The organism is Paenibacillus sp. JT22N1, assembly GCF_059692155.1.
Map to the genome: position 1 here is coordinate 115,344 of NZ_JCAUAW010000003.1, position 115,343 is coordinate 230,686.

Genomic DNA, 115,343 nt, shown 5'->3' on the forward strand with positions numbered 1-115,343 from the left:
TATTTCCTTAGCACTTAACGACGATGCATGGCGATGCAATGCTCTTCCTGCAGCTAGTGCAAAGCTGCCACCAGAGCCAATAGCCAAAATACCGTCATCAGGCTCAATAACTTCACCATTTCCCGAGAGCAGCAGTAAACCAGTTGAATCCATAACGATCATCATTGCTTCAAGCCTCCGCAGAACACGATCCTGACGCCAGTCCTTCGTAAGTTCAACCGCAGCACGCTGTAAATTTCCGTGGTGTTCCTCCAGCTTGCCTTCGAATTTCTCAAAAAGTGTAATCGCATCGGCAACAGAACCAGCAAAACCAGCGATGACCTTCCCTCTATGTAAACGCCGAACTTTTTTGGCCGTGCTTTTCATAATCATGCTGTTGCCAAATGTCACTTGCCCATCTCCAGCAATAGCTCCCTTACCTTGATGACGAATGGCAAAGATTGTTGTCGCATGAAACGTAGCTTGATTAGGATCCATCTCTTCTCACCTCTCAAATGGAATCATACACCATGAAAGTTACTCTATACGTTGGTTTCGGTCTCATAAATGAGATAAACCTCTAGCGAGGTCAATTCGAGAAATGACCGCATCTAGAGGTAAATGTATGAGGAAACGAATGAAAAATGCTACAAAACATAATTATAGTAACATAGCAAAGAGTCCAATTACAACCTACTCTGCATATGTTTTCTTAAAATTCTGAATACTCTCCAAAGCTCGATTAGCCAGCTTCTCGTATTTCTCTTTTTTATTCCGAATTCGTTCGGGTAATTGTGGAAGCAAACCAAAATTAGCATTCATCGGCTGAAAATGTTTAAAGTCAGCTGTCGTGATGTAATGTGCCATGCTACCCAGAGTCGTTTCCTCCGGAACAACCAAACAAGGCTGCCCTTTAGCTAAACGCCCCGCATTCATTCCTGCGATCAAACCAGAAGCCGCAGATTCCACATATCCTTCAACACCCGTCATTTGACCTGCAAAAAACAGATTTTCACGACGTTTAAATTGATAAGTGGGTTCCAGAAGCTTCGGAGAGTTTATAAACGTGTTTCGATGCATAACACCGTAGCGTACGAACTCTGCTTGCTCTAACCCTGGAATCAAGGACAATACCCGTTTCTGCTCTCCCCATTTCAAATGGGTTTGGAAACCGACTAAGTTATATAAAGTTCCCGCTGCATTATCCTGACGGAGTTGAACGACTGCATGCGGCATCTTACCTGTATGCGGATTTATTAAACCGACTGGTTTCATTGGCCCGAACAGTACCGTTTGTCTACCGCGTTTCGCCATAACTTCTAAGGGCATACAACCTTCGAAATAAATTTCTTTCTCGAATTCCTTCAGCTCAGCAACCTCAGCAGTTATTAAAGCTTCATAGAAAACATTGAACTCTTCTTCTGTCATAGGACAGTTAAGGTAAGCAGCCTCTCCTTTGTCATAACGGGAAGCCAAGTACACCTTATTCATATCAATGGAGTCCTTCTCCACTATCGGAGCTGCTGCATCATAAAAGTACAAATATTCCTCACCCATTAGCTCTTTAAGGCCTGCAGAAAGATCAGGTGATGTTAATGGACCTGAGGCAACAACTGTTATGCCTTCAGGCAAGGTTTGAACTTCCTCATTGCGAACCTCTATGAGCGGATGGTTGCGGAGCGTCGATGTAACAGCTTGAGAGAACCCGTCACGGTCAACTGCTAATGCGCCTCCTGCCGGTACAGCATGCTCATCTGCACAAGATAGAATGAGCGAATCCATACGTCTCATTTCTTCCTTCAGCACTCCAACAGCGTTAGTAAGGCCATTCGAACGCAGTGAGTTACTACAGACTAGCTCAGCAAATTGATCAGTTATATGTGCTGGTGTTTTACGGACATTACGCATTTCGTATAAAGTAACAGGCACGCCCTGACGGGCAATTTGCCAGGCGGCTTCACTTCCAGCCAATCCTGCACCGATGACTGTTACTCTTGGATATTCTGGCAAAATGGGACACCTCTAATCTTTCATATCATCTGAATTATCGTCATTAACTTCTTCTTTATGATCACATTGCGTACATTGTATATTCACGCCATTCTTGCTTCTTTTCTCGATCATCATCGAGCTGCAAACAGGACATGGCTTGTTGACTGGTTTATCCCATGAGACAAAGTCACAGGTTGGATACTGATCGCAACCATAGAAAACTCGCCCCTTTTTGCTTCTGCGTTCGACAATTTTCCCAGTATGACAAGTTGGACATGTAACACCAATATCTTTAATAATTGGTTTCGTATTGCGGCAATCCGGGAATCCAGAACATGCTAGAAACTTACCGAAACGCCCCATTTTATAGACAAGATGTTTACCGCATTTCTCGCAAATCTCATCCGAAATTTCATCTTGGATTTCGATTTCCTTCATTTCCTCTTCAGCGAAAATAAGCCGCTTTTCAAAGGAGGTGTAGAATGTATCTAGAACTCGAACCCAGTCCTCTTTTCCCTCTTCGACAAAGTCTAGCTCTTCTTCCATATGAGCCGTGAACTCGATATCGAGAATTTCAGGAAAAAACTCCTGCATCAATTGAATAACTAATTCACCAAGCTCCGTAGGTACGAATTTCTTCTCTTCGATTGCAACATACCCACGCTTCTGAATCGTCTCCAGTGTCGGTGCATACGTACTCGGACGTCCAATGCCCATTTCCTCTAACGCCCTAACTAAACGAGCTTCAGTATACCTTGGAGGCGGTTGAGTAAAGTGCTGCTTCGGATCCACGCTTTGCTTCTGCAAGGAATCACCCTTAGTCAGCGGCGGCAGCAATTTGTCCTCTTCTGTCGTCCCGTCATCATTGCTCTCGACATAAACTTTCATAAATCCAGCAAATTTCATCTTGGAACCATTCGCTCTAAATACGGTTTCACCAGCTGTTAAATCAATGGTCATCGTATCCAAGACGGCTGAAGCCATTTGACTTGCTACGAAACGATCCCAGACTAGCTTGTACAGACGATATTGATCTTTACTGAGAAATGCCTTCATTTGATCAGGTTCTCGAAGAACAGATGTAGGTCGAATACCTTCATGCGCGTCCTGCGCGTTAGCATTTTTCTTTGTGTACTGACGTGGTGTCTCCGGGTAGAAGGCAGGGCCATATTTATTAAAGATAAAATCTTTGGCTTCTTCTTGGGCAACCGGCGATATACGGGTTGAATCAGTACGCATGTAGGTAATTAAACCAACCGTGCCTTCTTTTCCTAAATCTATTCCTTCATATAACTGCTGTGCCACAGACATGGTCTTTGAAGCACGGAAATTAAGTTTCCTCGCCGCTTCCTGCTGCATAGAACTTGTAATAAAAGGAGGAGAAGGATTACGTTGGCGTTCTTTCTCTTTCACTTCTTTCACTGTAAAAGCATCACTGCCCATCGCAGATAAAATCAGATCGACATCCTCTTGCGAATGCAGTTCCTTTTTCTCACCGTTAATGCTGTGATATTTTGCTTCGAACACGGTTTTACCCGCATCCAAAACAACGGTAATCGACCAATACTCTTCAGGTTCGAAGGCCTTGATCTCATTCTCTCTGTCATGTATCAATTTAACCGCAACCGACTGTACACGGCCTGCAGATAATCCTTTTTTTACTTTCTTCCAAAGTAAAGGACTGATTTTATAACCAACAAGTCGGTCCAATATGCGTCGAGCTTGCTGTGCGTTAACGAGATCTTGGTTAATTCGACGCGGAGTTTTGAAGGCATCCTTTACCGCATCCTTAGTTATTTCGTTAAATACAACACGGCAGAGTTCTTCGGGACCTACATCCAAATAATGAGCTAAGTGCCAGGCAATAGCTTCACCTTCGCGATCCGGATCCGCCGCCAGATATATTTTTTTCACTTTTTTACTCGCATCTTTTAATTCTTTAAGTATAGAACCTTTACCGCGGATTGTTATGTATTTAGGCTCAAAGTTACGATCCACTTCTACGCCAATTTGGCTTTTTGGAAGGTCGCGAATATGACCCATTGAAGCTTTTACAATAAATTTATTTCCCAAATATTTGCCGATGGTTTTGGCTTTTGCTGGTGACTCAACTATGACTAAAGAATCCGCCATGGATCGTCCTTCCTCCCCTCTTGGTTTCAAGGTAAAGTCTATTGGCGAGAAGAAAAGCTTCGTATTAGCCTATGCTAGTATGTAAGTAGAACCCGGAAGCTGTTTAATCGCCTTTTTCATTACCAAAGATAACAGAACTGCATGCAAATGTCCAAACGTAAATTGACCGTCCTCTAATAGAGCATCAATCGAGACCGGCTCATTCGACAACTTTCGAACGATTTCGCCTTCCTCATCCGTAAGCGAAAATGTCGGCAAAGGCTTCTTCATGGCACCCTGATCTTCCTCACTCAACATATGTTTATAATCTTCTACAATCTCTTCAACACGGGTAACCAATTTAGCGCCATCCTTTAGAAGCTTATGGACACCACTACTTTGGTTAGAATCAATAGGACCGGGAACGGCGAATACATCTCTTGATTCATCCACGGCAAACTCAACTGTAATCAATGATCCACTATCTTCTGCTGCTTCCACAACCGTAACCCCTAAAGACAATCCAGCTATGATTCGATTCCTTTGCGGAAACATTCCTGGCCTCATGCCCGTTCCTATAGGATATTCAGAAATGATGACACCCTCTTGTTCTATATTTCGATATAATAATGCATTCTCACGCGGATAAATTTGATTAATCGCACATCCTAGAACAGCTACCGTTTTGGATTTACCTTGCAACGCACCAATATGGGCCTTACTGTCAATTCCCCTTGCCAGTCCACTTACGATACTGAATCCCGCTCTAGAAAGGGCTGCTGCCCACTCCTCAGCAATCTTCTTTCCATAAAGCGTAGGGGTTCGTGTTCCTACCATACCGAGGAGACGCCCATTCAATAATGATACATTTCCTTTCACATATAACACCCAGGGAGGCTGCGCAATTTCTTTAAGAATCGAAGGGTAGTCTTCATCTAAAAGTGTAAGAATTTGAATGGATTGCTTCTTATATAACTGAAGCTTTTGCTCAATAAAAGACGATGTAAACCGCGTGGCGATTTGTTCAGCAATGGAAGCTCGGATACCTTTAGAGGCAATTGCTGCAGCCGAAAGCTCTAACAGCACGTGAGGATCTGGAAAGCGGGTCAGTAGCTGAAGAATCGTTTTCCAACCAACACCCTCGAGCTCGTGAAGACCAAACAAAATAAAACGATTATCCATAAGTATATACACTCCCTTCTAGAATAACAAATGGTTGCAAAGCCAAGAAAAAGAAAAAACCTCCCAAATCCCTTAATCAGGGAGATGGAAGGTTGCTTACCTTCGTTAGAAGAAAACTATTTTTTTGTAATAACTTTATCCAGCATGCCTTTTTCTTCAAGCACGCTAACAAGTGTGGAGCCCATCTCTGATGGTGTAGCCGCTACGCGGATACCACATCTTTCCATCGTTGCAACTTTCTCAGCAGCTGTACCTTTACCACCGGAAATAATAGCGCCAGCATGGCCCATACGTTTTCCTGGAGGAGCCGTTTTACCGCCGATAAACCCTACAACTGGCTTCGTCATGTTCGCAGCAACCCACTCAGCCGCTTCTTCTTCAGCTGTACCGCCGATTTCACCAATCATGATGACAGCATACGTATCTGGATCATCGTTAAAACGCTTAAGGATATCGATGAACTCGGAGCCTTTAACAGGGTCTCCACCGATACCTACAGCAGAGGATTGTCCAATGCCGCGAGTTGTCAATTGATGAACTGCTTCATAAGTTAGTGTCCCGGAACGGGAAACTACACCTACGTGACCTGGCGTATGAATGTAACCCGGCATAATACCGATTTTGCACTCGCCTGGCGTAATAACGCCTGGACAGTTAGGTCCGATTAGAACAGTTTTCTTTCCTTCCAGGTAACGTTTCACGTTAACCATGTCAAGAACAGGAATACCTTCTGTGATACAGATAACCAGATCAAGTTCAGCTTCGATAGCTTCAATGATTGACTCTGCAGCGAAAGCTGGTGGTACATAAATAACGGATGCCGTAGCACCAGTTGCATTTTTAGCTTCGATAACGGTGTTGAAAACTGGAAGCTGAACTAGCTCACCGTTTTCCAATGTGATATCTACTTTTGTTCCGCCTTTACCTGGGGTTACGCCACCAACCATTTGTGTGCCGTATTCTAGGCCGCCTTTGGTATGAAACAAACCCGTAGCGCCGGTAATCCCTTGAGTAATGACTTTTGTATGTTTATTAACCAAAATACTCATGATCTTTTGTTCACATCCCCTATATTATTTGAAACCGCTCGGGTTTTAATTTATTTAACTAATGCAACGATTTTTTGTGCGCCATCTGCCATGGAGTCAGCAGCAACAATGTTCAAGCCGGATTCATTAAGAATCTTTTTACCAAGTTCAACGTTTGTTCCTTCAAGGCGAACAACAAGCGGACGGGAAAGTCCAAGCTCTCTAGCAGCAGCTACAACACCATCAGCAATAACATCACAACGCATGATGCCACCGAAGATGTTAACGAAGATCCCTTTAACTTGCTCATCGGATAAGATGATTTTGAAAGCTTCTGTTACTTTCTCTTTCGTAGCACCGCCCCCTACGTCTAGGAAGTTAGCCGGGTCTCCGCCGTAGTGCTTGATAATGTCCATAGTGGCCATAGCAAGTCCTGCACCGTTAACCATACAACCGATGTTACCATCAAGAGCAATGTAGCTCAGGTCAAATTTAGAAGCTTGAATTTCTTTCGCATCTTCTTCTTCAAGGTCACGAAGTTCAACGATATCCTTGTGACGGAAAAGTGCGTTGGAATCAAAGTTCAATTTGGCATCAAGAGCCATAACGTCGCCAGAACCAGTAACAACTAGAGGATTGATTTCTGCAATGGAAGCGTCTTTCTCTACGAATGCTTTATATAGAGCTAACATGAATTTTACCGCTTTGTTTACAAGCTCATTAGGAATGTTGATGGAGTATGCAAGTCTGCGTGCTTGGAAAGCTTGAAGACCGATCGCAGGATCCACAACTTCTTTGAAGATTTTCTCAGGAGAATGCTCAGCAACCTCTTCAATCTCCGTACCGCCCTCTTCAGATGCCATCAAAACGACGCTACCTGTTGCACGGTCAACAACAACACCAACATAATATTCTTTCTTAATGTCACAGCCTTCTTCGATCAAGAGGCGTTTAACTTCTTTGCCTTCAGGACCAGTTTGGTGAGTGACAAGAACTTTACCCAGAATTTCGCTTGCATATGTACGAACTTCATCGAGGCTTTTGGCTACCTTAACGCCGCCTGCTTTCCCGCGACCTCCGGCATGAATTTGCGCCTTTACAACAACGACGGATGTTCCGAGTTCTTTCGCTGCTTCAACAGCTTCGTCAACGGTAAAAGCAACTTTTCCGTTAGGAACGTTGACTCCGTACTGTCTCAGGACTTCTTTGCCTTGATACTCATGGATATTCATTTCCTAAAATCCTCCTATCAGTATGGACTTTCTATACGTGCTATACAGGGAAAAAGTGTAATTTCCTATTTGTGTAGTGCACGAAATAAATCTTGCTGCCGGAATTAGTATCACACTTCTTCACAAGCCCTAACCATTGTATCACTAATTTTCGACAGTTTCCTTATTTTTTTCGTTAATGCGTTCAAATTTTCCTTTCAGGCTGAAAAACTTTAGCTATCACATTCAACATAAAAAAAGACGTATTTTCAATAGCTGAAAAATACGTCTAACTTCGACTTTATTAATAGAGCGGCGTTGTTGGTGTATTCATTCGCGGTTCACGCTCCGCTTGTTTAATGAAGCGAAGCTCATTACCCGTGAAACTGCACACCAAGCATTGAATCGTAGGTTCTGGCTCTGGAATTGCGTCAGGATCCTTGAATTCTGTTATATTTCCTGATAGAGCGTCCTTCAAAAACGACTGAGAATAGCTAGTAATTACACTGAACTTGATACGATTGGAACGACAATTGGGACAAAAATACGGTTTCTCCTGCATATCATCACCTCTAGTTCCAGTATGTGCAAGCCGTGCATTTTTAAAACGTACGCCGTGATCATTTCCGGATTGCGTAATTTTACCATTATCGTATACAATAAGGGCAAAGTATAAAACGGATCAATAAGGAAGCACCTTTTATCCCACTTTATGTCAGCTCGAAACAGCTGCGTAACTATGGAGAGGAAGGTGTTTTTTCATGTATGGCAAAGTCATGAGCGCTTGCTTGCAGGGAATAGAAGGACAAACGATCGAAGTAGAGGTCGATATTTCAAGTGGCTTACCCCAAATTAACTTGGTTGGTCTCCCCGACTCGGCCATTCGGGAATCTGTTGAAAGAGTGCGCTCCTCTATCAAAAATTGTGGGTACACATTCCCCATGGATCGGATTACTGTCAATCTCGCACCAGCAGATTTACGCAAAGAAGGCTCATCTTTTGATTTAGCCATTGCGGTAGGAATTCTAATTACAACCGGTCAGGTGCCAATGGACAGCTTTCTGCACACTTTATTTCTCGGTGAACTTGCATTGGATGGTTCCCTTCGCCCCATACCGGGCGTTCTTTCTATGGCGCACGCCGCGAAAAAGCTAGGGATAAAACGCGTCTGCCTCCCCCTCGCGAATGCTCCTGAAGCTGCTTTAATAGAAGGTATTGAGGTGTGCGCGATAACTAACCTTTCTGATTTTAAGTCCTGGAACAAGCAATCTCATCACGAATTTATATTTAATGGCGTTAATTATAAACATAGTGAACTTTCGACAATTTCTGCCGAAGAACACAACTTTGTCGAAGATTATGCCGATGTCAATGGACAGCATCAAGTGAAGCGTGCCATGATGATCGCTGCAGCCGGTATGCATAATATTTTATTAATCGGTCCTCCCGGAACCGGGAAAACGATGCTTGTGAAGCGCATGCCCTCGATTCTGCCACCTATGTCAGACAAAGAAGCATTAGAAGTCACGAAGATATACAGTGCCTCAGGAAAGCTTATTGATCGCTCATCACTCATGCGTACAAGATCCTTTAGAGCCCCGCATCACACGATTTCACCCGCCGGACTTGTCGGAGGCGGAACAATACCCAAACCTGGAGAAGTTAGCTTATCTCATCGAGGCATTCTTTTTCTTGATGAACTGCCGGAATTCACGAGAATTGCCCTCGAAGTACTTAGACAGCCGCTTGAGGATCGTCATGTTACAATTGCAAGAGCAAGAGCGGCTTACACATTTCCCTCTCACTTTATATTGGCTGCCGCCATGAATCCATGTCCTTGCGGGTATTATGGAGCCGAAACAGAAGCTAATTCTTGTATCTGTAGTCCTGCTAAAATTGTTCATTATCGTTCTAAGATATCAGGTCCCTTGCTTGATCGCATCGATCTTCATGTTGAAGTACCTAAACCAAGTTACACACAACTTAAGGAACGAACAAATCACTTGTCCTCAAAAGAAATGTTAATGCAAGTTATGCGCGCACATCAAAGACAACAACAACGGTATGCAGGATCTAGCATCCAATATAATAATGAATTAAGTGGTAAGCGGATGAGACAAATTTGTCACCTAACACCAGAAGGTGATCAACTGCTTAGTGCCTCTTTTGAAGCTTTGGGACTTAGTGCAAGAGCCCATGATCGCATTCTAAGGCTAGCCCTAACCATCGCTGATCTTGAGGAATGTGACAGTATCCAGCCGCAGCATCTAGCTGAAGCGATCCAATACCGTAATTTGGATAAAAAGCAGCGGATTGAAGAGATTGAAATCTAATGTTATAAACGATGATAGCATCTAAATATGTTTATACCTCAAAAAAAGAGCCATTTGACGCGTTGTCATTTCGACAGACGACTCTCAAAAGGCTCCTTGTATGTGTTCAATATGAGGTGCTGCTCCATCCACGGATAGTTCTACAGTGATCACATCAAATTGAATGGACTGCTCGTATTTTTGAAATCGATGCAAGTAAAATTGTGCTGTCTCTTTGACTTTCAACTGCTTGCGATAGTCGACGGATTCTTTGGCTGAGCCAAAACGACCTGAAGGGCGCCTTGTTCTGACCTCAACAAAAATTAACTTATTGGCTTTCTCTGCAATAATATCAAGCTCGCCAGTGCGACAGCGCCAATTACGTACCACAATTCGGTAATCACGCTCACTTAGAAATGCTTCAGCCAACTCTTCGCCAAGCTTCCCCAACTGCTTCCGGTCATCTTTACGAAATTCCGTCATTCATTATTCCTCGACGATCTCATCCGGTTATCTGAACGATAGATAAAACTTAATACCTCAGCGACCAATTGATACAGTTCCGGGGGGATTTCTTGATCCAAATCCAGCTTAGACAACACTTCAACCAAAGAGGAATCCTCTTGAATGGGGATCCCATTCTCCTTGGCTTTCTGAAGAATGGCTTCTGCTATGTGCCCTTTCCCTTTCGCAATGAGGGTTGGGGCTTTCTGCGCTTCAGGTGAGTAGCGAAGCGCTACAGCCTTCTTAAGGGGCGTCGGTTGCGACTCCTCAGATGCATTCCTTTGCTTAGTCATGCTCGGAAATCCACCCCTTTGTAGGCTTTTGGCTGGTAGAGCGCTCGAAGATCTACTCTACCATCAGATGCCCCTTGCTTGGAATCTACATTCTCCACAACAGGCGGCAGCGGATATGGCGAGCATTTTAATGAGATAAATTGATAACCTGCTTTATGCATGGCTGCTATTATTTCTTCTTTGGACTCCTCCATCAAGGGAGCTAACGAAGGATGATCATTATGGATGTTCAAAGATACGATTTTATTGACGACATGCACATCGAGCAAAGTATTGCCCATCACTTTCATTTGAAGGTCGAACAGTAAACGACAATTGCTCGCGTCTACTTCCCCGCGCTTTCCTTTGCGGGATTGGATGTGAATGGCGGCAGATTGCTGGCCAGTGCCATCCATGAAGGGGACAAACAATGTCATATGTGCAAACATAGAGCTCTTGTCACCAGTCAACATGAGCTGTTGCCCTGTAATCTGCCCAAGGGCTTGCTGCGCCGCCTCTTTGAGCGGCGCTGGCGTGTCATCAGAGGCTGTAAGCTGCAATAGCAGACTCTTCAGTGTGTCAGCAGCAGGCTTGACGGAGTCGTCCTGCTGGGATGCTGTGGCGATCAGATTAGGCAGCTGATCGTCAGTGTTGTTGCGCCCCCGTAGAATAGCGTCTGCGCGCTCATCTAGCTTCACTGCTAGATGAGACTCGTGCTCCACGCCTACGGCTTTGAGCATGCGGCTGATCCAGTTTGGCTCTGGATCAGCCTCGACCTCTTGAGGCGCACTATTATGCGCCTCCGGTGGAGCCGCCTTTTGCTTCGCAGGCGGCTCTGGTTGTACCTGCGAACCCGCCGCGGGCGGTTCGCCTTCACTTGCAGGCTCAGCGCTGCGCGCCTGAGCCTCAGTCGAGGCCGCCCCCGCTGCGCGGGCGGCATGAGGCCCCGCCGCCGGCTGCGCCGAGGCGGCGGTAGCGGTCTCCGCGCGTGGCGCAGCCGCCGCGGGAAGCTCCGCGCCCGCAGCTGCAGCTGCAGCGGGTGGAGCCGTAACGGCAGCGGCCGCAGGCGCGCTGCCGGAAACCACAGGCGGCGACCCTGCGGGAGCCGCCTTCGCACCACCGCCAGCCTGCGGAGCAGCTGGCGTAACGGCAACATCCGCGGCCGGCGCCTCCGGCGGCCGCGCAGAAGGCCAGGTAGCAGCGGCAGAAGCACGCAGCTCCTTGAGCAGCGATACCACCTGCTTCGTGGTATCAGCCGCCGGATGTGCCGGATCTTGCTCAAGCAGAACTGTCGCCTGCTGCTCTAGCTGCTCCAGCACCTTACCGACAGGCGGCCCCGTCGTAACCTGTCTCAAAGCCCCCACAGTCGCCTCTGTGAGCGGCAAACCCTTTTTATAGGCAAGTACAGCTGCCTGTGCCCATTCTTCCTTATTGACACCCTCAGGCATGTTGCGCATTACAGCCTCAAAAGCCTTCACATTCTCCTTTGACACCGGAACGCCTTCCTGCTGCATCTGCTGTACCATTTGACGATTTCCAGCCGTATCTTTTATCGTGAATGCCTTTAACAGCTCACTAAGCGAATCCTCCGTAATTTGTACATCTGAAGCCGTTAGTGGCTTGAGCAGTATCTGACCGCCACTGGATTCCGGTTGTACTTGCAGCATCGTAACATCCCCTTGCTTAAGGGGTGTTTCCAACTTGGCGCGCACCTGCACTCCGCCAATATTAATCAACGCTTCTTGGTCACTGAGCAACTGAAGCACAACACCTTTAACAATTTGTCCTACTTTTAATTCAAGCACCTTACTTTCAGATGCTGTTAAGTCACCCACTAAACTCCGAATTAAACCACTAATATTCATGGCGCTCACCTCAAATCTTCCTAAACACTTATGTATATTATCGGCGGCTTGTTGCCTTTTCGTTACAATAAGAAGTTAAATGAGATCCAATTCCAGTTGTTCAGACTCGAGCACAATCTCTTTCTCTTCCAATTGCGCGATCACTTTACGTATAAATAATTTCCGATGCAGCGGTGTAGGACCATACCGCAAGAGCATCTCTCTATGGTGCTTTGTTGCATATCCTTTATGTATAGCAAGTCCATATTCGGGAAACTGTTCATCCCAATCCACACACATACGATCTCGGGTAACCTTAGCAATAATCGATGCGGCTGCAATAGATTGACTTAGTGCATCTCCATGAATGATCGCAGATTGTTCTATGTCCACATCAATATTTTCCGCATCCACAAGAAGAAAATCAGGTGCTATGTTTAACTGCTCCACTGCCTGCTTCATAGCAAGCCTGGCCGCCTGTTTTATATTGATCGCTTCAATTCTATCCACATCCACAATGCCTACACCAACAGCTAAAGCCTCATTCATGATCTGATCATAAAAGATATCTCGCTTCTTTTCAGAAAGCTTCTTGGAGTCGTCCACACCCTCCAGCACATATCCCATCGGAAGTATAACCGCAGCCGCGACTACATCCCCAAATAAACAGCCTCTGCCTACCTCATCAATACCCGCTATTAGAGTAAAACCTTGCTCCCACAGTTGTTTTTCATGCTCTAACAATGGCTTTCGCCCCTTTCCATCTCCTCATTATAAAGGATTGGCGCTTGGACAAGCCACACCCATTTTTTTCAATGTTCTTATGTAAAAAAGAAAAAGCCACCCCCGAACCCGCTTGATCAGCTAAGTCCAAAAGTGACCGTTTCCTTCTTTAATTATTGACCTGACTACCTTTTCTCAAGGGGCCTCTCCAAAGAAATGCGCCCCATCTTGCCTGCTCTAAGCTCACGAATAATGATTAATGAGGCTTTGTCCAAATCTACTTTGCCCCCGCTCACAATCGCACCACGCTTACGGCCGATAGCTTCCATGACTTTAACCATTTCCTGGATGTCGTCCAAATCCTCTGGAAGGTCTTGAACCCCAAATCGTTCTTGAATACCGGCCCCATAATTCTGGACCATGTATTTAACGACAAAGAGTGCAATCTCATCTAAATGAAGCAGTTCTTCTTTAATGGCACCTGTTGCTGCCAATCTCATTCCAACCATTTGGTCTTCGAATTTGGGCCACAAGATACCTGGCGTATCGAGCAAGTCCATTTCGGTTCCAACTTTAATCCATTGCTGCCCCTTCGTAACACCAGGCTTATCTCCTGTTGCTGCAATTTTCTTACCTGCTAATTGGTTAATGAGCGTCGATTTCCCAACGTTCGGGATACCTACAATGAGCGCCCTTACGGCACGAGGATTAATCCCTTTGCTAAGCTGCCGTTCAATTTTATGTGCCCAAAGCTGCTTAACTCGCGGCAAAATTTCTTTGACGTGTGTTCCAGTTGCTGCATCAATCGGCAATGCTGGTAGGCCCTGATCAGCAAAATACTTAACCCAATCTGCCGTCACTTGCGGATCTGCCAAGTCATTCTTATTAAGCAGAACCAAACGCGGTTTACCTTTTAAAATTTCATCTACCATCGGGTTCCGACTGGAGAGCGGTATGCGGGCATCCAAGAGCTCGATCACAACATCAATCAGCTTAAGCTTTTCTTCAATCTGTCTTCGGGCCTTGGTCATGTGACCGGGAAACCATTGAATGGTCATTCTACTTCACCTCAAAAATGTATGAAACTAATTTTGCTCACTGGCCAAAAAATGACTTCGGCGCGACCTACGATTTTGTTGTAAGGTATGAAGCCAATCGCTCGGCTGTCTTTGGAGTTACCTCGGTTATCTCCCATTGCGAATATTTCACCTTCTGGCACTTTTTTCTCTTGAAAATCGGATAACGTATTATAGGCACGTCCTTCTTTATTCGCCTGCTCAATCGCTTCCTTGATGTAAGGCTGATCAATCTCTTGACCATTAATGAACACTTTGTCACCCGTAACCTTAACGGTCTCACCAGGAAGACCAATTATGCGTTTAATGTAATCCTTACCTTCCGGTGCATGGAAAACGATGACTTCTCCGCGTTTAGGTGAGCGAATATCATAAACAATTTTATTGACAATGAGTCGTTCACCTGTTGAAAAGTTCGGACGCATGGAATCTCCATCAACAATAAAAGGAGAGAACAGGAACCAACGAATGATAATCACGAGCACTCCCGCGATCACTAATGCTTTAATCCATTCCCATGTTTCACTTTTTGCTGTTTTAGCGGGAGTCGTTTCCGTTGTTGTAGCCGGCTCTATGTAAGGCTGTTCTTGATTTTTGTGTTCCATCACTGATTGCCTCTTTTCCAGTTTTGGTTTATATCTATTATGTACCATGAAAATGAAAAGGAGACTTGCCTGAACAAGCCCCCCGTTTTCTTATCGAATTTCTTTAATTCTTGCTGCTTTACCACGAAGACCACGCAGATAATAAAGTTTCGCACGACGAACTTTACCACGGCGAGCCACTTCAATCTTGTCAATCTTCGGAGAATGGAATGGGAAAGTTCTTTCCACACCCACACCGTAAGAAATTTTACGAACTGTAAACGTTTCGCTGATTCCACCGCCGTGGCGTTTAATAACAACACCTTCGAACAGCTGAATACGCTCACGTGTACCCTCGATAACTTTTACGTGTACTTTAAGTGTGTCTCCTGGACGGAAATTAGGAATATCCGTACGGAGTTGCTCTTTCGTAATCTCTTGAATAAGATTCATAGTTGACTCCCTCCTTCCACACAGGTGTTCATTCCGCTTATTGGCATAGTCGTTCTTAGTTGTTATGCGTAGAGGACCACCAGACTCGAACTGTTGAAAAATTCACAACAGAATATATACTATCATAGACAGGAAAGAAATTCAATAGAGAAGTTTTTGGGGGTTTACTCCTTCTGTTTCCGTCCGTTCCATTCAACCACCCAAGCTTTTTCCTCTTTGGATAGTTCTCTTCCTTCAAGCAAATCAGGACGACGTTCTAACGTTCGGAACAGAGACTCCTTGCGTCGCCAACGCTTCACATTCTCATGATGCCCTGATAACAGCATCTCAGGCACGTCCCAGTCCCTGAACTTCGCAGGCCTCGTGTAGTGAGGATACTCAAGCAAGCCTGTGGAAAACGAATCTGTCACCGCTGACATCTCATTGCCGAGCACACCAGGCAGCAGCCTCACTACGCTGTCTATAACGACCATAGCGGGTAACTCGCCGCCTGTTAATACATAATCACCGATGGACAGCTCATCCGTCACTAGATACTGCCTAATGCGCTCATCATAGCCTTCATAATGACCACATATGAACACGAGATGCTGTTCATTAGACAGTTCCTCCGCTTTCTTCTGTGTGAACGTCTCCCCTTGTGGGCACATGAGAATCACTCTTGGCTTCACCGGGTCTTGTCCATCTTCTTGATGTATGGGCAGATTCTCAACAGCTGCAAAGATCGGCTCTGGCTTTAAAACCATCCCTCCACCGCCGCCGTATGGATAATCATCTACTGTATTATGCTTATTATTGGAATAATCTCGAAAATTAACCGTGTTGAGAGCAACAATTCCCTTGTCACGTGCTTTCCCTAAAATGCTGGACGAAAACACACCCTCGAACATCTCCGGGAACAGGGTCAATACATCGATTCTCATTCCATTAATCCTTCCATCAGATGAATACGAATCGTTTTGTTGGCAATGTCCACATCGAGTATTACATCATCAATAACTGGGAGCAGCAACTGTTTGCCTTTCGGCAAAGAAACGACCCATACATCATTTGCCCCTGGTGTCAATACCTCAGAAACAAGCCCTAACTCCTGGCCTTCTTCCGTAACGACCTTACAACCAATGATCTCGTGATAATAGTATTCTCCTTCTTCAAGAGGCTGTTGCTCCTTAGCTTCAATCTTGAGAAGTGAGCCTTTGAATTTCTCAACATCATTGATGTTAGAGAATTGGTCAAACTGCAAGATAAACATATTTTTATGTAAGCGGGAGGTTTGCACCGTCACCGGCGTTTGCTTATTTTGAGAATCTACAATAATCAACGCGTTTCCTTTATCAAAACGCTCGGGAAAATCAGTTTCCGGAACCACTTTTAGCTCTCCACGAATACCATGGCTATTCACAATTCGACCAACTGTCACAAGTTTTTCGCTCATATGCGCTTGCCCAACCTCCACATTAATTTACCTTCAAAACCATACAAGAAAAAGGTTAGGAACTAAATCCTAACCTAATTTCTTATGAAACGATTTCAACGGCTACCCGTTTCGTCTCTTTCACTGCTGCCGACGTGACAACTGTGCGGAGCGACTTCGCAATCTTGCCTTGCTTGCCAATCACTTTACCGACATCGTCGGGGTGGACAGAAAGCCTGTACTCGATCTTGTCATCTTTCTCCACCACAGCGACACGTACTTCTTCCGGATGATCGACAAGAGCCTTAGCAATTACGGTGATAAGATCCTTCATGAACCCACCCTCCGAAAGATAACAGATTACTTCTGTAATTTCAGTTCGTGAAACTTAGTCATCAGACCTGCTTTTGAGAACAGGCTGCGAACTGTATCGGACGGTTGAGCGCCAGTTTGAAGCCATTTCAGCGCTTTCTCCTCATCAAGAGTTACAGCTGCTGGTTCAGCAATTGGGTTATAAGTACCGATTTCTTCGATAAAACGACCATCACGCGGGGAACGGGAATCCGAAACCACTACACGGTAAAAAGGAGCTTTATGAGCGCCTACACGTTTAAGACGAATACGTACTGCCATGAAAAATCACCTCCTACTTAGAATAAAATGCTTATTTAAAAGGGGAATTTAAATCCCTTGCCTAACTTCTTCATTCCTTTGGCACCTTTAGGTCCCATCATGCCGGAAAACTGCTTCATCATTTTGCGCATATCGTCAAACTGCTTGATGAAACGGTTGACCTCTTGCACCGAGTTGCCACTGCCTTGAGCAATCCGTTTGCGACGGTTCGCATTGAGAAGTTCTGGTTTGCGTTTCTCTTCGGTTGTCATCGATTTCACAATAGCTTCAACACGTGCCATTTGTTTGTCGTCAACCTTCATATCTTTCATGCCTTTGATCTTATTAGCACCTGGAAGCATCTCAAGAATTTGATCCAGAGGACCCATTTTCTTCACTTGCTCCATTTGATCAAGGAAATCCTCGAAGGTGAATTCGGCGTTGCGCATTTTGCGCTCCATCTCTTTCGCCTTGTCCATATCGATACCGGCTTGCGCCTTCTCAATCAAGGTAAGCATGTCGCCCATACCAAGAATTCTTGAGGCCATACGATCAGGGAAGAATGGTTCTAGTGCATCCATTTTCTCACCGCTAGCCACGAACTTAATTGGGCAACCTGTGACAGCTTTAACCGATAACGCCGCGCCGCCGCGGGTATCGCCATCCAGCTTGGTCAGTACAACACCTGTAAGTTCAAGCTGTTGATGAAAGCTTTCTGCAACATTGACTGCATCCTGCCCGGTCATCGCATCGACAACGAGCAATATTTCATCCGGTTCAACAGCAGTTCGAACATTTTTCAGCTCGTCCATCAGGTTTTCATCAATGTGCAGACGACCTGCAGTATCGATAATGACATAATCATTACCGTTATCTTTGGCATGCTGAAGTCCTGCTTTTGCAATATCGACAGGATTTACTTGATCCCCAAGTGAAAACACCGGAACATTGAGCTGTTCTCCAAGAACCTGCAGCTGTTTAATCGCAGCTGGACGATAAATGTCACAAGCTACAAGAAGCGGTCTATGGTTTTGTTTAACGAGCATCTTCGCTAGCTTACCAGAAGTTGTTGTCTTACCTGCCCCTTGCAAACCTGCCATCATGATGATTGTTGGCGGTCGATTCGAACGAGCTAACTTACTTTGTGTACCGCCCATAAGTGCGGTTAGCTCTTTGTTAACGATATCGATAACGACCATGCCTGGCGTGAAGGATTTCAATACTTCTTGTCCGATGGACTGTTCCTTCACCTTAGCAATAAAGTCTTTGACTACTTTAAAGTTAACGTCCGCTTCAAGCAGCGCCAATCGTACTTCGCGAAGCGCTTCGCCTACATCTTCTTCCGTCAGCTTACCTTTGCTTCTCAGCTTACCGAAAACGTTCTGCAACCGGTTTGCCAATCCTTCAAATGCCATGCGCTTCACCTCCTGCTTCTGGACTTTCTATGTTTTAATCGATCCCTACTATTGTATCAAAAAGTTCCGTTGTTTTCCTCTTTAGCTCCGGTTCGCAAACATCAAGCACCTGAACCAGTTCCGCACGCAGCTTCATGCGTTGTTCGTGCTTATGTACGAGATGCAATTTACTCTCATAATCCTGAAGAGTTGATTCTGCACGTTTAATATGTTCATAAACCGCCTGGCGGCTAATTTCAAAATTCTCAGCGATTTCTCCTAGCGAGTAATCATCATGAAAATACAGTTGGAGGAACGTTCTCTGTTTATCGGTCAACAGCGGTTCATAGAAATCAAAAAGCAAGTTAACGCGATTCGTTTTCTCAAGCATTTGATCGATAGACATGATCCACCTCCGTAAAGGTTGCACGCTTGACAGCAGCACAACAGAACCTATCATACTGAATTCCAAGATGAATGTCAAGCATTTGACCTTGTCAGTAATGAACAAAAAAATTCCCCTCTAACCAACAAACGGCTGAGGAGAATTCTTCAAGTATCAGAGAAGAAAAAGATTAAGCATTCTCTTCTTTATGCTCACCGATCCATTTGCCAAAGAGAGCGTGAACGAATTGCTCGGAATCAAAAGGTTGAAGATCATCCATTTTCTCACCGAGGCCAACGAATTTCACAGGAAGTGACAACTCTTGACGGATTGCTACAACAATTCCGCCTTTGGCCGTACCATCGAGCTTGGAAAGCACCAACCCCGTTAGACCTGTTTTGTCACCGAAAAGCTTTGCTTGGCTGAGTGCATTTTGTCCCGTAGTAGCATCTAAAACGAGAATGACCTCATGGGGAGCATCTGGTACTTCACGCTGGATAACGCGATAGATCTTATTCAGTTCCTCCATCAAATTCACTTTATTTTGCAAACGACCGGCTGTATCGCATAACAAGATGTCTACACCACGCGTTTTCGCTGCCTGCACCGCATCAAACATGACGGCTGCAGGGTCGGAGCCTGATTGCTGTTTAATCACATCAACACCAACACGCTCGCCCCAAGTTTCCAACTGCTCAATTGCACCGGCACGAAATGTATCGCCTGCAGCCATTAACACTTTTTTTCCTTGAGATTTAAACATGTGCGCCATTTTGCCGATTGTCGTTGTCTTCCCAACACCATTCACTCCAACAAACAAAATGACGGATAATCCATTTGGATTTAATTTCAGTCCTGCATCAGCGTCACCCTTTAATAGCTCAATCAACTTTTCGGAAAGGATTGGTTGCAGCTCCGCGGGATCTTCAATTTTGCGTTTCTTCACCTCAGCACGAAGCTGATCGATTAGCTTAAGCACTGTATTTACACCCACATCAGCGCCAATTAGAATTTCTTCAAGCTCTTCATAAAAGTCCTCATCTATCTTCTTGCGGCGGCTAAATAAATCATCCACACGATCGACGAAGGCGTCTCTTGTTTTCGTTAGTCCTTCTTTGAACTTATTCGTGACCACTTCGGCCTTACTGGAAATACTTTCCTTTAATCGTTTAAAAAAGCTCATGGTTCCTCCTAATAAAATAACATTCAACCTAATTATGATGCGGACATGGCGGCTTCTTCATCCTCTAAACGAACGGAAACGAGCTTGGAAACACCGCCCTCTTGCATCGTTACCCCATACAGCACATCCGCTTCCTCCATTGTCCCCTTACGGTGCGTAACTACGATAAATTGCGTCATTTCAGAGAACTCACGTAAGTATTCGGCAAAACGAGATACGTTCGCTTCATCCAAAGCAGCTTCTACCTCATCTAGTACGCAGAATGGAACCGGCTTTACGCGTATAATCGAGAAAAGCAGTGCAATCGCTGTGAGAGCCCGCTCTCCACCGGAAAGAAGCTGGAGATTTTGCAGCTTTTTACCAGGCGGCTGTGCAACAATCTCAATACCTGTATCCAGCATATTCTCTGGCTCAGATAGAATCAAATCCGCACGGCCACCGCCGAACAATTTAGCAAATACGACGCCAAAGTGCGAGCGGATCGCATCAAAGGTGGTCTTAAATCGTTTGGACATTTCTAGATCCATTTCACGGATGACCTGATAAAGCGTCGTTTTGGCTTCGATCAAATCATTTTTCTGGGAGTCTAAGAATTCATAGCGCTCAGAGACCCGCGCATACTCTTCAATAGCACCGAGGTTCACATCACCAAGCGAAGCGATTTCGCGTTTAAGTTCACGCACTCTGCCCTGCGTACCTTGGATATCCTCAGGAACTGGATAGCGCTCTTTTGCTAACTCATAGCTAAGCTCATATTCTTCCCCTAGCTTCTTCAGCAGGTTTTCTAGCTCAACATCCAATCGAGTCACACGAACTTCAGTTTGATGCAGATTCTCTTCAACCTGCTTCAGCTGAATACGTTGCGTCCGGGTCTCATTCTCTTCTTGCTCAAGCTTATGTAACCAATCCGTTCGCTCAGCACGTTTGAAATCAATGTTTTCTGAGCAGTGCTGCTTCTTGATTTTGAGATCATTAAGTAATTCAACTTGAAGTACAGTCTCTTGATCAAGTGCTGCCATATCTTGCACCAACTGCTCAAGCAGACCGCGGTTCATTTCCATTTCTCGCTCAGCTTCGCCTAGATCCTGCTGAAGTCGACGCTGTTGATCTTGGAGTGACTGTTTCTCTTGCGAAATGGAAGCCACCTTGACTTTCAAATCCGTCAACTGGCTTTGCAGTTCTTCCTTCTCCGACTCACTCGCTTTACGGGAGTGCTCGGCATCGCGAATCGCTTTCTGCAAAGAAGCTTCTTCTTCTTGCAGTTCAGCCAGCGCTGCTTCGGACTCGACTTTCTTACGTCCAAGATCGGCCTGCTCTTCAAGCAGTGAACCTCGATCTTGACTATCTAGCGTTAGCTGTTCTTCAACCGTGCGGCTCTCAGACTCAAGCGGATTCAATTCTGCCCTAATTTGCTGCTCGGTGATACGTTTTTGCTCACCCTGCTGACGGAGCTGTTCGATCGTCATCATATCATCCGTAATCTCGCGCTTAATCACGCTCGATTGACTGCGCAAACCACTGAGCTGCTGCTCAGAAGTTTTAATCTCCTGATCCAGCTCCTCAATTTGACGTTGACGTCCAAGTAGATTCGTTGATTTCTTCTGCAAGCTTCCGCCCGTCATCGAACCACCAGGATTCACGACGTCACCTTCCAGCGTCACAACCCGATAGCGATACTGTGCTTTAGCAGCAATATGATTCGCATCTTCTAGACTCTGCGCCACAACAACATTCCCAAGTAGGCTTGAGAAGATGTTCTGGTAAGTGGACTCAAATGAAACAAGATCAACAGCAAGGCCGACAAAACCTTTGGAAGATTTCAAAGAACTAAGCTCACTATCGGAAATCGAGCGTCCGCGAATAACATTCATAGGCAGGAACGTAGCGCGTCCCATTTGACGGCGCTTCAAGAAGGCAATGGCTTCACGCCCATCCGCTTCGGTCTCGACAACGATATTTTGCAAGGCTCCGCCGAGCGCCGTCTCAATCGCAATCTCAACGTCTGCCGGCACCTTAACTAGCTCGGCTACGGCCCCGCGAATACCACGCAAATCCTTACGACTCTTCGCTTTAAGAACTTCTTTAACACCTTGCATGAAGCCATCGTAATCGTTGGCCATCTCTTTCATAGTATCGCGGCGGGATGTCAAGGCATCCAGCTTCTGTTCCCATTTGCGGACCATTCCTTGTGCATCATCGAGCAACCCCTGCTTGCTTTTCAAGCTTTGGGTTAACTGCACATACCTTTGTCGTTCATTTTCAATTTCACTAACTGTTTGTTCTAATTTAGCCGTCAACTCTTGCTTACGGATCGAAATCTTCTCGCGCTGATCAGCCCATTTCTGACGTTCTTCATCAAGCCTTTCCAAACGACGACCAATACTTTCCGTTTGCTGCTCAGCGTAACGAATCTCGTTCCTTGCCTGAGCCATTCGATTCAGCGTTTCCAGCAATTCGCCCTTCAATTGATCTTCAGGCGAGGAACTAATACCGCCATTAACCCCAAGTAACCGCTGTTCTTCCGCTGTCAGCTTCGCTTGAAACTCAAATAGCTGGGCGCCAATTTGAATGATTTTCTCACGCTGCTGGCTGAGCTCTGCATCTTTATCTATTTTACGCTGCTCTTGCATAGCGATAGTAGTGCTTAGCTGCTGGTGATTAGCCACGTAATTCTTATTACGCTCTTTGAGTACTTCGCCATGCCCTTCGCACTTCTCGAAATCTTCGCTCAGTTGAAGTAAACTTTCTTGAAGCTTTTCCAGCTCCTCCTCTAACCTGCGAGTTTCCCATCGATGCTTCTCCAAGTGCGCATCATGCTGATTCACAATCGTCGAAAGCTCTGTTTGTTCCTTGACTAGCTTCTCTAGCAGCTGCTTCGCATCATTCCATGAAATGTAAATCTGATCAATCTGATGTACATACATAGCAATCTCACTGCTTTTGAGCGTCTCCCGAAGCTCTTTATAACGTATCGCCTTCTCAGACTGCTCGCGAAGCGGTTCGATTTGATCCTCAAGCTCAGAAACCAAGTCGTGAATCCGTAGCAGATTTTGCTCGGTGTCACTCAATTTCTTCTCAGCTTCACGTTTACGCGATTTATATTTAACAATCCCCGAAGCCTCTTCAAAGATTCCTCGACGATCTTCGGATTTCGTACTTAAAATTTCTTCAATACGGCCTTGTCCAATAATCGAATAAGCTTCTTTCCCTATCCCGGTATCCATGAACAATTCCGTTATATCTTTCAAGCGGCAGGGCTGCTTATTAATTAAATACTCACTTTCCCCACTGCGATGCACTCTGCGAGTAACCGTCACTTCATTGAAGTCTAGTGGAAGCGATTGCGACGTATTATCAAGCGTCAGCGAGACTTCCCCATAATTGACCGCTCGTCGCGCATCACTGCCTGCAAAAATAACATCTTCCATTTTACCGCCACGTAAGGACTTTGCACTTTGCTCACCTAATACCCAGCGGATACCGTCCGAAATATTACTTTTTCCACTGCCGTTAGGACCTACAACCGCGGTAATACCGCGTACAAATTCCAGTTCCGTACGGTCTGCGAAAGACTTAAACCCGGATAATTCAATCCGTTTCAAAAACATGGTCTCACCTCAAAAATTATTGTAACATATCCCTTATAAAAATAAGAGAAAAAAACAAAAAGGCGGCCGCAGCCGCCCCTTTAAGCCATATGCATTACCGCTGAACGGTCACATTCAATTTCGACAAGGCCCCAGCAGCAGCCTGCTGTTCCGCTTCTTTCTTGGAACGTCCTGCTCCGGTTCCCAGAAGGTCGGCATCCATGTGCACTTCAGCAACAAACTCACGTTCATGAGCAGGCCCTCGTTCATTCACAATGCGGTATTCCAATGAACCCATGTTGTGATGTTGGGTATGCTCCTGCAGTAGAGTCTTGTAATCAATAATTAGCAGTTTACCTTCGCTGGAGATTTTTGCGAAAACGTGCTTTTTGAGAAAACCTTTTACGATATCCAAGCCTTGATCAAGGTATAAAGCTCCAACAAAGGACTCGAAAACGTCGGCAAGGAGTGCCGGGCGCGAACGCCCTCCAGTTAACTCTTCCCCTTTACCGAGTAATACAAAAGCACCGAAATCCAAATCTTCAGCAAACGTAACGAGTGACGGCTCACAAACGATAGACGCCCTGAGCTTAGTCAATTCACCTTCTGAACGCCCTGGATAAGAATCATATAAAAATTCCGAAACCGTTAGTTCAAGGACAGCATCCCCTAGAAACTCCAGACGCTCGTTATCTTTATGCCCAGCAATACGGTGTTCATTGACATAAGAAGAATGGGTAAAAGCTTGCTGAAGCAGCTCTTTTTTCCGAAATGTAATCCCAATTCGCTGCTGCAGTTCTTTAATATCACGGTTCATCGCCTTTATTCACCACCCAGAGAGAATGATATTCCGTTATCTTTCTTCGTAGGAAGGCAAATTATGCTTCAAACCTTTTCAAGATAATCGTTGCATTATGTCCACCAAAACCAAACGAGTTCGACATCGCAATGTCTACCTTCGCTTCACGAGCTGTATTTGGCACATAATCCAAATCACACTCAGGGTCTTGGTTTACCAAATTGATTGTTGGTGCAATCAAGCTATTAGAAATGGTTAAGCCACAGATAACAGCTTCTACACCGCCTGCAGCGCCAAGTAAATGGCCCGTCATTGATTTCGTCGAGCTAACTGCTACTTTGTAGGCGTGTTCGCCTAAAGCTTTCTTAATAGCCGTAGTCTCCGATCTATCTCCTACTGACGTAGAAGTTCCATGAGCATTAATGTAAGAAATCGACTCTGGGCTAATGCCCGCGTCTTTAATCGCTTTGACCATACAACGCGCTGCCCCGTCCGGATCTGGATCTGTCATGTGATAAGCATCACCGCTCATCCCATAACCTATCACTTCCGCATAGATGCGTGCCCCACGCTTCTGCGCATGTTCAAGCGATTCCAAAATCATCACGCCTGCACCTTCGCCCATGACAAAACCATCGCGGTCTGTATCAAACGGGCGGCTAGCCAAGTGAGGCTCTTCATTACGAGTTGACATAGCACGCAATGCACAGAAACCAGCCACACCAATTGGTGTAATCGTTGCTTCAGCACCGCCGCAAATCATTACGTCAGCATCACCACGTTGAATCATTTTGAACGAATCACCGATGGAGTGAGTACCTGTCGCACAGGCAGTAACAGCCGTAGAGTTCGGTCCTTTTGCCCCTGTGATCATTGAAACTTGACCAGACGCCATATTCGCAATCATCATTGGAATAAAGAAGGGAGATACGCGTTTCGGACCCTTTTCCAATAGAATTCTATGCTGTTCTTCCCACGTGTTCAAACCGCCAATTCCTGATCCGACCGATACGCCCACGCGTTCAGGATCCGTATCTTCCTTCACATTCAAGCTCGCGTCTTTTAGAGCATTTATCGCACCAGCTACAGCGAATTGAACGAAACGGTCCATACGACGTGAATCCTTACGATCTACATAATTCTCAATATTAAAATCTTTAACCTCAGCAGCAATACGAGTCGGATACTCGCTTACATCAAAATTCTCGATCAAACTGATTCCAGATTTACCGGAAGTCAGATTGCCCCAAAATGTTTCTAAATCTTGACCAAGGGCAGTAACTACGCCCATACCTGTAATTACAACTCTGTTCATTTGTACCACCTTCTATGTAGTAAAGCATCATTTTTTATTGTTTGAAAATGGAGAGAAAGTCCCGTCTTGATTAGAAACGGGACTCGGTAGACTATTACGTATGAGATTTTATGTAATTCGTAACTTCTCCTACAGTCGTAATCTTCTCAGCATCTTCATCGGAAATTTCTAAATCGAACTCATCTTCTAATTCCATTACTAATTCAACTACATCGAGAGAATCAGCACCTAGATCTTCTTTGAAAGATGCTTCGAGGGTGACTTCAGCTTCATCAACCCCTAGACGATCGACAACAATTCGTTTAACACGATCCAATACGTCGGACATCCGGTTCACCTCCTCTTTGGTATTATACGAGAATCTCTGACAGATTGCCAGTAGTCAATTTTGAGATTCTCTTTCTGGTAAAACTTACATGTACATGCCGCCATCCACATGGAGTGTTTGGCCTGTCATGTAGGACGCATCGTCTGATGCTAGGAAGCGAACAACCTTTGCAATTTCCTCAGGTTGGCCAAGGCGTTCCAGTGGAATTTGCTTCAGCATTTGCTCTCGCATCTCGGATGACAACTTGTCCGTCATATCGGTTTCAATGAAACCTGGCGCTACAGCATTCACCGTAATGCCTCGAGAAGATAGTTCTCTCGCAGTCGCTTTAGTTAAGCCAATAACGCCTGCTTTTGCTGCTACATAGTTGGCTTGACCCGGGTTACCGAGCACACCCACTACAGAAGATATATTAATAATTCGACCGAAACGCTGTTTCATCATCGGGCGAGTAACGGCTTTTACACAGTTGAATACACCCTTGAGATTCGTAGCGATGACTTGATCGAACTCTTCTTCCTTCATCCGCATGATTAAATTGTCTCTTGTTATGCCAGCATTATTCACAAGAATATCAATTTTACCAAAACTTTCTAGCGTTTGCTTCACTAAATCATCAGCTTCTTGAAAACTGCTTACGTCAGCACGCAGCTTAATAGCTTTACGTCCCATCGCTTCAATCTGCGCAACAACTTCTCCAGCAGCGGCTTCACTTCCTGCATAGTTCACAACAACGTCAGCGCCATGTTCAGCCAAATGCAAAGCAATCGCTCGGCCAATACCTCGAGATGCCCCCGTTACCAGTGCCACCTTACCCGTTAACATGATTGTGTACCTCCTGCATGTACTTCTCCAAAGCTTCTAGACTACCGATCGACACGGTTTTCACCGTTTTGTCTACCTTTTTGATCAGACCTGCGAGAACCGTTCCCGAGCCAAGCTCAATAAACGTATCGACGCCTTGGCCGATCAGATAAACAATGGTGTCCTCCCACAATACAGGAGAGTACACTTGCTCTACGAGCAGCCCGCGAATATCGCCAGGCTGCGTGACAGGACGAGCCGTTACGTTGGCTACAACGGGCACGGCTGCATCACTCATCTCGATCGACGCAAGCACCTCTGCGAGGCGCTGCGAGGCTGGCTTCATGAGTGAAGAGTGAAAAGGCCCGCTCACCTCGAGCGGTATTGCACGCTTCGCTCCGGCTTCTTTGCAGCGTTCAACAACCGCTGCAACGCCCTCTTTACTGCCCGAGACGACGATCTGTCCCGGGCAGTTCACATTGGCGAGCTCCACGACGGAGTCGCCGCTTGAGATAGCCGCGCATAGCTCCGCAAGCGCTTCGCGCTCGGCTCCCAGCACGGCTGCCATAGCACCCAGGCCGCCAGGGACGGCCTGTTCCATGAACTCGCCGCGGGCCCGCACGGTGCGGACCGCGTCTTCGAACGCGAGCACGCCCGCTGCGACCAGCGCGCTGTATTCACCGAGACTATGTCCAGCGACATAGTCTGGCTTAATGCCAGCAGCCTTGAACGCTTCCAGACAAGCGATGCTTGTTGTCAGCAGCGCGGGCTGCGTGTGATACGTGATCTTCAATTGGTCCTCTGGACCTTGGAAGATCAGATCAGATAACGAAAAGCCTAGCGCTTCGTTAGCGCGCTCAAAATATGCTCTAGCAGCAGGATGATTCGTGTATAAATCATGCCCCATCCCCACAGACTGCGAGCCTTGACCAGGAAATACAAATGCTATTTTACCCATACGAGAAAAGGATCCCCTTCCGCGATAATTTTCAGTAATTAATTATATAATTTTACTTAAAATCCCATTTGTTTGTCGGGCGAGTATTTTACTACCACCCTTATTGACACTATCCCCTTGGCTCAGTTCTTCAGTTCTTTAGTTCTTCAGTTCTTCAGTTCTTCAGTTCTTTAGTTCTTCAGTTCTTCAATTCTTCAGTTCTTCAGTTCTTCAGTTCTTCAGTTCTTTAGTTCTTTACTTCAACAGCGCCCACTCAAATTGTTTACTGAGCCTTAGGGATAATGCCAAAAGCATCACTCTGAAAACTTTTATCAGCTGCAAGTTTTTCAATCGAAGGTGCATTGATCCAGCGTAACCCTCGGGTTCAGAAGAACAGAAGAAAGAATGGTCTTTTCCTAATCGACTGAGCCTTAGGGATAATAAAGATAGTAAAAGACTACCAAACCAAGGCAGCTGCGCCCCATGTTAGGCCGCCGCCGAAGCCGACTAGCACGAGACGGTCGCCTTCATTCAATCTGCCCTGCTCAACTGCTTCAGCGAGAGCTACCGGGATAGAGGCCGCGGACATGTTGCCGTACTTGTCTAGGTTGATCATGCATTTATCGTCAGTCAATTCTAGACGATTTAGAGAAGCTTGAATGATTCTCATATTCGCTTGGTGTGGTACGAGCAGATCGATGTCTGTTTTTTCCCAGCCTGCTTTGCGCAGCGCTTCATCAGCGGCATTGCCCATGATCCGGACGGCAAATTTGAAGACTTCAGCTCCGGCCATATAGATGTAGTGCAAACGTTGGTCAATGGAGGCTTGTGAGGAAGGATTGCGTGACCCGCCACCTTCAATTTTTAGGAGCGGACCTCCTGTGCCGTCAGCGCCCAACTCAAACGATTTGAAACCTCTATGTTCAGGCACTTCCCCAATAACAACGGCGCCAGCGCCATCGCCAAAAAGAATGCATGTGTTTCGGTCTGTATAGTCAGTAATTTTGGATAAACAATCAGCGCCAATGATAAGTGCATGTTTATATGTACCTGTGGCAATGAAGTTAGAGGCATTAGCTAGTCCATATACAAAGCCTGAACAAGCTGCCGACAAGTCAAAAGCTGCTGCTTTTTTGGCTCCCAGCTTCTCTTGGAGAATACATGCCGTGGAAGGGAATGCCATATCAGGTGTAATCGTTGCTACTATAATTAAATCGAGTTGGTCCGCCGTAATCCCTGCATTAGTTAGAGCAATCAGCGCAGCTTCATAACAAAGATCAGAAGTAGCTTGTCCTTCGGCAGCTATTCTTCTCTCACGTATACCCGTCCTGGTCACGATCCACTCATCATTCGTTTCGACCATGGTTTCCAATTCTTGATTTGTTAAAATTCGTTCTGGTACATATTTACCCGTTCCGAGTACCCCAACCGGTATTAAGTTCATGTTGTTATATCTCTCTTCCCGTGGCTAATTTCGGCAGATATCGTGCCAACCAAATCATTTTGTAAGGCAACTCTCGCTTGACGAACTGCATTCTTAATGGCATTTGCATCGGAGGAGCCATGGCTTTTTAAGACCAATCCATCGATACCCAAAAACGGGGCCGCCCCATGTTCGTTATAATCCAACTTTTTGCGGAATTGTGTAAGTCCTGGTTTCAAGACAGCCGCTGCAAGTTTAGTGAAAAAGGTTTTGGTGAACTCTTGTTTTATTGCTGAGAAAATGGTAGACGCAGCGCCTTCCAATGATTTCAGCATGATATTTCCCGCAAATCCATCGCATACGATGACATCGCATTTGGCACGAAGCACTTGTGAGGATTCGACATTCCCCACAAAATGAATAGGGGCTTGTTCCATTAAAGGATATGCCGCTTTCGTTAATTCATTCCCTTTGGTCGCTTCTGTACCCACATTCAGCAAGCCTACACGAGGCTTGGCGATGCCATGTACTTTGGAGCGGTAAATACTGCCCATAATGGCGTATTGGATCAGTTGCTCGGCCGTTGCATCCATATTAGCTCCAAGATCGAGCGCAAGAACACCGTTTCCATCCATAGTTGGAATCATAGGCGCCAGTGCAGGACGTTCAATCCCTGGAATTCTTCCTACGACTAGCAATCCTGTCGTCATCAAAGCACCTGTATTTCCTGCGGAAATCATGGCTTCCGCTTTCTTTTCACGTACCAGCCTTCCTGCTACCACCATAGAAGCGTCTTTTTTGCGTCGAACGGCCTTAACGGGCTCATCCTCTGCTTCAATGACTTCTTCTGTGTGATGGATAGTTAAGTTCGCTGGCCTTTCTGTGAGGTGCGCTTCAATCGCTGCGCTGTTGCCGACCAGAATGATATGAACATCCTTCCATTCTTTGGCCGCTGCGAGTGCACCTTCCACTACGATTTTAGGGGCATTGTCGCCACCCATTGCATCAATCGCGATTCGCATGCAGCTTGTCCTCCCTATCTAGATGTTGCTCTTTCTTCGAATGAAAGATCACAAAGTTGCCTCGAAAAACCGTTTCATCGCCAACATATGAAAACACCTCGACTCTTGCTTTCCCTTTGGAAACGGAACGCACATAGGCTTTGGCGATACATTTCTCTCCGAGCTTTACAGAACGAATAAAACGTATGTCTGCAGAAGCTGTTAAAGCTATGGGATCGTCGATGACGGCAACCGCCAGGGAGTTCGCTTGCGAGAAAATATGATGTCCTCTTGCAATTTTGGTTCTTGAGAAAACATGATCTTCTTTAATTTCAAAAATCGAGATACCGCTTTGATCCAGCTGTAAATCAATCACTTCTCCAATAATTTCATCAATTGGCAGTGAGCGCACATGATCGTACGTTTTGACCGCCATATGCTTCATTCGTTCCCGCAGCTCAGGAATGCCGAGTTCCAACCGATCCAAGCGGACGGTTTGGATACTGACCTGAAACGTTCGCATCAGTTCCTCGTCTGTCATAAAAGGATTAGCTTCAATGGCTTGAAGCAATTGCTGCTGCCTTTGTCGTTTAGGAAGGCGTTCGATGGCGAGCACCACCTTATCTCGTGAGATCTCATCTTATTACCAGATACTAAACTGTAGTATATTAAATTTATAGCCAAAAAGAAAGCAAAAAAAATAGCACCTCACACTAGGATGAAGTACTATGTCCAATCTTATGCTTTTACGATCTCTCTACCTTTGTAAGTTCCGCAAGACTTGCACACACGGTGTGCTAGCTTCAGCTCTCCACATTGTTCACATTTCACCATGCCTGGAACTTCCAATTTAAAGTGAGTACGGCGCTTGTCGCGACGAGTTTTGGACGTTCTTCTTTGAGGTACTGCCATATTCAAAACACCTCCTTATACGAATTTCAACGATGCCTTATTCTTTGTTAAAAAAGTCCGCGAGACCTGCAAGCCTAGGATCAATTTTCTCCTGCTTACAGCCGCAATCACGTTGATTGCGATTCTCTCCGCACACGGGACAGAGACCTTTGCACGCTTCGTCACAAAGTGGTATGTACGGTAAACCGACCACTACATTTTCTACAACGTAAGGCTCCAAATCGACTTTATCTCCAACCACTAAATGAATATCCTCGTCTAGATCTGGATCTTCTTCTTCTGGTTTTTGCATGAAGACTTCCTCAAAAGGAAGTTCGATTGTTTGGTTAGTGTGCGATAAGCATCGTGAACAAATTAACTCCAAGTCTAGCGTTAACGTTCCGTTAACTTTTGCTGCTCCATCTTCATACACGGCTTGAAGATCAACGTGTACGGGACCATGACCAAGGATATCTTGACGTCCTTCAAACGGATCGGTCAAGGCCAATTCTTCGGTCATATGAACCTGTCCTTTAAGAGATAGCTCTCTAAAACGAATTTGCATGTTTTTTTCACCCCAAACAAACAAAGATTATTATATCCAGTTTGTATGCCTTTTGTCAATTTAAATTATATTGTTTTCACTAGATCTAGCTTATTTCGGAGGCAATGCTGCTAGAAATTTGAGCGCATCTTCCATTGTGCCGATTTCGACAATTTTCATCTTAGTCTTAATTTGATTGGCTCTCTCGACGGCTGCTGTGTAATTCTCGATTTTGGTACCATCTTTATAAATCACATCTTTGGGTGCAAAGAAATAATCAGCCTTTTCCCGATCCGCGGCAATGATCTTATGCTGTATACCGCCAATTGGACCTACAGTGCCGTCGCTTTCAATTGTCCCTGTCCCGGCAATGCGATAACCCTTGGTGATATCATCCGCCACGAGTTGATTATAAATCTCTAAGGAGAACATTAATCCCGCTGAAGGACCGCCAATCTCTCCAGCTTTAATGGATACTTGTTGATCCTCTTGGTCTGCTTTTACAGCCTGCATATCCGCCGGTACAACACCGATGCCTGCCCGCGGCTCGCCCTGCTCCCCTTCTTGCTTAGGAAGCGCACCAAGCGTCAACGTAGCTTGCTGTTCGACTTTTTTCCTCGAATACGTAATAACAATTGTTTCTCCAGCTTTTTTACCTTTAAGTGAGTCCAGTAAATCTTGGGCGACCTTCACTTCTTTATCTCCAGCTTTTAAAAGCACATCTCCCGGTTTTAGAACCTTTTCTCCCGATAGGCCAGGCAGCGTCTGCAGTACCATAACCCCTTCATGATTGATATGAAAGGGAATTTTCGCATGCGTGTAAGCCGCTTGAATAGCACTCGCTTGGGATGTCAACATAACATACTCTTGGCGCTGTGAATACTCTTGTTCCGACTCACCTTTACGCAAAACACTCGTTTTGGGCTGAATTTCTTCATAAGGATTTACGAGACCGATTAAATAATTGACCATGTTAGCATCGGCAACTCGTACCGTGGTTAGCATCAGCGTCCCCTTTTCGACATCAGAGCCTCTGGGGATCGTCACCATAGGTTTAATTTCTTCCGCTGTCCCTGGCATAAATATAAAAAAAGGAAGTCTTACAAAAAATAATAAATAAACAATGACAACTCCGACAATCGCGGATATTAAATAGCGCCTAGTCGCCGATCTTTTCGGATGTCGATACGAATCATTCGACCATGTACGAATCGTACTCTCTTCTTCGTTCTCCATGCAGGTTCCCCTTCCTGATGCCTTATACAAATGGTGTCTCTTGCTTTACTTCCAAGCGAAAGCTTGGTCTAAACCCGCATGCTCTAGCGTACAATTGAAGCATGTTTAAAGGACGAGGTGATATTATGCAGCCTAAGAATGAAAGATCCAACTCCAAACTCACAACGCTGGTACTGGGGTCTTTGGCTGCCCTTGTAGTCGTTTCTATCATTTTATTCCCGGACAAGGCATTTCAGTCATCGCTCGAGGGTCTTACAATTTGGTGGAAACTTGTATTCCCAGCATTGATGCCTTTTCTCATTATGACCGAGCTGTTAATCGGTTTTGGTATTATTCAAGGGATAGGCATTCTTTTAGAGCCGCTGATGAGGATTGTATTCCGTCTTCCCGGTGTAAGTGGGTGGGCGCTAGCATCAGGTCTTATAGTAGGATTTCCTACTGGAGCCAAAATTACAGCTACCCTGAGGGAAAAAAACCTCATCTCCCAAACAGAAACAGAACGATTAACGGCACTGTCCCATTTGTGCAGCCCCTTATTCCTAATTATGGTCGTAGGCGTCGGCTTTCTGCACAGCGCTAAGCTGGGCTTCATACTTGCAGTAGTCCATTATGCCTCGGCTATTTCCACTGGATTTTTGATGCGAAATTCCAAAAAATCAAAGCAGCCTTTAGCTGACTCCCATGAACTCCAAATAGCCACTTTGCGGCCTACTAATCAAGCATCCGCTTCCGTTTGGAAACTCTCCTTATCAACGATGCGCCAAGCTTACCTACACGATGGACGCCCCTTCGGTAAGCTGCTCGGGGATGCGGTAACCACTTCTGTGCAAACCTTAATGCTAATTGGTGGTTATATGATGATATTTTCTGTACTAATTAATGTAGTTAACATAACTCATCTTACGGACGTATTTCGACCCATCACACACTATTTACTGAGTTTTATGAATGTCCACACCGATACCACACCTCAGTGGCTTAAGGGGATTCTGGAAATTCATCTGGGTGCCTATGCTTTTAGCCAAGCACAAGGCCTTTCCTTACTTCCGCAAATGGCGCTCCTAAGCGCTTTTCTTGGCTGGGGAGGCTTGTCTGCTCACGCGCAAGTAGCTGGCTTTCATCAAAAAACAGATGCTCGTTATCTATTCTTCTTCCAGGCCCGTGCTCTGCATGCTGTAATTGCTTTGGCATTAACCGTTCTGCTTTGGAAACCGCTTCAGCTGCTTTTGATGGATTCTGAGCCCAGTTTTCTTTGGTTAGACAAAGCCAAAAGCGAGTATCCTACGGCTGCCTTTCCACTGAACGGCGAATCGGCATGGGGCCTATGGGGACCTATGCTGACGCAGTTCCTTCTACTATTCACTTTGATGATAATTATTTCAACGGTCCTGAGAACTTTCAAAAAGAAAGCTATTGATTCGTAATTCCATTAGATTCGAGGGAATTTCTTTTTCAGTGCCTCTTCCACCTCAGCAGGAACTAGATCTTCCACTGGTCCGTGAAACTTAGCAATCTCTTTCACAATACTTGAGCTCAAGTACGAGAACTGAGGCTTCGAAGTCATAAAGAAAGTTTCTACATCTGGATTAAGCTTGTGATTCGTAGAAGCCATTTGCAATTCATACTCAAAATCAGAGACCGCCCGAAGCCCACGAACAATTAGACGTACATTGCGAGCTTTCATATAATTGACCATCAAATCTCTAAAACCATCTACCTCTACATTCGGCAGATCCTTGGTCACCTTCCTAATGAGCTCCATCCGTTCTTCCAATGTGAACAGTGGATTCTTGGAAGTGTTATTCAGTACAGCTACAATCAACTTATCAAACACCTTTGCCGCTCTATGTATAATGTCAAGATGGCCGTGTGTAACAGGATCAAAACTGCCTGGATAAACGGCAACTGTAATTCCGTGCTCTTGCCTCATCATGCTGTTCATCTCCTTAAAAAATGCTCATATTTATTCTGCTAATCTTTTGTAAATCGTGACAGCGGTATCTCCGTAATCGGATCTTCGCTGCTGCTTAAATCCTCCGATGGTATCTTCGAGGACATCCTTAGCATCGTGTTCCACAACGATCGTAGCATTCAACTGAACAATCGACTGCTCTTCCATCGTGCTTATCAACTCCGCGATAAATTTCATTTTGTACGGAGGATCGAGGAAAACGAGTTCAAATTGCTGCTCCCGCTTCGCTAATGCTTTTAACGCCCGAGTAGCATCCGTTCGGTAGATCTCAGCTTGGTCCTTGAGACCTGCGGTTACTAAATTATGCCCAATCGTGTCGATGCTTTTCTTCTCGATATCAATGAAGACAGCCTTATCCATCCCGCGGCTAAGCGCTTCAATCCCGAGTCCGCCTGTACCAGCGAATAGATCAAGTACTTGTCCTCCTTCAAAATAAGGACCAATCATACTGAAGATCGCTTCTTTCACTTTATCCGTTGTTGGCCGCGTGCTAGTACCGGGTACAGCTTTTAACGACCTGCCTTTGGCTGTGCCTGAAATCACTCTCATCTTACGTATTTCCCTTCTAGCTGGCTCATTCTTTTGCTATCGTACCACAAGCTCTAATCGGACACAAAAATTTTATCCTGTGATGTATAAATTTCCCGTAAAACGGTCATCCTTGAACTATCGACATCAGAGAATGTCGTAGACAACCGCGGAGAAGACTTACGTTTCCCCATAAGCTCTTCGTCCGGTTTCTCCTCTCCCATGAGGCGATCGCGCAAGCGGTCGCCGTTATTATTTTATATAACAGTTTTCTTAAACCCTTATAAAATAAGGGTATATTTGTGCATAACAGGATTGTTATTTCATGTAGTACAGTTTTGTATTTTTCTTGTTGGGGACGGTTTGGGGACGAAATTTTTTAATACATAATAGATTGCTTCTTTTTAAAACCAAAAAGACCGTATCAGGAAGAACGTTCAGCTTTACTAAAAAGATCCTGCATGTATAGCATAACGGTTCGATCTAACGCTGGACCATAACGTTAATTATGTTTTGAAAGTGGGGCTTTCCTAGGTCTTTTAGACCTTATGGGACAGCCCCCTTATTTGTTGCCAAAAAAAGGTGTGGGTACATAAAATTGAATACATTATACACTAAACGAACAATTTAGTTACTTTTTTTGTTTCTGATATGTTTGAAACATCGTCGATTCTCTAGTTTGGCGATCAAGCCTTTTCTAATGTGGTCAAGCGATTCCCTACGATTTCCAGTTCGAAAAATTTTCGGGTTTAACCAAGCTGTTTTTGATGTTAACCGTATAGTTCTGTCAATTACAAATATACTGCCGATCCCTAACCACTTAAAACCTACTGTACTACAAGTGGAGCATCCTGTGTCCCAGCACCAATCAAAACGATCATCAGGCACCTGGGTGATATCAGGACCTGACCACTTGTTTCCGAATTGGTCTTCGGCGTAGAAACGGAATTCTTTCGGCCCTGCATACCCGCTCCAAACCAGCCTCGTTTGCCCTGGAGCTACAATGTACCAGCCACGCTTTCTCCAGCCTTGTCCTTCGCAGTCGAAATCGTGAAATGCAATGGCAATGTACACTGTGTTTTGGGTACTGTTGCGGAAATATAATCCCATCGTTATCACTCTTTCTTACAATAATTAAATTACATATTAGGATATGAAATTTTAAAAGGAGTGAGATGGACAAATGCGGATACTTGGAAAGGTTTTGTAGCAGTTCCAATCAGAGCATGACTACATTGGGATGTATTCATAATATAGTTGTTTGATAGCAACATTTGGTTTTCGAGAACAAGCGTTTCTTGCCATTCAGAGAATTGAACTAAGTTGGCAATTAATAAAAGTAAAATCAATATCTGTCTTGAACTCTCATACAACACTTAGACTAATACAGTTTTAATTAATTGTGTTGGGGACGATGGGGACGGTTTGGGGACGAAAATTTTCAAAACCGAATTTACCATATCAAATTCATTCCAAACGCTTCTTATTAAATAAGGTTGTTTAACTGTACTAAAAAAGATCCTGATTTTAAACAGGACCTTAAATTATCAATTTGTATGTATTAAAAAGAGTTTTTTCTTAAACCCGCCACTATCCACAAATTTCTTTAAACGAATTTGTTCAAATTCCTCCAGTGAGACTCCCTTGTTTTCAACAATTGCATAAATAACTTCTACTATCTCAGCTATGCAAGGATCAGTCCGATATCGATTTCAGCGGTGTCGCGGGTGTCGGGCAGACTGTAAAATGAACGAATCCCCACTGGCCTACTCGACCGGTGGGGTATTTTTATGTCTTCGCATATACTCTTTCACGGCCTCTACCACAACATCAACCATCTTCTTATTCTGTTTCGCGGCGAATATCTTTAACTCAGTATGGAATTGATCATCGAAATCAAATGTTGCTTTTTTCTTATTTGCAGGTTTCTGTATACCTGTATTTACAGTTTCCTGTATACCTGTATTTACAGTTTCCTGTATACCTGTATTTACAGTTTCCTGTATTCCTTGACTCCGCCGTTTTCCTAATAACTGTTCAATCGCATCACGCTTGGACACGCTGCTCCAGCTCCTCGACAAAATTTCTATAATTGCTTAGTGCCGATGTATCCGTATTACTGTATTCCTGTATTCCTGTAATAGAAAACTCCTTGATTCTATTTCTTCGCTTTATTTCCGTTCGAAACACAACTCCCTCGTATTCTCTCCTTACCCTATCAATAATTGTTTTATCAATGATTGTTCTAGAATCGATCATTGTTGGCAATATGCCGCATAAAACAAGATCCAGCTTTTTAACCTCTTTGATGTGAATCATTGTTGCGATGTATCTGTCCAGCGCGTCATAACACATTGGTTCGGTTTGTAGCATAACGATTGCATAGTCCGAAGCCACTAAACCATTAATAGTGTGCTCTCCGAGATTTGGAGGTAAATCAATAAGTATGTAGTCGTATCTGGCCTTTACTTTATGTAGTGTATCTCTCAAAATGGTCGAACTCATTGAAGGATTTTGATGAATAAGCATGGGCAGAGTTGCAAGCATTTCATCAGCCGGAATGAAGTGAAGGTTGTAGGTTAACTTGCGGATGTAGGGGGTGGGATTCCTGTTTTTACATGCCTCAAAAATAGTCATTTTCGAGTAATCGTGTATATCTCGTTGAGTAAGAAACTGTGTCAAATTGCCTTGGCTATCGAAGTCCACACAGAGAACCTTGTACTTCTTAGAGAGAAGATACCCTGTGATGGCTGTGGTTGTCGTTTTGCCAACGCCGCCTTTTTGATTACCGATTGAAATAATGGCTCCCATAACCCATTCCTCCTTATTTCTGTAAACCTTTATTCCTGTATATAGTTCTACTATAGATCTATTTAAAAGGGGGTCATGCACGGTCAAGTCGTGAGTGAATTCCGCAACCATAGCGCCTTTTATGGTTGTTCTAATGTCCGATCATGTTAAAAGACAACCTCCAAAGCATCATCTTAATTTTTCCATCTTCTGCATTTACTAATATGTTCGCCGCCACATATAATATAGGAACAAATATTCGCATTGGTGGTGTGAACTCTGTACGGTCGAACTCAGATTGAAACAACGATATATGTCGCTCAATATATTAAAGTTCGATATGAAAAAGAAATGACTCCTGAAGAGCTATATCAAAAGTTCCCATATCATAAAATTGTTTGGCAGAAATTCATGGCGTACGCTTATTATAAAATTAAGGATCATTACGAAAGTTGGGATGACGTCCCCGAACCAGTTGAGGGTATGTGGGTAAATATCGTAAAAAAGGATGTTATGGAAAGGTACATGTATCGCGGCGGTGAGTGGCGAGATATGGGTCCGGATATGCCTTCGTGTTATAAATAAAAAAGCACTGACGGGTAAAAAATATTAAAATAAAGAAAAGCCCTCGATCCCGATTATGGGAACGAGGGCTTGATGTTTAAATTAGACCTTTGCGGTGGAACACTGTTAAACGGTCATGCTATTTCGCTTCTCTAATGCGTTAATTTTCAATATTATTTTATAAAGGTTTTTTTGTGTATAACAGGCATGATTCATCATAAAATACAGCTGTTCCAAAAAGATAAAACGATAGTTTATTCGTAATCCTTCGTATCGTTGGCGTCCTCCAGCAGCTGTTCTTGAGAAACTTTGGTTAATGAATCGATAACCGACTGGGGTTTTACCTCAGTTGGCTCAGGACGACTACGGTTATACAGCCGTACATAGATCTGCTCAATCTCCTCGCCGGTTAGATCGCCTTGCTTTAGCAGCTCTGATGCAATGGCGTGGACAAAGTCGACGTGTTCCCTTACTAAATTCTTAACTTGGAGCATCTGATCTTTCAGAAGCTCGTTAATCTTTGGCCGGAGTGCCTTGAGTGCATCGGCCCGAGAGCCCGTCGCAAGCCAACTGAACAGCTCATCGCCCATACCGACCATACCGAGGTAGGCGCCGGCCATCTCTGTAGCCTGCTGCAGGTCGGAGGTGACTCCGTTTAATTTCTTCCCTAAGTACAACTCTTCCACCGCCCGGGCTGCCAGACAGACTTGGATCTCCGCTAAAATCTCACTATCGCTTCGGTTATACCGTTCATGCGTCGGCTTGGTAGCAGCAAGACCGAGCGCGCCGCCTCGGCGGATGATCGTCACTTTCCAGACCCGGTCGTGGGGCTTCAGTAGGTACTGGGCCACCGCATGACCGGCCTCATGATAGGCGACATTTCGCTTCTCGTCGTCTCTCATGGAGCGGAGCGGCTGTTTGAGTCCCCACTCATAGGTCTCCATAGCAGCTCGGAAGTCCTCGTAACTGGCTTCCTGAGCTCCCCGTTGGTGAGCGATTACAAGCGATTCATTGACGATGTGTTTGATCTGCGCAGGGCTGTAGCCGACCGTATCGAGCGCTGCCGCTTCCGGAGTTAGCGTAGAGTCCCGTTTCACCTTCCGGAGATAGTATTGGAAGACGTCCACCCGACCATCATAGTCGGGGGTATCGACCCAGAGCTGCCTATCGAAGCGGCCGGGCCGGAGCAGTGCGGGGTCGAGTACATCGGGCAGGTTGGTCGCAGCGACCGTAAGCACTGCCGGCCGCTCTGCCTTCTTGCGTCGCAGCCCCAGCGAGCGAAGCATCTTGGAAATCTTGGAGTTGTCGATGTTCGGCGGGTCCATCTGCAAGAGCAGCTCGTTGAGCAGGCCAGAGCCGCCGCCCATGCCGAACATTCCTCCTCCTCCTGCTCCCGCCTGTCTACTCATCCCGATGGCGTCAATCTCGTCGATGAAGATGATGCAGGCGCCGTACACAGTCGCCAACTTCCGGGTCTTCTTGTAGAGGCGCATTACCTTCAGATTGCCGACGCCAAAGAACATGTTTTGAAAGCTGGGTGCCGAAGCATAAGCAAAAGGAACCTGTGCTTCGTTAGCGATCACCTGAGCCAGGTAGGACTTACCGGTGCCGGGAGGCCCGCAGAGTAGCAAGCCTCTGATCGCCTCACCACCCATTTCCTTGAACTCCTTTACGCCTTTGAGCAGAGTGACGATCCGTTTGGCATTCTCAACGATTTCGGGGTTACCCCGGTAGTCATCCCATGTAGCCCCGGTCTCGCCAGGCAGAATCCAGTACGTACGTCCCCGGGCCAGGAACCAGAAAAGGGCTACGAACTGGACGATCATGAACATGATGGCAAAGAGCAGCTGCATTACAATACCGATAATAGTCAATGCGATATTCCAAGATGTCGGCCCTCCTGCCCATATCAGCACGCCGGTTAAGACGAATGCTGTGAACCACAGGATGAACGTTCGCCATTTGATCCATTGATATCTCTTCATGGACTCACTTCCTTTAAGACGGTTTGTATTATTCTATGAAAACCATAGGCCTCCCATGAAGGAAGGCCACAGTCTTGTTATCGGAATTTTCTTTTAATGTCCAATAAATACTTGAGAATTACAGCGATACCTCCAACGAAATAAAAAATCACAAGAGTCCACCCCGTAGGATCAGTTGGAACCAAGGATAAAACAATCTCTAATGGCAAGACATAATATAGAACATCTTTCAAATAACCTAATACAAAAGTCGGATCAAAAGAGCCTTTCCAAAAGGATTGGAAAAAGGCGATTAGAAAATCAATGATCATTAATCCAAATATGGCCCACATGGTGTACATCATCCAGTCTGCAAGTGTAAATGTCATTTATCATCACCACCTTCCTACATACTATGCTAGGAATACTGACATGATACAGATTTTCATCAATCTGCCCATTCACTTTACGAGTCTGTTATAGTGACTTACTAGAAGTTTTGAATTAAGAAAAAATAAACGACACCACTAGGGTGTCGTTTATTTTAGTCCTTCATTTATTTACCTGATTTCACCAAATAATTTGAAGTCCAGCATATAATTCCTGATCTTCTTTTCCAGTCTCCATCCTATTCACATGCCACACCATCATTATCCCGGTCTAACTTACTGCTGTACCCAGGATCACCTCGATGAAGAGGAGCTTTGCCGGCTGCTTTAACAGCTGTACAGTTTGGATAGCTAACGTTACTATTTGTTGTAGTTGATTCAGGTACTTTTGAAGGCTGTGTTTCTTTCGCAGGTTCCTCTGCTTTCTTCATCACTTCTGGGTGATATCCATCATCTTTGGCGTAGTTCTCTATGCTCCAGATGCCAGTTCCCTCCTGCTGTGCTTTCTTTTGAATTTCTCTGAATTTATCTACATATTTCACATCGGGTTGGTAGATGGCTACTCGGGCTAATCCCTTTTCAAGAAGCAGCTCGTTCACCATTTTATCATCGAGCCAAACATACATAAGCAGCCGGCCGTATTTATCACGTTCTGAAACGTCTTTTTCAAGTTTTACTTCTTTACCTTCAAGCATATCGGTTGTAAATTTCGAAGCCTCCGGGCCGAAAGGTTCTACAGGCTTAGATGGATGCTTGGTTTCAGGTGTGTCAACCAGGACGAAACGAACCGTCTCCTTTTTGTCTCCAATCAACACATCAATTGTGTCTCCATCGACTACTTTGGTTACTCTTGCCGTTAAGTACTTGCTAGCTTCTGCTACTGGAGCAGCTGCCGGCTGTGCAGTTGCTATTGCTTGCGCCGCCGCTATACTCTCTTTACTCTTTTTTAGCTCTTCTATTTCTGCAGCTTGCTTGGCGATTAGCTCATCCTTTTTCTTTGAATCTGAGGAATCCTGCACGGTGCTGTTTGCAGTCAACGTCTTATTTTCTTTTTTATCAGAAAAAGCGCCTATTAAAATAATGAAGGCCCAAACGGCAACACCGCCAAGAATAAGTTTGTTTTTGGTTCTTTTCATTAGAAAAAAAATGCCGATGTATGGAGCTACTAAACAAAGAAGAACTAAAAACCAAGTTGTCTGATACCACTTTTGCCGAGACATGGATGCACACCTACCTATACTATTTTTAATTAGTTATTTATTCTATCACACTAAATTCGACCTGAAATTAAAACCTTGTATTCCCTCCTACATGCTTCATGTGATATGATAGAAACAAGAACATACATTCTCTTTATTTCGCATTCATCTTACAGTCAGAAAAGAAGGTATCCTAATGCAAGATCACACAATTTTTGAGCGTTTGCGTAACAAATATGCGGATGAAGACAGGGCCAAGCTGGTCATGTTGCAATTAAGAACGTTAATGCAGCAGAAGAAAAAGAAGAAATGGTATCAAAAATGGAAGACGCCGACAAAAACCCAGCCATCGAGTTGGAACGAATAACAGGCATGAATTTAATTTGCAGAAATCAGGAACATAAATAGAAGCTTTCCTTTCGTAGTAAAACTACGGAGGAGAGCTTCTTCGCCTTTAGTTACTTCTTTTTCGTGAATAATACAATACACCGAGATAATGCGCTCCTGTAAATAGGGTGAGAATTCCAAAGAACAACAGGAACCCTCCTTCACGATCACGGAAGAAAAATTGCAGTACGAAAAGCGCAAGGGATATTTCACTCCAGAGAAGCGTTCTTCTTTTGAGCTGGGTTAGATCCGCAGTAGATCTGCTTATTTTGCGAAGATTCATGAATGTAAGACCAGCGAGTACGATTATGCCAATGACGATCACGAGAATGTAACTTGAATTACCTGACATGTGACTCCCCCTATTTCCTATGGTTCAACTTTATCTTCTATTAATAGTAAGAACATTATATCTAAGATACATGGAATACGGCTAGATGTCTATTTCGAATTGTCCTTTTAAAAAAGGATTTCAGCTTCTTTCGTGGAACATATTTGAATGTGTTGTCTAAATCTAACAGCGAGGTGCTTACACCATGTCTATCCTATCTTTTAAAGAATTAGAAGAATCAGATATTCCCCTTTTAATGGATATTTACAATCATTTTGTCATGCATACGACCGTTTCTTTTCACACGGAGCCCGTAGAGATATCAGAATTTACTGAGAGTGTTAGGCATCCAAACCCGCGTTACCAAACTTATGTGATAACATTTGATGGGAGCCTTCAAGGATATGTACAAGTCATGCCGCACAAGAAAAAGCAAGCCTATGATACCACAGGGGAAGTGACAATCTATTTGCATCCGGAATGCGTGGGCAAAGGATTGGGCTCAGCAGCCATTCAGTACATTGAAACGGTCGCCAAAGAGCGCGGCTTCCACGCTCTGATCTCCACCATTTGCGCGGATAATAAACCTAGCATTCATATGTTTACGAAAAATGGCTATACACAGTGCGCACATTACCGTGAGGTTGGCTTTAAATGGGGCCAATTTCTCGATATCGTTACCTATCAGAAAATCATATAAGAGGTTTATGGCGCTAGTAAACTCCAGTTCAAACCCCCGTCGGTTGTCCTCCACAAATCCCTAGCATCCAAAAGCCAGCCACTTGTCGCTGTAGTAAAAATTAGGTGTGAACTCGCAGCTAGCGGCTGGAACGTGCTAGGAAATTCGTGTTGACTCCATGTTTCGCCTCCATTATCTGTCCGAAGGAATTGCCATGTTTTCGCACTACTTTGTGGAGTCGCATGCAAGAGAATGAACCCATTCTGTGAATCAGTAAAAGAAATGGCCTGTGGCGTAAGGAAACTCGGCAGCCTGCCTGTTTCTTGCCATGTCTCCCCGTCTGTCATGTGATACAGTATCGACACTTCTTTATCCTTCTTACTGGGTCCTATAAACCAACCCTCGATGGCTGAACGGAATGTAAACACGCCCTTCTCTTCTATTGGCATTGAGATGCGGCTTGATACTGACCAAGTCAAACCCCCATCTTGTGTGCGTAGGAGCATCATGTCCTTACCACTCTGGAACGCAATCAACCCTTGATGTCGGTCAAAAAAGCGAAAAAACGGCTCTTCTCCCCTAGTTTCTAATCCAGGTAAGTCCTGTGCGATTACCTCCCACGTTTGACCACCATCTAAGGTTAATCGAAGTTCTGATTTTTTATCAGAAGATTCACTGGTAAGCAGCCAACCCGTTTGAGGATCTATAAAAGAAATCGCGCTCGGCATGATTGTTTGAGGTAATCTACTCAGAGCCCGCCAGGTAACCCCACCGTCGCTGGACTTCAAGAATTGAAGATCACGGGCGCCCGAAGCGACTCCATAGCCATGAAGCTCATCCACGAATGAGATCGCTTTGGTTGGTGTTAAATGTATAGGTTGAATTTGATCTTGAATACCAATTTTTTCACCTGCTACGACCGAAAAACCATTGTCATTTTTTTGAGTTGGTGAAGTCATTTGATTGAGAGACGGAATTGAGGTTTCCTCATGAAAGCAACCTGCGCACAGCAAAAAAACCAGCAGTACAACTAATTTGTTGTTGCTTATCAAGGCTTTCATGAACTCATCCCTCTCCTTTCTGGCTGTTAATTCTGCTTGGGTATATGTAAAGACGGTCTATGATCCAAAATAGTTCATGTCCATTTGATGAAGCCACAGCGTAAGGATATTTCCTTGCATGATGTAGGGTATTTTAATTCCGTTATTTTCACTGGATAGGATGTCCCTTCTTGACAAAAGCTAGAGCATATTCATAATGCTCGGAGGGGATTGCCATGACCAAATGGCTTTGGTCCATCGCTATCGTAGGCTTGTTAGCGACAAGCTGCGGTGTGTCAAAAAACAAGCCTTATTACGATCAACGCTCTACACAAAATTCTCATGTAGAAGAACAAGATTTACCAACAGATTCTAGTGCCAGCAACAATGAAATTGATACAGAGCCTCTTGTGAGTCCGAGGAGCATGAATAGTCCACTCTCTGCTGGAACACCCACCACTTCAGCTCAACCTGAAGCAACGCCTGCTGCTTTAACACCCAAACCTTCGCCCAAATCTAGCCAAAAAAAAGCAGCAGTACATCCAGAATCTTCTAAGAAACCTTCCGTTCCTGTTCAAAAAAATCAAGGCCAAGCTAGAATATCTCAGAAAAAACTTACGCTCTCTCAACTGGTCGTGAAATATCCAGACACCTTCAAGGTACGCGGCTCTGCTCAGGAAAAGAAAGTAGCGCTAACCTTCGACGACGGGCCTGACACCCGATTTACGCCAAAAGTGCTTGATGCGCTTAAGGCTAGCCAAGTTAAAGCAACCTTTTTCGTACTTGGTTCTCAAGCTAACTCCCACCCTGATATGATTAGACGGATTGTCAAAGAAGGCCATGTCATTGGGAATCATTCCTATAGTCATGCGAACCTGCCGAAGTTGACGGTGGACAAATTCCAGAGTCAAATTATGAGCACGGAAAGCGTGCTGCAAGGCTTAATCGGCTACGCACCTAAGCTAATCCGCCCGCCGTACGGCGCGATAAATGAAGAGCAGGTCAGATGGATCGCTGACCACCATTATTTGATCGTGAATTGGAATGTCGATTCCCTCGACTGGAAATCGCTGAACTCCGATCAGGTGCTGAACAATATCATGCAGCAAACGAAGCCTGGTTCTATCATCCTTCAGCACTCCGGAGGTGCTGATAGCCAGGATTTGTCGGGGACGGTACAGGCCATTGGACCGCTAATTAGTAAGCTCAAAGCAGCTGGTTATACGTTTGTAACCGTACCTGAGCTGCTTCACGTCGCAAAAAGCAAATAAACCGGAAAGCGCATCCTGAGGGTGCGCACCCGGTTTATTCTTTTTGTTAGCTTATCCTTGCAGCTCCGAGAGCCTCGTCTTGATGTCTCGGATGATCTGAAGCTGCGCAGGGGCGTTCTCGGGGCTCCACGCCCCTTCGCTCATAAGCTGCGCCAGCGTTAACTCCAGCTGGCGTCTTTCGTTGGCTCGAGCCAGCTGCTCCGGCGAACTCTCACTCGCCAAACTCGCCTCCGCATACTCATCGTAAGTGCCTGAGAAAGCGATTGGGCTGCGCTCCGCGCTCAGCCACAATAGCTTTGTCGCCAGCTTACGAATGAAGAAGCGGTCATGCGAGACGATGACCATGGCGCCGGGATAGCGGAGCAGCGCCTGTTCAATCCTTTCCCGCGAATCAATATCCAAATAATTCGTCGGCTCATCCAGCACCAGCAAGTTCGCGCCGCTGAAGTAAAGCTTGAGGAAGGCGAGCCTGCAGCGCTCGCCCATGCTTAAATCACCGATGCGCTTGTGCACCTCTTCGCCTGAGAAGAGGAAGCAGCCCAGAATCGTACGGGCTTGGGTCTGCGTCATGGCAGGCAGCGCCAGCAGGCTGTCCAGCAGTGTCACACCGTCGTCGAGTGCCCTTAGCTCCTGCGAGAAGTAGCCGATCGACGTCTGCGGGTGCTGCCGCACCTTGCCGGCAGCGGGCTGCAGTTCACCGACAAGCAGCTTGAGCAGCGTCGTTTTGCCAGAGCCGTTGGGGCCGAGCACGGCCAAACGGTCGCCACGGTCTACGCTGAGGCTCAGCTCAGCGAACAACTCGCGTTCACCGTAGCGGAAAACAGCCCGCTCCAGGCGCACAAGCGAGCGTGAAGCGAAGTCGCTCGCGCTCAGTTTCACCTTCAGGTGCGCTGCTTCCCGCGGCTTCTCTACGCGGTCGCCCTCTAGGCGCTCCAGCTCCTTCATCTTCGCGTTCATCCGCGAGACATGCGCGCCGGCTCGCGCCTGAAAGTACCCTCGTTGTATCGGTACCTCAGCCATCCGGGCGTTTTTCTCGCCCTGATGGAACCACTGCCGATACGTGCGAATGCTCTCCTCCAGCTGCTCTCGTAGAAGCTGCTGTTTGCGATAAAGCTGCTCCTGCGTACGCAGCTCGAGCTCTTTTTGGCGTGTATACTCTGTATACCCGCCCCGGTATTTTCGACTGCCTGTCGGCGTCAGCTCGACTAGGCAAGTCGCCACACGATCCATGAAATGGCGATCGTGGGAGACGAACACGACGGTGCCCGGATAGGCTCGAAGCCACGCTTCTAGCCATTCGAGCGACGCCGCGTCGAGGTGGTTGGTGGGCTCGTCGAGCAGCAGCAGCTGCGGCTCGCGCACCATCAGACGCGCCAACTGGGCGCGCGTCTTCTGCCCGCCGCTCAGCTGGCCGAGCGGCTGATCCCACAGCTCGCGGCCGAGGCCGAGCTGCAGCAGCTTGCGCTCCACTTGGGTTTCCCAGTGATAGCCGTCCAGCCCCATGTATCGCTCTGCCGCCTCCTGATAGTCGGCGAGCAAACTCTCCATGCAAGGAGCAGCCGCATCCTGCATCTGCGCCTCCAGCTCCTTCAAGCGACGCTTCGCAGCGTAGTGCTCTGGGCAGCCTTCCTCAACATAGGCGTGTGTAAACACCGCCTCATCAGCCTCTGTCTGCTGCCCCATCCATCCCCACTGATCGAGCGGCAGCCTGCGTTCCACGCTGCCTTTATCCAGCTCCAGCGTGCCTGCCAACAAGCGAAGCAGCGTCGTCTTTCCTATGCCATTGCGGCCATAGATCGCGATCCGCTCACCTGTATTCACTTCCAATTCCACTTTTTCAAAAAGTGGTTTCCCCGCAAATTCCTTCATCACATTCATTGCTTTTATTAGTAAAGTCATAGACTCATTTCCTCCTTTAAATTCAAATACAAAAAACCGCAAGCAATCGCCTACGGTCAGGAAGAACAAGTCATGATTTTGGTATGCAAAGAACAGCAACCCCTGAAGGAGTCAGCCCCTTTAGACATACGTATCCCACTCGCTCTACCTGCACAATCGTAGAGTCTGCCTATCAACGAACAATTTCGTTTTAGCAGAAAAAGTTAGGCTACATACTTCATCGTCAAAGGGTACCTCCGAGTTCTTCAAGATGGCTTTATTGTAACATAGCTCCCTGAGCACTCAAGGGAGAAAATTATTATAACCATCTTGCAGCCTGCCCTTTTTTATACTACAATTCAATTCGTAATAATTACTTTTTAATCCCAAGACGAAGGAGTCCTTGTTTTGAGCAAAGTTCCCGTTATCGTACTGAGTGGATTTCTAGGCAGCGGCAAAACAACACTGCTCATCCGCATGCTTCAAGAAGCTGCCTCCTTTAACCTAAGCCCCGCTGTTCTTATGAATGAACTTGGGAAACAAGATGTAGACGGCCATCTCCTCCAAGAAGCCTCACCTGATGTTAACATGGCCAAACTGCTCGATGGCTGCATCTGCTGCAGTAAGAAAAGTGATATTAGTGATTCCATTAAACAACTGTTAACTCGCAAGCCTGACGTCATTCTCATTGAATTAACAGGTGTTGCCAACCCCGAGGAAATTGTCGATGCATTGACTGAGCCTTCACTACTTCCTCATGTGAAACTACATAAAGTCATTACCATACTTGATGCCGAAAACGTACTTGAATATAACAGTATTTTCGCCTCGGACCGAGAGCTTGTCCATACACTTCGCAGACAGATGGAAGTTGCGGATCTTCTTATTCTGAACAAAATCGACTTAATCTCTGATAAACAACAGAGGTCCATCGAAAAAACAATTCGCAAATTCAATGAACGTTCTTTCATACTGCCAACCGCACATAGTCAATTTGATTTAGAACTTATTTTCGGCACTCTCAGTCCACAAGGATCGCAATCTACCGTCTCGCCGAACTTCAATAAAAAGTTTCAATTTCAAGCTATTAAAACGGCACAGCCGCCAAGCGAGACACCTAAACATACCCCTTCTTTCTCACGTATTCAAACAATTACAATCCCCATGGATGATGACCTTGCCGTGTCACAACGTTTTGTGGAACGTTATTTAGCAAAATGGGGCGGAACACTGCTTCGCGCGAAAGGTTATTTGATTATTGGCGCTAAGCACGAATCCTTCGTTATGCAATTCGCAGGCAAACGCACCAACTGGCAGCAGACCACTTTCCAAGGAACGCCTTATCTCGTCCTCATCGGTATGGATCTGGATGCGAAAACTCTCGAAGATGACTGGCAAAAACGATTAGCAGAATCCCAACTATAATAGCAATGCAAACCAAAAAAGCAGTTCCGCTGAGTTCACCTCGAGCAGACTGCTTTTACTTTTCCACGATTTTTTAATTCAGCTCAGAAGATGGAGATACGCCCGACTTACAATCTGAGCAGTATCCAAATATCTCAAAACGATGGCTTTGGATTTCAAAACTCTCCGGCAAATCCTTCACCAGCTTCATCGGACAGAACTCGAAGGTGACCGTCTTTTCACAACTGATACAGATCATGTGGTGATGATGATGGGACAAACAACTCGCCTTGAATTTCAAGCCATCCGCCAAGTGAAACTGCTCCAGAACACCCATCTCACTCAACAATCGAAGATTACGGTAGACGGTGTCAAAACTCACACCAGGATATTTAACTTTCATGTATTCATAAACGTCTTTTGGCGACAAATAACTTCCGGATTCAGCGAATAACGTTGCTAAGCTCCTGCGCTGCTCAGTAATTCTCCATCCTTGCTGAGCCATAGCCCTTAGCATCTCGTCAATCGTATGCGTATGAGTGCCCACTTGCATTACCCCTCTGTCATAAATTGTTCTATTAACATAGTGCAGCAAATGGACCTCTTGCGTCAAGTAGATGAACATCTCGTCCTTAACAAAGTTGTCCTATTCCCCTTTCATTCATCATAGGTTACAATAGTAATAATTATGATTAAGGAGCCTTCATCAATGCCTACTACTGTGTTTCGAGCGAGCATGCATGTTATATTCGCCATCTGCTTCCTTTTAATTGTGCTTATCTTTCTAAACAACGACATGCCTACACTTTCTCTGCTAACGACCGAACGCATTCAAACTTTCAAAACCTTGTTCATCAGCATCCTATTAGAAGCTATTCCCTTTATTTTACTAGGTGTATTGCTTTCATCCTTGCTCCAAACGTTCGTATCCGAGCAAACCATACGCCGCTTCATTCCCAAGAACCCTATTCTTGGCATCCTGTTCGCCTGTGTTTTAGGCATCCTATTCCCAATGTGTGAATGCGGCATGATTCCTGTCGTTCGAAGACTAATACTCAAAGGAATGCCCGTCTATATCGCAGTCGTTTTCATTGTAACTGGACCCATCATTAACCCTATTGTATTCGCGGCTACATTTATGGCTTTCCGAAATCATCCCGCTATCGCCTATTCCCGCATGGGGCTGGCTTTTGCTGCTGCCATAATAATCGGACTCATCCTCTACCGTTTTATCAAAAGTAATCCGCTGCGTATAAGCCGCGCCAACTTTTCCAGTGAAGAAGCGTTGGAGGGTCATCAGCACCAGGGTGGCGGCATATCCAGTAAGTTAAATACATTTTTCGTTCATGCTTCTGATGAGTTTTTCGAAATGGGTAAATATCTCGTTTTTGGTTCCCTGCTTACCGCACTAATTCAAGTTTTTATGCAGCGCGAAAGCCTGCTTGCCATTGGTCAGGGCCCTATTAGTTCCCATTTATTTATGATGGGCTTCGCCTATATTCTTTCTCTATGTTCCACATCAGACGCTTTTGTCGCTTCCTCTTTTCAAACGTCATTTACGTCTGGTTCACTGCTTACTTTCTTGGTTCTCGGTCCTATGCTTGATTTCAAAAGCACGCTTATGATGCTTTCCGTTTTCAAATCCAAATTTGTACTCCTGCTTTCGGCATTAATTCTTATCACCGTGCTGGGTTGTTCACTGCTTTTGGAACGCTTTTCTAACTTTTAAAGTCATAAAATCTAGGAGGAATTGGCATGAGCGAAGTCCGATTAATAAGCTTTCATTATTTCTTTCGTACGTTAATTTTACTTGGTTTTTCCAGCTATATCGTGATCCTTACCAAAACAGATGCGCTTCAATACTACATAGCTCCGCGCATGATGATTTATGTCAAAATCGCTTCCATTATCCTTTACATCATAGCCTGCTTTCAAGGCTATATGGCATTGAGTGCTTACTGGGGCAAACCAGTTGCCTGCGAATGTGAACAACCGATTTCTCGCTCAGCCTTGCGCAATACAGTTGCATACGGACTGCTCATTCTGCCGTTGTTAATCGGCTTTCTGCTGCCTAATACAGCCTTAAGTAGTGCTATGGTAGCTGCCAAAGGGATGAATCTCTCTGCTGCGAAAGCTAGCATAGCCAAACAAAATACAGACCTGATCACCAATAATGGCGCCTCAACAGGAGTGAATGCGTCCAACCAGGGAACTGCGGCTGCACCAAGCCCCTCAACAGTTCCTCCTGTGAACAATAGATCAGCTAACAGCCCTGTTCCTGCTTCTAGTACCGAGACTCCAGCAATCGCTAAATCCGATGCCGAGCTCCAAAAGATGTTCCACGCTGATAACGAGTGGGATGAAGATTTTTCCAAAATCGGCATGATCCTTTATAAAAAAGACACCATCGTCGTAAAACCAGAAGTATACATGGAAATCCTTTCGTCCATTGACCTTTTCAAAAACAACTTCATAGGCAAAAAAATCGAACTCACCGGCTTCGTCTACCGCGAAGAAAACATGCCAAAAAGCCAATTCGTCGTCGGACGCTTTGCTGTAAGCTGCTGTTCCGCTGATGCTACCCCTTACGGAGTCATGATTGACTTCCCGACCGCTCAAAGCTACCCCAAGGACATGTGGGTCAAAGTCACAGGCACCATCCAAAACGGCAGCTACAACGGCAACGACATCTTCACCATCAAAGCAACCCAAATCGAAAAAACCGCAACTCCCGACTCACCGTATATATACCCAAACTTCGAACCGCTTAAAGAGCTTAACTAGTCCTAGTCAGCACAACTAACGACAACCAACTTCCAAAAAAAACCGTCAGGACCACTCTTCATGATCCATGACGGTTTTTCTTCTCCTCGCGGTTGTTCTATTAAGATTCAATGTTCCAGTTCCATTATGTTCTTAATTCTAATTGTTTTATTGTTCTTTACTTAACCAACATACATTCAGTCATACATCCAGCCATACCTCTTACTTCTTACTTCTTACTCCTTACCCCTTACTCCTTACTTCTTTACTTCTTACTTCTTACTTCTTACTTCTTTACTTCTTACTTCTTACCCCTTACTTCTCACTTCGTACTCCCCACCTCTCACTTCACTTCTTGCCTTTAAGTCTTACCTAATACCCCACTTCTCAAATTTCCATAAAAAGGAAATAACAGCAATTATACATCTACATCAAACTCATATATAGTCACTATCCCCATCACTCATTATGTTTATATATCCATCTCCGAATTCTTTGTCCTAAATCGCCGCTCAGATCCTACCGAATTTACGACTCTCATACCTTGAAATATTATTTAACCCCCACCACATCTTGTATCCTTTTAATACAAATCTTACCACGAACCATAATCCTCATATCGAACAAATACCACCGCACTTCAAATTTTCTTTATTTTGTCTCTTCTTTCTTGATCTTCTTCTTTAATTCTCTATTTATTTTCTTTATTTCTTAATTCTTACTTCTTTATTTCTTATTTCTTATTTCTTATTTCTTATAGTTTTTATTCTTTGTTATCGTTTTCCACATCTCTTTTCTTCTCATATTCCTCATAATCCCCTGCACTCGTTTTCCGTAGTTTTTGCCTAGTTCTATGTCTAATTGAAAAACTGTACTAATTTGCTATATCCTAACTACTGAGTTACTCTCTTACTTGCAAAATCAAAAGAAAAGTATGAATTAGAGTTGATATAAGAACAAATATTCGATATAATAAGAATGAGAACAAACGTTCCATGCCTAACCTGATTGAGGTGTCATAATGGAGACGAACTATCATTTACCAAGCACCCTGGAGCAGTTTCAGCAGCAATTCCCCACTGAAGAGACCTGTATAGATTACTTTTTTTGGACGAAATGGCCCTCTGGTTTTTCTTGTCCTCACTGTGGACATTCGCGTGCCTATATAACTAGTACACGCCGACTCCCTCTTTATGAATGTCTTCAATGCCATCACCAAACATCCCTTACAGCTGGAACTATAATGGCAGGCAGTCGCACGTCTTTACATAAATGGCTTACAGCTATTTTTCTGATATCCCGCACGGAACAGGGCACGAATGCTGTTGCACTCTCCAAGATTATTAGTGTCACCTACAAAACAGCCTGGCTCATCCTCCACAAAATTCGTCACGCCATAAGTACAGCCGACCAAGCCATACGACTCTCGGGTATCGTCCAAGTAAACTCAGCTGTCTATGGTAAGCCATATAATCCTTACTTCCGCAACCATCCACAGGAACACTATCTTCTAGCTGGCTCCTCCGTTAATATTCAGGGCGAACCTTTCTATATCAAACTCAAACTTGTCCCTAAAATACATATAAAGGAAAAGCTTTTTCAACGAGCCGCAACATTGGGTTTCACCCAACAACATATCGAATCACAAACAAGCAGCATCGAATTTATTACTGGACGCTTTAGTTCAAAGAAATTCCGCGCTCTCCTTGCATTCGCTGCACAGGCCGGTAAATCTATTAACAATACTTTCCATGGCATTGGCCAAAAGTATCTACAACATTACCTAGATGAGTTTTGCTATAAGGTAAATCTCACTTTACACGAAGCACCCATCTTTCAGCATTTGACACACTTATGTACAGCACCTCATGCCAAGTTAAACTTTTTCAATCCCCAAAACACGCGTATGTGTGCCTAATAGCAGGAGTATAACATGTAGCCTTAAGCATCCTATCTTGAAGGGGAATTATTTTTTTCAGTAACCCAAAAGCCGTTTGAAGTAATGTTCTCTAGGTTTTTTTGGGGGATTTACGAAAGCAGAATACAGATGGGAGTTTTTAATTATTACTACACCCCTGCTACTGCAACCTGAGTCAAAGGGATAGTGGCGATAGCGGGCATAAATAGTAGGTTATAGGTACTTAGATAGTACTCATAGTGTTTACTTAGACGATTAATGAAAAATTACTTAACTAACGGTTCTAATCACTCTCTTCTCTTTTTTCTTTTAACTTCTTTTATCTTCTCTCTTTTCTCTCTCTTTTCTCTTTTCTCTCTTTTCTCTCTTTTCTTTTATCTTCTTTTCTCTCTTTTCTCTCTTTTCTCTCTTTTCTTTTATCTTCTTTTCTTCTCTTCCATCTTTTCCTCTCACCCTCTTATTTACTCTTCATTTCTCTTCATTTCCCTTCATTTCTTTTCCACCCTCTCCTCTCAATCTCTAAGTTACTCTTATTTTCTCTTCCATCTTTTCCTCTCACTCTCTTATTTTATTTACTTTTATTTTACTCTCCTTCCTTTCCTTTCTCTTTCCTTTCTCTCTCCTTTCCTTAAACAACTGAGCCAAGGGGATAGTGATCATAGTCCCCCGTTAGAGGATAGGTACGACCCACGAACAAGTAATTCTAATCACTCCGCCCTCTAATCTGAGCCAAAGGGATGGTGACTACAGTGCCCCCTTAGGTCATATCCACCCCGCGTGTTACTAATACCATATAAAAAAAGAATCCTCAGCTTGGCCGCTGGGACTCTTTTGGCATTGAATTGCTTATTTGGCAGCTATTTCGGACAGGGATTCCAGTTTGAGCAATTCTGTTCGGACTGCGTCTTTGGAGAAGTTCTCCCCGATAAACACGGCAACGTCTGGCACATCTCCTTTGGGAGTGATTTTGACGAAATCCATCTCTCTGTAGGCGTACTGGAATAAGAACCGGCTTGAGGTATCGGAAAAACTGAGAATCCCTTTAGCACGGTAAACCTCTTGCGGTAGTTTACTAACAAATTCTTCGAATGCGTTGCTATCTACTGCCCGCTCAAAAAAGTGCGTATACGCCATCACATGATTGTGAGAGTGATGATGGTTGGCATCGTGCTGCACGTTATTATTATTGTCATTATGTTTTGCGTTAAGGTGCTGTTTCAGCCCTTGCTCTTCTTCTAGCTCTTCGATGAGTCTCATGTCGATTTGGCTAAACACGGTGTAGTGTACTGATGCATATGGATTCCATTCGCGTACAAGAGCATCTACTTCCTGTAGCGCCGCTTCCTGTAACAGGTCTGCCTTGTTCAGTAAAAGTAAGTTCGCACAACGGATTTGTTCCTGCATAAGCCGGTAGGTCTTGCCTCGACTTGTCCGACTTAGCTCTAGCAGTTGCGGTGCATCCACTACGGTGATGACGGCTTTGAGCTCCACCGGGAGTATAAGCGAAGCATCTGTTACTTCATCAATGATTTCCATTGGATTAGCGATACCTGTCGATTCTATGAAAATCAGGTCGGGCTGCTCCTCAGTTACAAGTTCTTTGAGCGCTGTCGCAAGATCACCTCGGCTCGAACAACAAATGCAGCCGCCCAGCAGCTCTGACATCGGTACTTCATTGGCAATTAACTGCCCATCCAGGTTAACTTCACCAATCTCGTTCATGATAACCGCGGGTTTACGCCCCGCTTCGGTAAAATGATCAATTGCCTTCGTTAATAAGGTGGTTTTGCCGCTTCCGAGGAACCCGGACAATACATACACGGTAACTCTTTTATGTGCTGCCATACTCATTTCTACCTCCGCCAAGCAGTATGATAGCAAAAGCTTCTAACCTGCTCATAATTGATTCCTCTTCTATTATTCGTAATTATTACCTTTAAGTCAAGAGGAGACCACATTTCCGTAGACTTGGGCATGTTGATTCCTTGATTATGTTTCTGTTATTTCTATCTCAGAGGACTTTTGCTTAACTTCGAATTTAGTAAAAAGGATCGGCCATTTCCCAACCAGCTGGACAAGAAAGGGAAATAACTTGACCCACAACAGGCTGTTTACCCGATCGGTTGGCTTGAGCGGAAGCTCTAATCGATTGTAGAGGATTGTAGCAGCTTCTTCGACAAGTGCTAGTGCCAGGTCCGTGGGAGCAGCTGCGTTGACTGCTTCCAAACGCGGAAGATAGTGCTGACTAATTGATTCCGATAAGTGATGCTCAGACAAGTTGTCTGAACCCATCACTTCCCCCATCCCTAAGCTGACGAGACGTGCAACGTCTGCATCGAAAGCATGAGGAATGCAGTAAATTTCCAACGCTAAAGCTGCTATGTATATCTCCCTTAATAACTCATCTTCTTTAGACTCGGATAATATGGGCTCTTTTAGGTAGGCCGCAACGACCGGTTTAATTGTATCCCAGCTATTTTCTATGCTTTTCATTGTAAACTGCATCATTGCTGCAGCTAGTTCTATGGGGGTAATTTGTTTTCTTTCTGCCTCTTGCATGCTGCTTAACCCTCTTCTCTCTTGTTACTTTTAAAATGAATGGTGAGTTCAATAATTTCTGAGCGGCTCCCTAAACGAATGGGCGGTCCCCACGTACCAAAACCTGAGGAAACGATAGCATGAAGGTTGCCTTTGCGCAAGTAGCCCCAATCAAGCTCAAAGAGCCTTCTTGTTATAAGGTGATTAGGCGCCATTTGGCCTCTATGCGTATGACCTGATAGCATCACATCTGCACCAGCATCGGCTGCTTTGTCTAGGTGGTAGGGTTGATGATCCATCACGATTATAGGCTGTCTGAGATCTGTGCCCTCCAGCAATGTAGCCAGCGCCTTACGTCCATCGGGCGTTCTCTCGGCCGCTTTGTCTTTTCTCCCAACGATGTACAGCCGTTCTTTGATATGAACGGTTTCGTCCACGAGCACACGAATGCCGATCTGCTTCATTTGTTCCACGAAGGCAGGAATATGTCCGCCAATGTATTCATGATTACCGAGCACAGCATAAACCCCTAGTGGAGCCTGCAGTTCTCGCATTGTTCTACCCATATTGTAGCGGATAAATGGCTTAATATCATCATCAATGACATCTCCCGGCAAAAGAATCAAGTCCGGTTTTAAGCCATTGACTTGCTCTACAAGCTTACGTAGATGGCGGTTCCCAACAATTGAGCCCAGATGGATGTCGGAGGCTACTGCGATGCGAAGCTGCTCCCAGTCTCCCGCTTTTTTGGGAACCGTAATGTCATATCTGCGTATAACAGGGCTCCGTGCATTATAAGAACCTCGAATCATAGCGATGAGTATAATCCCTACATTTATCCAACCGAGAATCGGAACGTATGTATTTGAAGGAACGGATGCAAGATGGAACACGCCTATCGCCAAATCTGTCAACGGCAGCAGCAGAATACCAAATTGCATGATGGCAAACCAGTAGGAGCCGATAATTTTCAATAATCGGGACACGCCGGCAGGCAGCACCCGCGAGCTTACCCATGCTAATAAATATGATAAGGCGACAATCCAGAAGACAATCCAATATAGCCCAGAATGAAACCAAGAACCTAGTTGGTCCGATAAAAAGACTCTGCCGTGCCAACCAATGTAGCCATTCACGCCAAACACAATAACGAATATGAGCGTGATGCTTATTGCCATGCGTGTTTTCATGTCGTTAACTCTCCCATTCTGCTCTTACAATTTCTCCTTCTAAAGGAGGAGGCTTAACGGCTCTATACACATCTCATCGTCGTTACGTACATTGCCCACTCGGCTCGATACGGGGTAAGCAAACATTTGATCCGCCGGATACGGTTGCAATAATGGTCGCAGTGCGTCTGTGTTTGTGATGCTGCGATCCAACCAAACCGCCTCCATCTCCCTCGGCAAAATGACCGGCATACGCTCATGAATATCCGCCATCAGTTCGTTCGCTTCCGTTGTAACGACGGTGCAGGTAGAAATGCGCGTGCCATCCGCAGATGTCCACGTGTCGTACAGCCCTGCCATACTAAAGATGCCTTTGCTGCGCAGCATAATACGCATCGGCTGCTTATGCTTACCCGTCCCTTTCCAGTCGTAGAAGGAATCTGCCGGAATCAGGCAGCGCTTACGCTCAAATGGCTTGCGGAAGGCAGGCTTGTCCGCGAGCGTCTCAGCTCGTGCATTGAGCATCTGGTAGCCTAGCTTCTCGTCCTTCGCCCACTCTGGAACGAGCCCCCAGCGCAGCTCGCCAAGCTTATTCTTCTCCCCGTCATGGACGATAGCCATGACTTGCTGTCCCGGTGCTACATTATATTTGGGGCTGTATCTCCCAGGATATTTATAATAAATATCATAATGAAGCATAAGCTCCTCTAACGTCACGGTGATCGTATAGCGTCCGCACATCTGTGCCCATCTTCTCCTTCGCATGGTTCTCCCACATGAGAACTAACTCTATTAGTTGCTGAAACACTCTTCCTCCATTATGAGAAAAAGAATTACTCACGTCAATTCGTGTAAGCCCGAGGAAGATTTCTCCATCGGGCTTCTGTCTTCGTCTTGCTATTGTCTCGAGCTTCTCTCGTTCTACGCTTTCTGTTCATCAACTTTCGGAGCGTTATACACACTTGCTACCAGATGATCAATGTAGCGTGCTGTTCGCACGCTAATTTCAGCACGCATGTAATCTTTAGCTATGATAAGCGCATCTTCATGCCCACGACATACATAGCGGTAGTGAATGGCGCGGTCATTCTTTTCCTCTTCAAATAATTGAATGCTTCGCTGCATCATCTTGGTTTTAATTTCGCTTAAGTCGGCTTGTATATGCGCAGCAAGCGCATGAGCGACTCGGGCATAAAGCATTCGGAGCGTTTCGGAGGATCTCTCGATCTCACCGGCTTTTTTCTTGATCATCCCGTGCATGAGCGGCAGCAAGACATAATCTCGCATAACCCCAATGTCTTCCGCTGTGGGACGATTGGCCGGAGCAGGTCTATCACTGCGTTGGTTCTGAAAAGCCTCTCGATGCTGAGGCAGCATCATCCTGCTGGATTCCCATAGGCCGTTTTTTTCCAATTTTTTGCTCATTTATAATGCCCTCCGATTTTGAGCGCTCTGTTCTGCGCTTGACCGGCTGTTGTGAGCGAGGAAGCACGAACAATCGCCGCGTTGCCGAATCGTTCCTTGATGCTGTCCGTCACTTTTTCAAGCGCTCGCGCCTTGATCTGATCCTCGAAGAGGGTAAGCTGGTAGGTATCATCATCCACTAACTGGCTCAGCATGACACCAGCGCGACGCACCGGCATGGTGTCCCAGAACTTGTAGAAAAGCTTTTTCACAGCTTGAAACACCGTACTTGTATGATTCGTAGGATCAGGCATCTTCATTTGACGCGAAAAGCCTGTCGGGGCGTCGAAAGGACTGCACATACAGCTTACGGTAACAATTGAAGCCATATAGCCTTTGCGCCTACAGTCGCGGCACACCTCTTCCGTAAGCTCGAGCAGGATGGTATCTACTTCAGAGGAGTCCGCGTAGTCCCTCGGCAAAGTCATCATATGGCCTACGGACTTCGGAGGCGTATCAAACGTACCCGGCGTGACCGGACTATCATCCAGTCCGTTCGCTGTTCGCCACATGACTTCGGCGTGAATGTCCGACTGCTTGCCGAAGCGTGCGCGGAATTTATTCTTGAGCTGCGGTAGCGGCGTTCTCGCCACATCGCCAATCAAATACATACCTAGCTTGGCAAAATGTGCGGTCATCCGCGAACCGACACCAAACATTTTACTTACAGGCTGCTCCCACAAGTATTTCTCCACGTCTGATGGGTGCAGCGTGAAGATGCCACTTTCATTCTTTTTAGCCCAAATATCGGTCGCGATCTTCGCAAGTATTTTATTAGAACTAATCCCTATACGAACCTTTACCCCCGTTTGACTGAACACCTTTAGCTGAATGGTTTTCGCAATCGTGTTCGGATCTCCGAACATAGATAAACTGGCCGTAACATCAAGAAACTGCTCATCAATACTGAAAATTTCAACAAGATCGGTAAACTCTTCGTAAATCTTGGTAATCTGCAGCGAAACATCAATGTAATGCTGCATGTGCGGACGCATCACGATCAGTTCAGGACACTTCTTAAGCGCTTCGCCCAACCGTTCAGCTGTGGATACCCCGTATTTCTTGGCAACGGGGCAGGCGGCTAGAATGATACCCGATCTTAGAGCAGGATCTCCTGCAACAGCAACCGGTTTATCCTCCAAGCCCGGATGACCCGCTTTCTCCACACTGGCATAAAAGCTCTGACAATCTGCTAGGAAGATCGTTCGTTCCCTGCCGTGGCGATCTTTGATCACCGCAATCCCCCCCGCATATTCATGAGCGTGGTCATAAGCTCAGCCTTGACCAAGCTGCGAAGCATCGTGAAATGATGAATGTAACCTCGGACTTTGTACTCTACGTTAATGCCTAAGGCATTCATTTCGGTATGGATAACTTTAATATCTCTTTTCTTCATCTGGCTCTTAATACTTTGTAATTCCGGATAAATAGCCATTTCAACCTCTCTGAGATAAAAAAGAATATGATTGTACACGATTTTATCCTTATAAACCTTGAGCTCCTCCATGTCCCTTGCAAGCATATCGAGCAAAATGGGCAGCAGCGTGTATTCCTTAACAATTTGAACATCCTCTTCTGTCTCAATTCTTGAACTTGAACTAACTTTCATATTCCCACCACCATATGCGAACATATATTCGTGTTACTTATTATATACCGAACACGTATTCGTTATGCAAGTGAATTTTTCTGGAAGCAAAAAAAGCCACCTAACAGGGCATCTTTAACCCTGCAAGTGGCGCATTTTGTTTAGTCTATCGAAACATGGACCAGAGTTTGATCAAATGAAAGGCGTTAGATGGATCAATCTTTTGTGCAATTACAAACTCCAAAATTTGGGTCGTTTGGCTTCCGCTTAGCTTCTCACCGAGAATGCCGGCGGCAAGTCCTATTAAGCGCGTAACCTTGGTATGATTTTGTAAATCAGCCTTCGTAACACCCTGCAGCAGCATTTTAATGCGTTCCTTGATCTCTGGATTTTTCATCTTGAACTTTACGCGCTCTACGAGCGCAGGATCGATGCCATAATGGTGATAGCTCATGTTCGCACCTCCGATAACCTGTCATGCTCCTATCTTATGTGAACCTCATTTTAATCATTCTAATATTTACTTGTAGTACAGTTTTCATAATCCTATATTCTATAAGGCTTTTGTATGTATAACAGATTAATTCAAAGTGACTAGTACAGGCTTTAAAATGTATGCATGGGTACCGTTAGGATACCAAATGAAAACTAATCCATTTAAATATATGAAAAATAACACAAAATAAGCCCATGGGAATTTAACCCTTAAGTCGGGAGCAATGGGGCTGCCTGTGTTCGAGGAATATTGTATAGGTGCACCCTTTAAATGCACACAATATTAGTGCTTCAAAATGACTTTAAGGGTGGGGGGAATATCATGTCAACACATGACCAACAACAAGAAAATCACGCTAAAGACCAAAAAGATAACAAACCAAATCATGGTAGCAGAAAAAAGAAGAAGCGGAAATAATGGCATGATGTAAACATAATTCAGGTGGTTAACAAAAAAGCACGAAAAAAAGCCCGGGGATGCTTTCCCTCGGGCTTTTGCTTTGTCCGGTGCTTCCGGTACAAGAGTAGTATTACCATCCTTTTCCAGATTGTCTATTGTTTTTTATTTAAAATAATATCAGTTGAGGTAGGAGGTTCATAAAAAGAAAATCCATACATATTGGAGGTGTTGCCTTTACCACCATCCAACGATCCATTTGTTTTTATTTTGACGCTATAATCTCCATTATAAATCAATCCACTTACAACTCCTGCTAAACAAAGAAACATGACTGCTAAAGCAATACTATCATTTTTCAATGTCATTACCCCTGTACCATTCTACATCGGCTGCAGTATTTGCTTTTAATGAAGTGTTATGGATAGTTAGTTGTACCCATTATTATGCATTATAATTTATATAAAAAATGTAGAAATGTGACGTGAATAATATATAAATTTTTCTTTATACGCTGCAAGGTGAGGTATCGGGATTGGTATAAGTCAGGTCATAACCTTACCATCCCGACAGAGATTTTTGACTTGCCCCTGTTTAATCCCCCAAAGCTCTGCAGCTTCTTCGGTGCCCATGATATGTTCGAGAGGATTCATAGTCTACTTCCCTTTTGCTTAGTAAATAGAGGGTGTACGCACATATCTTATGAGTAAACGCATGTAAACTTGACTAGGACTCCTGTTTTAAAAAAGAAAACAGCTGCCGCTGCCGGCAACTGTCTCCTATCTTTTGCTATTGCTACATATAAATCGCGACCATGATGACACATAGGCTATTTAGCGCAACAAGCAGCGGCATGCCAATGACGAATGAGGTATGTTTCGTCTTATGGCGCCAAACCCGCATACCGAGCCAGCCGCCAATCCCGCCACCAAGAGCAGCCAGTATAAAAAGACGTTTTTCAGGCACTCTACGCCCGCCTTTTTTGGCTTGTCCCTTGTCATGTCCCATTTCTATGAACGTAATGATATTCATCAGCAGTAAATAACAGAGGAAATAAGTCAAAGTTCCATACACCTTCGTTTCCAAAAAAATAGTAAGCCTCTACTATCATCTTAAAAGCGAATGCGGGCACGGTCAAATGTTAATTTATTTCCTTCTTTAAAGTAACTCCAACTCCACAACGGTAGCTCTTTGATCCGGCAGCGGATAGCTGGAATGCTCAGGTCTAGCGAAACTAATGAACGCATCGTCCGGATACTGGGCGGCATTCCAAGGACGGCTTAGGAAGAGCTCGGAACCGTCAGATAGCAGCCTTGCTTTCTTCACCTTACCAGCCAACCCGTTCAAGTTAATAGGGCCTACGCTTTCCTCAAACAAGTGGGCATACAGCAGATTGCCCTTTTGCGTATACCTGCCCCACTCCGGTTTCGGTAAGTCGGCTTGCCCGCAGCCGTAAATGCTATCCCCATTTTTCTGAACCCAATTGCCGATCTCTGCCAAAATGTCCAGCGACTCCTTCGGAATCTCTCCGAGTGCATTCGGACCCACATTCAAGAGTAGATTCCCATTTTTGCTGACGCACTCTATCAGCTTCCGGATAAGGGTAGTTGAGGATTTATATTGGAAATCTTGGGCTGCGTATCCCCAGTTATTATTCAGCGTGATACAAGCTTCCCATGGAAGCGAATTGCCCTCGTCATCCGTCACGCCTTGCGGCGGAATGATTTGTTCCGGTGAAGCAAAGTCACCCGAATAGCTGAGCGGATTTTTAGTGAAAATAGTTCCGCCTTCTTCACCGCTTGCATCCAATCGGTTGTCTACGATGATATGTGGTTGCAGAGATCGAATCATCGCCATCAGCTCGGTTGCTTTCCATGTCTCACCCTTCATGCGATCATAAGAGAAGTCGAACCACATAACATCCAACTTACCATAGTTCGTCAGCAGCTCTCTTACTTGCCCATGCATGTACTGAAGGTACCGATCGAACGTCTCTGGATTTCTTGTGTAATTCTCATTATCTCGCATCGGATGAATGCGATCCCCATAAGCCGGATAATCCTCATGATGCCAATCGATTAACGAATAATAGAGCCCCACCTTTAAGCCTTCCGCCCGAAACGCTTCAATAAATTCGCGAACCAAATCTCGCCCGGCCCGTGTATTCGTTGACTTATACTCAGTGAGAGCGCTATCAAATAAACAAAAACCGTCATGATGCTTGGCCGTCAATACCGCATATTTCATACCCGCTTGCTTCGCCGCACGCGCCCACGCCTTAGGATCATAACGGATAGGATCGAATTCATCATAATACGTTTGGTAGTCCTCTACCGAAATACGCTCGACGCTGCGCACCCATTCTCCTCTAGCTGGAATGGCATACAGTCCCCAATGAATAAACATACCGAATCGATCCTGCAGAAACCACTGCGTACGCTCTGTTCGTTCTTGAATAATCGGATGATTGCTTGTCATCAGCTACACACCTTTCGAAATTATATGCGTGTTTAAAACTTCACAGCTTTAGTCTACCAAGCCTGTGCTATAATAGACAGGTACGAAACTAACCTCAATCAGGATATAATTAACATTCTTAGGTGAACATGATGATGAATACGCAGCAAATTACATTCCTATCAGACCTTCTGCAGAACCTACAGATCCACATTTTAGAAGCGCATCTTACTCAGTGCCCTGCATCGTGGAAGGAGCTTAATTTTACACCAGAGCATAATAAGCTGTATTGGATTCTGGAAGGCGAAGGCTGGGTTAAGGTTGACCATCAAGAGCTTAATCCTATGCCCGGTCAGCTATGTCTGCTTCCTGCCCACGCGCTCCATTCTTACTCCACGATCAGCGATCGTCCTTATTTAAAATATTGGTGCCACTTCACGGCACATATCGGTTCTTTTGATCTATTTCAATGGCTGGATATTCCTTTGTTTATCCAAATTCGCAACGTCGAGCAGATGACGGCATGGTTTCAGGAGCTTGCCACCTTGCATCATGAACCGTCACTAACTTCTCGTTTACGGGAAAAAGCGATCCTGCTGCAAATCATATCCAGCTACTTGGAAGCGGTTCCTGTACAGGTACTGCAGAAGCGTACCGATGAAATGGACCGACTCGGCCAATTACGGCAGTTCATTGAGCAGAATCTTCATAAGAGCATCACTGTGGAACAAATGGCCAAGTCCGTTCACCTGCACCCCAATTACTTGATCAAATATTTTAAAAAGCACTTTGGCATGCCCCCGGCCAAGTACATGCAGCGCAAACGCATCGACAAGGCCAAATTTCTGCTGACGACCACGTCGCTCAGTATGAAAGAAATTGCCGAGCAGACCGGTTATGAGGATACGAACCATTTCGCGAAAAGCTTCCGCAAAGATACAGGCTTTCCACCTACGGAATATCGGATGAATGTGCGGGAAAAAGGATAAAATAGTAAAAAACGCTAGGATCAGCGACTGAAGTTGTCATCAGTCCATCCTAGCGTTTTGTTTTGTTTTGTTTTGTATAGTTATAAGGCTGATTAGTCCAACACTTCGCTGTCAAAAATCTGCGCTCGCTGCAAGTAGGCTCTAAGCGGTATGAACGAAGCTCCCGTCCAGAAGGACGAGTCACCGACAAGCTCAGCCGCATCATCGCGTGCCTGCTCCATGACTTCAAAGTCCGCCATCATGTCGGCGATCCGGAACTCCGGCAGCCCGCTCTGCTTCGTGCCGAAGAAGTCCCCCGGCCCGCGCAGCTCTAGATCACGCCGGGCAATCTCGAAGCCGTCGGTTGTTTCGGTCATCGCCTTCATGCGCTCCTTGCCGACCTCGGTCTTCGGGTCGGCGATGAGCACACAGAAGGACTGGTGCTCGCCGCGGCCCACCCGCCCGCGCAGCTGATGCAGCTGCGACAGGCCGAAGCGGTCGGCGTCGTAGATCACCATCAGCGTGGCGTTCGGCACGTCCACGCCGACCTCGATCACCGTGGTCGACACGAGCGCCTCCACGGTGCCTTCCTTGAATGCGCGCATGATCGCTTCCTTCTCCTGCGCACTCATTCGCCCGTGCAGCAGGCCGATTCGCATGTGCGGAAAATGCTGCTGCAGCTGAATGTGGACGTCGATGGCATTCTGCACGTCCAGCTTGTCCGACTCTTCGATGAGCGGACAAATGATATAGGCCTGCCGCCCTGCGGCGACCTCGCGTTGAATGAAGCCGAGCACACGCTCCAGCATCGCGTGCTGAACCGCGTACGTCTTGATCGGCTTGCGCCCCTTCGGCAGCTCACGCAGCGTCGAAACGTCCATATCGCCGAAAGCCGTAATCGCCAGCGTGCGCGGAATCGGTGTCGCCGTCATCGTCAGCACGTCGGGGTTCATACCCTTTCGCCGCAGGATGCTGCGCTGGTTCACCCCGAAGCGGTGTTGCTCGTCCGTCACGACAAGCCCCAGCTGGCGGAAGTAGACGTCCTCCTGGATGAGGGCATGCGTGCCGACCAGCACATCAATCATGCCCATCTGCAAGGAGGCCAGCAGATCCCGCCGCTGCCGATCGGTTGAGCTGCCTGTCAGCAGCGCAACCTGCAGCCCGTAGGGCACGAACAAGCTGTCCAGCGAGCGCTTGTGCTGCTCAGCCAGAATCTCCGTCGGCACCATCAGTGCGCCTTGGTAGCCGGCCTTCACCGTCGCGTAGAGGCCTATGGCCGCGACGATCGTCTTCCCCGCACCGACATCGCCTTGCAGCAGTCGGTTCATGGCGTACGGCTCCTGCATATCATGCAGGAGCTCGCCTACGACCTTCTTCTGCGACTCCGTCAGCTGGAAGGGGAGCGCGCGCACGAAGGCGCGGACAGCAGGCAAGTCCACCTGCTGCTTCAACCCGTCCGCGCGGCTGCGCGTCACGGCGCGGTAAGCCTGAAGCTTGAGCTGGAATAGGAACAGCTCCTCATACACCATGCGCCTACGCGCCTGCTTGCCCTCCTCCACACCGCTCGGCGTGTGGATGACAGCTAGCGCCTTGCTGCGCGGCATAAACCCATACCTGCCGGTAATACCAGCCGGCAGCACTTCACTGATCATGGCGCTGTACTGCGTCAGCGCCTGCTGAATGACCTTACGCATCCACTTCTGCGTAACAGTGCCTACAACCGAATACACCGGCTGTATGGTGCCGGTATTGGAATCGCCTTGTCCGGGAAATTCCGAATCGGACACGCTCATTTGCCTGCGCTTGCCGTCCCATTTGCCGGTGAGTACAATCTCCTGCTGCGGCCGCAAACGGTCCTTCAAAAAGTGGCGGTTAAACCACACCGCCGTCAGCAGAAACTCATCGACCATCACCTTGCAGGATAGTCGGGATTTGCCGCTGTAGCGCTGCAGCACCGGCTCTCCGATGATATAACCCTTCACAGTGACGCGGTCGCCGTCCTTCACACTAGCTAAATCACGTACCGTGTAATCCTCATACCGGAATGGCACATATTCCAGCAAATCCATAACCGTAAAAATGCCCATGGAGTTGAGCTCAAGTGCCTTCTGAGCGCCCACTCCATGGACTTCGCGTACTTCAAATTGATTCAAATCCATATCTTACACCGTACTTACGAACGCTGCGATGGTGCCTGGTCCAGCGTGTGCGCCAATAACAGGCCCCAGTGTAATGTAGTCAACATGCTCCACAACAAATTGCTGCATGATGGCCGCACGCAGCTGCTCCGCACCTTCCAAATTGTTTGCATGAGCAATGTGTAAACTACGGATTGTCTTACCCGATACATCCGTCGCCAACAGCTCTAGGATTCGCGCAACCGCTTTTTTGTGACCGCGAACCTTATCAATCGCAGCTACTTCGCCCGCTCGATCCAGAGAAAGAATGGGCTTAATGTTTAGCAAAGAACCGAAAAGAGCTGATGCTTTGCCGATTCTTCCACCTTTTTGCAAAAATTCTAGCGTATCTACGAGGAAGTATATGTAAAAGTTCTCTCTCATCATTCGTACAAGCTCTAAAATCTCATCGACACTTTGCCCCGCCTTAGCTGCTCGGGCAGCAGCTACAGCAAGAGCGCCAATCCCATAGGAAGCCGAGCAGGAATCGAACACATGAACCTTGCCGGACGAGTCCTCCAGCATCGTGGAAGCCAGCAGCGCTGACTGGTACGTTCCGCTCAATACAGATGCCAAATGAATAGAGATGACCTCCGTATTGGGCTCTTTAAGCAGTCGCTGATACAAGTCCAAAAACTCCGCAGGAGACGGCTGTGACGTTCGAGGAAAGTGAGGTGACGAGGTCAGCTTCGGATAAAATTCCTCAGACTGCAGAGTCACCGTATCTAAATATTCTTCATCTCCAAAATGAATCTTGAGAGGCACCATCTCGATGTTAAGTTCTTGTCTGAGTGCCAAAGGTATGTCGGCCGTGCTGTCCGTTACGATACGAATGTTTGTCAACAGGGCTCACTCCATTTCACGAATTTACTCCACTGCTATTCAACGGAAAACAGGTATGCATACAAGGGCTGTCCGCCAGGATGAAGCTCAATTTCTATTTCGGGATAAGTCGCTTGAATGAACGCCTCTAGCTCCTCCGTCTCTGCATCGACCGCATCTTCTCCGGTGAGGATAGTGACAATTTCGCTGCTTTCTTCAATCATTTCCTCCAGCAGCTTCTTACAAGCATCCAGGAGACTCGGCTGTGAAGATACAATGCGCCCATCTTGAATGCCAATAAAATGGCCCTGTTTGATGTCAATACCGTCCATGTTCGTATCGCGCACAGCGTAAGTAACTTGGCCCGATTTTACACGTCGAAGTGATTCACTCATGGCTTCCGTATTTGTTTTGGCATCCGCCTTCTCTTGGAAAGCTAGAATGGCTGCAAGACCTTGCGGAATCGATTTGGATGGGATCACAATCAGCGTTTTATTGTCTACCAGTTCAATGGCTTGCTGCGCAGCCAAAATAATATTGGAATTGTTGGGCAGCACATAAATGGTGTCCGCATGAATGCTGTTAACCGCATTGACAATATCCTCGGTGCTTGGGTTCATCGTCTGTCCACCGGACAGAACAACATCGACACCTACACTAGACAAAATATCGGTAATACCCTCACCTAGAGCAACTGCAACGAAACCATACGGCTTGTTTGGAGCAACCGTAGGTGTAGAAGCAGGAGTTTCGTACCCCTCGGTCATATCTTCCAATATATGTGAATGCTGATCGCGCATATTTTCAATTTTGATACGGCTCAGTGCACCGAAATTCATGGCATGGTTCATCACTTCACCTGGATATTCGGCGTGAATATGAACCTTCACCAGCTCGTCATCAGCTACAACTAGCAGCGAATCCCCTAATTTACTCAGTTGATCGCGGAACGAGCCTTCATCGAAGATAAATCCTTTGACCTTGCCTGGAGCAATCGTCAGCATAAATTCCGTGCAGTATCCGAATTCGATGTCTTCCGTGGCCAAATGTGCCTGTGCGGGAAGATGTGCGTGCACTTCCTTCGCTAGGTTCATGCCAGGAACGAGTGAAACCGCACCAAGTGTTGTATCCATCGTTGCATAGTCATCGTTCACTTGAACCAGACCGCCGCTTAACGCCGCTACAAAGCCTTCGTAGACACATACAAGCCCTTGTCCACCTGCATCTACCACACCGACCTGTTTGAGCACAGCAAGCTGCTCAGGCGTTCTAGCGAGGGCTTCCTTCGCTTTGCCCAGAACCTCCTGCATGAGATCAAGCAGGTCGCTTCCATGTCGATACTGTGTGGCATGCTTAGCAGCCTCTTTTGATACCGTCAAAATCGTTCCTTCCACCGGCTTCACAACAGCTTTGTAAGCTGTCTCTACGCCTTGCTGCAGAGCGCCCGCGAATTGCTGTACATTTACATGCTCAAGATCATGCACATGCTTCGCGAATCCGCGAAACAGCTGTGACAAAATAACCCCTGAGTTGCCCCTTGCGCCCATCAGTAACCCTTTGGACAATGCATCAGCTGCTTTCCCAATATGGGAGGATGGCTTCTTTTTAAGTTCCTCACAGCCCGCAGTGAGTGTCAAATTCATGTTGGTGCCGGTATCTCCGTCGGGTACAGGAAAAACGTTCAATCCATTAACCTTATCTACATTTCTGCGAAGGTTATCCGCACCCGCCAAGACCATGGCAGTGAAGTCATTTCCATTTATTGAAATAAAGCGCTTACTCAAAGTGATTCCCCTTCCTGGTTATCGGGCTTTTACTTGGCTACACGAACGCCTTGAACAAAAATGTTCACATCGTCCACATGAAGCCCTACAACGTCATTCAAAATATATTTGACTTTCGTTTGGACATTACCTGCGACTACGGATATTTTCGTTCCATAGCTGACAATAATATAAAGATCAATTTCGAGTCGCCCGTTTTCATGGCGGACTTCGACGCCGCGGCTTAAATTGTCCCGGCCTAGCAATTCAGCTATTCCATCTTTCAGTTGCTTTCTCGTCGCCATGCCAACAAGTCCATAACAATCTAACGCAGCGGATCCCGCCAGTGTTGAAATCACTTCATTGGTAATATACACTTTTCCGTACTCGGTTGTGAGTTCAATTGGCATTATCTAACAACTCCTTCAAGTTTCGCTTTAGCAAGACTACCTTTGTAAGCATTCCCTTTCCTGCTTTGGCTTTAGCCAATTCGACTTTAATAAGTCAATTACTATGTACTTGGAATGTGGGCTAATCTTCATTGTACTATAACATACTGAATAAATAAACGGCAAAAGTGCAGGTAATTCGTTGACTAGGCTCCTTTTGCTATGCTATTATATTTAAGTGTGTTTTTGCTGGTTATATTATGAATCGCAACAAACCAAACAATGTCTAAAATTATGGAAAGCTGTCATGTCAAGCTTAGGCTTGCCACCCAGGCTGCTTTGTATACTGCCCAAGGAGGTGTCAAACATGTCCCGCAAATGTTTCATTACAGGTAAAAGTCCTTCTTCAGGAAATCACGTGTCCCACGCTAACAATAAAAACAAGCGTACTTGGGGAGTTAACGTTCAAAAGGTTCGCATCCTCGTTGATGGCAAACCAAAACGGGTTTACGTAAGTACTCGTGCGTTGAAATCCGGAAAAGTGGCTCGCGTTTAATTAGTAGCTGCGCATACTTACACTTTCTATGTGAAAGACAAAAAGCACCTTATCGGTGCTTTTTTTGCATTTCTGGGGGGAATGGAGTAAATATGTGTTGGCCTAGTTTTTGCTAAACGTATTAAGTACGGCTTTCACGAATCCACCCAAAAATCTTGGTAGTTTGATTGTGTAAAACTTCATTCTCTACCCCTCCTTAGAGTTTTCGTCAGAAAACTGACTTCATGAGCATTCGCTTAGAGTTTTCGTGAGATAAACCTCTACCGAGGTCTTACGAAGATGAGCGACCGCGCTTAGAGGAAGGCAGAAAACTGACTTCATGAGCACAGACTTCAAGTTTTCAGAAGAAACTTACGTCGTAAGCATATGCTTCACAAGTTGCATGACTGCTCCTTAGCATCGTTACAACAGTATATGCCCGGACCGTAAAAAAGTGCCTTCTATTTTTACTTTCTCCCACAATTCGCTCGCTTCCAGAAAACAAAAAAAGCTACAAGAGTGCTTCTTCACTCTTGTAACTATATGTATGCGGCTAGGGTGTAGTTATGCCCAGCTGCGTGTAAAGCGCGTAAATTAAACTGAAAATAAAATAGAAGAGAACAGAAATAACGATGAACCAAATACGAAACCCGATTTGCTCAAACCGGCGGAAGAATCGCATCCCTACATAAAGGGCGCCAAGCGAGAATATATACTTCGAGACATCGTGAATATTTGAAAAACACGCCAATAGGATTGCGCAAAGCAGACTATACATCAATAACCAGAGAAATCTCATCGTCCTTCGTTCCCCCTCTACCCGCGTATTCGCCTGATAGCCTTGGCACGATCGGACTGCCCGAACACAGCATTGCCGGCAACCAACACATCGGCTCCAGCTTCCACAACCTGGCGAGCCGTCACCTCGTTAATACCGCCGTCCACTTCAATATGCAGCCCGTTCAGTCTCTTAGCATTCGCATGCTCACGAAGCGCGCGAATTTTGCTCAGCATGCCAGGAATGAAAGCCTGTCCGCCGAATCCAGGATTGACCGTCATAATAAGCACAAGATCCAGCTGTTCATCGAGTACATGCTCAATTAGCGAAATCGGGGTTGCAGGATTCAGCACAACCCCTGCTTTAACCCCGCTTTGCTTAATAAGATGAAGCGTCCGATGTAGATGCGTACAAGCCTCCACATGGACGGATATCAAATCCGCACCCGCTTTGACAAAATCAGGTATATAGCGATCTGGCTGCTCAATCATCAAATGAACATCAAGCGGCAGCTTAGTCATTGGTCGTATCGCTTCAACAACAAGTGGACCAATTGTGATATTTGGCACGAAATGGCCGTCCATGACATCCACATGGATCCAGTCGGCTCCGCCAAGCTCCGCCTCCTTAATTTCTTCCCCAAGTTTAGCGAAGTTGGCTGATAAAATAGAAGGTGCTACATATACCATCCGTCCTAATACCTCCTCTTCCGATCCTTGATTTCAGTTAAAAACAACAAGTAATGATCAAAACGAGAAGCTGCAATAGCTCCCTCGGCTACCGCATCACGAACTTTGCAATCCGGCTCATGCAGGTGCAAGCAGCCTCTAAACCTGCAGCCCTCCGCTACCGCGGCAAACTCCTTAAAGCAGCTGCTAAGGCCCTCCGCTTCGACTTCCATAAAGTCTAGCTGGCTGAATCCCGGCGTATCTGCAACAAGGCCACCATTCGTTAGCGGCAGCAGCTCAACATGGCGTGTTGTATGCTTTCCTCTGCCTAATCGCTGAGAAATGGCATTCGTCTCCAAATTAAGACCGCTAATCATTGCATTAAGCAGAGAAGACTTACCCACACCGGATTGTCCAGCAAAAACACTGACGGCTCCGTCCAAATGATGCAGAATCGCTTCCACGCCTTCTTGCAGCTTAGAACTCGTCTTCACTACCGTATAACCGATTCCCTCATAGAGCTTCGTAATCCGCTCCAACTCGGCAACCGTCATTTCTTTGGGAACGGAAGACTCATCATCTATTGTCAATAAATCACTTTTGGTGAAGCACAACAGAACATCAATGCCCGTATTTTCAATATGGACCAGAAATTTATCTAACAACTGCAAATTGAGAACAGGCTCTGTCACCGAAAAAACGAGAACAACCACGTTTACATTTGCGATTGGAGGTCGTATGAGCTCCGAAGTGCGGGGAAGGATTTCAGTGACGGTCCCTTCCCCATTCTCCGTTTCCTCGTACATAACGCGATCTCCTACAAGAGGGGTTATGTTTCTATTTTTGAAAACGCCTCTTCCGCGGCAAGTAACCGTCTTAGCTTCACGGAGATCCGCCTCCTCGGGCAACACGTAATAATAGCCGCTCAGCGCTTTTACGATATATCCTTGTGGCATTAAGGTGTGCCTCCAGCAGGTGGTTTAGAACCGCCAGTTTGACCTTGCCCAGTGCCGCCAACCGGAATAACCGGTCCATTGCTTTGCTGTTTAGGCGAAGGCGATGGTGACGCAGAAGGACTAGGCGAAACTGTCTTTCCATTTTTTTGATCCAAGTAGTCTTGATAGGTGCGAGTAATGGAGTTGACCAAGTTATCTCCTTCTTTAATCAAGATGACAGCTTTCTTATCTGGAGAAACAATGACTTTGACATCCATATTCTGAGGCTTCGATACCTTTTCTGTTTTGTATTCGAAATTCTCATACTGGGCATCGCTTACGACAATTTTGAACTCGGAATCTTTGCCCTCCGTCGTCGGCTTCACAGCTATGCTGACGGTTAGTTGTCCAGCGTCCTCAGGCAATCCGTCACTAATGATCAAAGAGATCTCAGAACCGACAGATACATCCTGATTTTTATCAAAAGGAAACTGCTTGACAACCCTTCCTTTGGCCACTTTGTAGCTTTTCTCACGCGTAATGCCATTCACAGGAAGCTTAAGATTCAGTTTTGTGATCTGAGCCTTGGCTTCTGCTTCCGTCATTCCGACGAGATCCGGCATTTTGAACGTTTCTTTGGCTTTACTTACGGTAAATGCGATAGCTGCTTTCTCGAGTTCGAACTCTTCACCCGCTAGAGGGAATTGCTTCAAAACCATATCTGGCGTACCCTCGTTCGTCTCTTGTGTAATCGTAATTTGCTCGTCCTTGATACCGAGAGCTTGCAGCTTCAACTTGACATCCTTGAGCGGTTGCCCGGCATAATTGTCCATCTTGATTTTGGGAGCACCCTTACTAACATACAGCGTCACTTTATTGCCCACATTCATTCTCAACCCGATAGGGTCTTGACGAATGACGACATCTTTAGCCAGCTTGCTATCCAAATCATATTCAATCGTGGAGCCCAATTTAGCCACTGTTAATTCAGCTTGAGCTTGAATCAACGGTTTGCCTTCCACATTGGGAACCTCGACTGTTTCAATCGCGAACATTCCTTTGACATAACCGACCATATACCACATAGCACCTAGCACCATTAACAAAACGACAATCCAAATGAGCGGCTTAATCCACCCTTTCCCTTTGGAAGGAGCAGGCTCTTCCCGCCAGGCAGGTTTCTCGGGCTCATCATCATCCTCGAACTGTCCGAGTTGGTCTGCGCGAATCGCAGGCATCACTAAGGTGCGCTCTTCGTCCATCCCATCCGCATCCCAGAAAGCTACCTTCGCTTCATTCCGGCGATCCGGATTCAAACAGGTATCGAGATCTGCCATCATTAGCTTAGCAGACTGATAGCGTTCTTCAGGCTTTTTGCGCATGGCTCTCAAAATAATGTTTTCCACGCTTTGCGGAATGAGAGGATTCACCTTACGCGGTTCTTCCACATCTTCCTGCAAATGCTTCAAAGCCACAGAAATCGGACTCTCACCGAGAAAAGGCAGCCTAGCAGTCAGCATTTGATACATCACGATACCAAGAGAATACAAATCGGATTTCTCCCCTGTATTCGTCCCTTTGGCATGTTCTGGTGAGAAATAGTGGACAGAACCGACAACCGATCCGGTTTGCGTTATGGTGGAAGACGTGGCAGCCCGTGCGATACCGAAATCCGTCACTTTAACACGGCCGTTTTTGCCGATCAAAATATTGTGCGGTTTGATATCCCGATGAATGATTTCATTGTGGTGGGCGTGATCGAGGGCATCTGCAATTTGACTCGCGTAGTGAACTGCATCTTCGACCTGCAGTGGTGCTCTCTCTTTGATGACATCATTCAAGGTCGTGCCTTCTATGTATTCCATCACAATATAATGCACGTCTTCTTCTTGTCCGACGTCATAAATACTGACGACATTAGGATGAGAAAGTGAAGCGGCTGCTTGAGCTTCTCTACGGAAACGACGAATGAATTCTTCATCGTGCACATACTGCTGGCGCAGTACTTTCACAGCCACTTTACGATTTAATAATAGATCATGCCCTTTGTAGACTAAAGCCATGCCGCCTCCGCCAATGCGATCTAAGATTTCATAGCGGCCTCCAAGCTTTTTACCGATCAATTCCCATCACCCCTTTTTTCGTCCGAATCATGATCGTGCGCAAGTAAAACGACCGTTACATTATCGTCTCCACCTTCATCAAGCGCGCTTTGAATCAACTGTTCCGCTGCATCTTCCATACGTTCATGTGATTTGACAATTCGTAAAATGTCGCCGGAATCCACCAATCCGCTTAAACCATCCGTACAGATCAGAATGATATCACCCGGACGCCACGCGTACTCATAGAGATCCACCTCTACGCCTGGCTCTGTGCCAAGTGCACGAGTGATCCAGTTACGTCTAGGGTGATGATCGGCCTCTTCGATGGTAATCTGCCCGTTCTTCACAAGCTCATACACCAAAGAATGATCTTCCGTTAGTTGTGTGATCGATTCACCGGTGATTTTGTAAGCGCGACTGTCACCGATATGTCCAATAATAAGAAGCTCTTGCGAAGCAATAATGGCAACAACTGTCGTGCCCATACCATGATAACTTTCTTGCCCTGAGGCGAATTCATAAATTTTCTCATTCGCCTTTTCAATGGCTTCCTTCAGCACTTGCTTACAAGCTTCCACAGACATTCCCCAATGGATCGATTGCAGCTGATCTGCAATCATTTCGATGGCCATTTGGCTGGCGATATCACCAGCTTGATGTCCCCCCATGCCATCAGCCACAATAGCCAAAGATAGGCCATTGAGATCATGATGGATGGCGGCTCGGTCCTCATTCACTAAACGGACTTTGCCAATATCGGTACGGCTTACCATCTTCATCCGGATTTCACCTCATTACTTGTTCTCCATATGCTTCGCGCGCAGTTGTCCGCAGGCAGCAGCAATGTCACTACCTTGTTCACGACGTATGGTGGCATTAATTTTGCCCTTCTCAAGAATACGTTGGAAGGTGAAAATATCATCCCTAGGCGTACGTTTGAAATCCCGTTCGGCCACGAAATTCACAGGAATCAGGTTCACGTGACTAAGCGGCATATCCTTCAGCACTTGCGCTAGTTCCTCTGCATGTTCAGGCTGGTCATTCACTTCCCCCATAAGGGCATATTCAAACGTAATTCGTCTGCCGGTTTTGGCAATGTAATATTTACAAGCTTCAATTAAATCTACGAATGGGAATCTACGATTGACAGGCATCAGCTTGGATCTGAGCGTATCATTCGGCGCATGAATAGATATCGCCAGATTGACTTGCAAATTCTCATCGGCGAACTTATAAATGTTCGGCACAATACCACTCGTCGAAACCGTGATATGGCGCTGTCCGATGTTCAGACCTTTGGGGTGAATCATGACACGAAGGAAATTCATGGTCGCTTCATAATTTTCAAAAGGCTCGCCAATACCCATAATCACGATGGAAGAGATTCGCTCCTCTGTCTCATCCAGCAATTTCTGAGCTTTAACAACTTGGGCCACAATCTCACCCGGTCTCAAATCCCGCTTCAAGCCGCCCAACGTAGATGCACAAAATGTACAACCTACCCGGCACCCTACCTGCGTTGTTACGCAAATACTGTTGCCGTAGTTGTGCTTCATGACAACTGTTTCAATGGCATTCTTGTCTTCCAATTCAAATAAAAACTTGACCGTACCGTCCTGCGACTGATACTTGGCAATTTCGGAAAGCGTAACGAACTCAAACTGATCCTTCAGTTTGTCACGCAGCGACTTCGGCAAGTTCGACATCTCATCGAAGCTGAATACCCGCTTAATATAAAGCCAATCGAAAATTTGCCCGGCACGAAAAGAAGACTCGCCGTTCTCTTTCACCCAGCTTTGCCATTCATCCCAATTCAAATCATATACAAACGGTTTATCTTTCTCATAAGGCTTATTTCCCACATTTATCACAACCTGTTGTTATTTGTCCTGATTTTTTGCTAATCGTATGTTATTTTATCACAAAGCGGGAACGAACACACGTCCCCGTGGTTAGTTGCTACTGACGATAGGCTCTTGCCTGGCCGAGTAACCGTCAACACCAACCCAGACCACCCGAGCATTACCTGCAAAAAGTGCAGCTAAATCGAATGCCAAAGCCTCTTTTGAGGCAATTACTGTAAAAAATGCAGTTGATTTAGATGAAATCAGCTTCATTTCCTCGATTGGGTCATTTTTGCTGTACAAAATGCAGTTTGTACCCAAGTAAAAACAGTTAAACCAAGAGAACCGTTGCTCAGCCTCCGGCCGACAAGTTATACACGTTTGCGTAGCCGTGCGATAAAGAAACCGTCCGAATGGAACTGCTGCGGCAGGATTTGCACCATACCAACTGCGGCAGCCGCAGGGTCAATGCTTGTGAAAACATCCGCCGACAGCGGCGCTAGCTCAAACTCGCTATGCTCGGCGAGGAAGCGCTCAACCATGCCCGCGTTCTCCGCATGCTCAATCGTGCACGTGCTGTAGACAAGCACGCCGCCCGGCTTGAGCAGCCTATGCACTTTGCTCAGAATAGCATGCTGCAGCTCGCTAATCGCGTCAATCTCTGCCTCCTGCTTCGCCCACTTAAGGTCGGGCTTGCGGCGAATGACTCCTAGGCCCGAGCAGGGCGCATCGAGCAGGATGCGGTCAAATGACTCCGCCGCAAAATGTTCGTCAAGCTTCGCAGCATCCATCACCAGCGTCTGGATCGACGACAGTCCCAGACGCTCCGCTTGATCTGCGATCAGTTTCTGCTTGTGCTCGTGCAGATCACAAGCCCAGATCTTGCCCACATCGTCCATCTTCTCGGCGATGTGGGCGGTCTTGCCGCCAGGGGCGGCGCAGCAGTCCAGCACCGTCATGCCTGGACGCGGATCCAGAGCTTCGGCGACGAGCATCGAGCTCTCGTCTTGAATCGAGAAGTCCCCATGCTGGAAGCCGGGGACTAACGCCATGTTCCCGGCCCCCTGCACAAGGATGCCGGCCGGGGCCAGCTCTGACGCTTCCGCGCTAAGGCCGCTGCCTTGGAGCTGCTCTAGCAGCTCCAAGCGACTGCGGCGCCTCGCGTTCGCGCGAATGCTTACGTGCGGCGGCTCATTGTTCGCCGCACAGATCTGTTCCGTCAGCTCGGCACCCAGCTGACGGATCCACCGGCGCACGAGCCATTCCGGATGGGAATGGCTCAGCGCGATGCGTTTCACGTCGCCGAGCGCAGCCGGCAGCGTGAGCTCGGCTTTGCTGCGGATAACCGCGCGCAGCACGCCGTTGACCATGCCCGAGATGCCTTGATGACCTCGGCGCTTCGCGATATTGACCGCTTCGCTCACGACCGCATGGTCGGGGATGCGGTCCAAATAATGCAGCTGATAGAAGCTCAGCCGCAGCAAGCATCTCACCCAGGGCTCGAGCTTCGCGAGCCCCTTACTGACGAAACGCTCCAAAAAGAAATCGATCGTATTTTTCCGTCCGATGGTCCCATAAACAAGCTCTGTAGCCAGTCCCGCATCCGCCCGTTCAAGAGCATGCTTTTGCAATACCTGGTTCAGCAGCAAATTGCTGTATGATTGATTTTCTTCAACCCGAATCAACACATCCAGCGCCGCATCACGGGCAGAATGCTTAACAGCGCTGCTCTTCGCAGCGCCTGAGGATGATTTTGGAGCAGAGGACTTGCCGGCCCCCTGCGATTTTATTAGTCCGTTTTGCGGACGATTTGGTTTTTGCGTTGACAAATCGAATACCTCATTTTTAAGTTGAATAGAAAGTATACGGTGTATACTTTAGCTTCGCATCAACCTTGACAAACGCGTTCGTCCCAAAGGGACGACGAGTTGTTTATCCTTGGTTGCTTTAGTTACTGTATCCGAATACCGTACCAGCTGGGATTTGCACACCTCGTACGAACTCTGACACGGGCATCGCCTTTTTGCCTGAAGGTTGGATCTCAGTTAGCCACAATGTACCTTCACCCGTCATCACTTCAATGCCCTGCTCACTACTGCCAAGTACCGTTCCAGGAACAGGTGCGTCTCCGCTGATTTCGGTGAAGCTTCGGCTTCTTGGCTCCGAAGAACTTTTCGGATTCGCGCTAGCCCATATTTTCATAACTTCCCCATTCCAGAGCGTGTAAGCGCCGGGGAACGGGTTTAAGCCACGTACTTGATTCCAAAGCTGGGCGGCAGAACGCGACCAATCGATCAACTCATCCTCCCTGCGGATATTCGGAGAATAAATGGCATCTGCCTCATTTTGTGGGGCAGCCTGGATACGTCCTGCCACTAAATCAGGCAATGTACGCTTAAGTAGATCAGCACCGGCTATGCTTAGCTTTTCAAATAAAGACCCCGTCGTATCCGTATCTTCAATCGGAAGCTCCACCTTTGAAATCATATCGCCGGTATCAAGACCTACGGCCATGTACATAATCGTAACGCCAGTTACGGCTTCACCCCGAATCACAGCGTGATGAATCGGCGCTCCGCCTCGATATTTGGGCAGCAGCGAAGCATGGATGTTAATACACCCGTACTGCGGCAGGTCCAAAACCGCTTTGGGCAAAATCTGTCCATAAGCGGCTGTCACAATCAAATCCGGTTTTAATTGTCTCAAAAGCTCAACCGAGTCCGCTTGACGCAATTTCTCCGGCTGAAGGACCGGAATCCCATGCTTTTCTGCTTCCACCTTAACCGGAGGCGGCGTCAGGACGCGCTTGCGTCCTTTCGGCCGATCCGGCTGTGTGACAACCGTCGTCACGTTATAGCCTTCCTCCAAGAGCAGACGCAAGGAAGGTACTGCAAAATCCGGCGTGCCCATGAAAATAATGTTCACTCTGAATCTTCCTCTTCTTCAGCCGTATACGTTTTGGTTGCAAGATCGGTAAACAGAACACCGTTCAAGTGATCAATTTCATGGAAAATGCAGCGAGCCAGCAAATCCGTACCCGTCACTTCAATCGGATTTCCATCACGATCTTGACCTTTGGCCGTAACATGAAGCGGTCGAAGCACATCGCCGCGAAGTCCGGGAATACTTAAGCAGCCTTCCGGCCCCAATTGTTCACCGCTGGAAGTAACAACCTCAGGATTTACCATTTCAATCAATCCACCGTGTTCTTCTCCGCAATCCATGACGATAACGCGTTTAAGAATACCGATTTGCGGGGCAGCTAGACCCACGCCCTCAGCTTCATACATCGTGTCTGCCATATCATTGAGTAATTTATGCAGATTGGAATTAAATTTCGTAACCGTGACGGCTTTCTCACGCAGCACTGGATCTGGATCTTTAACAATAATACGAATAGCCATAATGTGCACCTACCTTTGAAGTCTTCTCTATTTGGGGTTCATTACATCAAATATTGCGGGTCAACATCCACGCTAATCAGCAGCTTTTCTTTCGCTGAGCGCTCTTCAAACCAAGCTACTGCTTTAGCAACGATTTCTGCAGCCTGATCTTCCCCCCGATATTTTACCACGCATTGGAATCGATATCTATCTTTGATTCGTGAAATCGGCGATGCAACAGGTCCTAACACGTCCATTTGAAACGATTGATCCGTGGACAACGTGTTCGTAAACAAATCAACCTGCTGGGCCCGATACGTAAAAGCAATCTCTTTCAATCTCGTTACAAAAGCCTCCGCAGAACGTACCAGGAGCGGAACCTGCTCATGCGAAAAGGTGACCAGAATCAAACGTTGATACGGCGGATAGCCTAAATTTGCACGTATATCAAGCTCATGGTTCGCAAAAGCGATATAATCGTGCCTGCTTGCATACTGCACACTATAATGTTCAGGTGTGTACGTCTGCACAAACACTTCCCCTTGCTTTTCATGACGACCTGCCCGGCCTGCAACCTGTGTTAGCAACTGAAAAGTCCGCTCCGCTGAACGGAAATCCGGCAAATTAAGCACCGTATCCGCTGCAATAACCCCCACTAAGGTCACATCGGGAAAATCCAGCCCTTTGGCTACCATCTGCGTGCCAAGCAGCACGTCCGCCTGCTTCTCGCGAAACATCGTCAGCCATTTTTCATGCGAACCTTTTTCCGTCGTGGTATCGACATCCATGCGGATGACCCGAATCCCGGGGAAAATCTTACTAAGCTCCTCTTCAACACGCTGTGTTCCTGTACCAAAATGACGAATATGCTCCGACTGGCAGCTAGGACACTGCGTAACCTCTCGCTCCGCATAGCCGCAATAATGACAGCGCAGCATACGCGAGCTTTGATGATAGGTAAGTGAAATATCACAATGCGGACATTGCGAGACGAAACCGCAAGTACGGCACATAACGAACGTCGCATACCCGCGCCGATTCAGCAGTAAAACAATCTGTTCTTTCTTTTGTAACCGATCTTCGATCGCTTTATACAAGGAGCGGCTGAACATAGAACGATTTCCATTTTTCAGCTCCTCACGCATATCGACAATAGCTACTGGGGGCATCGGTCGGCTGGCTACGCGTTCCCGCATTGTCAACAACCGAAAGGGAGGTTTATCCCTGTCACGGCGTCGCCTTGTCTTCTCGATACTTTCAAGAGAGGGAGTTGCGGAACCGAGCACAACGACGGCGTTTTGCTGCTTCGCTCTTTGAACCGCGACATCACGGGTGTGATATTTGGGACTCTCCTCTTGCTTATAGGAAGATTCGTGTTCTTCATCAATGATAATAAGGCCAATTCTCGTAAAAGGAGCAAAAATCGCCGAACGAGCACCGATTACAACCTTCACTTGCTTGCGCATAATTTTACGCCATTCGTCGTACCGTTCGCCATTCGATAACCGACTGTGTAGGACGGCGACCAAATCGCCAAACCGCCCTTTAAATCGTTCTACCATCTGCGGCGTCAGTGAAATTTCAGGAACGAGAACAATCGCTTCTTTATCCATATCCAAGCACTGCTGAATGGATTGTAAATACACTTCGGTTTTACCGCTACCCGTAACCCCATGAAGCAGAAATACCTCATTGCGTTCCTCCGCTACAGCATCCCGAATTTCCGCGAAGACACTGCTCTGTTCTTCCGTTAAGGGAAGCGGCTTCGTCCGCGTGAAAGCACGACCCGCATAGGGGTCGCGCATCACTTCGACCTCACGCAGCTCAATCCACCCGCGATCCGCCAAGCTTTTGACCGTGCTAGCGCCGACCTCCACCGTTTCCATCAGCTCTGTAAGCCGAATCGCGTGTGGATGCTCCATCAAATAACGCAGCACATCCTGCTGTTTGTTAGCTCTGGCAGGAAGCTCAGCCAAAGCCTCTTCCAATCCGCTGCCTCCAGCTGGAGGGAAAACAGTCAACGCCTTCTTGGTGTTCATTCGGTCTTTGACCACTTGTACTTCCGTTAGGATACCTGCGCTCAGCAGTTGTTTAATGAGAGCGCCGTCACTTGCAAAACGCTCCATCAAAGCATCCATCGAGACTGAGCCTTTGGACTTTACGAAACTAACAATCTCTTGGAGATCCGACATGTCCAGCAGCGATTGCTCGCCAGACTCCTCCCCGACTCCAATCGCTCGTTCATATTTCGCTTTAAGCGCAGCAGGCAGCATCGCCTGGAGTGCCGTAACTTCATGGCACAAGTACATGCGGCTGACCCACCTCCCCAGACTCACAAGTTCCTCCGTGAGCGGAGGAACCAAATCCAGGACGTTCTGAATCGGCTTAATGCGATTTACATCCACCTGCGTTTCCTCATGCAGTTCAACGACAAAGCCTTGCAGCACCCGAGGGCCGAAAGGCACGCCAACGCGACTACCCACTTCAACCCATTTGCTCAGGGATGCGGGTACTTCATAGTCGAATGCCCGGTTCGTTTGTTTCGCTGGGACATCGACAATGACTTTGGCGTACATCAGGATTCCCCCGCTGCGGTATGCATACGATCCGCCGCAAGCTCGAGCAGTCTACGTGCCACATCTTTCTTACTCTGTATAGACAGGGCCTCTACGAGCCCATTACGATCATAGAACCGAACCACATTCGTATCTCCGCTAAAGCCCGCACCCTCCTGTGACACATCATTACCAACGATGAGATCACAGTTTTTACGGTTCAGCTTGTCCATCGCATGTTCGTCCAAACGTTCCGTCTCCGCAGCAAACCCGATGATGAACTGATGCTTTTTGAGCGAACCGATTTCCTGTAAAATATCCGGATTTTTAACCAGCTTTAAAGTTAGCGAATCCGACTTCTTTTTGATCTTTTGCTCTGAAATAACCGATGGGCGGTAATCGGCAACAGCAGCAGCCTTAACAATGAGGTTACTTTCGTCTAGACGAGCTAGCACGGCCTCTCTCATATCCAAAGCAGATTGAACATTGATTAGCTGAACGCCCTCAGGCGCGGATAAAGCGGATGGCCCTGATATCAACGTTACCTTGGCTCCCATACGCACCGCTTCTTCGGCGATAGCGTAGCCCATTTTGCCGGAAGAGTCATTCGTAATGTACCGTACCGGATCAATGCGTTCAACAGTGCCTCCGGCAGTCACAAGGACACGTTGTCCTTCTAAACGCCTAGGCTCCCCCTTAAAATGCTGCTCAATCGCAGCAAGAATCTCCTCAGGTTCAGCAAGCCGTCCTTTTCCCACGTAACCGCAAGCCAATTGCCCTTCTCCCGGTTCAATAAACCGTACTCCACGGCTCAACAGTGTCTGCATATTATGCTGTACAGCTGGATTCGCATACATATGCACGTTCATTGCAGGCGCTACCCATATCGGTGCCATGGTTGCAAGCAGTGTCGTACTGAGCATATCATCGCCAAGACCAAGCGCTAGCTTGCCAATCATATTCGCCGTTGCAGGCGCAACAAGCACGAGGTCAGCGCTATCCGCCAAGTTGATATGGGATACAACCGAAGGGTCTTTCTCATCAAAGGTATCCACGAAAACATGATGACGAGACAGCGTTTGAAACGTTAACGGCGCTACGAATTCAACAGCTGATTTGGTCATAATAACACGCACAATAGCACCAGCTTGTGTCAATTTACTCGTTAACGCAGCAGCTTTATAAGCGGCAATGCCTCCGCATACGCCGAGCACAATCGTTTTGCCATGCAGTACACTCATGAGTAACCCCTTTCTACGCACAATTTGAGAAAAAAATAACAACCACTAGGGTTGTTGGGTAAACCAATTTATTTCTTCTGATATTTCTCGGTCTCTGTAGTCTCAATTTTCTCATAACCGATGTAGTTGCCGTATAGTTCTTCTAACGCAACACCAACATGTTTGTGGGCCTTTTGGCCTTTCAAATTTGATTTAGCGCCATCACGCAAGGATCTTGCTCTTTTGGAAGCAGCTACAACTAGTGAATACTTGCTATCCACGATATCAAGCAGTTTATCAATTGAAGGGTATAGCATTCAATTCACCTCATCCATCCATTGTACGATTTTTGGATACATCCGATCTTTTTTGCAATGTTCTGCTAAGAGAATCGCTTGTATTTTGGAACAAGCCGTTTCTACATGGTCATTCACAATCGCATAGTCATAGTGCTCCATCAAGCGAATTTCGTCCATAGCTACCGACATGCGGCTGCGAATGACTTCATCCGTTTCCGTACCACGCGTTACAATGCGATTCTCAAGCTCATCTAGAGAAGGCGGCAGCAAGAAAATGAAAACACCTTCGGAAAACTTTTGTTTAACTTGCAGAGCACCCTGCACTTCGATTTCCAAGATGACATCTTGACCGGAGCGCAGCGTTTCCTCAACAAAACGTCTCGGAGTGCCGTAGAAGTTATCTACATATTCGGCCCATTCCAACACTTCATCCGTTTCGATCATCTGTTGAAATTGCTCCCGCGTTTTGAAAAAATAGTTTACACCATCTACTTCCCCTTGTCGAGGAGAACGGGTTGTGGCCGATACCGAGTAGACGATATCCGGTGAACACTTGCGCAGCGCGGCGCAAACGGTACCCTTACCGACACCGGAAGGACCGGATAAAACAATCAGAATGCCTCTCTCACGCTCAAGGGTATTCGTATTACTCGTCATGATCATCGTCCTTGTTGGATAGTCTATGCGCTACCGTCTCTGGTTGTACTGCCGACAAAATCACATGGTCGCTGTCAGTGATAATAACGGCACGGGTTCTTCTACCATATGTAGCGTCAATCAGCATGTGACGATCACGCGCTTCTTGAATGATCCTCTTGATCGGAGCCGATTCCGGACTTACGATCGAGATAATGCGGTTCGCCGATACGATGTTGCCGAACCCGATATTAATTAATTTGATAGCCATTACGACTTCCTCCTCGCGAAGCTCCATGCCGCTTCACTCGATATTCTGTATTTGTTCGCGCATCTTCTCAAGCTCTGCTTTCATCGTAATCACTCTAGCCGTAGGCTCCGAGTGATTGGACTTGGATCCGATCGTGTTCACTTCTCGATTCATTTCTTGAATCAAGAAATCCAACTTTCGTCCAACAGGCTCTTTCTCTGTAAGCAATTGATCACATTGCTCAAAATGACTCTTCAGTCGAGTTAATTCCTCATCCACATTCGAACGATCTGCGAATATCGCAATTTCTGTCGCTAAGCGCTGCTCATCCACAGGCGTCTGATCCTGAAGAAGTGACTGAATTCTGTTCGTCATCTTAGCCGCATAGTCTTGAACCACCTGAGGTGCTAAGGCTACCAATTCGACATGGATTCGCTTCAGTTCCGCCAAGCGCTCACGAATATCTTGCTCCAGAAACGCTCCTTCCCGCAGCCGCATGTCGGATAATCTGGCAACGGCCTCCTGCAAGCAGGCGCATAGTTCCTGTTCAATCTCTTCATCAGGTTCCTTACGCGACTCCTTCATCTGAATGAGATCCGGAAGTTTCAATAAATCTTTGAGCTCGACCTGCTCAGCATACCCATAGCGCTCCTTCAACTGCTCCGCAGCCTGCAAATATGCATCTGCCAAAGCAAAGTTAACCGTTACACTCTTCGGGGAAGCCGTTTCACGTTCCGCCGTGACGAAGACGTCTACCCGTCCTCTCTTCACCGCTTGCAGCACCGTTTTCTTCAAAGCGTCTTCAAAAGCCGCCCATTCCTTCGGCAATCGGATCGACACTTCACTATACCTATGATTGACCGATTTCACATCGATAAACACGTTGTATCCCGCAAAAGAACGATTCGCTTGTCCGAATCCGGTCATACTGCAAATCATCCTTATCACATCCATTAACCTATTTTAATTCATTTTGAAAGTGGGTACAAGTGGAAATCATGCCGATTCGACTTTTCCCATACATACTTCGTCAGGTCTACGCACATCTCATAGGCCAGAAAAGGGGTCATCAGATAGATGCCATTAAAGAAAGGCATTGCTGCATCCAGCAGCTCTTTGGCAATCTCAACGCCCATTGCCCGCCCTTCTGGACCCTTGAGTCCATTCATGCGTTCTCTCACTTCATCGGATAACCGAATACCTGGAACTTCATTGTGCAGATATTCAGCGTTCCCTCCGCTAGCTAGCGGAGCAATACCTATGAAAATCGGTATATTTAAATGCTTCGTAGCTTCATAAATTTGTTCAATCAGCTTGGCGTCGTAGACGGGCTGCGTCATGATGTAATCGGCGCCTGCTTCAATTTTGCGTTCCAAGCGCTGAACTGCTTTATCCAGATGCTTCACATTCGGATTAAAAGCAGCCCCTACAACGAAGTTGGCCTTCTGCTTAAGCGGCTTACCCGAGAAAGCAATGCCCTCGTTAAGCTGCTTAATCATCCGAATAATCTCGAATGAGGTCAGATCGTAAACAGAGCTAGACCCAGGGAGATCGCCGAATTTGGCGGGATCGCCGGTCACGGCCAGCACGTGGTCAATGCCCAGCGCGTGAAGACCCATCAGATGGGACTGCGTCCCAATCATGTTGCGGTCGCGGCACGCGATGTGGATCAGCGGACGCGCGCTTAAGCGTTCCTGCACGAGGTACCCGAGGGCCAGATTGCTCATGCGCGTCACGGCCAGTGAATTGTCGGCCATCGTAATGGCGTCGACATGCGCATCCTGCAGGGCCTTCGACCCCTGCATAAATTTCTCGATGTCGAGATCCCGAGGGGGATCCAGCTCGACGATGACAGTTTTGCGCTGCTTCACGATTTCGAGCAGCGAAGGTTTGCCTGCCGGTGGCGCAGGCTTCGCCGGGGCGGGTTCGCTCACGCGCACAGTTCGCGCGGAGGCCAACGTACCAGGCGCTGCCGGGACGTAGCCTTGCAGCGCCTGAGCGACGGCGGCAATATGCTCCGGCGTGGTGCCGCAGCAGCCGCCGATGATGCGAGCGCCGAGGTCAGCGAAACGCAGCGCGCTCTCGGCGAAGTACTGAGGCGTCGCCGCATAGGTATAGTGCCCGTCGACGTAGTCGGGCAGCCCCGCGTTCGGGAACGCGGAGAATGGGATGCCGGCGATTGGAGTTAGCTTCTCCATCGAACGGAGAATCCCATTCGGGCCGACGCGGCAGTTGAAGCCGATGACGTCAGCCCCGCCGTCGCGTAACCGTTGGAACGCTTCCTGTAGCGGAACGCCGTCCTGTGTGCTGCCGGTGCCTTCGTTAGCGAACTGACAAATGACAGGCAGCTCACTCATGCTGCGAATGATACGCAGCGCGAGCTGCAGCTCTTCCAAATCATAGAAGGTCTCAAGCAATAGCCCATCCACTGGCGAATCCAGTAAGATGCTAATCTGCTCACGCAATGATTCCTCAACATCCGTTGTACGAACGTTTTTGCGCTTGCCCGCACGAATAGATCCAATAGCCCCAACAACATATGCTTCGTCACCAACCGCTTTTCTGGCTAGCTCAACACCTGCGCGGTTAATCGCTTCAACATCGCCTTCTAGTCCGTACTTGGATAATTTTTCGCGATTTGCCGAGAATGTATTCGTTTCAATAAGACGCGCACCTGCCTCGAAATAACGGCGGTGCACGTCAGCAACCGTTTCCGGCCTAAGCAAATTCAATTCTTCATAAGAAATGCCGACAGGAAATCCCATCTGATATAAATAAGTCCCCATAGCGCCGTCACCGACCAAAATATCCCGCTGCAGCGCCGTACGAAGATCCAATTTCATGATAAATTCCCCACCTACTAAAAATGTAATTAACTTAAACCGTGCCCGTAAACACTTCTTCCGCAGGTCCGGTCATATAAACATGGTTGTCCGCTTCATTCCATTCAATAAACAACTCTCCGCCTTTGAGCGAAACAGTCGCTTCACGGTCCGTTAAACCGTTTAACACAGAGGATACAAGCGTTGCACAAGCGCCAGTTCCGCAAGCAAGTGTAGGACCTGCTCCTCTTTCCCAAACGCGCATATCCGTGTAAGCACGATTTTTCACCGTTGCGAATTCGACATTGATTTTACGCGGGAACATCGGATGCACTTCAAGCTTCGGCCCCCATGTGGCAAGATCGAAATTCACAGCATCCTCCACATAAATGACACAGTGCGGGTTCCCCATCGAAACAGCAGTAAAATGAAATTCTTTCCCGTCAACTTCAATCGGGTAATTGATAACTTTAGCTTCATCTACCGTAGTTGGGACTTGAAGGCCGTTCAGGATCGGTTGCCCCATATCCACGCGAACAGTCCGAACTTTGCCATCTTGTACGTTTAATTGCACCTTTTGTACGCCTGCACCAAGTGTTTCAACGGTAATCTCCGTTTTATCAATTAGCTTATGATCGTATACATATTTAGAAACGCAGCGGATGGCATTGCCGCATTGCTCGGCTTCAGATCCGTCGGAGTTAATAATGCGCATTTTGAAATCAGCATTGTCAGAAGGAAGAATATAGACGATGCCGTCAGCTCCAATACTAAAGAAACGATTGCACAGCTGGATTGCACGCTGATCTGCATCAGCAGGAAGTTCTTTCTCACCAGCTACTACGATAAAATCGTTGCCTAGACCATGCATTTTCGTGAAATTCATTGTTTATAGCACTCCCAGTATGCGGTTTAGCCATTATCATAGCGTAAAAATGTCTAGATGCATAGTCCTTCCTTCCCATTCCAACCGAATATCTCTCTGATTCGCCATGACATGAGCTAATGGGATAGTGTTAATAGATCACTAGTAAAAGAGTTAAATAAATCATGTTCGATGGAATTTGGGTGCAGCAGAAAAAGTATTTATTCATTTGTTTACATCTCTTCCCCATGCATAATGAGCCTCTGGAATTGAGATCTAAGGCTCGTTTCAAGCAAAAAAGCCGCCTCACGGCAGCTTTAAGCACTATCTGAAGCTCGGTTTGGAAGAATTATACGAAACAGAACGTGAATTTTTATTGCGTTTTGGCGACAGCACACTGCCCAGCCCCATTAAGAAGGTCGGAATGCCAGCGGCGATCAGAACCAGAATCCAATCCTTCCAACCAAGTGGAACCGTTTTGAAGATAGGTTGAAGAGCTTCCACATACATAACGGCCAACATCAATATTAGCGAGGAAAGCACTGCGAGAACAAGGTAACGATTTTGAAAAGGATTACGGTGGAAAATAGAGCGTGAACTGCGGCAATCAAATACGTGAATGAGTTGAGCCATGACCAAAGTGGCAAATGCTACGCTTTGCGCTTTCAGTAAGGTATCAGCATCAGAAGGGTTGACTCGTAATACGAGCCAGAAAGCACCTAAAGTGCAAACGCCGATAAGAATACCTCTAGAAATAATTTTCCAACCTAATCGTCTTGCGAAAATATTTTCTTTCGCCGAGCGTGGCTTGTGCTGCATCAAATCCTTCTCCGCTTGATCAACACCGAGCGCCATAGCAGGAAGGCCGTCGGTGACAAGATTCACCCATAGAATTTGAATCGGAACAAGCGGCAAAGGCAGACCAGCCATCATCGCGATGAACATCGTCATAATTTCGCCCACATTAGAAGCAAGCAGATACCGAATGAATTTACGAATATTTTCATAAATACCGCGTCCTTCTTCAATCGCCGCAACAATCGTTGAGAAGTTATCATCGCTGAGAATTAGAGAGGAAGCTTCCTTGGATACATCAGTCCCTGTAATCCCCATCGCGATGCCGATATCCGCAGCTTTGATCGCTGGCGCATCATTCACGCCATCCCCCGTCATGGCGACAACATGTCCTTTGCGCTGCAAAGCTTTGACGATACGCAGTTTATGCTCAGGGGATACCCTCGCATACACGTAGGTATCATTCACTTTAGCATCTAGTTCATCGTCCGAGAGCCCTGCAATCTGTTGACCACTCATGCTGACCCCATTCGATTGAATCATGCCGAGCTGCTTAGCAATCGCCTCAGCTGTCGTCTGATGGTCACCTGTAATCATGACCGTTTTGATGCCTGCTTTACGGCATTTCGAGATAGCTTCACGCACTTCTTTGCGCGGTGGATCGATCATGCCGGTTAATCCAACAAAGATCAAACTGTTTTCCACATCTTCATAATCCTCGTATCGGTCACTGCTCTTAAGTTCTTTGTAAGCAATCCCCAATACCCGCAGAGCGGATTTGGCCATGCCTTCATTCGCAGAAATCACTTTCTGTTTAAGGGTAGATGTGAACGGAATCACCTTTCCATCCCAAAGAATGTAGCTGCAATGCTGGATTAGAACATCAGGAGCTCCCTTCGTGCAAGCCATCCGACCATGCTCAGAAGTAACAAGCACAGACATCCGCTTACGCTCAGAATCAAAAGGAAATTCAGCAATACGCTTATATTTTTCACTTAGCGATTCCTGGGTAATGCCACTCTTCGCACTCAGGACAACTAATGCACCTTCGGTTGGATCCCCTTTTATGTTCCAAACAGAGACAACGCCGTCATTGCCATCCTTGCCCTTCTTCCGTTTCAACTCCTGCTTTTCCTCATACAAAGTTGCATTATTACAAAGTACGGACACATGAAGCAGCTTACTAAGTGATGGGTTCCTAAGCACATCGGTGTTTTGTCCACTTAATTGGATATCCCCAACCGGCGTATAACCGTCACCCGTCACTTCCAACACGTCACCGCCCACCCATAAGTGGGTAACCGTCATTTTATTCTGAGTCAGCGTTCCTGTTTTATCAGAACAGATGACCGAGGCGCAACCTAACGTCTCTACAGAAGGCAATTTCCTTACAATGGCTTTACGCTTAATCATTCGCTGTACACCGAGTGCAAGCGCAATGGTTACTATAGCCGGAAGTCCTTCCGGAATAGCGGCGACGGCTAAGCTGACACCGGCCAGGAACATCGCATAAGGTGGTTGTCCATGCATAATACCTGCGATAACAACGAGGACAGTCAATGCGATAGCGACAATGATCAGAATCTTCCCAAGCTGTTCCAAACGATGCTGAAGCGGCGTTTCCATAGATTCTGTATTTTGAATCAGATCAGCGATTTTCCCCATCTCTGTGCTCATCCCGACACGAACAACAATGGCTTTGGCTGTTCCACGCGATACCATCGTACCCATGAAACCCAGATTACGCTGATCCCCAAGAGGTACTTCATCGTTAGATATAGCCGATGTTATTTTACCGACGGCTACCGACTCTCCTGTTAAGGCTGACTCCTCGATATATAAGCCATTCGTTTCCAGAAACCGCACATCTGCCGGCACCCGGTCGCCACTTTCGAGCAAAATAATATCGCCTGGGACCAAATCACGAGCTGGTATTTGATGAATTGCGCCTTCTCTCCACACATTTGCGTTAGGGGCTGACAATTCTTTAAGTGCACGTAATGAACGTTCCGCCCGAAATTCCTGTGTAAAGCCAAGAATGCCATTCATCACAATAATAACGATAATGGTAATGGCATCTAAATATTCACCCAACAAGCCGGAAATCAAGGTCGCCCCCAATAAGACCAGCACCATGAAATCTTTGAATTGATTCAAAAGCAGTGTAATCGGAGAAACACGCTTCCCTTCGGAAAGCTCGTTTCGACCAACTTCCGCCTGTCGCTTCCAAGCTTCCTCCCAGGGCAATCCTTGCTGCATGTTCACCTGCTGTGACTGCAGGACTTCCTCCGACGTCAACTGGTACCACTTATTCTGACTCATCCGCCCTTCTCCCTCCCACTTCCACATGATCTCGACATTAACTCATAAGTAAATGTATTCAGACAAGCAGGAAAATATCCCTGAAATCATCTTTCTTGCCGACTAACGCTTAAGTTTTTGTGAAAAGTATGGCATCATAGAGGTTAGCAAAGTTTTTAACCGAGGAGCTAATTGCGATTTCAACGCACATTGCAATTAGCTCCCTAGAATGGAGTTGTATGTATCATGGCTTTAGACGGACTAGTCCTTCATGCAATTGTTCACGAACTGCAAGCGTGTGTAGGAGGCCGAATCAATAAAATTCATCAGCCAACCGAAAATGACGTTATTATGCACATCCGAGCACAAGGGCAAAATGTGAAACTTCTTCTTTCAGCAAATCCTACCTATCCGAGGGTCCAAATCACCGAGCAGTCCTCTTTAAACCCAATGGATGCTCCTATGTTCTGTATGCTGCTTCGCAAGTACTGTGAGAGCGGTGTTATTGAAGCCGTGGAACAAATAGGTATGGAACGTGTCATCCGTTTGCAAATTCGTCATCGCGATGAATTAGGAGATATGAGCACCAAACAGATTATTGTGGAAATTATGGGCCGACACAGCAATATTATTCTTCTGGACCCGGCAACAGAATCGATTCTCGACGGCATCCATCACGTAACGCCTGCCATTAGTTCTTATCGGATTGTTATGCCGGGTAGCAAGTATGTCACGCCCCCTGAGCAGGATAAACAAAATCCGCTTGAGGCCGATGCCTCATCGTTCTTGCAGGCTATTCATCAAGATTCCGGTGAAGATGAGTCCACGGAGAAACCTGAACAAAAATTAGTCGCTGCATTTAGTGGGCTAAGTCCTTTGATCGCCAAAGAAATCGTATTCCGCAGCCGTCAAGGTGGGAACAACGAACAAGAAGATGACCTAGCGGCCTTGTGGACAGCTTTCGATGGTGTCATGACGGCTGTACGTCAGCATCGCTACGAACCCGTCATTGTAGAGCAAGAAGGTACCGGTAAATTATTCTTTGCCATGACACCTTTAACACACATTACCGGCATTTCCACGTCCTATGCGACACCAAGTGATTGTTTAGAGCACTTTTATGGCGACAAAGCGGAAAGAGATACGGTCAAACAACGTGTGGCTGATTTGCTCCGTTTTTTGCATAATGAAGCGAATAAAAATGTTAAAAAGTTGGAAAAACTTCAAGAAACCGTTGATGACTCCAAAGATGCCGACAAATATCGGATTCTCGGTGAGCTGTTGACAGCCTCCCTTCACCTGATCAAAAGAGGGGATCGCGAGGTCGAGATCATCAACTACTATGATGAGGACCAAGCTTTGATAAAAATAAAGCTGGAACCGCTACTGAATCCCTCTGAAAATGCACAGCGGTATTTTAAAAAGTACACAAAAATGAAAAACAGCACGGCGATTGTCGAGGAACAAATTGCACAAACTCATCAAGAGATTACGTACTTAAACTCCTTACTGCAGCAGCTTAGTGTCGCTTCTTTAACCGATATCGAAGAGATCCGCGATGAGCTTATGGAGCAAGGTTATGTACGGGACCGCAATAAAAAACAGCGTAAAAAGAAAAAGAAAGATAAGCCGGCTTTGGCCTGCTACCTTTCCAGTGATGGTGTCCCTATCTATGTTGGTAAAAATAATACGCAGAACGAGTATTTAACGAATCGACTTGCCTCTTCGATGGATACGTGGCTGCATACGAAGGATATTCCTGGCTCCCATGTCGTTATTCGCAGCGATAGCTTTTCAGAGACTACCCTGCTGGAAGCAGCCCAATTGGCCGCTTATTTTAGTCAAGCCAAACATTCCAGCCAGGTCCCTGTTGATTATACAGCCATTAAACATGTCCATAAACCAAATGGATCCAAACCCGGATTTGTCATCTATGTGAATCAGAAGACGCTATTCGTGACGCCGGATGAGAACATGATTAAGCAGATGAACGTAACGATAAAATAAAATTTCCATTTAAGAATAAAGAACCTAGCGAGTTAACCCGCTAGGTTCTTTTGTTTCATATTTTTATGAAATAACCATGTCCAACATGGCTGTTTTTCTGCCGATCGACACATAGGTAAACCCGAGTCTACTCATCTCTTCCGGCTCAAACATATTCCGTCCATCCACGATGAGAGGTTGCTTCACAAGGCTTCTAACCAGACGCCAGTTCAAGCGGCGAATATCTTCCCACTCCGTCGTGATAACCACGGCGTCAGTCTCATGGAGGGCAAGATAAGGATCGGTGAACAGGTTCACTTCCGGAAGGAGCCGAGCGGCATGCCCTGTAGATACAGGGTCATAGGCATTAACTATGGCGCCCCGTTCTTTAAGTGCGGCAATAATATCGAGCGCAGGAGCATCACGCAAATCATCTGTATTCGGCTTAAAAGCCAAACCCAAGACAGCTATTCGCTTCCCGTTCAAATTGCCGACTGCACGTTCAATTTTATGTACAAAGCGTTCTCGCTGGAGGTGATTCACTTCAATCACGGAACGTAATATTTTGAAATCATAATCGACGTTCTGAGCAAGCTTAAGCTGCGCTTTCGTATCTTTGGGGAAGCAAGAGCCCCCGTATCCAATGCCTGCGTTCAGAAAATGAGGACCAATGCGGCGATCCAGCCCCATGCCTTTGGCCACAAGGCCAACATTAGCCCCCACTTTCTCACACACATGAGCCATTTCGTTAATAAATGAAATTTTTGCTGCCAGAAATGCGTTGGAGGCGTATTTGATAAGCTCAGCGCTTTCGCGGTCTGTCAGAAGCAGCTCAGTTTGTAAAGGATCGTGTAGGGCAGCGATTCGAGCCCCTGCTTCCGGGTGATCCGCACCAATGACGACACGATCCGGATGAAAGGTATCCTCTAACGCAGAACCTTCTCTAAGAAATTCAGGGTTAGAAACGACATGCATGTCTAAATGAGCAGCAGCTAACGACTTCAACTGCTCTTCTACCCAGCGACCAGTTCCTACCGGTACTGTACTTTTCATCACAATGATTTTGGAAGTCGTGGAATAGGTGGCAATACTTGCAATGACACTGTTAATTTGGGTCATATCCACATCCCCATTGTCCTCTGTTGGTGTTCCAACAGCAATGAAGATGATATCGGATAAGAATATGGCATCACTGATTAGTGAAGTAAACGATAGGCGGTGGGCTAGCAGATTGGACGAGACTAACTCCTTCAGACCAGGTTCATAGATTGGAATATCCCCTTGCTGCAAGCAAGCTATCTTTCCTTCGTCACGGTCAGCGCAAATAACCTGATGCCCCATCTCCGCGAAGCAAGTACCCGATACCAGTCCGACATATCCCGTTCCAATAACCGCAATTCGCTGCACCTGTACCATTCCATCCAACCTCCCAAGTTTCATCGCGTTTCTCTATTTCAATTCCAACTGACGAATCAGAGATAATAGATAGGCTTTTACTTGGTCCTGTAAATCCGGACGCTGCAAGGCAAGCTCGATGGTCGCTTCAATGTATCCCATCTTATCGCCAACGTCATAGCGCTTAGCTTGCATCAGATAGGCAGCCATTTGCTGATGCCGATTAAGTACACGCAAAGCATCGGTCAATTGAATTTCGCCGCCGCGGCCAGGCTCTTGTCTCTCCAAAATGCCGAAAATTTCCGGCATGATGATATACCGCCCAATAACGGCTAAATTCGAAGGTGCCTGATCACGGTCCGGCTTCTCAACTAGATCTTCGATCAACTGGTAGTTACCTAAGCTACTTGAGGGAGAGACGATACCATACTTACTTACATCTTCCCATGGCACTTCTTGCACAGCAATGACGGACGTTTCGGATTGTTCGTAGATGTCCATCATTTGCTTAAGTCCTGGCGGCGAGGATTGGAGAATATCATCGCCAAGCAGAACTGCGAATGGCTCATCGCCAATAAATTTGCGGGCGCACAGAATCGCGTGACCAAGTCCGAGAGGCTGCTTTTGCCGAATATAGTGAACATCGGCCAGATTCGAAACGGATTGTACGATTTCGAGAAGCTGTGTACTACCTTTTTCCTCCAACATCATCTCAAGTTCAACCGATTTGTCAAAATGATCCTCAATTGCGCGCTTATTGCGTCCAGTGACAATAATAATATCTTCAATGCCAGATTCAATCGCTTCTTCCACGATATATTGAATGGCCGGTTTATCAACGATAGGCAGCATCTCTTTGGGCTGCGCCTTTGTAGCTGGCAGGAAACGAGTTCCTAAACCTGCTGCAGGGATAATAGCTTTGCGAATTTTCTTCATGTACGCTGCTCCTTCTCTGGCCTGAGGCTTTGTAAAACATCGATTCCTATTCGCCTCGAACCGATAGGTGCGTGGAATACTACACCGCCTCGTTCACCATGGAAATCGGAACCAGCCGTTATAAGAAGCCCGGAGCGCTGTGCAAGGCTGAGATATTTCGCCTCTTCTTCCGGCGTATGGTCTGAGTGATAGACTTCAATACCGTCCAAGCCTTGATGAATAATTGCCTCTACAAGGGCATCATCATGGTAAATACCCGGGTGTGCGAGGACGGCCTTTCCTCCCGCTTCTTGGATCCACCCAATCGCTGTAGCTGGCTCGATCCTTGGTGGATTGGCATAAGCGGCAGCACCAGTTCCTAAATATCGGTCAAAAGCCTCGCTAATCGAGCTCACATAGCCTTTGTTTAACAGTACCGCAGCGATGTGAGGCCTTCCAACTGTGTCACCCTTACTCTTAATATTCTCTACTTCCCGCAGCACTTCCGCCATTGTGATGTCTAGTCCTAGCTGCTGCAAACGCTCAATGATCATGTTATTGCGGGTATCTCTCGTTTCTCGCAAAGACGCCAGTCTCTGAAGAAATTGCTCACTATTAATGTCAATATAATAACCTAGCACGTGAATATCTTGCCCATTAGCAACCGTGGAGATTTCAACGCCTGGCACGACCTCAATACCAAGCTCACGACCCGCTGAGAGCGCCTCTGCGACACCTGAGACTGTATCGTGGTCAGTGATCGCTATAGCTCCTAATCCGGCGTCGAAAGCCATTTGAACATTAGCCGCAGGGCGCTCAGTCCCATCTGATGCTGTCGTATGTGTATGTAAATCCGCTTCGATTCTTGCAGACATTTTCTATTCCCTTCCTTCATCGTAAATGACAACTATGAACTCATCATTAAGCGAACTGTAGATTTATGTAAAATATTAAAGAAAGCGGCTCAAATCCTCTTGTCGCAAGAAGGTCATGAAGCTTACTGCCGATATTGGAAGCAGCGTAGAGTTCAAGTAAATAGCATAGAAGCTGCGTTCGAAGGCAATGTTCTCGATCTGCTTCACTTTAAAGAGGCCTAGCGTCACTTCATGCTTGACGGACGACTGGGAAAGAATAGATATACCCAAACCCGCTTCAACAGCAGATTTGATAGCACCAGTGCTGCCAAGCTCCATGACAATCTTCATGGAAGAGCAATCCATGTTGCAGCGCGCAAACTCCTCTTCCATCACTCTTCTCGTCCCGGATCCTTGCTCCCGAAGAACAAACGGATATTTCAACAGCTCCTCCAGTGTTACAACCTCCATATCGGCTAGCGGATGGTCCGCAGGCACGATAAGCTTAAGCTCATCACTAAGAATCGCTTCAGTATGGACATCCGGATGATGAATGGGCGCTTCTACAAGTCCGAAATTGAGCTGATGGCTCAGGACCTCGTCCAAAATCTGGGCCGTATTCATCACTTTCATCGATACGGAGATGTTAGGATAGTCTTTGCTGAAAGGTCCAAGAAGGCGAGGTAAAATGTATTCCCCCATCGTTAAGCTGGCGCCCAACTGCAGCCGTCCTTCAATCATTTTCGTAAATTTGGACATGGCAACGTCCGTCTCACGTATTAGCTCAATGCTGTTTTTAGCAAAAGGCAGCAGAGCTCGTCCCGCTTCGGACAGCTCGATCTTTTTGGTGCTGCGGTGAAATAGCTTGACGCCGAAATAATCTTCCAGTGATTGTACCTGCATGGTCACCGCAGGCTGTGTCATATGTAAGGCTCCCGCCGCATGAGAAAAGCTGCCTTTCTCCGCCACGGTAAAGAAAATATGTAGTTGATGAAAATTAAGTGCCATGTAAACCCGCCTCTCTTTGTTTCCATTATATGAAATCGCAAGCACACAGTCCATTAGGACGCAAAAAAGAGCATGCCGTCATCGACACACTCCAAATAAGCAACCTATTCGGTTATCGACGCTTACGACTGTTCTTGATCAGTGTCATGCGACGTGAGTGTCTAAGCCAAGAATAATAGGACTTCAAATCACGAAGCTCCATCGTTTCTGACATTTTCCCAAGGAAAGTAACAATAATCATTTTGTGAAGCGGATTGCCCACGAGATCAGTCTCATGTTCCAAATGGGAGAACTCAGCAACAACGACAAGGTCATCATCAATGAGATAAACGTCTTCTTCATTGCGATAATAAGGGACGATGCTATCATTTTTAAGCTTTTCCCACAGAAAAGCGCAAATTTCCTCGAGTGAATTGTTTTCGCTAGAAACACGATCACTCCATCTCAGCTTCGCATGATTCGTGATCACGACATCCGCCACTTTCTTGTCACCCAGCTGTACGAAGAATGGTTCATAAGTACTCCATCTCCCCATCACCTTGTCTTTCATGATCACAACCCCTTTCCTACTAAAATGAGACCGTGTACCTATTCCCTATCTGTCTGTAAGTTATATTTTACTTGATTATAACTTTTTTTCCCATGAAAGAATATATAAAATTATTAATAAATATTTGTGAAATCATGAAAAAATGCTTATTTTCTAAAAATTCAAAAAATAAAAAAAGCTTCTTACGAAGCTTTCGTTTTGCACTGCAGCCTCAAAGGGTGTAAAATCTAGTTTTGTCCGGCACATCACTACTGTATTCGGTTTTAATTTCGTTACGGTAAGACTTCTCTACCTTTTTGACGTATGGGAGCTTCAAAAGGTTCCGTGTTGTCTCATCTACTTTGCTGGCATGTATATAAAGAACGGCATAATTCATTTTCTTAGATATGTAATGAAGGGAACCGAACCGTTCCAAGTTTCTCGCGGCTTTGATATCGTTTACCCAAATGATTAATCCGCTACGCTCGATCATCATGATTGCAACCTCTTTTCAATAATCCTAGTATGGAGTGAACCCACTACATGAAGCCTTCTGACACCATTGTCCGCGTATTCCGTGGAAGCATAACAGAAAGTATTCACCGCGTCCACCTCGCGGTCGTTAACGCTGAAGGGACGCTGCTGCATCAAGCGGGCGACCCGCAGCTGCTCACCTTCGCCCGTTCGACGGCGAAGCTCATTCAAGCATTGCCGGTGATAGAATCCGGCGCGGCTGATCATTTCGGCCTCACCGATGCCGAAATCGCCTTATGCTGCGCTTCCCACAACGGGGAAGCCGAGCACGTGAGCACTGCCCAGGGTATCCTGGGCAAGCTCGGTTACCATCATGAGCACCTGCAGTGCGGTGCTCATGAACCTTACCACGCGCCGACCGCACAGGCGATGCGCGAGCGAGGAGAATCCCCGAGCACTTTGCACAACAATTGCTCGGGCAAACATTCGGGCATGCTAGCGTTAAGCGCACACCTTGGTGCATCGCCGGATACCTACATGAGCATCCAGCATCCTGTCCAACAGCTTATGCTCGATGCAGTATGCGCCATGACCGGCGTACCAAAGCCGCAAATGCAGCTCGGGATTGACGGTTGCGGGGTGCCCGTATTCGGCATGAGAATTGACCAACTAGCACTTGCCTTCGCCAGACTAGGCAGCCCTGTAGAATTACCGCAAGTACGTGCAAACGCTTGCCAAAGAATTGTCGATGCGGTGCGAAAATATCCTCAATTCCTCGCGGGAAGCGACCGCTTCGATACGCGATTAATCGAGGTAACCAAAGGCCGTATTATCGGCAAGATGGGAGCAGAAGGCATCTTCGCTATCACGATTCCTGAGCAGGGACTAGGCTTCGTCTTAAAGATCGAAGACGGTCATGTTCGGGCCTTGTATCCCGCTGTCGTCGAAGCTTTGAAGCAGCTAAGCTTGCTTTCGGAATCCGAAGTAGCCGAACTTGCATCCTATCATACCCCTACTATTTATAACTGGCAGGGAACCGAGGTCGGAATCATCCGCCCCGATTTCCAGCTTTAGTTCTTACCCGCAATTCCCGCTGCAGCTTCCACCGGAACTGCAGCCTTTGCCAGTTGGAAGTGGATTATTGCTTGGGACTTTAATTGTATCGGAGACCGCATGGGCGATCGTTGTGGAAACTGTAAACAGCAAATCGTCCAAACGGTCTTCAGCTTCTTTAAACTTACGCACCGCTTCAACAGCATGCAGCTTCTCCTGAATCTCATTCACCGCGGCTAAGGCTTCGTGATAGCTTGGGTGGTAATGCCCGAAGCGTTCACATTCCTCGAAAGCATCTTTCTTTCTGGCGAAAACCGCTTTAAGATCCCGAACTTCCGCGCTGTTCTCCACAGCGATCTTCCAATATAAATAATCTGCCACTTCAGCAGAGGAATTAATCATATCACCCATGTCATAAGCCTGCATAAGAACGGCCGACATATCTATTGTTTCTGCTTCCATTGTCTGTAACATAACTACGATCAACATCCTTCCTCTCAAAGAATAGATAACATCTCTACTATACCACAGTTCCTCAAGAGTTTCTTCCTTTTCTCTTTGCAGCGAAATCCTCGTCCATTTGATATTTGATCATTCGCTCAATCTAACTTATGTATAAACACCTTCATCATTGATACCAGGCAAAATAAGCTTCATTTCCTCCCAATCCTCGCTCGCCAGAGAAATCTCCTGATATTCCTCCATTCCTTCCAATATCCAGCCCGACCGTTCTTCGCGAAGAATTCGGGGGATAATGAAGCGATTTCGCCCTTCTTTACGAAGCTGCAGAACGCTTTTCCATTCAATTGCTTTGCGGATCATCTCTTTGCGAGTAGAGCCATGATACTCACGAAATTCCTTAATCCAGCTTACAGGAATATCCTGCATATTCGGATACAACTCAGCCCGCTCCGGCAAATGGGCATCCATTTCATAGAGCTGGATGGTATCCCGTGAATAACAAAGGCCACCTGTCTGATTTTCGGACGAAATCTGGGGATTGGAAATCGCTGTATTCTCTTCTCTTCGGCTGCTTCTTGGATTGAAACCCATATTCTCTAGACACTTCGTAAGCACAGTAAGATGTTCACGCAAAATAATAAAGTCTGATCCGCCAACACGGTCCCCAAGAAGGGGTAGGCATTTCTCGTTTCTAAGCAAGGCCTCCGCAATATCCTCGGAACGGCAGCGAAGCAGTGTTACTTCTTCGATATACAGCTTACCGGCCTGCTCCCCCCATTGCTGTAAAGTAATCGTAATATGAGCGGGTACTTCGTAAAGAGCATTATCGTGAAGAATCTGAATCATCTCTTCGCTGCTCATCCCCTTTTCCCAAGCACGGTAGAAGCTTTCTTTGGTTATGCGATAGGTACGAACAAGATCTGTCGCTTGGAGGTCAGCGAAAACCGCGATATCCCATTCTGTGCGAAGAGGAACGTCAGGGGGGAGCAACAATTCGAAATCCGGCTGCACATAGAGCGAGGGACGCACTTCAATATGCGTTTCTGACGATCTGGGGTTATCATCCTTATCCTGTATGGCCTCTTGTATCGGTGTGACTAACCATCGAAACCATAGATGATCATCCTTGTCGGTACCCAACTCTATGAAACGGAAAACAGACAAAGGAGCCATCCATGTGCTCATGATAGACTTGCGAAGCGATGATTCCTCCATCACCTGCCCCCCGAGGGAACAGCAAGAACGGATTCCTTTTATAATAACGTCCACATCATACCACTGCCCGAACTCTCCTCTCTCCATCAATGATATGCCATGTTCAAGCCAGACAGGTGCAGGAACCAACAACTGACGCCAATTCTGATATAACCGCCCCTGCTGCCTATCGTAGGAGTCCTGAAGCCACCTTAGACAGGCCTGCTGGTTGAAAAGGTAACGGTCACCTTGACTATGAATAGAAAGGAAACCCATGCGAATAGCCATTTCAATCATTAGCGCGGAAGGTTCGTCATAAACGTCTCTAAATGCGTAAGTAAGCCCAGCTGAGCGTAAAATATCATTAGGCAAGGCTAGATGTTCCATTAGCTTTTGCAGCTGCTTTTTATGTAAAGTTCCTTTGTTCGTGAGCGGTAGAGATGATTGATGGTTACAAGCCACAAGAAAATGAAACAGTTGCTGTGCCAAGCCTCTAGGATGTATCGGTGCAGCTGCATCTGATGTGTTTAATTGCCCAAAGCTCACGGCTTCCCACAGCTCAAGAGCCAAATCCTCTTTACCTGTTTGAAGCTGATCTGACGGATATAATAACATCTGCCATGCTGCAAAAGCATCCTCAGGCAGGATAAAAAGCTGCTCCCCCCAAGCTTTGCGAAAAGCCGCAATAATACCTGTTCGTCTAAGTCCTAAAAGGCCTAGGGCGACTTGCGCACCCGCCATACGAAGAGCTGCTTGCTTATCCAATGCTTCTCTTGTAAATGGTTCACAGCCGAATGCGGATAATATGAGACGCAAAGTATGCTTTTCATCCAATGACAAACGCCGATTCAACTCAGCAAGGTACTTCTGATCCGTCATTAACTCAGGTAATGCCACTCCTTGTTCTAGGAAAGAAGAGCACCATTTTTGTTCAATAATGAGCTCTCTCAGTTCTCGGGGCATGTTCCTATCCATATGTTCAAATCTCATCCTATGCTCCTTCTCGTCATTTCGCCGCTTGATTCCAACTCGTTATGCTATATTGATAGCCCTGTTCAACTAGAAACAACTGCCTTTTCATTGCAAAATCCTGCTCCTTCGTATCCTCGCTAATTAGAGAATAGAAGACAGCTGCGTTCGTACCGCTGCTCTTAGGGCGAAGGATGCGTCCAAGCCGCTGCGCCTCTTCTTGCCGCGAACCATAGCTGCCCGACACCTGAATGGCTACAACGGCATCGGGCAAGTCCACTGCAAAATTAGCAACCTTGGATACAATAAGGAGGGGCACCCGACCCTTCTTGAATTGTTCGTATAGGTCCTCACGGATTTCATGCGCCACTCCACCGCTGATCATGGGCGCGCCGGTATGGGCAGCGATAAGCTCCAACTGACTAATATATTGGCCAATAATTAACGTCTGTTCATTAGCATGAAGCCGTAGTAAGTGGTCTATAACGTCTAGCTTAGCGGCATTTTCTCCAGCAATCCTGAACTGCTGCCTAGCACCCGAGGCTCCATAACGATCTCGATCGAAAGCCGATAGAGACACTCGTACTTCCTTGCAGGCGACCTTGGCTATCCAGCCCTTTGACTCAAGTTCTTTCCAAGCCATATCATATTTCTTCGGTCCCACAAGTGAGAAAACGTCTTCTTCTCGACCGTCTTCCCTAATTAATGTAGCCGTTAACCCGAGTCTGCGAGTCGCTTGTATCTCTGCTGTGGCTCGAAAAACGGGGGCTGGCAGAAGATGAACCTCATCATAAATAATCAACCCCCAGTCTCTCTGACTAAAGAGCCGCATGTGCGAGAATTCGTCTTCTTTCTTCCCTCGATGCGTCAAAATCTGATAAGTCGCAATCGTAATAGGCCTTACTTCCTTCGTAGTTCCGTTATATTCCCCTACCTGATCTTCCGCTAATCCCGTTTTACTCAATATCTCACGCTTCCACTGCTTCACCGAAGTAACATTGGTTGTCAGAATCAATGTAGCACAGTTGCACCTAGCCATCGCGGCTATGCCGACCACCGTCTTCCCTGCTCCACAGGGAAGCACCAACACACCGCTGCCGCCTTCTCCGACACCGTTAAAAGCATCTACAGCATGCTTTTGGTAATCCCGTAGTTGGAAAGGCGTTTCCATCGTATCTTCATTCCGAAGCTGAATCGGAAGATACTCACCGTTGCGATAAGCGGCCAAATCTTCTACAGGATACCCCAGCTTGATAAGTTCTTGCTTCAAGACACCACGTGAAATCGGAGAAATAGCAATAGCCCGCTCTCCGCGGGTATCCTCTAAATACCTCTTCAACGAATCGTACGCGCTAATTTCTTTTAACACGACCGTATCATCACTAACTAAATAGAGCTCATTTCCGACATTCTCCATACGCAGTATGCCGTAACGCTTCACATATTTACGTATGCTGCTCAGTACCGCGGGAGGGACACCAAATTTCGCATATCGCTGTAAAAAAACCGACATTTCTTCTATTGGCATCCCAGCAGCTGATGCATTCCATAGAGATAATGGCGTAATCCGATACGTATGGAGATGTTCCGGGCTTTTGATCAGATCCGCGAAACGGGATATTGTCCCCCTTACAGCTTCAAATTCCGGGTGATTCGTTTCCACTAATATCGATAAATCACTCTGTACAATCAGAGGGCGGGTAGGATCCATGGCAATCATGTGCTGCCTCCTTTTTTCCTAGTATGAAAGGAAAGCACTTGATTTAAACATCCCCACCATGCTAACGTCTAAAACATACTTAAGGAAATGCTTACGAAAACTCAGTATATGCTTACGATGCAAGTTTTCCTAAAGGAAAACTCAGCCAATGCTTACGAAGATAGTTTTCTTACAAAAACTCTAAGGAGGCCCTTCATGCGCAAATGGAAAATCTCTCTTGCTGCGCTGCTTAGTCTAGTTATCTTGATGACTGCTTGTGGGAGTAAACCCACAGCTGTAGCTGGCAGAGAGCGTGTAAAAGTGGAACGTATCGTGGACGGTGACACGTTTGAGGTCACGATGAAGGGGAAGAAAGAGAAAGTTCGATTAATTGGTGTGGACACACCGGAGACGAAGAAACCTAATACACCGGTTATGTTTTATGGGAAGGAAGCAAGTGCTTATACGAAGAAGCGATTGGAGAAGGAAACCGTCGAGCTTGAATTTGATGTAGATAAGAAGGATCAATATGATCGCTTGCTCGTTTACGTATGGAAGGATTACGATAAAGCATTTGATACCAAAAAATAACCAATAACTACTCCGCTGCCGCAATATATTCGAAAAGATGCTGCGCAAACACCAAATTCAATATACCCTGACTTATGAAATCAATAACTATGAGACGGTCAAAAAATGCGTGATGCATGGACTGGGTCTTTCCTTGGTTCCCAAAACGACCGTTACCGCTGAACGCAAAACGGGCAGCTAGCGATATTACCGCTAGACTACCCGAATTTTAAGCTAAACGTACAGCTATGTTATCATGCCAAAAGGCAATTATCGATGCCCATGAAGGCTTTTGTCCAGCTAATGTGTAGACCTACTCCACACGGACTGCATTCGCCTGAGCAAGCAAGCACAGCTCTGCTGCTTTGAACGTATGCGCCTGTGTCATGGCATGCTCAGTACGATTCAGACAGTCCAAGATCAACTGGCCGAAGAAAGGAAAGCCTACTTGTCCATGGAGGCTGTAGTGCTTTTCTCCTTGCTGGTTGACCAGGTATAGCTGATCTCCCTGCGGATCGCGAGCGATGTCAATATATTTACGTAGTTCAATATATCCTTCTGTTCCTAAAATAACCGTCCGTCCATCTCCCCAAGTACCCAGACCACTCGGAGTAAGCCAATCCACACGGAAATAGTTTGTCGCCCCGTTGTCCCCAATCAGTGTAGCGTCACCGAAATCCTCCAGCTCCGGATAATCCTTCGCATGGTAATTCGCCACTTTGCTGCTAACAACGGTAGCATCCTTGCACCCCGCATAATGCAGAAACTGTTCAATTTGATGACTGCCGATATCACAGAGAATGCCGCCATAATTTTCCTTTTTGAAAAACCAATCCGGGCGATTCGATGCACCCAGTCGATGCGGCCCTAAACCAATGACCTGTACGACACGGCCAATTGCACCCTCTTCAATAAGCTGTCCTGCGAAAACGGCACTTTCCACGTGGAGACGCTCACTGTAATATACCGCAAATTTCCGACCCGTCGCTTCAACAGTTGCCTTGGCTGCAGCCAGTTGATCTAACGATGTGAAAGGAGCTTTATCTGTAAAATAATCTTTGCCATTCTCCATCGCTCGGACACCTAACGCTCCGCGTTCCGAAGGTACAGCAGCTGAAGCGATTAGCTTGACTTCGGCATCGTCAAATATTTCTTGCTCAGACGCAGCCACCTTCACATGGGGATACTTCTCAACGAAAGCCTTTACCTTAGCAGCGTCCTGATCATAAACCCATTTGAGCTCTGCTCCTGCTTCCTGCAAGCCATTGCACATACCATAGATATGACCGTGATCCAAGGCAATCGCTGCGAAAACGAACTCCCCTTTTTGAACGACAATGTTTGGCTTCCCTTTTGGTGCGTAATTCATTCCATCGCTTTTCTGCATGTCCGAATTCCTCCACTATCCTACCCATGTGCGCATTAGCGCGGGGTGTTCATGTTTTTTAGACCACAAGTGTTTTAAAGCCAGCCTCTTTATTGACAGTGGAATTTTTTATTTTATCTTGCAAATGCTGCTCGAACAGTTCTTCGTCAATCGGCAGGTCAACCCAATTATCTGTCCACGTCGACAACAGCATGGCGTTGGAAAGCATCAGACCTTTGATTCCTTCTTCCCCTGGAGCGACCAATGGCGTGCCATGTAGAATGGCATCCACCCAGTTTTGCGTGATGCCTTTGTGGCCTGTTTCTTGCCCCTCAATTGGAATCTCGCACTTCCAGCACTCCGGTTGGCCAAATCCACCTTTGAAGGTTTCATTAAATTCTCTCTCAGATACACGCAAACGCCAGAAAGTTAGCTTGCCATCCTCGATCACAATTTTACCGCGGTCACCGGACAACTCGAATCGATTCGTACCCGGTGCTTCGCCCGTCGTTGTAACGAATAAGCCCGTAGCGCCGTTCTCATACTCTACGAATGCGGTTACATCGTCCTCTACTTCGATTTTGCGATGCTTTCCGAAATAACAGAATGCACGAACTCGTTTAGGCATCATATCGATCGTCCACTGCCACAAGTCAAGCTGATGCGGATCCTGGTTAATGAGTACACCGCCGCCTTCGCCTGCCCATGTTGCACGCCAGCCGCCTGAATCGTAATAGCTTTGGGATCTGTACCAATTCGTAATAATCCAGTTCGTTCTGCGAATTTCACCAAGCTCTCCGGAAGAAACCAGATCCTTCAACTTCTTATATAATGGATTTGTACGTTGATTGTACATCATACTGAATACTTTACCTGAAGCTTGCGCAGCTTCGTTCATTTCACGAACTTGTTTGGTGTAAACACCTGCTGGTTTCTCACACAATACATGAAGTCCGGCTTTAAATGCACGGGCAGCTACATCTGGGTGATCATAGTGTGGAGTCGCAATCAATACACCGTCAATTGTCCCCGAAGTAAGGAATGTATCGAGATTGTCGAATAATTGGACGCCTTCACCTAGGTTTTCTTTCGCCCATTCCAAGCGGTCCGCTCTGAACTCACAAATAGCGGTTAACTGAGCACCCTTCACTTCATTGTTCACCAAATATTTGGCATGTCCGGTTCCCATATTGCCCAGACCAATAATACCAATCCTTACTTTCTCCATATGGTTATCACCTTTTTCTTGTTAGATTCACAATTATTGAACACGTTATCAATGTAGCATATTTAGAAGACAGCATCTTGTCGCAGATTGACCACCTTATTGCGAACTTTGACAGTTACAAGATTTATAGAAATGAAAAAAAGACCGCTTTCCCGGTCTATTCCCCCATTTTACGAAGAAGCTGGCAGTTGGATAAGGACAGTGGTGCCAACGCCTAGCTTACTTTGATATTCGATATGTCCTTGATGTTCATCGATAATCGCGAAGCTAACCATTACGCCGAGCCCAGTCCCCTTCTCTTTCGTCGTGTAAAAGGGTTCCCCTATGCGCGGCAGCCCCTCCTCCGATATACCCAGTCCCTGATCTGCGAAATAGAGAGCTACACCACTCGCAACCTTTTTCACAGATACATTCAGGCAGCCTCCCGTTGGCATCGCCTCAATGGCATTTTTAATCATATTCACGAAAACCTGCTTTAATTGGTTACGCTCACATTTAACCAGAGGAAGATTGGGTTCACAATCTAGTTCGATGATCACATTGCTCATGATTGCCTCTGTATTCAGCAGTTCAATGACTTCGCTAAGAATAGCTGTGGTATCATGAGGATGAAAGGCTACAGCCTGTGGCTTAGCAAGAATCAGAAGCTCTCCTAAGATCATTTCGATACGATTAAATTCTTCTTGCATGATCTGAAAATACCGCAGCTTGCTTTCTTCGTTGGCATGACACATCAGCTTAGCAAATCCTTTGAGTGCCGTAAGCGGATTGCGGATCTCATGCGCTATACCTGCAGCTAATTGTCCAGCGACGTTCAATTTTTCCGTTTTGCGCAGCAGCTCTTCCGTCTGTTTTTGTATGGTGATATCCTGCACCGTTCCAAATAGACGCAGCGGTCTCCCCCATTCATCATAGGTTGTTTTGGCCATGGTATGAATCATGCGGACCTCATTCTCGTTCACAATAATTCGATACTCCAAATCTAGATAACCGCCATGTAGAGAATCACGGATTGCCTCTTTCACTTTAACTGTATCATCCGGATGAACCGTATTAAAAAAGGCTTCTATTGTATTCCCAAAACTTTCACGGCGCATACGAAACAGCACAAGTAACTCGTCTGACCAATACAAATCATTCCTGATCACATCCCAATCATAGTGACCCAATCCCGCGATTTCTTGCGCAATTTCTAAATTGGCTTTGCTTTTTTTAAGCTCAGCTTCAATTTCTTTATGTGTTGTAATATCGTGAATGAGTCCACGTACAGCCGTACGACCGTTTTCGCGGATGACTCGCTCGATTTGAGATTTAAGATAGCGTACCTCTCCATCATTTCGAACAATCCTGTACTCGACGTCTGAGATTCCAACCTGAATAGCAGTCTCAAAAGCAAGGGCTACTTTCTCGCGATCATCCAATACAATTTGCTTAATAGCTTCGCTTAATTCCATGGAATCTACAGGATCAAGACCATGGATACGGTACATCTCCTCGGACCAGATGCAATACTCATCATTCAGATATCGCTCAAAGCTGCCAAATTGCCCCAGCCTTTGTGCTTGAACAAAACGCTCCTCGACTAGCTTACGTTCCGTAATATCGCGCCAAATACCCAATATCTTACTTTTTTTGCCATCTTCATCTAACATCCATTTGAAATTTTTCTCAAACCACACGTACCAACCTTTTTTATGTAAGAAACGACAGGTGATCATCCCTTGGTCTGCAACAGCCAAATGGTTTTCATCCATAAAAATGTTTCTCAGCATCTCTATGTCATCTGAATGACAATACGTCAAGATACGAGTACCTACCATTTCATCAACCTCATAACCGAGCAGCGGATGAATAGCAGGGGATAGATATCGAAATTTACCATCTACTGAAGTCAATGTGATTAAATCTTGAAAATTCTCTGTATATTTTAGATAATACTCACTTTCTAGCAATGAAGTAATCTCAGCATAATCCGGTTTGCGTAATGCAATATGCAAGCTCCCGCCAAATGGATATGCACTTATCCTTACCCACTGATTGGACGATTTTATGTACTCTTCAAAATGAACCTCTTCCTTATTTTTACGGGCTTTATGGAATTGATCGTAACAAGCGTACCGTATCGCAGCAGGAAATTCTGCCCAAGCGACTTTACCCAATAACTCATTAGGCATACGATTTAAAATTTTTGCTGCATATTCGTTGATATATGTATAATGCCAACCTGCGTCTAGAATAATTACACCAATAAATGCGCTGTCTTCGACCCTATTCATTCTAAGATGCTAACCTCCCCTACCCTTTTCGCTATCATTATCTCTCATCACTTATCGGTAGTAAAGATAACAATTTTTCCTGACAAAAAAAGCAACCCTTCTCCATAGAATGGAAAACAGGTTGCTTATTATTATTATTATGCGTGGAACATGATTATCTACTGCCGACTAGTGTTTTGTCTGATGAAATTTTGCTAAGCGCTTCCCCTGCTTCATCCTCAAAGCTGCCGCGAACCGCTAGGTCGCCGATGGCTACGATTCCTACAAGCTCGCCGTTCTCCACTACTGGTAACCGTCGAATTTGATCTTTAGCCATCATTTTGGCGGCTTCTTCAACAGATGTATCGGGGCTTATTGTCGCAATATCCTTCGTGATTACTTTATCTACAGCTGTAGAACCAGAATGCTTTTCTGCATATCCGCGAACAACAAGGTCACGGTCAGTTACAACACCAATGAGCTTCTTGCCCTCTACAACGGCAACGAATCCAATATCATGCTGCTTCATTTTCAAAGCGATCTCGTAGACATTATCCTGCAGAGTAACGGTCACGCAATCTTTACTCATGATGTCTCTCACTGTTTTACCTGCCATGTCCATAATCCCTCCTCGGAGTTAACTTACCTCTATAGCATTCTCCAAAGGATGAACGGCATTCATGCCATATAATCCAAAGCCATTCCTAACAACAAATTTGCTGCATTTAGCATGGATTTCTCGTCAATATCGAACTTCGGATGATGGTGCGGATGTACGATGCCAGCCTCAACATTACCTGCACCAACGAACATAAAACAGCCTGGTCGGTGGTTCAAATAATAGGAAAAGTCCTCTCCGGCCATAATAAGTGGGGACTCGTGCACGGCTTCTGCCCCAAACAATTCGGTACCAACTTTGAAGAAGCGCTCTGCTTCTTTCCCGTCATTAACAACTGTAGGGTAACCTAATTTATAGTTTATCTTATAGGAAGCTTGATTCATCTCACAAGTGGTATGTACGATCCGTTCGAGGCGCTGCTTCACATCTTGTCTAAGTTCCGCATTGAAAGTGCGTACAGTGCCATTCAGCACACTCGTTTCAGCTATGACATTGAAGCTAGAGCCCCCGTGGAAGGATCCAACGCTAACCACACATGGTTCTATCGGATCAATTTGTCGACTTACGATCGCTTGAAGATTAACAACTAATTGAGAAGCTACATAAATGCTATCAATTGTTTGATGAGGCAAACCCCCATGTCCACCTTTTCCTTGAATATGAATGGTGAATTCATCGGGTGCCGCCATTAAGGGACCCGCTTTGGAATAAAAATGGCCTACAGGAAATGGTGTCCATAGATGAACGCCGAACACGGCATCAACACCTTCAAGAGCTCCTTCTTGGATCATGGAATCAGCGCCACCAGGCGTAATTTCTTCAGCATGTTGGAACAGGAAAACTAGATTCCCTTTTAGTTGAGTGCGATGCTGACTCGCCACCTTGGCAATACCAAGCAGTGTTGAGGTGTGTGCGTCGTGTCCACAAGCGTGCATAACGCCTTTTGTGAGCGAAGAGTACGCACAGTTCTTCTCATCTTGAATAGGCAGTGCATCCATGTCTGCTCGAAGCGCAACCGTAGGACCTTCGCTGCTGCCGCGGAGCAGTCCGACAATACCATTGCCTCCTACATTTTTGCGAACTTCAATACCCCAACTTTGTAGATGATTCGCCACAAATTCAGCGGTGCGATATTCATGGAAAGATAGTTCGGGATTTTGATGTAAGTAGCGCCTCCAGGCAACCATTTCTTCATAATTCGCTTGTAAGCTTGCTTGAAAATCGTTCATAAGGAAAATCCTCCGCCCATCCTTGTTTCTTAACTTTTCACGCTTGCCGTGTCATTGAACCTATTCTACCAAATAAATGATCATGTTTCATCTGTAAAGTGCCATCAAATATTAGAAAATTGACGTTGTTATCGACTTGCAGAACCTTTGGAAACATACTATCATGAATAAAGAATGCATACGTACAATATGGAGGCGTTAAAATTGATTATTGAAGCAACTGGCCTAAAAGGCTTAAAAAGCGATTTGGCTCATCTGGATGAAGTAACGACTAAACTTGGTTTCGTGCGTTGGCAGTGGGAATACACGCGTGCTACTTATGATTTTAAAATGGAAGATAAAGCAAGTAAATCCGTGTATTTCTTACGTGTAAATGCTCGTGTAGAATCCGGTAAACTAGAATCTCCTTATGCAATCTTATTCCTAGAAGAAGCTTACATAGGTAAAGAAACGTTCCCGCATGGCTTGGATTACAATTCTCCTATCCCTGAGTCGGTTCTCAAAATTTCCAACCAAAAATTAGCTCAACTGCAGCAATTATTAGCAGACTAGGCGAGGAAACAGCATGAATCCCCCTCGAAGAGGAACGCCGGATTTTCTGCTGCTTTTTTTAACCTTTGTACTTGTTTGCTTCGGTCTTGCCATGGTTTTCAGTGCAAGCTCAATGACGAGTGCTTATCGATGGGACGACCCATGGTATTTTACGAAGAAGCAATTGATAGCTGTTGGCTTAGGAAGCGTTGGCATGCTTTTCTGCATGAACCTCCATTACACCAAGCTGAAAAAGTTGGTTATTCCCGCTTTCTTTGTTATCGTTATGCTGCTCGTTCTCGTTATTTTCACTTCAAAATCAAACGGTGCAGCCAGCTGGTTTAATGTAGGTAAATTTGGCATTCAGCCAACGGAATTCGCCAAACTAATCGTTATTCTTTATTTGGCTTCTCTCATTAGTAATAAAGAAGAGAAGTTCCGTAATTTCAAGAAAGGGCTGCTCCCTGCCTTGGTGATCGTCGGATTTGTCAGTATGCTCATCATGCTCCAGCCTGATTTGGGCTCCTGTATGATCCTGCTGGTTTGCTCTGCTATTGTTATCATTGTGGGCGGCTCCAACCTAAAACATATTTTCCTTTTAGGGACAGGCCTTGCTGCGATCGGAACCATAGTTGTTACCCTTTACCTACTAATAAATAACACAGCAGATACGTCAAGCAGTTACCGTTTGAACCGTCTAACCTCGTTTCTCGATCCATGGGCCGATACTTCGGATACTGGGTATCAGGTCGTCCAATCCTTATTCGCATTCGGACACGGCGGACTGACTGGTGCAGGATTCGGTCAAGGCATTCAGAAGCTGCATTATTTACCTGAAGCTCATAACGACTTCATTTTTGCAATCATTGGGGAAGAGTTTGGTTTTATTGGGAGTTCCATATTCATCCTTATCTTCCTGCTCTTTATATGGCGTGGCATCCTTGTCGCTGTTCGCAGTCCCGATTTGTTCGGTATGGTAGCAGGAGTTGGCATTATGAGCATTTTTGCCTTCCAAGCCGTCATTAATATCGGTGGCGTTACAGGATCCATTCCACTTACCGGTGTAACCTTGCCGTTTATTTCAGCAGGAGGTTCCTCCATGATGGTCTCTCTCATCAGTATGGGGATTCTGCTCAGTATTTCTCGGGAACAATCACACAAAGAAGATGCAAAACCCAAAAAAAGACTCAATCGATTTCAGTGAAATCGATTGAGTCTTTTTTCTATTTAACACGATGTGGATCATCTGCTGTCTCTTCTTCCTTGAACGCTACGCCTTCTACCTTGACGTTGACTTCCACCACGGTTAGCCCGGTCATATTTTCAACAGCTTCTCTCACGTTTTCTTGGAGATCCCTGCATACGTCCTGAATACGGGAACCGTAATTGACGATAACACGTAGATCGATAGCTGCTTCCACTTGCCCGACCTCTACAGAAACCCCACGCTGCACATTCTTACCACTGAGTCGCTTAGCTAAACCTTCCGAGATACCGCCTGACATGCCTGCTATGCCTGCTGTCTCCAGAGCTGCAAGTCCTGCAATTGTCGATACTACATCATCAGAAATACGAATTAAGCCGGTTTGATTGTCTTCGGACATACAGATCAACTCCTCATATAGGGATCATTGAGTGGAGCTCAAAGTCTCTCCACTCTGGTATAAATCTATTGTAATAAGTTCACTAGATGAAAGCAAGAACAGCGACAACGGACAAATCGAATTTACATTGGGTTCCAAAGTGGGTATATTAAAAGAAGTCAAAAAGTACCAATATAAGAATGAGTCGGAGGGTTTACTTTGAAGGGAAAATTGTTTTACATCGGGTTAATCATTTCTTTCGTTACAACGGGTATCGCTCATTACATGCATCTGAATTCAACACTTCAATTCGTTATTGCTTGTATAGCTATCATTTTTGTAGCTGGATTTCTAGGTAAAGCAACAGAAAGTGTTGCCCATTATGCAGGTGAGCGCGTGGGAGGATTCCTCAACGCAACGTTTGGTAACGCAGCTGAGTTAATTATTGCGTTCTTCTTAGTTAGAGACGGATTGTTCGATGTCGTCAAGGCAAGTCTCACCGGAGCCATCATCGGCAATCTGCTGCTTGTTCTGGGACTGAGCATATTTGCAGGTGGATTAAAGTTTAAAGAACAGTCATTTAACGTAAAACTTGCTTCACACAATTCTTCCTTAATGATTCTTGGGGTTGTTGCGTTATTCATTCCAGCCATCTTCGCAGGTGGACTGACAACCAAAGAAACGTCAACAATGAGCATGATCGTCGCCATATTACTAATTGTCGCCTACTTGCTCTGGCTTCTATTCTCCATGGTTACACACAAAAATGTACTTTCTGATGAAGCCATTGAACATGGTGAGGCAGCTTGGTCTAAAAGAACTTCCATTCTTTTTCTAATCTTAGCCACCGTCATGGTAGCTTTCACCAGTGAGTGGTTAGTTGGCACATTAGAAGAAGTTACCCATAGATTTGGATTATCAGAGCTGTTTGTAGGTGCATTCCTCATTGCCATTATTGGAAATGCTGCGGAGCATAGTGCCGCCGTGATGATGGCCATGAAGAA

At 46.2% G+C, this 115,343-nt stretch carries 115 protein-coding genes (2 of these 115 cut by a window edge); 18 read left to right on the forward strand and 97 right to left on the reverse strand.

All coding sequences use genetic code 11. The annotated features are described in order from the left end of the window. The 7 genes from hslV to AC58UU_RS06870 all read right to left on the reverse strand — a co-directional run. On the reverse strand, positions 1–477 hold the 5' portion of the coding sequence (hslV, locus tag AC58UU_RS06840) for an ATP-dependent protease subunit HslV (protein WP_047672807.1). Its footprint begins 78 nt before the window's first position; the window shows 477 of its 555 coding nt (coding positions 1–477); its start codon is at positions 475–477; its stop codon lies off the left edge, out of view. A gap of 195 nt (positions 478–672) precedes the next feature. Further along, positions 673–1,989 (reverse strand): FADH(2)-oxidizing methylenetetrahydrofolate--tRNA-(uracil(54)-C(5))-methyltransferase TrmFO, encoded by a 1,317-nt coding sequence (trmFO, locus tag AC58UU_RS06845; protein WP_497314180.1) that lies wholly within the window; start codon positions 1,987–1,989, stop codon positions 673–675. A 12-nt stretch (positions 1,990–2,001) separates the two neighbouring features. Further along, positions 2,002–4,104, reverse strand: coding sequence for a type I DNA topoisomerase (gene topA, locus AC58UU_RS06850; RefSeq protein WP_497314182.1), 2,103 nt, complete (start codon positions 4,102–4,104; stop codon positions 2,002–2,004). 69 nt (positions 4,105–4,173) lie between these two features. Next, positions 4,174–5,265, reverse strand: coding sequence for a DNA-processing protein DprA (gene dprA, locus AC58UU_RS06855; RefSeq protein ID WP_497314184.1), 1,092 nt, complete (start codon positions 5,263–5,265; stop codon positions 4,174–4,176). A 116-nt stretch (positions 5,266–5,381) separates the two neighbouring features. Next, positions 5,382–6,314, reverse strand: coding sequence for a succinate--CoA ligase subunit alpha (sucD, locus tag AC58UU_RS06860; RefSeq protein WP_029195344.1), 933 nt, complete (start codon positions 6,312–6,314; stop codon positions 5,382–5,384). Between the two features lie 50 nt (positions 6,315–6,364). Next, on the reverse strand, positions 6,365–7,525 hold the full coding sequence (sucC, locus tag AC58UU_RS06865; protein WP_029195343.1) for an ADP-forming succinate--CoA ligase subunit beta: 1,161 nt from the start codon (positions 7,523–7,525) through the stop codon (positions 6,365–6,367). Positions 7,526–7,808: 283 nt separating this feature from the next. Next, positions 7,809–8,066, reverse strand: coding sequence for a hypothetical protein (locus AC58UU_RS06870; RefSeq protein ID WP_047672798.1), 258 nt, complete (start codon positions 8,064–8,066; stop codon positions 7,809–7,811). 199 nt (positions 8,067–8,265) lie between these two features. Here AC58UU_RS06870 and AC58UU_RS06875 point away from each other — a divergent pair, with 199 nt between their 5' ends. Then, complete coding sequence (locus AC58UU_RS06875) at positions 8,266–9,837, forward strand: YifB family Mg chelatase-like AAA ATPase (RefSeq protein ID WP_497314186.1); 1,572 nt, start codon at positions 8,266–8,268, stop codon at positions 9,835–9,837. An 84-nt stretch (positions 9,838–9,921) separates the two neighbouring features. Here AC58UU_RS06875 and AC58UU_RS06880 read toward each other — a convergent pair whose 3' ends face one another. From AC58UU_RS06880 to AC58UU_RS07005, 26 genes are all read right to left on the reverse strand, one after another. Then, positions 9,922–10,299, reverse strand: coding sequence for a YraN family protein (locus tag AC58UU_RS06880; RefSeq protein ID WP_497314188.1), 378 nt, complete (start codon positions 10,297–10,299; stop codon positions 9,922–9,924). After that, entirely contained in the window at positions 10,296–10,613 is a 318-nt protein-coding gene (locus AC58UU_RS06885) for an EscU/YscU/HrcU family type III secretion system export apparatus switch protein (RefSeq protein ID WP_497314190.1), read from the reverse strand. Before AC58UU_RS06885 ends, AC58UU_RS06880 begins: the two co-directional genes overlap by 4 nt. After that, the gene (locus tag AC58UU_RS06890) at positions 10,610–12,457 is read right to left on the reverse strand and encodes a TP0910 N-terminal domain-containing protein (protein WP_497314886.1); all 1,848 of its coding nucleotides are present in this window, start codon (positions 12,455–12,457) and stop codon (positions 10,610–10,612) included. The genes AC58UU_RS06885 and AC58UU_RS06890 overlap by 4 nt, the downstream gene beginning before the upstream one ends. A gap of 75 nt (positions 12,458–12,532) precedes the next feature. Then, complete coding sequence (rnhB, locus tag AC58UU_RS06895; RefSeq protein WP_497314192.1) at positions 12,533–13,180, reverse strand: ribonuclease HII; 648 nt, start codon at positions 13,178–13,180, stop codon at positions 12,533–12,535. A 164-nt stretch (positions 13,181–13,344) separates the two neighbouring features. Then, positions 13,345–14,217: a ribosome biogenesis GTPase YlqF gene (gene ylqF / locus AC58UU_RS06900; protein WP_497314194.1), complete on the reverse strand. Its 873-nt coding sequence runs from the start codon at positions 14,215–14,217 to the stop codon at positions 13,345–13,347. A gap of 11 nt (positions 14,218–14,228) precedes the next feature. Further along, positions 14,229–14,840, reverse strand: a complete 612-nt coding sequence (gene lepB / locus AC58UU_RS06905; RefSeq protein WP_497314196.1) for a signal peptidase I — start codon at positions 14,838–14,840, stop codon at positions 14,229–14,231. A gap of 90 nt (positions 14,841–14,930) precedes the next feature. Beyond that, the gene (gene rplS / locus AC58UU_RS06910; RefSeq protein WP_028558249.1) at positions 14,931–15,272 is read right to left on the reverse strand and encodes a 50S ribosomal protein L19; all 342 of its coding nucleotides are present in this window, start codon (positions 15,270–15,272) and stop codon (positions 14,931–14,933) included. A 164-nt stretch (positions 15,273–15,436) separates the two neighbouring features. Next, positions 15,437–16,195 (reverse strand): tRNA (guanosine(37)-N1)-methyltransferase TrmD, encoded by a 759-nt coding sequence (gene trmD / locus AC58UU_RS06915; RefSeq protein WP_497314198.1) that lies wholly within the window; start codon positions 16,193–16,195, stop codon positions 15,437–15,439. After that, positions 16,192–16,707 carry a ribosome maturation factor RimM gene (rimM, locus tag AC58UU_RS06920; RefSeq protein ID WP_307443547.1) on the reverse strand — a complete coding sequence of 172 codons (516 nt, stop codon included), beginning with the start codon at positions 16,705–16,707 and terminating at the stop codon, positions 16,192–16,194. The genes trmD and rimM overlap by 4 nt, the downstream gene beginning before the upstream one ends. An 82-nt stretch (positions 16,708–16,789) precedes the next feature. Continuing rightward, the gene (locus tag AC58UU_RS06925; protein WP_047672782.1) at positions 16,790–17,020 is read right to left on the reverse strand and encodes a KH domain-containing protein; all 231 of its coding nucleotides are present in this window, start codon (positions 17,018–17,020) and stop codon (positions 16,790–16,792) included. Between the two features lie 26 nt (positions 17,021–17,046). Then, positions 17,047–17,319 carry a 30S ribosomal protein S16 gene (gene rpsP, locus AC58UU_RS06930; protein ID WP_029195333.1) on the reverse strand — a complete coding sequence of 91 codons (273 nt, stop codon included), beginning with the start codon at positions 17,317–17,319 and terminating at the stop codon, positions 17,047–17,049. 35 nt (positions 17,320–17,354) lie between these two features. Further along, complete coding sequence (ffh, locus tag AC58UU_RS06935) at positions 17,355–18,713, reverse strand: signal recognition particle protein (protein WP_497314200.1); 1,359 nt, start codon at positions 18,711–18,713, stop codon at positions 17,355–17,357. 34 nt (positions 18,714–18,747) lie between these two features. After that, on the reverse strand, positions 18,748–19,098 hold the full coding sequence (locus AC58UU_RS06940) for a putative DNA-binding protein (protein ID WP_497314202.1): 351 nt from the start codon (positions 19,096–19,098) through the stop codon (positions 18,748–18,750). A 169-nt stretch (positions 19,099–19,267) separates the two neighbouring features. Continuing rightward, complete coding sequence (gene ftsY / locus AC58UU_RS06945) at positions 19,268–20,260, reverse strand: signal recognition particle-docking protein FtsY (protein WP_497314204.1); 993 nt, start codon at positions 20,258–20,260, stop codon at positions 19,268–19,270. Positions 20,261–20,292: 32 nt separating this feature from the next. Further along, positions 20,293–23,868, reverse strand: a complete 3,576-nt coding sequence (smc, locus tag AC58UU_RS06950) for a chromosome segregation protein SMC (protein WP_497314206.1) — start codon at positions 23,866–23,868, stop codon at positions 20,293–20,295. 94 nt (positions 23,869–23,962) lie between these two features. Next, positions 23,963–24,664, reverse strand: a complete 702-nt coding sequence (gene rnc / locus AC58UU_RS06955) for a ribonuclease III (RefSeq protein ID WP_171688284.1) — start codon at positions 24,662–24,664, stop codon at positions 23,963–23,965. Positions 24,665–24,725: 61 nt separating this feature from the next. Then, the gene (gene fabF, locus AC58UU_RS06960; RefSeq protein ID WP_497314208.1) at positions 24,726–25,961 is read right to left on the reverse strand and encodes a beta-ketoacyl-ACP synthase II; all 1,236 of its coding nucleotides are present in this window, start codon (positions 25,959–25,961) and stop codon (positions 24,726–24,728) included. A 94-nt stretch (positions 25,962–26,055) separates the two neighbouring features. Then, positions 26,056–26,289 carry an acyl carrier protein gene (gene acpP / locus AC58UU_RS06965; protein ID WP_028558238.1) on the reverse strand — a complete coding sequence of 78 codons (234 nt, stop codon included), beginning with the start codon at positions 26,287–26,289 and terminating at the stop codon, positions 26,056–26,058. Between the two features lie 84 nt (positions 26,290–26,373). After that, positions 26,374–27,114: a 3-oxoacyl-[acyl-carrier-protein] reductase gene (fabG, locus tag AC58UU_RS06970; protein ID WP_029195326.1), complete on the reverse strand. Its 741-nt coding sequence runs from the start codon at positions 27,112–27,114 to the stop codon at positions 26,374–26,376. Then, positions 27,101–28,051, reverse strand: coding sequence for an ACP S-malonyltransferase (gene fabD, locus AC58UU_RS06975; RefSeq protein WP_497314210.1), 951 nt, complete (start codon positions 28,049–28,051; stop codon positions 27,101–27,103). The genes fabG and fabD overlap by 14 nt, the downstream gene beginning before the upstream one ends. Before the next feature lie 436 nt (positions 28,052–28,487). Then, a complete protein-coding gene (locus AC58UU_RS06980; RefSeq protein WP_216625518.1) occupies positions 28,488–29,474 on the reverse strand; it encodes a beta-ketoacyl-ACP synthase III in 987 nt (328 codons plus the stop codon). Continuing rightward, the gene (plsX, locus tag AC58UU_RS06985) at positions 29,471–30,475 is read right to left on the reverse strand and encodes a phosphate acyltransferase PlsX (protein ID WP_171648791.1); all 1,005 of its coding nucleotides are present in this window, start codon (positions 30,473–30,475) and stop codon (positions 29,471–29,473) included. The genes AC58UU_RS06980 and plsX overlap by 4 nt, the downstream gene beginning before the upstream one ends. Beyond that, a complete protein-coding gene (gene fapR / locus AC58UU_RS06990) occupies positions 30,459–31,073 on the reverse strand; it encodes a transcription factor FapR (RefSeq protein WP_047672754.1) in 615 nt (204 codons plus the stop codon). The genes plsX and fapR overlap by 17 nt, the downstream gene beginning before the upstream one ends. A gap of 119 nt (positions 31,074–31,192) precedes the next feature. Further along, positions 31,193–31,366 (reverse strand): 50S ribosomal protein L32, encoded by a 174-nt coding sequence (gene rpmF / locus AC58UU_RS06995; RefSeq protein WP_029195321.1) that lies wholly within the window; start codon positions 31,364–31,366, stop codon positions 31,193–31,195. A 37-nt stretch (positions 31,367–31,403) separates the two neighbouring features. Further along, positions 31,404–31,910 (reverse strand): YceD family protein, encoded by a 507-nt coding sequence (locus AC58UU_RS07000; protein ID WP_497314213.1) that lies wholly within the window; start codon positions 31,908–31,910, stop codon positions 31,404–31,406. Positions 31,911–32,000: 90 nt separating this feature from the next. Further along, the gene (locus AC58UU_RS07005) at positions 32,001–33,125 is read right to left on the reverse strand and encodes a SepM family pheromone-processing serine protease (protein WP_497314215.1); all 1,125 of its coding nucleotides are present in this window, start codon (positions 33,123–33,125) and stop codon (positions 32,001–32,003) included. 101 nt (positions 33,126–33,226) lie between these two features. On the opposite strand from AC58UU_RS07005, the gene AC58UU_RS07010 reads away from it, so the two are divergent. Then, positions 33,227–34,549 (forward strand): nucleoside recognition domain-containing protein, encoded by a 1,323-nt coding sequence (locus AC58UU_RS07010; protein WP_497314217.1) that lies wholly within the window; start codon positions 33,227–33,229, stop codon positions 34,547–34,549. A 5-nt stretch (positions 34,550–34,554) separates the two neighbouring features. On the opposite strand, the gene coaD is transcribed toward AC58UU_RS07010, so the two are convergent. The 8 genes from coaD to AC58UU_RS07050 all read right to left on the reverse strand — a co-directional run bounded on the left by coaD (position 34,555) and on the right by AC58UU_RS07050 (position 42,468). Beyond that, a complete protein-coding gene (gene coaD / locus AC58UU_RS07015) occupies positions 34,555–35,058 on the reverse strand; it encodes a pantetheine-phosphate adenylyltransferase (RefSeq protein ID WP_029195317.1) in 504 nt (167 codons plus the stop codon). A 30-nt stretch (positions 35,059–35,088) separates the two neighbouring features. Further along, positions 35,089–35,646 (reverse strand): 16S rRNA (guanine(966)-N(2))-methyltransferase RsmD, encoded by a 558-nt coding sequence (rsmD, locus tag AC58UU_RS07020; protein ID WP_497314219.1) that lies wholly within the window; start codon positions 35,644–35,646, stop codon positions 35,089–35,091. A 606-nt stretch (positions 35,647–36,252) separates the two neighbouring features. After that, a complete protein-coding gene (locus tag AC58UU_RS07025) occupies positions 36,253–36,735 on the reverse strand; it encodes a DUF1036 domain-containing protein (protein ID WP_497314221.1) in 483 nt (160 codons plus the stop codon). A gap of 656 nt (positions 36,736–37,391) precedes the next feature. Further along, positions 37,392–37,685 carry an RH3 domain-containing protein gene (locus AC58UU_RS07030; RefSeq protein ID WP_497314223.1) on the reverse strand — a complete coding sequence of 98 codons (294 nt, stop codon included), beginning with the start codon at positions 37,683–37,685 and terminating at the stop codon, positions 37,392–37,394. After that, positions 37,672–38,436 carry a ParA family protein gene (locus tag AC58UU_RS07035; protein WP_497314225.1) on the reverse strand — a complete coding sequence of 255 codons (765 nt, stop codon included), beginning with the start codon at positions 38,434–38,436 and terminating at the stop codon, positions 37,672–37,674. The genes AC58UU_RS07030 and AC58UU_RS07035 overlap by 14 nt, the downstream gene beginning before the upstream one ends. 797 nt (positions 38,437–39,233) lie before the next feature. Beyond that, positions 39,234–40,964: an AAA family ATPase gene (locus AC58UU_RS07040; protein ID WP_497314226.1), complete on the reverse strand. Its 1,731-nt coding sequence runs from the start codon at positions 40,962–40,964 to the stop codon at positions 39,234–39,236. Positions 40,965–41,041: 77 nt separating this feature from the next. Further along, a complete protein-coding gene (locus tag AC58UU_RS07045) occupies positions 41,042–41,332 on the reverse strand; it encodes a hypothetical protein (RefSeq protein WP_497314228.1) in 291 nt (96 codons plus the stop codon). 239 nt (positions 41,333–41,571) lie between these two features. Beyond that, positions 41,572–42,468 carry a thermonuclease family protein gene (locus AC58UU_RS07050; protein ID WP_497314230.1) on the reverse strand — a complete coding sequence of 299 codons (897 nt, stop codon included), beginning with the start codon at positions 42,466–42,468 and terminating at the stop codon, positions 41,572–41,574. Positions 42,469–42,727: 259 nt separating this feature from the next. Between AC58UU_RS07050 and AC58UU_RS07055 the strand changes: the two genes are divergently transcribed. Next, the gene (locus AC58UU_RS07055; protein WP_171648775.1) at positions 42,728–42,898 is read left to right on the forward strand and encodes a hypothetical protein; all 171 of its coding nucleotides are present in this window, start codon (positions 42,728–42,730) and stop codon (positions 42,896–42,898) included. A gap of 87 nt (positions 42,899–42,985) precedes the next feature. Here the strand turns inward: AC58UU_RS07055 and AC58UU_RS07060 are convergent, their stop codons facing one another. Then, positions 42,986–43,270 (reverse strand): hypothetical protein, encoded by a 285-nt coding sequence (locus tag AC58UU_RS07060; RefSeq protein ID WP_497314232.1) that lies wholly within the window; start codon positions 43,268–43,270, stop codon positions 42,986–42,988. Between the two features lie 184 nt (positions 43,271–43,454). Here AC58UU_RS07060 and AC58UU_RS07065 point away from each other — a divergent pair, with 184 nt between their 5' ends. Next, positions 43,455–43,949 carry a GNAT family N-acetyltransferase gene (locus AC58UU_RS07065; RefSeq protein WP_497314234.1) on the forward strand — a complete coding sequence of 165 codons (495 nt, stop codon included), beginning with the start codon at positions 43,455–43,457 and terminating at the stop codon, positions 43,947–43,949. A 5-nt stretch (positions 43,950–43,954) separates the two neighbouring features. On the opposite strand, the gene AC58UU_RS07070 is transcribed toward AC58UU_RS07065, so the two are convergent. Continuing rightward, the gene (locus AC58UU_RS07070; RefSeq protein WP_497314236.1) at positions 43,955–44,989 is read right to left on the reverse strand and encodes a WD40/YVTN/BNR-like repeat-containing protein; all 1,035 of its coding nucleotides are present in this window, start codon (positions 44,987–44,989) and stop codon (positions 43,955–43,957) included. 215 nt (positions 44,990–45,204) lie between these two features. Between AC58UU_RS07070 and AC58UU_RS07075 the strand changes: the two genes are divergently transcribed. Further along, complete coding sequence (locus AC58UU_RS07075) at positions 45,205–46,239, forward strand: polysaccharide deacetylase family protein (protein ID WP_497314238.1); 1,035 nt, start codon at positions 45,205–45,207, stop codon at positions 46,237–46,239. 51 nt (positions 46,240–46,290) lie between these two features. Here the strand turns inward: AC58UU_RS07075 and abc-f are convergent, their stop codons facing one another. Continuing rightward, positions 46,291–48,138: a ribosomal protection-like ABC-F family protein gene (gene abc-f, locus AC58UU_RS07080; protein ID WP_497314240.1), complete on the reverse strand. Its 1,848-nt coding sequence runs from the start codon at positions 48,136–48,138 to the stop codon at positions 46,291–46,293. A gap of 387 nt (positions 48,139–48,525) precedes the next feature. On the opposite strand from abc-f, the gene AC58UU_RS07085 reads away from it, so the two are divergent. Continuing rightward, a complete protein-coding gene (locus AC58UU_RS07085; RefSeq protein ID WP_497314242.1) occupies positions 48,526–49,542 on the forward strand; it encodes a CobW family GTP-binding protein in 1,017 nt (338 codons plus the stop codon). A 73-nt stretch (positions 49,543–49,615) separates the two neighbouring features. On the opposite strand, the gene AC58UU_RS07090 is transcribed toward AC58UU_RS07085, so the two are convergent. Continuing rightward, complete coding sequence (locus AC58UU_RS07090) at positions 49,616–50,074, reverse strand: Fur family transcriptional regulator (RefSeq protein ID WP_497314243.1); 459 nt, start codon at positions 50,072–50,074, stop codon at positions 49,616–49,618. A 156-nt stretch (positions 50,075–50,230) separates the two neighbouring features. On the opposite strand from AC58UU_RS07090, the gene AC58UU_RS07095 reads away from it, so the two are divergent. From AC58UU_RS07095 to AC58UU_RS07105, 3 genes are all read left to right on the forward strand, one after another. Then, positions 50,231–51,250: a permease gene (locus AC58UU_RS07095; protein WP_497314245.1), complete on the forward strand. Its 1,020-nt coding sequence runs from the start codon at positions 50,231–50,233 to the stop codon at positions 51,248–51,250. Between the two features lie 26 nt (positions 51,251–51,276). After that, complete coding sequence (locus tag AC58UU_RS07100) at positions 51,277–52,305, forward strand: TIGR03943 family putative permease subunit (protein WP_497314247.1); 1,029 nt, start codon at positions 51,277–51,279, stop codon at positions 52,303–52,305. A gap of 1,000 nt (positions 52,306–53,305) precedes the next feature. Next, complete coding sequence (locus tag AC58UU_RS07105; RefSeq protein WP_497314249.1) at positions 53,306–54,202, forward strand: IS1595 family transposase; 897 nt, start codon at positions 53,306–53,308, stop codon at positions 54,200–54,202. A gap of 309 nt (positions 54,203–54,511) precedes the next feature. Here the strand turns inward: AC58UU_RS07105 and AC58UU_RS07110 are convergent, their stop codons facing one another. The 13 genes from AC58UU_RS07110 to AC58UU_RS07170 all read right to left on the reverse strand — a co-directional run bounded on the left by AC58UU_RS07110 (position 54,512) and on the right by AC58UU_RS07170 (position 64,331). Then, positions 54,512–54,655, reverse strand: a complete 144-nt coding sequence (locus AC58UU_RS07110; protein WP_497314251.1) for a hypothetical protein — start codon at positions 54,653–54,655, stop codon at positions 54,512–54,514. A 393-nt stretch (positions 54,656–55,048) separates the two neighbouring features. Continuing rightward, positions 55,049–56,047 carry a CobW family GTP-binding protein gene (locus AC58UU_RS07115; RefSeq protein ID WP_497314253.1) on the reverse strand — a complete coding sequence of 333 codons (999 nt, stop codon included), beginning with the start codon at positions 56,045–56,047 and terminating at the stop codon, positions 55,049–55,051. A gap of 144 nt (positions 56,048–56,191) precedes the next feature. Further along, on the reverse strand, positions 56,192–56,761 hold the full coding sequence (locus tag AC58UU_RS07120) for a hypothetical protein (RefSeq protein ID WP_497314255.1): 570 nt from the start codon (positions 56,759–56,761) through the stop codon (positions 56,192–56,194). Between the two features lie 5 nt (positions 56,762–56,766). Further along, complete coding sequence (locus tag AC58UU_RS07125) at positions 56,767–57,930, reverse strand: metallophosphoesterase (RefSeq protein WP_497314257.1); 1,164 nt, start codon at positions 57,928–57,930, stop codon at positions 56,767–56,769. Between the two features lie 39 nt (positions 57,931–57,969). Beyond that, positions 57,970–58,650 (reverse strand): SOS response-associated peptidase, encoded by a 681-nt coding sequence (locus tag AC58UU_RS07130; protein WP_497314888.1) that lies wholly within the window; start codon positions 58,648–58,650, stop codon positions 57,970–57,972. A 180-nt stretch (positions 58,651–58,830) separates the two neighbouring features. Beyond that, positions 58,831–59,334 (reverse strand): YhjD family protein, encoded by a 504-nt coding sequence (locus AC58UU_RS07135; protein WP_497314259.1) that lies wholly within the window; start codon positions 59,332–59,334, stop codon positions 58,831–58,833. Continuing rightward, positions 59,331–60,605 (reverse strand): DNA polymerase IV, encoded by a 1,275-nt coding sequence (locus tag AC58UU_RS07140; protein WP_497314890.1) that lies wholly within the window; start codon positions 60,603–60,605, stop codon positions 59,331–59,333. Before AC58UU_RS07140 ends, AC58UU_RS07135 begins: the two co-directional genes overlap by 4 nt. After that, the gene (locus AC58UU_RS07145) at positions 60,605–60,982 is read right to left on the reverse strand and encodes a YhjD family protein (protein WP_057303562.1); all 378 of its coding nucleotides are present in this window, start codon (positions 60,980–60,982) and stop codon (positions 60,605–60,607) included. Before AC58UU_RS07145 ends, AC58UU_RS07140 begins: the two co-directional genes overlap by 1 nt. Positions 60,983–61,127: 145 nt before the next feature. Then, the gene (locus tag AC58UU_RS07150; protein ID WP_497314262.1) at positions 61,128–61,415 is read right to left on the reverse strand and encodes a stage VI sporulation protein F; all 288 of its coding nucleotides are present in this window, start codon (positions 61,413–61,415) and stop codon (positions 61,128–61,130) included. Positions 61,416–62,008: 593 nt separating this feature from the next. Further along, positions 62,009–62,215, reverse strand: a complete 207-nt coding sequence (locus AC58UU_RS07155) for a hypothetical protein (RefSeq protein WP_497314264.1) — start codon at positions 62,213–62,215, stop codon at positions 62,009–62,011. Between the two features lie 183 nt (positions 62,216–62,398). Continuing rightward, positions 62,399–62,506, reverse strand: a complete 108-nt coding sequence (locus AC58UU_RS07160) for a helix-turn-helix domain-containing protein (protein WP_497314266.1) — start codon at positions 62,504–62,506, stop codon at positions 62,399–62,401. Between the two features lie 142 nt (positions 62,507–62,648). Further along, complete coding sequence (locus tag AC58UU_RS07165; protein WP_246320718.1) at positions 62,649–62,939, reverse strand: DUF1294 domain-containing protein; 291 nt, start codon at positions 62,937–62,939, stop codon at positions 62,649–62,651. Positions 62,940–63,011: 72 nt separating this feature from the next. Continuing rightward, positions 63,012–64,331, reverse strand: coding sequence for an alpha-L-fucosidase (locus AC58UU_RS07170; protein WP_497314267.1), 1,320 nt, complete (start codon positions 64,329–64,331; stop codon positions 63,012–63,014). Positions 64,332–64,459: 128 nt separating this feature from the next. On the opposite strand from AC58UU_RS07170, the gene AC58UU_RS07175 reads away from it, so the two are divergent. Then, entirely contained in the window at positions 64,460–65,299 is an 840-nt protein-coding gene (locus tag AC58UU_RS07175) for a helix-turn-helix domain-containing protein (RefSeq protein WP_497314892.1), read from the forward strand. A gap of 92 nt (positions 65,300–65,391) precedes the next feature. On the opposite strand, the gene recG is transcribed toward AC58UU_RS07175, so the two are convergent. From recG to AC58UU_RS07195, 4 genes are read right to left on the reverse strand one after another with little or no spacing between them, the layout of a single operon-like run. Further along, complete coding sequence (gene recG / locus AC58UU_RS07180; RefSeq protein ID WP_497314269.1) at positions 65,392–67,437, reverse strand: ATP-dependent DNA helicase RecG; 2,046 nt, start codon at positions 67,435–67,437, stop codon at positions 65,392–65,394. Between the two features lie 3 nt (positions 67,438–67,440). Next, positions 67,441–68,298 carry a DegV family protein gene (locus tag AC58UU_RS07185; protein WP_497314271.1) on the reverse strand — a complete coding sequence of 286 codons (858 nt, stop codon included), beginning with the start codon at positions 68,296–68,298 and terminating at the stop codon, positions 67,441–67,443. 35 nt (positions 68,299–68,333) lie between these two features. Next, positions 68,334–70,061, reverse strand: a complete 1,728-nt coding sequence (locus tag AC58UU_RS07190) for a DAK2 domain-containing protein (protein ID WP_497314273.1) — start codon at positions 70,059–70,061, stop codon at positions 68,334–68,336. 29 nt (positions 70,062–70,090) lie between these two features. Next, the gene (locus AC58UU_RS07195; RefSeq protein ID WP_057303556.1) at positions 70,091–70,450 is read right to left on the reverse strand and encodes an Asp23/Gls24 family envelope stress response protein; all 360 of its coding nucleotides are present in this window, start codon (positions 70,448–70,450) and stop codon (positions 70,091–70,093) included. A 346-nt stretch (positions 70,451–70,796) separates the two neighbouring features. On the opposite strand from AC58UU_RS07195, the gene rpmB reads away from it, so the two are divergent. Next, entirely contained in the window at positions 70,797–70,985 is a 189-nt protein-coding gene (rpmB, locus tag AC58UU_RS07200; RefSeq protein WP_029197753.1) for a 50S ribosomal protein L28, read from the forward strand. Positions 70,986–71,087: 102 nt separating this feature from the next. Here rpmB and spoVM read toward each other — a convergent pair whose 3' ends face one another. From spoVM to AC58UU_RS07300, 20 genes are all read right to left on the reverse strand, one after another. Then, the gene (gene spoVM / locus AC58UU_RS07205; RefSeq protein ID WP_036634233.1) at positions 71,088–71,168 is read right to left on the reverse strand and encodes a stage V sporulation protein SpoVM; all 81 of its coding nucleotides are present in this window, start codon (positions 71,166–71,168) and stop codon (positions 71,088–71,090) included. A gap of 349 nt (positions 71,169–71,517) precedes the next feature. Continuing rightward, positions 71,518–71,763 (reverse strand): hypothetical protein, encoded by a 246-nt coding sequence (locus tag AC58UU_RS07210; protein WP_497314275.1) that lies wholly within the window; start codon positions 71,761–71,763, stop codon positions 71,518–71,520. A gap of 17 nt (positions 71,764–71,780) precedes the next feature. Further along, on the reverse strand, positions 71,781–72,431 hold the full coding sequence (gene rpe, locus AC58UU_RS07215) for a ribulose-phosphate 3-epimerase (RefSeq protein ID WP_497314277.1): 651 nt from the start codon (positions 72,429–72,431) through the stop codon (positions 71,781–71,783). Positions 72,432–72,436: 5 nt separating this feature from the next. Next, positions 72,437–73,366, reverse strand: coding sequence for a ribosome small subunit-dependent GTPase A (gene rsgA / locus AC58UU_RS07220; RefSeq protein ID WP_497314278.1), 930 nt, complete (start codon positions 73,364–73,366; stop codon positions 72,437–72,439). Next, a complete protein-coding gene (pknB, locus tag AC58UU_RS07225) occupies positions 73,366–75,468 on the reverse strand; it encodes a Stk1 family PASTA domain-containing Ser/Thr kinase (RefSeq protein WP_497314279.1) in 2,103 nt (700 codons plus the stop codon). The genes rsgA and pknB overlap by 1 nt, the downstream gene beginning before the upstream one ends. Further along, positions 75,465–76,229 (reverse strand): Stp1/IreP family PP2C-type Ser/Thr phosphatase, encoded by a 765-nt coding sequence (locus AC58UU_RS07230; protein WP_497314281.1) that lies wholly within the window; start codon positions 76,227–76,229, stop codon positions 75,465–75,467. The genes pknB and AC58UU_RS07230 overlap by 4 nt, the downstream gene beginning before the upstream one ends. Positions 76,230–76,244: 15 nt before the next feature. Continuing rightward, positions 76,245–77,312: a dual-specificity RNA methyltransferase RlmN gene (rlmN, locus tag AC58UU_RS07235; RefSeq protein ID WP_029197747.1), complete on the reverse strand. Its 1,068-nt coding sequence runs from the start codon at positions 77,310–77,312 to the stop codon at positions 76,245–76,247. Between the two features lie 90 nt (positions 77,313–77,402). Further along, complete coding sequence (locus AC58UU_RS07240) at positions 77,403–77,615, reverse strand: hypothetical protein (protein WP_497314283.1); 213 nt, start codon at positions 77,613–77,615, stop codon at positions 77,403–77,405. A gap of 50 nt (positions 77,616–77,665) precedes the next feature. Next, positions 77,666–79,123: a 16S rRNA (cytosine(967)-C(5))-methyltransferase RsmB gene (rsmB, locus tag AC58UU_RS07245; protein ID WP_497314285.1), complete on the reverse strand. Its 1,458-nt coding sequence runs from the start codon at positions 79,121–79,123 to the stop codon at positions 77,666–77,668. Positions 79,124–79,241: 118 nt separating this feature from the next. Beyond that, positions 79,242–80,219 (reverse strand): methionyl-tRNA formyltransferase, encoded by a 978-nt coding sequence (gene fmt, locus AC58UU_RS07250; RefSeq protein WP_497314287.1) that lies wholly within the window; start codon positions 80,217–80,219, stop codon positions 79,242–79,244. Then, entirely contained in the window at positions 80,216–80,698 is a 483-nt protein-coding gene (def, locus tag AC58UU_RS07255) for a peptide deformylase (protein ID WP_057303549.1), read from the reverse strand. Before def ends, fmt begins: the two co-directional genes overlap by 4 nt. A gap of 41 nt (positions 80,699–80,739) precedes the next feature. After that, complete coding sequence (priA, locus tag AC58UU_RS07260; protein ID WP_497314289.1) at positions 80,740–83,253, reverse strand: primosomal protein N'; 2,514 nt, start codon at positions 83,251–83,253, stop codon at positions 80,740–80,742. Beyond that, the gene (gene coaBC / locus AC58UU_RS07265) at positions 83,253–84,473 is read right to left on the reverse strand and encodes a bifunctional phosphopantothenoylcysteine decarboxylase/phosphopantothenate--cysteine ligase CoaBC (protein WP_497314291.1); all 1,221 of its coding nucleotides are present in this window, start codon (positions 84,471–84,473) and stop codon (positions 83,253–83,255) included. The genes priA and coaBC overlap by 1 nt, the downstream gene beginning before the upstream one ends. A 68-nt stretch (positions 84,474–84,541) precedes the next feature. After that, positions 84,542–84,769, reverse strand: coding sequence for a DNA-directed RNA polymerase subunit omega (gene rpoZ, locus AC58UU_RS07270; RefSeq protein WP_171648715.1), 228 nt, complete (start codon positions 84,767–84,769; stop codon positions 84,542–84,544). Beyond that, a complete protein-coding gene (gmk, locus tag AC58UU_RS07275) occupies positions 84,770–85,408 on the reverse strand; it encodes a guanylate kinase (RefSeq protein ID WP_171648713.1) in 639 nt (212 codons plus the stop codon). It abuts the gene before it with no gap. Further along, on the reverse strand, positions 85,398–85,658 hold the full coding sequence (remA, locus tag AC58UU_RS07280; protein WP_009672664.1) for an extracellular matrix/biofilm regulator RemA: 261 nt from the start codon (positions 85,656–85,658) through the stop codon (positions 85,398–85,400). The genes gmk and remA overlap by 11 nt, the downstream gene beginning before the upstream one ends. A gap of 33 nt (positions 85,659–85,691) precedes the next feature. Then, positions 85,692–86,564: a YicC/YloC family endoribonuclease gene (locus AC58UU_RS07285; RefSeq protein WP_497314293.1), complete on the reverse strand. Its 873-nt coding sequence runs from the start codon at positions 86,562–86,564 to the stop codon at positions 85,692–85,694. Between the two features lie 41 nt (positions 86,565–86,605). Continuing rightward, positions 86,606–88,480 carry a bifunctional homocysteine S-methyltransferase/methylenetetrahydrofolate reductase gene (locus AC58UU_RS07290; protein WP_497314295.1) on the reverse strand — a complete coding sequence of 625 codons (1,875 nt, stop codon included), beginning with the start codon at positions 88,478–88,480 and terminating at the stop codon, positions 86,606–86,608. Positions 88,481–88,514: 34 nt separating this feature from the next. Then, positions 88,515–89,345 (reverse strand): diaminopimelate epimerase, encoded by an 831-nt coding sequence (gene dapF / locus AC58UU_RS07295; protein ID WP_497314297.1) that lies wholly within the window; start codon positions 89,343–89,345, stop codon positions 88,515–88,517. A gap of 303 nt (positions 89,346–89,648) precedes the next feature. Then, positions 89,649–92,441: a calcium-translocating P-type ATPase, SERCA-type gene (locus AC58UU_RS07300; protein WP_497314299.1), complete on the reverse strand. Its 2,793-nt coding sequence runs from the start codon at positions 92,439–92,441 to the stop codon at positions 89,649–89,651. 225 nt (positions 92,442–92,666) lie between these two features. Here AC58UU_RS07300 and AC58UU_RS07305 point away from each other — a divergent pair, with 225 nt between their 5' ends. Continuing rightward, entirely contained in the window at positions 92,667–94,427 is a 1,761-nt protein-coding gene (locus tag AC58UU_RS07305) for an Rqc2 family fibronectin-binding protein (protein ID WP_497314301.1), read from the forward strand. Between the two features lie 63 nt (positions 94,428–94,490). Here AC58UU_RS07305 and AC58UU_RS07310 read toward each other — a convergent pair whose 3' ends face one another. The 6 genes from AC58UU_RS07310 to AC58UU_RS07335 all read right to left on the reverse strand — a co-directional run bounded on the left by AC58UU_RS07310 (position 94,491) and on the right by AC58UU_RS07335 (position 99,603). Further along, the gene (locus tag AC58UU_RS07310) at positions 94,491–95,813 is read right to left on the reverse strand and encodes a UDP-glucose dehydrogenase family protein (protein ID WP_497314894.1); all 1,323 of its coding nucleotides are present in this window, start codon (positions 95,811–95,813) and stop codon (positions 94,491–94,493) included. Positions 95,814–95,855: 42 nt separating this feature from the next. Next, a complete protein-coding gene (gene galU / locus AC58UU_RS07315; protein ID WP_497314303.1) occupies positions 95,856–96,737 on the reverse strand; it encodes a UTP--glucose-1-phosphate uridylyltransferase GalU in 882 nt (293 codons plus the stop codon). Further along, positions 96,734–97,591 (reverse strand): PHP domain-containing protein, encoded by an 858-nt coding sequence (locus AC58UU_RS07320; RefSeq protein ID WP_497314305.1) that lies wholly within the window; start codon positions 97,589–97,591, stop codon positions 96,734–96,736. Before AC58UU_RS07320 ends, galU begins: the two co-directional genes overlap by 4 nt. Before the next feature lie 75 nt (positions 97,592–97,666). Next, entirely contained in the window at positions 97,667–98,578 is a 912-nt protein-coding gene (locus tag AC58UU_RS07325; RefSeq protein WP_171648691.1) for a selenium metabolism-associated LysR family transcriptional regulator, read from the reverse strand. A gap of 112 nt (positions 98,579–98,690) precedes the next feature. Next, positions 98,691–99,128, reverse strand: coding sequence for a hypothetical protein (locus AC58UU_RS07330; RefSeq protein ID WP_029195611.1), 438 nt, complete (start codon positions 99,126–99,128; stop codon positions 98,691–98,693). Between the two features lie 211 nt (positions 99,129–99,339). Continuing rightward, on the reverse strand, positions 99,340–99,603 hold the full coding sequence (locus tag AC58UU_RS07335) for a YlbG family protein (RefSeq protein ID WP_029195610.1): 264 nt from the start codon (positions 99,601–99,603) through the stop codon (positions 99,340–99,342). 47 nt (positions 99,604–99,650) lie between these two features. Here AC58UU_RS07335 and AC58UU_RS07340 point away from each other — a divergent pair, with 47 nt between their 5' ends. After that, complete coding sequence (locus tag AC58UU_RS07340) at positions 99,651–100,655, forward strand: asparaginase (protein ID WP_497314308.1); 1,005 nt, start codon at positions 99,651–99,653, stop codon at positions 100,653–100,655. A gap of 3 nt (positions 100,656–100,658) precedes the next feature. Here the strand turns inward: AC58UU_RS07340 and AC58UU_RS07345 are convergent, their stop codons facing one another. The 3 genes from AC58UU_RS07345 to AC58UU_RS07355 form a co-directional block, all read right to left on the reverse strand. Further along, positions 100,659–101,096 carry a YlbF/YmcA family competence regulator gene (locus tag AC58UU_RS07345; protein ID WP_497314310.1) on the reverse strand — a complete coding sequence of 146 codons (438 nt, stop codon included), beginning with the start codon at positions 101,094–101,096 and terminating at the stop codon, positions 100,659–100,661. A gap of 147 nt (positions 101,097–101,243) precedes the next feature. Then, the gene (locus tag AC58UU_RS07350; RefSeq protein WP_497314312.1) at positions 101,244–103,253 is read right to left on the reverse strand and encodes a helicase-associated domain-containing protein; all 2,010 of its coding nucleotides are present in this window, start codon (positions 103,251–103,253) and stop codon (positions 101,244–101,246) included. 43 nt (positions 103,254–103,296) lie between these two features. Then, entirely contained in the window at positions 103,297–104,979 is a 1,683-nt protein-coding gene (locus tag AC58UU_RS07355) for a DNA repair helicase XPB (protein ID WP_497314314.1), read from the reverse strand. Positions 104,980–105,174: 195 nt separating this feature from the next. On the opposite strand from AC58UU_RS07355, the gene AC58UU_RS07360 reads away from it, so the two are divergent. Next, on the forward strand, positions 105,175–105,549 hold the full coding sequence (locus tag AC58UU_RS07360; RefSeq protein WP_497314316.1) for a thermonuclease family protein: 375 nt from the start codon (positions 105,175–105,177) through the stop codon (positions 105,547–105,549). A 25-nt stretch (positions 105,550–105,574) separates the two neighbouring features. After that, positions 105,575–105,730, forward strand: a complete 156-nt coding sequence (locus AC58UU_RS07365) for a LysR substrate-binding domain-containing protein (protein WP_497314896.1) — start codon at positions 105,575–105,577, stop codon at positions 105,728–105,730. 111 nt (positions 105,731–105,841) lie between these two features. Here the strand turns inward: AC58UU_RS07365 and AC58UU_RS07370 are convergent, their stop codons facing one another. From AC58UU_RS07370 to AC58UU_RS07390, 5 genes are all read right to left on the reverse strand, one after another. After that, complete coding sequence (locus AC58UU_RS07370) at positions 105,842–106,915, reverse strand: Gfo/Idh/MocA family protein (protein ID WP_497314317.1); 1,074 nt, start codon at positions 106,913–106,915, stop codon at positions 105,842–105,844. Between the two features lie 58 nt (positions 106,916–106,973). Then, entirely contained in the window at positions 106,974–108,122 is a 1,149-nt protein-coding gene (locus AC58UU_RS07375; RefSeq protein ID WP_497314319.1) for a Gfo/Idh/MocA family protein, read from the reverse strand. Between the two features lie 170 nt (positions 108,123–108,292). Continuing rightward, positions 108,293–110,398: a PAS domain-containing protein gene (locus tag AC58UU_RS07380; RefSeq protein ID WP_497314321.1), complete on the reverse strand. Its 2,106-nt coding sequence runs from the start codon at positions 110,396–110,398 to the stop codon at positions 108,293–108,295. A 154-nt stretch (positions 110,399–110,552) separates the two neighbouring features. After that, positions 110,553–110,993 carry a CBS domain-containing protein gene (locus tag AC58UU_RS07385; RefSeq protein ID WP_497314323.1) on the reverse strand — a complete coding sequence of 147 codons (441 nt, stop codon included), beginning with the start codon at positions 110,991–110,993 and terminating at the stop codon, positions 110,553–110,555. 62 nt (positions 110,994–111,055) lie between these two features. Next, complete coding sequence (locus AC58UU_RS07390; protein ID WP_497314325.1) at positions 111,056–112,225, reverse strand: M20 family metallopeptidase; 1,170 nt, start codon at positions 112,223–112,225, stop codon at positions 111,056–111,058. Positions 112,226–112,429: 204 nt separating this feature from the next. On the opposite strand from AC58UU_RS07390, the gene AC58UU_RS07395 reads away from it, so the two are divergent. Both AC58UU_RS07395 and ftsW read left to right on the forward strand, forming a co-directional pair. Continuing rightward, positions 112,430–112,777, forward strand: a complete 348-nt coding sequence (locus AC58UU_RS07395; RefSeq protein WP_171648669.1) for a YugN family protein — start codon at positions 112,430–112,432, stop codon at positions 112,775–112,777. Between the two features lie 13 nt (positions 112,778–112,790). Beyond that, a complete protein-coding gene (gene ftsW / locus AC58UU_RS07400) occupies positions 112,791–113,960 on the forward strand; it encodes a putative lipid II flippase FtsW (RefSeq protein WP_497314327.1) in 1,170 nt (389 codons plus the stop codon). Positions 113,961–113,979: 19 nt separating this feature from the next. Here ftsW and AC58UU_RS07405 read toward each other — a convergent pair whose 3' ends face one another. After that, entirely contained in the window at positions 113,980–114,360 is a 381-nt protein-coding gene (locus tag AC58UU_RS07405) for an Asp23/Gls24 family envelope stress response protein (protein WP_029195598.1), read from the reverse strand. Between the two features lie 198 nt (positions 114,361–114,558). On the opposite strand from AC58UU_RS07405, the gene cax reads away from it, so the two are divergent. Further along, positions 114,559–115,343, forward strand: the 5' portion of a protein-coding gene (gene cax, locus AC58UU_RS07410; RefSeq protein WP_497314330.1) for a calcium/proton exchanger. 262 nt of this gene lie beyond the right edge of the window; 785 of the gene's 1,047 nt are visible here — the first part of the coding sequence; it begins with the start codon at positions 114,559–114,561; its stop codon lies off the right edge, out of view.

Excerpts from the sequence above, each read along its gene's own strand:
- topA (WP_497314182.1), bottom strand. The coding sequence starts at position 4,104 with ATGGCGGATTCTTTAGTCATAGTTGAGTCACCAGCAAAAGCCAAAACC.
- dprA (WP_497314184.1), bottom strand. The coding sequence starts at position 5,265 with ATGGATAATCGTTTTATTTTGTTTGGTCTTCACGAGCTCGAGGGTGTT.
- sucD (WP_029195344.1), bottom strand. The coding sequence starts at position 6,314 with ATGAGTATTTTGGTTAATAAACATACAAAAGTCATTACTCAAGGGATT.
- sucC (WP_029195343.1), bottom strand. The coding sequence starts at position 7,525 with ATGAATATCCATGAGTATCAAGGCAAAGAAGTCCTGAGACAGTACGGA.
- AC58UU_RS06870 (WP_047672798.1), bottom strand. The coding sequence starts at position 8,066 with ATGCAGGAGAAACCGTATTTTTGTCCCAATTGTCGTTCCAATCGTATC.
- AC58UU_RS06875 (WP_497314186.1), top strand. The coding sequence starts at position 8,266 with ATGTATGGCAAAGTCATGAGCGCTTGCTTGCAGGGAATAGAAGGACAA.
- AC58UU_RS06880 (WP_497314188.1), bottom strand. The coding sequence starts at position 10,299 with ATGACGGAATTTCGTAAAGATGACCGGAAGCAGTTGGGGAAGCTTGGC.
- AC58UU_RS06885 (WP_497314190.1), bottom strand. The coding sequence starts at position 10,613 with ATGACTAAGCAAAGGAATGCATCTGAGGAGTCGCAACCGACGCCCCTT.
- AC58UU_RS06890 (WP_497314886.1), bottom strand. The coding sequence starts at position 12,457 with ATGAATATTAGTGGTTTAATTCGGAGTTTAGTGGGTGACTTAACAGCA.
- ylqF (WP_497314194.1), bottom strand. The coding sequence starts at position 14,217 with ATGACCATTCAATGGTTTCCCGGTCACATGACCAAGGCCCGAAGACAG.
- lepB (WP_497314196.1), bottom strand. The coding sequence starts at position 14,840 with ATGGAACACAAAAATCAAGAACAGCCTTACATAGAGCCGGCTACAACA.
- rplS (WP_028558249.1), bottom strand. The coding sequence starts at position 15,272 with ATGAATCTTATTCAAGAGATTACGAAAGAGCAACTCCGTACGGATATT.
- trmD (WP_497314198.1), bottom strand. The coding sequence starts at position 16,195 with ATGAGAATCGATGTATTGACCCTGTTCCCGGAGATGTTCGAGGGTGTG.
- rimM (WP_307443547.1), bottom strand. The coding sequence starts at position 16,707 with ATGAGCGAAAAACTTGTGACAGTTGGTCGAATTGTGAATAGCCATGGT.
- AC58UU_RS06925 (WP_047672782.1), bottom strand. The coding sequence starts at position 17,020 with ATGAAGGATCTTATCACCGTAATTGCTAAGGCTCTTGTCGATCATCCG.
- rpsP (WP_029195333.1), bottom strand. The coding sequence starts at position 17,319 with ATGGCAGTACGTATTCGTCTTAAACGTGTAGGCGCTCATAAAGCTCCT.
- ffh (WP_497314200.1), bottom strand. The coding sequence starts at position 18,713 with ATGGCATTTGAAGGATTGGCAAACCGGTTGCAGAACGTTTTCGGTAAG.
- AC58UU_RS06940 (WP_497314202.1), bottom strand. The coding sequence starts at position 19,098 with ATGTCTATCGATCAAATGCTTGAGAAAACGAATCGCGTTAACTTGCTT.
- ftsY (WP_497314204.1), bottom strand. The coding sequence starts at position 20,260 with ATGAGCTTTTTTAAACGATTAAAGGAAAGTATTTCCAGTAAGGCCGAA.
- smc (WP_497314206.1), bottom strand. The coding sequence starts at position 23,868 with ATGTTTTTGAAACGGATTGAATTATCCGGGTTTAAGTCTTTCGCAGAC.
- rnc (WP_171688284.1), bottom strand. The coding sequence starts at position 24,664 with ATGAACCGTGATATTAAAGAACTGCAGCAGCGAATTGGGATTACATTT.
- fabF (WP_497314208.1), bottom strand. The coding sequence starts at position 25,961 with ATGAACAGAGTTGTAATTACAGGTATGGGCGTAGTTACTGCCCTTGGT.
- acpP (WP_028558238.1), bottom strand. The coding sequence starts at position 26,289 with ATGTCCGACGTATTGGATCGTGTTAAACGAATTGTTGTCGATCGTCTA.
- fabG (WP_029195326.1), bottom strand. The coding sequence starts at position 27,114 with ATGTTAACGGGTAAGGTGGCACTGGTAACGGGGGCATCTCGAGGTATT.
- fabD (WP_497314210.1), bottom strand. The coding sequence starts at position 28,051 with ATGGGTAAAATAGCATTTGTATTTCCTGGTCAAGGCTCGCAGTCTGTG.
- AC58UU_RS06980 (WP_216625518.1), bottom strand. The coding sequence starts at position 29,474 with ATGAACTTAATACCGGTTGGGGTACTCGGAACGGGTAAATATGTACCA.
- plsX (WP_171648791.1), bottom strand. The coding sequence starts at position 30,475 with ATGCGAATCGCGATTGATGCAATGGGTGGCGACAATGCCCCTAAAATC.
- rpmF (WP_029195321.1), bottom strand. The coding sequence starts at position 31,366 with ATGGCAGTACCTCAAAGAAGAACGTCCAAAACTCGTCGCGACAAGCGC.
- AC58UU_RS07000 (WP_497314213.1), bottom strand. The coding sequence starts at position 31,910 with ATGCAAATTCGTTTTAGAGAGCTATCTCTTAAAGGACAGGTTCATATG.
- AC58UU_RS07005 (WP_497314215.1), bottom strand. The coding sequence starts at position 33,125 with ATGGAGAACGAAGAAGAGAGTACGATTCGTACATGGTCGAATGATTCG.
- AC58UU_RS07010 (WP_497314217.1), top strand. The coding sequence starts at position 33,227 with ATGTTTAAAGGACGAGGTGATATTATGCAGCCTAAGAATGAAAGATCC.
- coaD (WP_029195317.1), bottom strand. The coding sequence starts at position 35,058 with ATGATGAGGCAAGAGCACGGAATTACAGTTGCCGTTTATCCAGGCAGT.
- rsmD (WP_497314219.1), bottom strand. The coding sequence starts at position 35,646 with ATGAGAGTGATTTCAGGCACAGCCAAAGGCAGGTCGTTAAAAGCTGTA.
- AC58UU_RS07025 (WP_497314221.1), bottom strand. The coding sequence starts at position 36,735 with ATGGGATTATATTTCCGCAACAGTACCCAAAACACAGTGTACATTGCC.
- AC58UU_RS07035 (WP_497314225.1), bottom strand. The coding sequence starts at position 38,436 with ATGGGAGCCATTATTTCAATCGGTAATCAAAAAGGCGGCGTTGGCAAA.
- AC58UU_RS07040 (WP_497314226.1), bottom strand. The coding sequence starts at position 40,964 with ATGAAGAGATATCAATGGATCAAATGGCGAACGTTCATCCTGTGGTTC.
- AC58UU_RS07045 (WP_497314228.1), bottom strand. The coding sequence starts at position 41,332 with ATGACATTTACACTTGCAGACTGGATGATGTACACCATGTGGGCCATA.
- AC58UU_RS07050 (WP_497314230.1), bottom strand. The coding sequence starts at position 42,468 with ATGAAAAGAACCAAAAACAAACTTATTCTTGGCGGTGTTGCCGTTTGG.
- AC58UU_RS07055 (WP_171648775.1), top strand. The coding sequence starts at position 42,728 with ATGCAAGATCACACAATTTTTGAGCGTTTGCGTAACAAATATGCGGAT.
- AC58UU_RS07060 (WP_497314232.1), bottom strand. The coding sequence starts at position 43,270 with ATGTCAGGTAATTCAAGTTACATTCTCGTGATCGTCATTGGCATAATC.
- AC58UU_RS07065 (WP_497314234.1), top strand. The coding sequence starts at position 43,455 with ATGTCTATCCTATCTTTTAAAGAATTAGAAGAATCAGATATTCCCCTT.
- AC58UU_RS07070 (WP_497314236.1), bottom strand. The coding sequence starts at position 44,989 with ATGAAAGCCTTGATAAGCAACAACAAATTAGTTGTACTGCTGGTTTTT.
- AC58UU_RS07075 (WP_497314238.1), top strand. The coding sequence starts at position 45,205 with ATGACCAAATGGCTTTGGTCCATCGCTATCGTAGGCTTGTTAGCGACA.
- abc-f (WP_497314240.1), bottom strand. The coding sequence starts at position 48,138 with ATGACTTTACTAATAAAAGCAATGAATGTGATGAAGGAATTTGCGGGG.
- AC58UU_RS07090 (WP_497314243.1), bottom strand. The coding sequence starts at position 50,074 with ATGCAAGTGGGCACTCATACGCATACGATTGACGAGATGCTAAGGGCT.
- AC58UU_RS07095 (WP_497314245.1), top strand. The coding sequence starts at position 50,231 with ATGCCTACTACTGTGTTTCGAGCGAGCATGCATGTTATATTCGCCATC.
- AC58UU_RS07100 (WP_497314247.1), top strand. The coding sequence starts at position 51,277 with ATGAGCGAAGTCCGATTAATAAGCTTTCATTATTTCTTTCGTACGTTA.
- AC58UU_RS07105 (WP_497314249.1), top strand. The coding sequence starts at position 53,306 with ATGGAGACGAACTATCATTTACCAAGCACCCTGGAGCAGTTTCAGCAG.
- AC58UU_RS07115 (WP_497314253.1), bottom strand. The coding sequence starts at position 56,047 with ATGGCAGCACATAAAAGAGTTACCGTGTATGTATTGTCCGGGTTCCTC.
- AC58UU_RS07120 (WP_497314255.1), bottom strand. The coding sequence starts at position 56,761 with ATGCAAGAGGCAGAAAGAAAACAAATTACCCCCATAGAACTAGCTGCA.
- AC58UU_RS07125 (WP_497314257.1), bottom strand. The coding sequence starts at position 57,930 with ATGAAAACACGCATGGCAATAAGCATCACGCTCATATTCGTTATTGTG.
- AC58UU_RS07130 (WP_497314888.1), bottom strand. The coding sequence starts at position 58,650 with ATGTGCGGACGCTATACGATCACCGTGACGTTAGAGGAGCTTATGCTT.
- AC58UU_RS07135 (WP_497314259.1), bottom strand. The coding sequence starts at position 59,334 with ATGAGCAAAAAATTGGAAAAAAACGGCCTATGGGAATCCAGCAGGATG.
- AC58UU_RS07145 (WP_057303562.1), bottom strand. The coding sequence starts at position 60,982 with ATGAAAGTTAGTTCAAGTTCAAGAATTGAGACAGAAGAGGATGTTCAA.
- AC58UU_RS07150 (WP_497314262.1), bottom strand. The coding sequence starts at position 61,415 with ATGAGCTATCACCATTATGGCATCGATCCTGCGCTCGTAGAGCGCGTA.
- AC58UU_RS07160 (WP_497314266.1), bottom strand. The coding sequence starts at position 62,506 with ATGAATCCTCTCGAACATATCATGGGCACCGAAGAAGCTGCAGAGCTT.
- AC58UU_RS07170 (WP_497314267.1), bottom strand. The coding sequence starts at position 64,331 with ATGACAAGCAATCATCCGATTATTCAAGAACGAACAGAGCGTACGCAG.
- AC58UU_RS07175 (WP_497314892.1), top strand. The coding sequence starts at position 64,460 with ATGATGATGAATACGCAGCAAATTACATTCCTATCAGACCTTCTGCAG.
- recG (WP_497314269.1), bottom strand. The coding sequence starts at position 67,437 with ATGGATTTGAATCAATTTGAAGTACGCGAAGTCCATGGAGTGGGCGCT.
- AC58UU_RS07195 (WP_057303556.1), bottom strand. The coding sequence starts at position 70,450 with ATGCCAATTGAACTCACAACCGAGTACGGAAAAGTGTATATTACCAAT.
- rpmB (WP_029197753.1), top strand. The coding sequence starts at position 70,797 with ATGTCCCGCAAATGTTTCATTACAGGTAAAAGTCCTTCTTCAGGAAAT.
- spoVM (WP_036634233.1), bottom strand. The coding sequence starts at position 71,168 with ATGAAGTTTTACACAATCAAACTACCAAGATTTTTGGGTGGATTCGTG.
- AC58UU_RS07210 (WP_497314275.1), bottom strand. The coding sequence starts at position 71,763 with ATGAGATTTCTCTGGTTATTGATGTATAGTCTGCTTTGCGCAATCCTA.
- rpe (WP_497314277.1), bottom strand. The coding sequence starts at position 72,431 with ATGGTATATGTAGCACCTTCTATTTTATCAGCCAACTTCGCTAAACTT.
- rsgA (WP_497314278.1), bottom strand. The coding sequence starts at position 73,366 with ATGCCACAAGGATATATCGTAAAAGCGCTGAGCGGCTATTATTACGTG.
- AC58UU_RS07230 (WP_497314281.1), bottom strand. The coding sequence starts at position 76,229 with ATGAAGATGGTAAGCCGTACCGATATTGGCAAAGTCCGTTTAGTGAAT.
- def (WP_057303549.1), bottom strand. The coding sequence starts at position 80,698 with ATGGCTATTCGTATTATTGTTAAAGATCCAGATCCAGTGCTGCGTGAG.
- priA (WP_497314289.1), bottom strand. The coding sequence starts at position 83,253 with ATGTACGCCAAAGTCATTGTCGATGTCCCAGCGAAACAAACGAACCGG.
- coaBC (WP_497314291.1), bottom strand. The coding sequence starts at position 84,473 with ATGAGTGTACTGCATGGCAAAACGATTGTGCTCGGCGTATGCGGAGGC.
- rpoZ (WP_171648715.1), bottom strand. The coding sequence starts at position 84,769 with ATGCTATACCCTTCAATTGATAAACTGCTTGATATCGTGGATAGCAAG.
- gmk (WP_171648713.1), bottom strand. The coding sequence starts at position 85,408 with ATGACGAGTAATACGAATACCCTTGAGCGTGAGAGAGGCATTCTGATT.
- remA (WP_009672664.1), bottom strand. The coding sequence starts at position 85,658 with ATGGCTATCAAATTAATTAATATCGGGTTCGGCAACATCGTATCGGCG.
- AC58UU_RS07285 (WP_497314293.1), bottom strand. The coding sequence starts at position 86,564 with ATGACCGGATTCGGACAAGCGAATCGTTCTTTTGCGGGATACAACGTG.
- AC58UU_RS07290 (WP_497314295.1), bottom strand. The coding sequence starts at position 88,480 with ATGAAATTGGATCTTCGTACGGCGCTGCAGCGGGATATTTTGGTCGGT.
- dapF (WP_497314297.1), bottom strand. The coding sequence starts at position 89,345 with ATGAATTTCACGAAAATGCATGGTCTAGGCAACGATTTTATCGTAGTA.
- AC58UU_RS07300 (WP_497314299.1), bottom strand. The coding sequence starts at position 92,441 with ATGAGTCAGAATAAGTGGTACCAGTTGACGTCGGAGGAAGTCCTGCAG.
- AC58UU_RS07305 (WP_497314301.1), top strand. The coding sequence starts at position 92,667 with ATGGCTTTAGACGGACTAGTCCTTCATGCAATTGTTCACGAACTGCAA.
- galU (WP_497314303.1), bottom strand. The coding sequence starts at position 96,737 with ATGAAGAAAATTCGCAAAGCTATTATCCCTGCAGCAGGTTTAGGAACT.
- AC58UU_RS07320 (WP_497314305.1), bottom strand. The coding sequence starts at position 97,591 with ATGTCTGCAAGAATCGAAGCGGATTTACATACACATACGACAGCATCA.
- AC58UU_RS07325 (WP_171648691.1), bottom strand. The coding sequence starts at position 98,578 with ATGGCACTTAATTTTCATCAACTACATATTTTCTTTACCGTGGCGGAG.
- AC58UU_RS07330 (WP_029195611.1), bottom strand. The coding sequence starts at position 99,128 with ATGAAAGACAAGGTGATGGGGAGATGGAGTACTTATGAACCATTCTTC.
- AC58UU_RS07335 (WP_029195610.1), bottom strand. The coding sequence starts at position 99,603 with ATGATGATCGAGCGTAGCGGATTAATCATTTGGGTAAACGATATCAAA.
- AC58UU_RS07340 (WP_497314308.1), top strand. The coding sequence starts at position 99,651 with ATGAAGCCTTCTGACACCATTGTCCGCGTATTCCGTGGAAGCATAACA.
- AC58UU_RS07345 (WP_497314310.1), bottom strand. The coding sequence starts at position 101,096 with ATGGAAGCAGAAACAATAGATATGTCGGCCGTTCTTATGCAGGCTTAT.
- AC58UU_RS07350 (WP_497314312.1), bottom strand. The coding sequence starts at position 103,253 with ATGCCCCGAGAACTGAGAGAGCTCATTATTGAACAAAAATGGTGCTCT.
- AC58UU_RS07355 (WP_497314314.1), bottom strand. The coding sequence starts at position 104,979 with ATGATTGCCATGGATCCTACCCGCCCTCTGATTGTACAGAGTGATTTA.
- AC58UU_RS07360 (WP_497314316.1), top strand. The coding sequence starts at position 105,175 with ATGCGCAAATGGAAAATCTCTCTTGCTGCGCTGCTTAGTCTAGTTATC.
- AC58UU_RS07370 (WP_497314317.1), bottom strand. The coding sequence starts at position 106,915 with ATGCAGAAAAGCGATGGAATGAATTACGCACCAAAAGGGAAGCCAAAC.
- AC58UU_RS07375 (WP_497314319.1), bottom strand. The coding sequence starts at position 108,122 with ATGGAGAAAGTAAGGATTGGTATTATTGGTCTGGGCAATATGGGAACC.
- AC58UU_RS07380 (WP_497314321.1), bottom strand. The coding sequence starts at position 110,398 with ATGAATAGGGTCGAAGACAGCGCATTTATTGGTGTAATTATTCTAGAC.
- AC58UU_RS07385 (WP_497314323.1), bottom strand. The coding sequence starts at position 110,993 with ATGGCAGGTAAAACAGTGAGAGACATCATGAGTAAAGATTGCGTGACC.
- AC58UU_RS07390 (WP_497314325.1), bottom strand. The coding sequence starts at position 112,225 with ATGAACGATTTTCAAGCAAGCTTACAAGCGAATTATGAAGAAATGGTT.
- ftsW (WP_497314327.1), top strand. The coding sequence starts at position 112,791 with ATGAATCCCCCTCGAAGAGGAACGCCGGATTTTCTGCTGCTTTTTTTA.
- AC58UU_RS07405 (WP_029195598.1), bottom strand. The coding sequence starts at position 114,360 with ATGTCCGAAGACAATCAAACCGGCTTAATTCGTATTTCTGATGATGTA.